We start from the raw sequence: 90,835 nt of genomic DNA, 5'->3' as shown, positions 1-90,835 counted from the left end.
CAGCAGTGAAACCGCTTAGCGCCGATGGTAGTGTGGGGTCTCCCCATGCGAGAGTAGGTCATCGTCAGGCACTTATTAAGAAAAACCCCGAGCATTCTGTGCGCGGGGTTTTTTGTTGCCTGGAAGAAAAACATATCACACCCCAGATCGCGTCGCTGCGCTCGCGATGACAGAGTCAACGGCAATGCCGAGGCGGGAAAAGCGTCATGTCATGGCGAGGCGCGCAGCGACGCGGCCATCTCTAGCCTGCGGCGGCCAATAGCCATCGCGAGCTGAAGCCGTAACCGTTGCATTTTGATTAGACGGTATTTCTACGATGTTGGCAGATTCCCCCGGCCCATGTCTCATAAATAGCGCGGTCATCCGCCAGCATCATTAGCGCAAACAGCCGCTCACCAAGTGTAGTGCAATGACTGATACGTCGAGACAATAGCGATGTTGCCTGCGTGTCAACCACCACGAAGTCCGCTTCAAGTGAAGGAGCAAGCTGGCCAATATGGCTATCCAGCGAGAGAGCCTTTGCATTACCCATGGTTAAGCCATAAAACCCCTGCCATGCGGTCAGGGGCTGCCCGCCTAATTGACCCACTTGATAGGCTGCTTTAAGCGTTCCAAATCCCGATAAATCAGTGCCTGCGCCGATATCGCTAGCAAACGTATATGCCATGCCCGTTTGCTTGGCCGCTTCCCGGTCGAATAACCCGCTACCCAGAAAAAGATTGGAGCTGGGGCAAAAGGCAATATTGGCGCCTCGGTTCGCCAAGCGTTTGCGCATGCCGTTATCCAGATGAATGCCATGGGCGAATGTACTACGGGGGCCGACTAAGCCTGCCTCCTCATACACAGCCAAATAGTCGCGACTGCCTGGAAACAGCTCAGCTACCCAATCTAACTCACCGCTGTTTTCAGCCAAGTGGGTCTGTAACCAAAGGCTAGGGTCATTACGTAAGAGGGCGCCTGCAGCATCCATTTGCGTTTTAGTTGAAGTCGGCGCAAAGCGCGGTGTGACGCTATAGCCCAGGCGTTCATTGCCGTGCCAATCCTCAATCAGTCGCTCGCTGTCAGCAATGCCTGATGCACCGTCCATCAACGCCTCTGGCGCATTACGGTCCATCAATACCTTGCCCACCAGCATGCGCAGCTGGCGTTTTTGGCAGGCGGTGAAAAAGGCATCGACGGAGCCGGGATGGCTAGAGCCGAATACCTGGGCAGTGGTAGTGCCCGCGCGTAGCATCTCATCCAAAAAAGCGTTAGACAGCGCTTCTGCATGGGCATGATTAGCAAAGCGACACTCTTCAGGAAAGGTGTAGTCGTTTAGCCAGTCAAGCAGTTGGCGGCCATAAGACGCCATAATATCCAGCTGAACGTAGTGCACATGGGTATCGATAAACCCAGGCATGATCAATTTGTCACGATAATTGAGAACGTCAGCCCCTTTGGGTAGCGACAGTGATAGCTCGGCGAAATGGCCGACTGCATGAATATGCTGGCCTTTCAACCAGAGCAGCCCATCGCCGTAATGCTCTACGCTGCCCGGTTCAGGTGTGTTTCCATCGCCAGGGTCACGGGCAAAACTAATCAATTCGGCACGAATGAACGTATCGGAGGAAGAAGTCATATTAACTCGGGGTCGTCGGGGAGTCGGTCATTAGCGTTCGCAGTGCCTGGGAGTCAAGGCCGCGGTTTTCTTGAAAAGAAGGCGTATCCGTTAGCCAAAGCAATTCGGCCACCACCGTTAAAGCAATCGCATAGGGCGTTTTATTGCTCGGCTTAGTGTCGTGAATGCGCCCGATGGGGCTTCGCACCCGCGCAATTTGATCGGCGGCGTAACCTTCGCGCTTAAGACGTCCTTCAAAGCTCGCCCATTTGCTGTCAGACCCAATCAGCCCAATCGACGCTACGTCATCGCGCTCAATCAGCGCTTTGATCAGCGCATAGTCTTCGTCGTGGTTGTGCGTCAATACCAGTGCGTGGGTACCTGCAGGCAAGGCGGCAACACTTTGCTGTGCGTCTTGGAGTGAATAACAACTAAGTTGTGGCTGCTGCTGATACTGTTTGGCAAACGCATCGCTACGGCTATCGTACCAGTGCAACTGCCAGGGAAGTGGTGCACTTAGCTTTATAAGTTGCTGCCCCACGTGCCCTGCACCAAAAATCGCGATGTGCGTTGTAGTGCCAGGAAAGGCTTCCAAGAGGATATTAACGAACCCACCACAGCACTGGCCGCTTCGTCCACCTAGTGAGAAGGCTTCCAAGCTGAGGCCATAGCGTTTTTCTGTCAAACAAGCGCGTGCAGCGGTAATGGTTTGCCACTCAAAGGTACCTCCACCTAGCGTATCGAAGATCGCATCGTCGGTGATCACCATGCGTGCACCAGGCTCCCGGGGAGTGGAGCCTGCGCTGGTCACCTGGGTGGCTAATACATGGGGTAGGCCGTCGCGCTGTAAGCGGTGTAGCGCCGCATGCCAGCTTTCTGGGTTTTGACTAGAACTCACAGCACTTTCTTCCTGATCGCGTTGGCTGCCAGCATGACCCGCTCCGGCGTGGCCGGTGTATCTAAATGGGGAGAGATGGCGTAATCAGTCAGGCTCGATAGCGCATCACGCAACGCCGACCAGACGCAAATGCCCAGCATAAAAGGGGGCTCGCCCACTGCTTTTGAGCGGTAGAGACTGGCCATCGAATTGGGATGGCCTTCCATTAGCGCGACATTGAAAATAGGCGGTAGATCACCAAAAGTTGGAATTTTATAGGTCGCCGGGCCATCGCTGACAAGCACGCCTTTGTCGTTCCACTTAAGCTCTTCGCTGGTCAACCAGCCCATTCCTTGAATAAAGCCGCCCTCCACCTGGCCAATATCAATGGCCGGGTTTAGAGAGTCTCCCACGTCGTGCAATATATCGACACGGTCTACCTGATACTCCCCGCTCAAGGTATCCACGCTTACCTCTGCCACTGCCGCGCCAAATGCGTAGTAGTAGAAGGGCCGGCCTTGACCCACTGAACGATCATAGTGAATAAGCGGCGTGGCGTAGAAACCTTTTTCAGATAGCGATATGCGATTGAGGTAAGCTGTTTGCACCAACTCGCCCCAGGGTATGCGGCGCTCGCTCTCGCCGAACCCGGCCACTAGCATGCCACCTTCCAGGCGCATTCCTTCGCGATCCAAGCCCTCTGAATAGTGCTCGGCGGCAAAATCAAACAGGCGTTCTCGCAGCTTGCTGGCGGCATCCCGTGCAGCCATACCGTTCAAGTCAGCACCGCTAGAGGCAGCGGTAGGGGATGTGTTGGGGACTTTATCGGTTCGCGTAGCGGTAATGCGTACCTTCTCCAGATCCAGGCCCAACTCGCGAGCCACTACCTGACAAATTTTAGTATGTAGCCCTTGGCCCATCTCGGTACCGCCGTGATTGATCATCACGCTGCCGTCGGTGTAAACATGCAGAAGGGCGCCCGCCTGATTAAGATGCTGGGCGGTAAACGAAATGCCAAATTTAACCGGGGTCAGTGCCAGTCCTTTTTTAATCACAGGGCTGGTGGCGTTGAAGTCACTGACCGCTTTGCGCCGTGCCCAGTAATCGCTGTCGCTTTCCAGGGTTTCAACGAGCGTATGGAGGAGTTGCCGCTGGTCGACCTGCTGGCCGTAGTGAGTCACCTCGCGGCCATCGCGGTAGAAGTTGCGCTTACGAACAGTCAGTGGGTCTTCGCCAATTTGGCGGGCAATATCATCCATGGCCGCTTCGATAATCATCATCCCTTGGGGGCCACCAAAGCCCCGGAATGCGGTATTAGATGCGGTATGGGTTTTTGCTCGATGACCGACTACTTGGGCATCCCCCAGTGAATAGGCGTTGTCGGCATGGAACATAGCGCGATCAACGATAGCATCGGAGAGATCCGGCGAGTAGCCGCAGTCACCGATCACCGTGATCTCACCCCCCTGAATAATGCCCTCAGCATCAATGGCGAGTCGATAGCGGTTATGGAAGGGGTGGCGTTTACCCGTGGCGCGCATATCTTCGCTGCGCGGTAAGCGCAAGCTAATCGATTTGCCCGTGCGGCGGGCAATGATTGCAGCAATACACGTCCAGGGCGACGCCTGGGTTTCCTTGCCACCAAACCCCCCGCCCATTCGGCGCACTTCTACGGTCACGGCGTGAAAAGGGATATCGAGCACCTCCGCCACCAGCTTCTGGGTTTCGCTGGGGTGCTGGTTGGAAGTGTGGACGACAACGCCCTCATCCTCGGTGGGGTGAACCACGCAGGCCTGGCCTTCAAGATAGAAGTGCTCTTGGCCACCGACGAACAGCTCGCCTTCGACAATCTGTTCCGCTTGATCAAGCGCCTGCTGCCAATCACCCCGTGTCTGCACATGAGTCGGGCGTACAAATTCCTCACGCTCTGTCGCAGCCACCGGGTCTAAGCTTGCAGGCTGTTCATCTATGCTGATAATAGCTAATTTTACTGCGCGGCGGGCTGCCAGGAGCGAGGTTGCAGCAACGGCAAAGAGGCATTGGCCTGCATAACTGATCTCTTGATCGACAAAGATAGGATCGCCAGGAAAGACCGGCCCAATATCGGTATGCCCTGGCACCTCATGAAAGGTAATCACATCGACTACGCCAGGCGCTGCTTTCACCTTGCTAAGATCAAGTTTGGTTAAGTTGCCGTGTGCCACGGGCGATAGACCTAGGGCAACATGCAGAGTACCCGCGGGTAGGGACAAATCATCAATATAAGCCGCCTTGCCGGTAACGTGCTTTTCGGCACTTTCGTGATAACTGGCGCTTCCCGCCTGTCGTTTGCCGTTGCTGTCGACCGTATGGCGTGCCAAGGGGCCAGAGCCTTGGATATGGTCGTGTAGTTCGCGGCGGGCACGGCTGCTATCGCTGTCCAGTTTAGTGAGCGTACGCATGGAGCATCACCTCATGGTCGGGCGCGGAGAGAGAAAGGTAGAGACGTTCAATTAGGTTTTTGGCGGCCTGCTGGCGATAGTGCTGGCTACCCCGCACGTCACTCATGGGCTGGAAGTCATGATCGAGGGCTTCCTGAGCGGCACGAAAGGCTTCCGCACTAGCCGCCGCACTAATAGTGCACCTTTCAAGTGCTGCCTCGGCAGCTCGGGCACGTTTGGGAGTCGCGGCCATACCACCAAAGGCGATCCGCACGTCGCGTAAGCTTCCTTGTACAATTCGATAGCTAAACGCCCCGAGTAGCGCGGAGATATCATCTTCGCGGCGCTTGGAGAGCTTCCATACGCGTAGCTGGCTGCCCTCAGTCGGCTGGGGAATAAAAATTCGTGAAACGACTTCATCAGCCGCCAAGGCGGTCTTTTTGTAGTCGAGGAAGAAATCTTCCAGCGCTAAGCAGCGATCGCCGTTTACGCTGGCAAGCACCACCTGGGCACCCAAGGCAAGTAGCACGGGGGGCGTATCACCAATGGGGGAGGCATTTGCGATATTGCCACCCAGCGTTCCCCGATTACGAATTTGCTGGGAGCCAAGCCGGTGCAGCAGATGAGCAAATGCAGGAAAGTGCTTTTCAAATAGTGGCTCGAGCTGGGTATAGGTAACCCCGGCGCCTATCCACCAGCCGGTTTGATCTGCATGGATGGCTTTTTCAACTGTTAGTAGTTCGGCAACCCGAGAAACATCAATCAACTGATCAAGCGGCGCCAAGCGCTGAGTAATCTCCAGCCAAAGATCAGTACCGCCTGCCACCAAGCGCGCCTGGGGAGCTTCTTGACGCAATTGCGTTAGCTCCTCCAAAGACACGGGCTGAGCAAAAAATGGCACTGTTCCTGCCGAATCGACGGTCTGAGTGTCGCTTTCTGACGCAGGCAATGCCGCGTCGAACCACTGAGGGCGCTCATAGGGCGTATCATTCATACGCAGCGCGGCATCTCGGATAGGACGATAGCCAGTGCAGCGGCACAAATTACCGCCCAGGGCGGCTTCTAGGCGTTCTGGTGATAGCGGAGAAGGACGCTGCGTAAGATCGCTATGCAAGGTGAAAAGCGACATAACGATACCCGGCGTACAAAAACCACACTGGCTACCATGGGATTCGATCATCGCTTTCTGGGCTGGGTGTAGGCTACCTTTTTCCGACAGCCCTTCAACGGTGACCAAGTGCCTGCCCTGCAGCTGATGGGCAGGCGTAATACAAGCGTTAGCGCTGGTAAACCTTTGCGTGCCAGCTGTTGACTCACCAATCGCCACGGTGCATGCGCCACAGTCACCGGAAGCGCAGCCTTCTTTTGTGCCTGTCTGGGCCAAATGCTCGCGTAATAAGGTTAAAATGCTAGTGTCGGGTGAAACGTCACACCGTTGAGAAGCACCATTGAGCAAGAACGCAATCGTGGCCATGCCAAACTCCGCTGTTGTTGTATAGACCGGCATTGTGTTGACCGATCGGTCAGTATGGCTTGAGCTTGAGACAAAACGCTTCACCTTGCAAGTATTTGCTCGCTGCACAGGAGTGGGGCAAGCTTGTGCGTAATGTTAACTTTTGGGGCGTTAACCCTGCCGCGAAATTCCTCCAGGTCGCTCAGCCATGCCACTCTTTTAAGGGACTCTTTTAATGACTGTCATATCTGCCATTCAAGAAAATCCGAGCCGTGAAAGGGTTGAGGCGACTATTCTGGCTGCCGCTGAGGAGGTGTTCTCTCAGCACGGCTATCGCGGGGCGAGCTTGCAAGTGATCGCTGATCGAGCCGGTCTCCCCAAAGCCAATATTTTGTACTACATGGGCAGTAAGCAAGCGCTTTATGTGCGACTGCTTAACCGCATGATGCGTCGTTGGAACGAAGTGCTCGAAGACATTACCCCCGATAGCGATCCAGCGACGGTGCTCAGTGACTTCATACGCACTAAGTTGGTGCTTGGGCAGCGCTACCCCGAAGGTTCAAAACTCTTTGCGGCGGAAATTTTAGCCGGTGCGCCGTTTTTGAATGATTACTTAGCGGGAGAATTACGTGAGTGGGTAGCCTCGCGCGCGATGATTATGCGCCAATGGTCGGCACAAGGAAAAATGGACGCCGTAGATCCCCGCTGGCTAATTTTCCTGATTTGGTCTTCTACCCAGCATTACACTGAATATAGCGCTCAGGTGAGCGGTATTCTAGGCCGGGATGCGTTAACCGCCGATGACCTTGAGTCGATTTCGTCCTTTCTTGAGCACGTTATCCTAAAAGGCTGCGGTGTGGCGTTACCTGCTCACCAGCCAAGTGTTGGCCGTCCATCGGGTGGAGAAGTGAGTTTCGAATGAACGTCTTACCCATTGACGAGCATCTTGAACAGCTGACAACCGTCTTACGCACCGGTAATCGGCTAATGTTAATTGCTCAGCCGGGGGCGGGGAAGACCACCCGCGTGCCGCTCTGTTTGCTAGAAGAAGCTTGGGTCAAAGGCCAAAAGCTGCTTTTGCTCGAGCCGCGCCGGGTTGCCGCGAGATTAGCGGCTGACTTTATGTCCCAGCAATTGGGTGAGAACGCGGGTCAAACGGTGGGGTATCGAATGCGCGGCGATAGCTGTGTGAGCGCGCAAACCCGCTTGGAGGTGGTCACTCAAGGCGTACTCGCCCGCATGCTGCAAGATGACCCGCTGTTAGAAGGCGTTGCCGGGATCATTTTTGATGAGTTCCATGAACGGAGCTTAGAAGCCGATGTGGGCTTAGCGTTAACACTGGATGTGCAGACCAGTATTCGCGATGATTTACGCTTACTGGTGATGTCGGCAACCTTGGATGTCGAAGCACTCAAGCGGGTGTTGGGCGAGCAGGTACCTGTTATTGAGTGCCAGGGGCGCCAGTATCCTGTTGCGACGGCTTATCGTCCTTCCCTGAGTGATGAGGAGAGCGTTAGCCACGCGCTTCGGGTGGTCGAGGAAGCGTTATCACTGCCTGATACCCAGGACATACTGGCCATCTTGCCGGGTGTCGCCGAAATTAATCGCTTAGTTCAGGTGCTGGAAAAAGCGTTGCCCCATCTGGCGATTAGGCCGCTACACGGCAGAATGGGTATTGCTGAACAGCAGGCAGCCTTAGCGGCGAACACATCAAAACAGCGAATTATCGTCTCCACCGCCATCACCGAATCGAGCATCACCGTGGATGGTGTGAATGTGGTGATTGACGGTGGCCTGGAGCGAGTGCCGCTTTTTCAGCCGCGTACCGGGCTAACCCGTTTAACGACCCGGCGGATTAATCGTGCTAGCGCCGATCAACGTCGGGGGCGAGCGGGGCGCCAAAGCCCAGGGCTGTGTTTTCGCCTCTGGGCTCAAGAGCAGACTCTGGCGCCCTATGGCGAGCCCGACATTCAGCAAGCGGACCTTTCTGGCGTTGTCCTTGAGTTAGCCTGCTGGGGAGTTGCATCGCCAAGCGAGCTGCAATGGGTAACGCCGCCACCTGAAGGTGCCTGGCAAAGTGCTCAGTCGCTGCTTGTGCAGCTTGGCGTGTTAGATGAGCAGCAACGGCTGACCCCGTTGGGTCGCCGTTGCGCTAAGTGGCCTGTTGAGCCGCGCATAGCCGTTATGCTCGAACGCGCTGCTGATGTACAAACAGTGCCGCTGGCCTGCGCGTTAGCGGCGCTGCTGGAGGAGCGCGACAGCGCTGAGCGGTCACTGCACGACGCGTTAGCACTGCGGCTGCGTCAGCCTAAGCGTTTTCCAAGCTGGCAGCGAGAAGCGCTCAAGCTGGCAAAACGAGCGGGGGTCGCGCTCAGGGACGCTGGTTCAGAACCGCTTGGCCCGCTTTTAGCGTTGGCGTACCCAGACCGGATCGGCCAACAAATAAGCCCGGGTACCTTTCGACTCGCCAATGGCAAAACTGTCACACTGTCGTTAAACGATGCGTTGGCCCATCAAGCTTATGTAGTCGCTGTGGCTTTGAATAGCGCGGCAGACGATCAGGCGCGAATTATTGCCGGTGAGCCGTTAAGCGTGGCGTCATTGTTGGCGCTCTATCCTAAGAGTGGCCAATGGCAGGCACGGGTGGCGTGGTCCCAACAGGGCGGCCGTTTAATCGGTGAAGAAGTGCAGGCCCACGCAGGCTTGGTACTGGCTAGGCGACCTTTGGCACATTTACCCGAGGACGCCGTTATCCAAGCGCTGTTAACGGCTGTGCGCCAACAGCCCAGGTGGTTATTTAGCGATAAGCTACAGCAACTGCGTGGGCGAATGGCATTGCTACGTTCAAGCCTAGGCGATGCTTGGCCTGACTGGTCAGAGCAGGCGCTGTTGGCATCGTTAGAGCGTTGGTTAGCGCCTTATCTGGGGGGGATCAAGCGGCTGAGTCAACTTGAGAAACTGCCTTTAGAACACTACTTATTGAATACGTTAAGCTGGTCGCAGCAGAGTGAATTTGAGCAGTTAACCCCGTTAGCGATTGCTGTGCCGAGTAGCAAGCGGGCCACGCTGGATTACCTACCTTGTCTTGAGCAGCGTCCGCCGGTGTTGGCTTTAAAGCTGCAAGAAGCGTTCGGCTGGCAGACAACGCCCACCGTCGCGAATGGCATGGTGGCGGTGATGATTCATCTGCTTTCGCCAGCCCGCCGCCCGCTACAAATCACCCAGGATTTAGCCAGCTTTTGGCAAAATAGCTATCCCCAGGTACGCAAGGAGATGCGTGGTCGTTACCCAAAGCACCCATGGCCTGAAAATCCGCTGACGGCCATCGCCACGGCCAAGACTAAACACCGAACGGCGAAGTAATCGGTTATTTAGCCTCTGCGGCGCAAGAGCACTTTTTCAATTTCAATTACCAGGTAAATCGCGATGCTAGCGAGTACGATCGCTAGCCAGTGGATAGTACGCAGTCCTTCACTGGCGAAGATGAGCTGCATAAAGGGTAAATACGTGAATGCCATCTGCAGCAGCATCACTAGGCCAATGGCACACCACACCGGGCGGCTGCCGAAAATGCCGTTAAGCGAGCAGGTGCTAGCGATCAAAAAGCGGCTATTAATTAAATAAGCAGCGCTTCCCGTTACCAACATATTGACCGCTCCCGAGCGGGCCAGGGCAATGCTTTCGCCTTGAGCGAGTAGCCAGGAAAAAATACCAAAAACGCCCGCTAGCAGTAATATCGATACGAAGATGACGCGCCAGAGTAGGAACATATCCAGCAAAGCGGCATCCGGATCGCGGGGCTGGCGTTCCATCAAATCAGCTTCGCCATGTTCAAAAGCGAGTGCCAATCCCAAGGTAATGGCCACCACCATGTTGACCCAAAGGGCTTGTAGCGGTGTCACCGGCAGCGTTGAACCCGCTAGCACGGCCAACATAATGGCCAAGCCCTGGGCGCCATTAGTGGGCAAAATAAACGTAATCGTTTTACGAATGTTGTCGTAAACCTTACGCCCTTCTTTAATCGCCTTAACGATGGTGGCGAAGTTGTCGTCTGCCAGCACCATTTCAGCGGCCTCCTTGGCAGCTTCCGTACCCTGAACGCCCATGGCGACCCCAACGTCTGCGCGTTTTAACGCCGGGCCATCATTAACGCCGTCACCTGTCATTGCGCAGACACCGCCGCGAGACTGCATGGCTTTTACCAACCTGAGCTTATGCTCAGGTGAAGCACGAGCAAAAACATCGACTGCTACGATAATGTCTTCAAGTTCGGCGTCCGACATTGATTCAATTTCTCGCCCGGTAACCGCACGCTGGGTTTGTGAAAAGCCAAGCTGCTTAGCGATGGCTTTGGCGGTGGTCGCATGGTCTCCGGTAATCATTACAGGGCGAATGCCCGCGGCTAAGCATTGCTTCACCGCTTGAATGGCTTCCTCGCGGGGCGGATCAAGCAGGCCAATGATGCCCACTAGCGTTAGCCCTTGTTGTAACGTCTCGTGCTCAAGGGGTTGTTCGCTTGTTGCCAGCCCCTCTGCTATTGCCAACACCCTCAAACCACGGGAGGAGAGAACGTCAATACGCTCTTCCCAAACGCTATTTTCAAGTGGTGAAGTGCCAGATTTATCTCGTACTTGGCTACACATCTCCAGCAGTCGGTCAGGCGCACCCTTAATCAGCACGCGGCGCTTTTCGTCCATGGTGTGCATGGTGGCCATGTACTTATGTTCAGACTCGAACGGAATCGCATCAAGGCGAGGGTGGTCTTCACGTAACGGCTTGATAGCAATTCCGGCTTTCTCCGCAGCGACGATCAGCGCGCCTTCGGTGGGGTCACCGTGGATGCTAAATAGACCTTCTTTAGGGACAAGTTCTGCATCGTTACAGAGGGCCGCCACACGCAGAAAGTGCCTGAGAGCTGAGTCTTCGTCAGCGCTGGTACGCTTTTTTTGACAGCCATCATCTGCATCGACTTGATAAAGATTGCCCTCAGGCGCGAAGCCAATACCGTCGATTGTATAGCGTGTATTGGCTAGCCAAATGGCCTGGGCGGTCATCTCATTGCGCGTTAGCGTACCGGTTTTGTCTGAGAAAATGGTTGAAATAGAGCCGAGAGTTTCCACTGCGGGGAGTCGGCGGATGATGGCGTTTTGTTTCGCCATGCTTTGAACGCCTAACGCAAGGCTGATGGTGACGATGGCGGGCAACCCTTCGGGAATGGCTGCGACAGCTAAGCCAACGGCGGCCATAAACATTTGGTCGATGGGTTGGCCATGGATAAGGGTTCCCAGCAATGCAGTAAGCCCTGCAGCGCCTAAAATAAAGAGGGCTAACAGCCGTCCTGCACGATCCAGCTGTCTCAGAAGCGGCGTTTTAAGCTGCTCAACACCACGCAGAAGCTCAGAAATTTTCCCAATTTCAGAGTGACTGCCAGTAGCAACCACTAAGCCTTTAGCAGTGCCTTGCACCACCATCGTACTGGCGTAAGCCATAGAACTGCGCTCAGCCAAATCGGCATCTGCTGCTACCGGCGAGGTTTTCTTTTCGACAGGCACAGATTCGCCGGTCAAGGCGGCCTCGTCTGTACAAAAACGTTTGGTTTCAATTAATCGCAAGTCAGCGGGGACACGATCACCACTTTCGATAAGCACGATATCGCCGGGCACTAATGATTCAGCAGGCACCGTGCTGCGCTGTCCATCACGCAAAACGTTAGCTTGAGGGGAGAGCATATTGCGTATGCTTTGCAGCGCCTGTTCCGCTTTGCCTTCTTGTAAAAAACCAATCAGGGCAATGATGACAACGACGCCAACAATGGCTGCTGCATCCAGCGCATGACCTAAAAAGAGGCTGGCAACGGCGGCGGCGACCAAGATTAGCATGAGGATATTATTGAACTGATCGGCAAGCCGCTTATACCAGGAGCGGCCTTGTGATTGTTGAATCAGGTTGGGGCCGACGCTGGCTAGTCGCTCAGCAGCGTCTTGGTTGGATAAGCCTTCTGGAACAGAGCTTTGTCGGGTTAACGCATCATCGATACTACAGCTATGCCAAGGCCGCTCTTTTTCTTCAATATTGGGCGTTGTCACTCGTCAATACCCCTTATAGCCAGGTTATGACATAAACATATAGCAACTATGCTGCAATGCAGTGATCGAGAGCAAGGAAGGTGCGGTTAAATTGAGAAGATACTCCCATTAATCGCGTCTTATCCGATATTATTCGGGGATTTCGCCAGGAATACGATAGCGTACACCGTCAACCCGTTCTTCTTCGTAGCGTTGATTTTCCTCTTCAGGCACAACGCCGATGACGGTTTCCTGAGAGCCGTCCGGCCATGTATAAGTCGTACAGCCTGTGGTCAGTAGGGGAACAATCACCAATATTGCAATGAAGGGTAGTGCGAGGTGGCGCTTGAACATAGGACACTCCATGGGTGGCGCTGATCCTGAGAATAAGTTGAGTATCGCATATTGAGAAATCATAGGTTGCTATTTTTCTGGTTGTAAATGAGGAGGTTTCGCCCCTATATCTTTTATGCCTGCCTATGATAAAGGTGGTGAGCCCTTAATACTGGAATGAATGCGAGCGTGTAAATTCCCTTGGAGGTTTTATGTGGTCGGTGGTGAAGTCGGTTTTAGCAGCTTTGCTAGGCGTTCAAAGCAATCAAAAGCGACAGGAAGACTTCAGCAGCGGGAAGCCTGCCGCTTACATAGTCACGGGGGTTGTGATTACGCTGCTGTTCGTTTTGGTGCTTATTTTCTTGGCAAGGTTTGCCGCCCGCTGAAAAGCGTTGATAGGGTTAAATAAGCAAAACGTGACGAATGTCATATATTTTCTATACTACTAATATCTGATTTAAACTTGCGCTAATTTAACTATAAGCAATAACAACAATAATCCTGGCTGGAGGTGTCTATGCATTCATGGTGGCGGTGGCTATCAGTCATATTCCTGGTGACAGGCATTTCACAGGCTCAGGCGAATGGCTGGAATATGCCCGTTGGGGTGACCGATACGAGCGGTGATATTTACGGCCTACACATGACCATCTTTTGGATATGCGTCGTCATTGGTGTGCTGGTATTTGGGGCGATGTTCTACTCTTTGTTTCGCTATCGCCACTCCAAAGGCGCAAAAGCTTCACACTTCCATGAGCACACCGGTGTTGAAGTATTATGGACCGCCATACCGCTGCTGATTCTTGTCGGTATGGCAGTCCCCGCCACTGCCACTTTGAAAGATATGTATGACCCTTCCGATGCCGAGTTAGACGTCATGGTTACCGGCCAACAGTGGCGCTGGCGCTATGAGTACCTTGGCGAGGATGTGGCGTTTACCTCCAATATGAGTACGCCAAGAGCACAAATTAGTGGCGAAGAGGTGCGCGGGGAACATTACTTATTAGAGGTTGATGAGCCGTTAGTGCTGCCAATTAACCGGAAAATACGCTTTCTGATGACGTCGGACGATGTCATTCACTCTTGGTGGGTGCCGGATTTAGCCGTTAAACAAGACAGTATTCCTGGTTTTATTAATGAGAACTGGGTAAAGATTAACGAGCCGGGTATTTACCGTGGCCAGTGTGCTGAGCTATGTGGTATCGACCATGGGTTTATGCCGGTGGTAGTTCACGCAATGGAAGAAGCGGCGTTTGACGACTGGCTGGTCGAGCGAAAGGAGGCGGCTGCTGAAGAGGCCATGGGAGTTGACCGAGAATGGGCAATGGAAGAGCTAGTGGAACGGGGCGAGTCAGTTTACCAATCGATCTGCTCGTCTTGTCACCAAGTCGATGGACAAGGGTCACCGCCAGTATTCCCTGCGTTAGCCAATAACGAACAGTTGATCCGCGATGTAGATTGGCATCTTGATAAGGTTCTGAATGGGGTGTCCGGTGCGGCAATGCCTGCTTTCCGAAACACGTTGAATCCCGTTGAAATTGCCGCCGTGGTTACCTATACAAGGAATGCGTGGGGTAACGAGACTGGCGATGTCGTGCAGCCCTCAACGGTGGCTGAACAAATTGCTGAGTAAAATAGGTTTGCCACAATCGACGACTACAATAATCTTTCTCGGAGAGACTTATGGCGCCCAAACTACCACCACAGCCCCCCTTGCAACACGGCACAACGGCTGTCGCCGATGGCCCGGCTCATGGCCATGCGGCACCGCCAAAAGGTATTTGGCGCTGGCTGATCACCACAAATCACAAAGAAATCGGCACCCTTTATCTAATTTTCTCGCTGACGATGTTTTTTATTGGCGGGATATTTGCCTTAGTAGTGCGTGCTGAACTCTTTCAGCCCGGCTTGCAGTTGATAGAGCCTGAGTTTTTCAACCAAATGACCACCATGCATGGCCTGATTATGGTGTTCGCTGCGGTGATGCCAGCTTTTACTGGGCTAGCGAACTGGATGATACCGCTTCAAATTGGCGCGCCGGATATGGCGTTGCCCCGCTTGAATAACTTTAGCTTTTGGCTGCTGCCGGTGGCCTTTACGCTGCTACTTTCAACATTGTTTATGCCAGGCGGCGGCCCTAATTTTGGCTGGACCTTCTATGCACCGCTGTCGACTAATTACGGACCACCCTCTACTACCTTCTTTATTTTGGCGCTGCATATTGCCGGTATTAGCTCGATTCTGGGCGCGATCAACATTATTGCCACTATTTTGAACATGCGTGCGCCAGGCATGCGCTTAATGGATATGCCGCTATTTGTTTGGACATGGCTGGTCACTGCTTTTCTGCTAATTGCGGTAATGCCGGTATTGGCGGGTGTTATCACCATGATGCTGATGGATATTAATTTTGGCACTAGTTTCTTTAATGCGGCAGGCGGTGGTGATCCGGTGCTGTTTCAACACCTATTCTGGTTCTTTGGCCACCCTGAAGTGTACATTATGATCTTGCCCGCCTTTGGGATTGTCTCGGCGATTATCCCTACCTTTGCGCGTAAGCCACTGTTTGGTTATGCATCAATGGTATATGCCACGGCTGCCATCGCGCTGCTGTCATTTTTGGTCTGGGCTCACCATATGTTTGTGGTAGGGCTACCCTTGGTGGCGGAGTTGTTCTTTATGTATTCCACCATGCTGATCGCCGTGCCTACTGGGGTAAAGGTGTTCAACTGGATCACCACCCTGTTTCGTGGCTCGATTAGTTTTGAATCACCGATGCTCTTTGCGCTTGCCTTTGTGGTGTTATTTACCATCGGTGGCTTTTCAGGATTAATGTTGGCGATTGCGCCAGCGGACTTTCAATATCACGACACCTACTTTGTTGTGGCTCACTTTCACTATGTGCTCGTGCCCGGCGCTATTTTTGCCATCATGGCGGGGGTTTATTACTGGTTGCCGAAATGGACAGGGCACTATCCCAATGAACGGTTGGCCCAGTGGCATTTTTGGTTCTCGGTGATTGGCGTCAATCTGACTTTCTTCCCCATGCATTTCGCTGGCTTGGCGGGTATGCCAAGGCGTATCCCCGACTATGCCCTGCAATTTGCCGACTTCAATTTACTATCCAGTATCGGCGCTTTCTTCTTCGGTGCATCACAGCTGCTATTTGTTCTGGGCGTCATACTCTGCGTCCGCGGCGGTAAGAAAGCACCGGCTAAAGCCTGGGAGGGGGCGGTGGATCTAGAGTGGACGGTACCCAGCCCCGCGCCACTGCACACCTTTGAGACGCCACCCGTGTTTCATCGTGCTTCCACCTAAATCACATCGACCACTAGGTCAATGAGGTGTTATGGACAGTCGAGACCAAGCACAAGTGGGGGTCCGCCGCACGGTGATAAGGACAATCGCCGCACTGATTGGCATGTTTGCGTTTGCCTTTGCACTTGTTCCTTTATATGACGTTTTTTGCCGCATCACGGGCATTAACGGCAAGGTTGACGCTACTGCGCAGAGCGTTGTCCATGAGGAAGTGGATGAAACCCGTGTGATCAATGTGCAATTTATCACCAGGGGTAGCCCCGGCTTGCCATGGCGAATGAGTGCTGAAACGCATCAGATGAGCGTGCATCCAGGGCAAATGGCGGAAGTGGACTTTACATTTACCAATAATAGCCACAGTGAAAATTGGGGTAGAGCAGTACCTAGTGTGTCTCCCTCAAATGCCACGCCTCACTTGCGTAAAATCAGCTGTTTCTGTTTCCAAGAGCAGCATTTGCAGGGGGATGAGCGCTTGACCATCCCGCTTGTTTTTCAATTGGCGAGAGACCTTCCCGCCGATATTAATACCGTTACGCTGGTGTATACACTGTATCCGGTAGAGCATGAGATTCAAAACGCATCGCTCGATAGCCTCCTTAATAACCGTTTTAAGAGCGACTCCAACAACAATTCCAATAAAAACGAAGTAGCAGGAGAAACGATATGAGCAGTGGTAGCTATTACGTTCCGGCGAGTAGTCGGTGGCCTGTTCTTTGTTCAGTGGCGATGGGTGCCATGATGGTTGGTACTGGCATTACGCTGGTTTATGACACGGGCTTGCCGCTGTTGTTGATTGGCTTGGTAGGAGTTGTGGCGATAATGGGACTCTGGTTCCGCGACGTCATTAACGAGTCTCGCAGAGGGCTTTATGATGCGCAGATGGATCGCTCATTTCGTTGGGGTATGGGCTGGTTTATCTTTTCGGAAGTAATGTTTTTCGCCGCCTTTTTTGGCACACTTTTTTACGTACGCATGTTTGCGATTCCTTGGTTAGGAGGAGAAGGGGCAAAAGGTGTTTCCGCCTTACTGTGGCCCGACTTTGTTGCTACATGGCCGTTGCTAAGTCCACCGGATTCATCCATTGCCGGCCCCGAACAAGTCTTTAGCCCCTGGCAACTGCCTCTTGTCAATACGCTGATTTTGATTACCTCCAGCATTACACTCACCGTTGCTCACGAAGCTTTAAAGGTGGGTGACCGGAAGACATGCCGCAACTGGCTAATGGGCACTGTGCTGTTCGGTTGCTGCTTTATCATGATCCAGGGTGTCGAGTATTACGAGGCCTACGTTCATTATGGTATTACCTTGGAAGCCGGGATTTTTGGTGCGACGTTCTTTATTTTGACCGGTTTTCATGGCGTACATGTGATTATCGGCACGCTGATTTTAGCCACGATGCTGGTGCGTATTCATAAAGGCCATTTTGCTGATGAAAACCACTTTGGTTTTGAGGCCTCCTGCTGGTACTGGCATTTCGTTGACGTGGTTTGGGTGGGGTTATTCGTTTTTGTCTATGTGGTTTAACTCTTAACCGAGCTGGCCGGACCAAAAGCCAAAAATAATCAGCGCCATAAGCAAGCAAGCCAATCCAATGCGCCACTTTAGAGCGATAAGCAGTCGGCGTGAGGAGGTTTGATCACGCAATAAAAAGCCTGCTCCCATGATCAGACTGATAACCATCGCTAGGAAGACGGCGGCAATGAGTAGTTGTAACCACATGATAAAAACCTCTTGGCAATGGCGTTTTTTTAGTTGGTATCTGTTTTGGAGCTTACTCGTGGCGTTAGGTGTCTGCTTAGGACTATGGCAGTGGGAGCGGGCAGATGACAAGCGCTTAGCGCTCGTTAAACGTGAGTCGGCGCCCTCGATGATAGCGCCTAAAACGCCGCCAGCGCAGGGCGCGGAGGTTACCTTGCAGGGAGAGTACTTGGCTGAGCACACGCTCTATTTAGACAATCGTATCGTAGATGGGCGCATTGGCGTGGCTGTGCTAACCCCTTTACGCGACAACCATGGACAACTTTGGTTGGTGCAGCGTGGGTTTTTAGCTACCGGTCCTCATCGCCGTGCACCACAGGCGGCGACTCCTAGCGGCAGCGTCAAGTTGACTGGCGAGTGGCAAGAGGTGCAGGCGGGTGGGCCGCTGTATGGCAATAACAGGGAAGGCTCAAGGCTGCAGCAACTAAGCCTTGAGCCCTGGAAGCCTGTGTTGGGGCCATTTAGCTATAAGGGCTGGCTGCATGCAGAAGAGGGGGATGGGGTGTTAACCCCCTGGTGGGAAGCCAGTGTTATGCCACCCAGTCGGCATGTTGGCTATGCATTTCAATGGTGGGGCCTAGCGCTAGCGGCCTTGGTTGTCATGTTCATCGGCGGGCTTCGGTTACGACGCGATACGAGTTAATGAAAGGCGCCATGCCATAAAGCCATAAAACTACTATCCCATAAAAATAAAGCAGGGGAAGTTTAACATGCAGGATGCCAAGCACATTCGCCGCCAGCGGCTCAAATTAATCCTGATTTTCGTGATATTCGCGGCGCCTATGCTGACTGCTTGGGCAATGGTCGAACTACGTATTGGTATTCCAGAGCAACATACGGCCCATGGGAATGTGGATTTGGCATTACCTATCCTCGATGAATGGCCTTTAACAACATCAGCGGTTGATGACCAAGAAACGTGGATTTTGGCATTTGACTGCGCCCAGCAATGCGAGCAGCGTAAAGATGAGTTTTGGCGACTACACCGCGCGTTAGGCCGTGAAGCGCCGCGGTTAACTCGCCTGAGAATCGGTGGAGACGCTGAACCGCTACCTGGTGAGATGACTAGCCAATGGCGTCATTTGCCGCCTTGGCGGAAAGACAACTCAGTATGGTTGTTCGATCCTAAGGGGAGGCCGGCACTGGCATTTGATTCCAGTGTGGCGACGGGGGATGTGCTTGACGATATTCAGTACTTACTTAAAGTCAATCCCCAGTAAAGTGCGCTAGCCTAAACCGTTGTTAAGGAGACGCCATGCACGATTTAAGTGAGCGCCGCTTACGGTGGCTGGCGCGACTAACGCTATTAGGCACCCTATTGACCGCGGCGGTGATGTTGGTGGGTGCTTGGACACGCTTGGTCGATGCTGGCTTAGGCTGCCCCGATTGGCCGGGATGCTATGGACAGCTACTGGTGCCTGACAGTGAGCTCGCTACCTTGCGTCATCCAGACGTGCCTCTGGAGCCCTTTAAAGCTTGGGTGGAAATGGCCCATCGCTACATTGCCAGCTTTTTAGGGATAGTCGTACTAAGCGTTGTGGTATTAGGCTGGCCGCTGCGTAAATGTCACCACTATCCTTGGCGAGTCAGCGTAACGCTGTTAGGCGTTATTTTGTTGCAAGGCGCCTTTGGTGCCTTCACGGTGACGCTCCAATTATGGCCCCAAGTCGTTACCCTTCACCTGTTAGGCGGGCTAAGTGTGTTGCTGCTGTTCTTTTGGTTGCACCTGCGCTTGCGGCGTGTGTTATTAGCAGGGCTCAAGGTAGAACAGCGCCAGCACGGTAATGCTTGGTGGGCCATGGCAGCTGTGTTGTTAGTCTTGCAGCTGGCGCTAGGCGGTTGGGTATCCAGCAACTATGCCGGTATCGCTTGCCAAGGATTTCCCACCTGTAATGGTCAGTGGCTACCCGCAATGGACCTTAGCGAAGGCTTTCATCTTACCCAAACAGTGGGGCCTAATTACCTTCATGGGCAGCTGCATGCGGACGCGCGGGTCGCCATTCAGTTTGTCCACCGACTGGGGGCCCTGCTATTAGGTATTGGGTTGTTGGCGTTGTGGTGGCGCTATCGTCAATGGCAGGGCGTCGCTAGGCCGCTGACGATCGTCGTCGGGTTGTATGCACTGCAGGTCGTTTTAGGCATGGCCAACGTATGGTTATGGCTCCCCCTGTGGTTGGCACTGCTGCACACAGCGGGCGCTATCGCCTTAGCCATAGGGCTTGTTTGGGCCTGGTGGCATTGGCGTCATCAAGCAATGAGCGCGAACACAACAATAAATTATCCACGTTATAGCGACGTTGTCGCTTAATAAAGGGGCATTGGCATGCGAAATACAACCATGACGCTACCAGCGAGATTGCCGACTGTTATGTGGGGCTGGAAGGAGTTACTTGGCCTCTGCAAACTCAACGTTGTGGCTGTGATGCTAGTGTGTACCGCAGTGGGAATGGCATTAGCCACGCCGGGCCTGCCACCGTTCAACAATGTGTTTTTCGGTTTAATTGGCATTGGGTTAGCTTCTTGCGGGGCTGCCGCTTTTAACCATATTTTAGATCGCCATCTAGATGCGTTGATGAGCCGTACGTCGCGGCGCCCTGTGGCGAGTAAGCGTTTGCCGGTAACGGTAGCATTAGGTTGGGCGAGCCTCTTGTCCAGCGCTGGCTTGGCGCTATTAGCGTGGCAAGTTAATTACTTAACGGCGGCACTAACCTTTGCCTGCCTGATTGGCTATGCGCTGATTTATACGGCTTATCTTAAACGCGCAACGCCGCAAAATATCGTTATCGGCGGTGTTGCTGGTGCGGCCCCCCCCTTATTAGGGTGGGTGGCAATAACCGGCCAAGTCACGCCAGAGGCACTGTTGCTCATGCTGATTATTTTTGCCTGGACGCCGCCACATTTCTGGTCGCTAGCAATTCATAAGCGTGATGATTATGCACGTGCCGACATCCCTATGCTGCCGGTTACTCATGGTATTCCTTTTACGCGGTTGCAAATCTGGTTGTACGGCTGGTTAACCGTATTAACCACGTTAATGCCCGTGATGATCGGTATGAGCGGCGCCCTCTATTTCTTCTCAGTGCTATGCCTTAATGCTCGGTTTATGTTTTGGAATTGGAAAGTCTGGCGAGGGCAGGATACTAGTGCGCCTATCAATGCGTTTTGGTTTTCCATTCGCTATCTGCTGGGCGTTTTTGGAGCGTTGTTGTTAGATCACTATGCAATGGTGCTGGTTTGGTGAGCCAGCCGTATGCATCGGCACAACTTTTCGCATATTTAAGGCTGTTGAGAATGTGTCGCATGTTGTCCATATAACCAATAGACGACCATATATAGATGCTATTAGCCGATCAGTGGTACAAGGGTGTACAATTGTTGTTAAGTAATTTGAACGCTTAACAAGGAGTCTTATGAACTCAACGATAGCGATAGCTCTATTGGTGGTGGCACTGGTGGTCATTGTGGGCTTGTGCATCTACGCTTGGCGTCTACGCAAAGAAGTTCGCCGCCGAGAAGCGTATCGACGCGACGAAGACATGCGCGCGCAGAGTAACAGCTTAGAAAACCTTGATTACGTAGCCAGCGCATTGGTTCAAGAGCAGGTCGATATTACCGAGGGTGCATGGCGTTGTAAGGTACTATTGGAAATTATCGATCCGAGTTTAACCGAAAAGTCCGAATTTGCGGCGTTTGCAGAGCACTACAACCGTACTAGCCACCTGAAAACTCACTCGGCCCGTCAACAGCTGACTCCCCGTGAGCGTATGCAAGAAGACAAAGAGCGGTTAATAGTGGAAGATGACACGCGAAAAGCCGTATTGAAGGCTGCCCAGGCCGTATTGACGTGGCGTGCTAAAGGTCCGAGCGCCCTGCATTAAAACACTGTGAGCGATCTTGCGCGCAGCTCAACGCATAGCAAACTATTTTTTAGTACCCGCTTTTTAGTGCTCGTTGCGGCAATTTTGCTATGCTAACTGATGTCGGTATCGGCAAAAAGTTGATACCTTGGCATGGTTGCCTTCTAGCGCTGACGCGTTGATGGCAAGCATATCGTTTTGCATTGCCTAAGCAACTTGTGTTTAGTGATGCTGAACAAGCGAAAAATGGATGCTCTCGCAATAAGAAGCATTGGATAGATTTGGCCAATCATGGTCACTTCAGCATTGGATCAAGAAGGAGTCTTGCATGAACAAATCAACCACTGGCTTGCTAATCGGTTCCGCATTGGTAGTCGGCCTTTCTGGCTGCGCCAGCTCGGCGTCACAGTCTTCCGGTCAATCAAGCGCGAGCAGCGACCGTAGCTGGTATCAGCACCCCGCAGTCTGCGGCCTAGCAGGTGGCGTTATCGGTGGCAGCATCGGCTATGCTACAAGCAGTGATTCTGATGAAGAAAACGGTGCCGCTACCGGTGCCGCTGCTGGTGCCGCTATCGGCGGTTTACTATGTGCTGATCGCACGCCTGAGCCGGTTGCGCCCCAGTGCCCAAGCTACGGCGAAGTACCTGCTGGTGTCGCTGTTGATGCTGAAGGCTGCCCGCTTGACTCTGATAATGACGGTGTGCCCGATTACCGTGATCAGTGCCCAGGCACACCGGCTGGCGTTGCAGTGAATGCCAACGGCTGCCCGCTTGATTCCGATAACGACGGTGTGCCGGATTATCGTGACCAGTGCCCCAACACGCCTGCTGGCGTTGAAGTGAATGCTCTTGGTTGCCCGGACAGTGTCGTCCTGCAAGAAGTTAACTTCGAGTTTGACTCTGCTCAGTTAACTCCGAATGCACAGCGTGTACTGAACGATGTCGCTCAGCGTCTGGTTAACAATCCAGATGTACGCGTAAGCATCGAAGGTCACACTGATTCACGCGGTTCTGACGAGTACAACAAAAACTTGTCACAAGAGCGTGCCCAGTCTGTGGCGTCTTACCTCGCTAGCCGTGGTGTAGCCTCTAACCGCATGCGTGCGGTAGGTTACGGTGAAGAGCGTCCGATCGCCTCTAACGAGACTGAAGAAGGCCGCTTCCAGAACCGTCGCGTCGAATTGGATGAGTGGAACTAAGTTCACTTATTCTTTGTGTTTTGTTGATTGCCTTATGAAAAGTTAGTTGCAATTCACGGTAAAGAAACGGGAGGCTTATGCCTCCCGTTTTTATTTTAAGCCGTCAGCAAGTCTGCTAGTCTTGCTGCTGTTTGTGTTTTGTACCCCCCCAAGACCATTGATAGCGAAATGTGATCCTTGGTATGGATCACCACTGCGCTCAAGGAACCTGAATGCCTATTGTGACACTGCCCGACGGCAGTCAAAGAACGTTTGAAGAACCGCTGACCATTATGCAGCTCGCAGAATCCATTGGCCCTGGTTTGGCTAAGGCCTGTGTTGCTGGGAAGATAGACGGTGTGCCGGTGGATGCCGCAGACCTTATTGAGCAAGATGCTCAAGTGGCTATTATTACCGCACGGGATGCAGAAGGGCTGGAGATTATTCGCCACTCCTGCGCGCATTTGTTGGGTCATGCGGTTAAACAGATGTATCCCGAAGCTAAAATGGCGATCGGGCCAGTGATTGATGATGGTTTCTACTACGATATCGAATTCGGTCAATCCGTGACGCCGGAAGATCTGGAAACGATTGAAGCGCGTATGCAGTCACTGATTGAGCGCGAATACGACGTGGTACGTGAATACGTTGACCGCGATCAGGCAATGCTGACCTTTTTGCACCGTGATGAACCGTATAAGCAAGAGATTATCCGTGATATTCACGATGACGCAACGATTCGGCTCTATCATCACGAAGAGTATGTCGACATGTGTCGCGGGCCGCACGTGCCGAATACCCGTCACTTAAAAGCTGTTAAGCTGACTAAGCTAGCCGGTGCCTATTGGCGCGGAGACGCTGCTAATACCATGCTGACGCGTATCTACGGCACCGCATGGGCCGACAAGAAACAGCTAAAGGCGTATCTTAAGCGTCTTGAAGAAGCAGAAAAGCGTGACCATCGTAAGCTGGCACGTAAGATGGACTTGTTTCATATCCAGGAAGAAGCGCCGGGCATGGTGTTTTGGCACCCCAATGGTTGGACGATTTACCAAGCCCTGGAAGACTACATGCGCAAGGTTCAGCGTGAGCATGGCTATCAAGAGATTAAAACACCGCAGGTGGTTGATCTCTCGTTATGGAAAAAGTCAGGCCACTGGGGGCATTACAGTGAATTGATGTTCACCACCGAGTCGGAAAAGCGCGAATACGCGGTGAAGCCGATGAACTGTCCTTGCCATGTCCAGGTATTTAACCAGGGGTTGAAAAGCTACCGGGACTTACCGCTGCGTTTGGCCGAATTTGGTAGCTGCCATCGTAATGAGCCTTCCGGTTCGCTGCATGGCCTGATGCGCGTGCGTGGCTTTACCCAGGATGATGCCCATATCTTCTGTGCCGAAGGTCAAATTCAGGCGGAAGCGGAAGATTTTATAGCGCTAACACTGCAAGTGTATAAAACACTTGGCTTTGAAGACGTGGAGCTTAAGCTGTCTACCCGGCCAGACGATTTCTTGGGCGAGGAAGGCATGTGGGATCAGGCTGAGCAGGGGCTTGAGGCGGCGTTGAATGCAACGGGTTTAGCCTGGGATCTGCAGCCAGGCGAGGGCGCCTTTTATGGCCCTAAAATTGAGTTTGCGTTGCGAGACTGCCTGAATCGTGTCTGGCAATGTGGTACACTACAACTCGATTTTAACTTGCCAGGGCGCTTAGGGGCTCAATACGTTGATGAAGACGGCGCACGTAAGACCCCGGTAATGCTTCACCGTGCTATTTTAGGCTCCTTCGAGCGTTTCTTGGGGATTCTAATTGAGCACTATGCGGGTGCTATGCCATTATGGCTTGCGCCACAGCAAGCAGTCGTCATGACCATCACCGATTCACAGCGCGAATATGCGCTTGATTTGGAGAAACGTCTGCAAAAAAGTGGCTTGCGGGTTAAAGCGGACTTGAGGAACGAGAAGATCGGCTTTAAAATCCGTGAGCATACGCTACAGAAAGTTCCCTATCTCCTGGTGGTAGGAGATAAGGAAGTCGAAGCTGACTCAGTGGCCGTGCGAACACGCAGCGGCGAAAACCTCGGTACAATGACGGTCGATGAATTTATTGAGCGCCATACTGTCGAGAGAGCAGCCCTGGCGACATCGTCAATTGCCTAAGGAGACGGAGCGATCAAGAGAAGCAACCAGCGCGGGCGTCCAGCCGACAAACGCCCACCAATGAACGAGCGAATTGTTGAAGAAGAAGTACGCTTAATCGGTAGTGACGGTGAGCAGTTGGGTGTTGTGCCCACCACCGAAGCGCTAGAGCGTGCTGCGTCTGAAAACTTAGATCTCGTGCAAATTTCGAATGCCGACCCCATTGTCTGTAAGATCATGGATTACGGCAAATTCGTTTTTGAGACCAAGAAGCAGAAAGCGGCTCAAAAGAAGAAGCAGAAGCAAATCCAGGTTAAGGAAGTTAAATTCCGTCCTGGCACCGACGAAGGCGATTATCAGGTCAAGCTTAAAAATCTGACGCGCTTTTTGGAAGGTGGTGACAAGGGCAAAGTCACACTGCGCTTCCGTGGTCGTGAAATGGCGCACCAGGACATCGGTCGTAAGCTGATGGAGCGGATCGCGGCAGACCTGGAAGAGATCGGAGTGGTTGAGTCCTTCCCGAAAATGGAAGGGCGCCAGATGATCATGATTATTGCCCCGAAAAAGAAGTGATCCAACGGCGTTGTCAACGGGCCATCGCAAAGGCGGTGGTCGGCCCTGGGTTTTCTAAAAAATATCGAGCGGAGTTTTCCTCATGCCGAAAATCAAAAGCAACAGTGGCGCTGCCAAGCGCTTCAAGAAGACGGCTAATGGCTTTAAGCACAAGCAGTCTTTCCGTAGCCACATCTTGACTAAGAAGTCGACCAAGCGTAAGCGTCAACTGCGTGGAATGAAGCAAATCCACGCATCTGATAAAGCGCTCATCCAGCGTATGCTGCCGAATTTATAAGTCGGGATTTCGTTTTTCTGAGTGTGCTTTTTTTGCCGCTCAGCCTTAAAGTCAGGAGTGTGTTATGACTCGAGTTAAACGTGGCGTAGTAGCGCGTCGTCGCCATAAAAAAGTATTGAAACTTGCTAAAGGTTACTACGGAGCGCGTTCGCGTGTTTTCCGCGTTGCCAAGCAAGCCGTTATTAAAGCTGGTCAGTACGCTTATCGTGACCGTCGTAATCGTAAGCGCCAGTTCCGCGCGCTATGGATCCAGCGTATTAATGCTGGCGCACGCGTCAACGGTATGTCTTACAGCCGCTTTGTCGGCGGTCTTAAGAAAGCCGGTATCGAAATCGACCGCAAAGTATTGGCCGATTTGGCAGTACACGAGAAGGCTGCATTTGCTGCCATCGTGGAAAAAGCCAAGGCTGCCCAATAAGGTAGCGTTCACTGGACACTTGCCCGTGTAACGTACCTGAGGTCATTTCAGAGTGACCCAAGCAGGGGAAGAGCAGCCGCTCTTCCCCTGTTTTTTTGTTACCTTTAACGTGCCACGCCATCTTGATGGATGGACACCGCTTAATTCGGAGTGAAACGGATGGATCACCTTCCTACTCTGGTATCTGAGGCGCGCGACGCCATTCAGGCCGCGCAGAGTGTCGCCGCACTAGACGAGTTACGAGTACGCTATTTAGGGAAGAAAGGTGAGGTAACCGCCTTGCTGAAAGGTTTGGGTAAGCTTTCTGCTGATGAGCGCCCGGCAGCGGGTGAGCGTATTAATCAGGCCAAACAGGCCCTGGCCGATGAAATCGACGCTAAGCGCCAGGAGCTTGAGAGTGCCGCGCTGAATACTCGTTTGGCCGCCGAGCGTATTGATGTCACCTTGCCTGGGCGAGGCCAGTCAAACGGCGGTTTACATCCCGTGACGCGAACGCTTGAGCGAATCGAAGGGTTGTTCACGCGCATTGGCTATGACGTTGCCCTTGGCCCCGAAATTGAAGATGACTATCATAATTTCGAAGCGCTCAATATTCCTGCGCATCATCCGGCCCGTGGCATGGCGGATACCTTTTACTTTGATGCCAAGCGTTTGCTCCGTACCCACACCTCGCCGGTGCAGGTGCGCACGATGAAAAGCAGTGAGCCGCCCATTCGCATTGTTTGCCCAGGGCGCGTTTATCGCAGTGATTCAGATCTGACCCATACGCCCATGTTCCACCAAGTGGAAGGTCTATTGGTCGATGAAGATGTTAGTTTTGCGGACCTGAAGGGCACGATCGAAGACTTTTTGCAGGCGTTTTTTGAGCGCGATGACCTCTCGGTACGCTTCCGTCCGTCTTATTTCCCCTTTACTGAACCGTCTGCTGAAGTGGATATTCAGTGTGTAATGTGCAGCGGTGCCGGTTGCCGCGTTTGTTCCCATAGCGGTTGGCTGGAAGTCATGGGTTGCGGCATGGTGCACCCTGAAGTCTTCCGTCACTCGGGTATCGACTCTGAGCGCTATACGGGCTTCGCCTTCGGGATGGGTGCAGAGCGTTTGGCGATGCTGCGCTATGGCGTTAATGACTTACGTTTATTCTTTGAAAACGATTTGCGTTTTCTACGTCAATTCGTTTAAGTCCGCTGCCGGAGACAGGAATACCATGAAATTTTCAGAACAATGGCTGCGAGAGTGGGTTTCACCGCAGTTAGATACCCAGGCAGTGGCCGACCAAATCACCATGGCGGGCTTGGAAGTTGATGCCGTTGAGCCAGTGGCCGCCTTCTTCAGTGGTGTAGTAGTCGCAGAGGTGCTGAGTAAAGAGAAGCACCCTGACGCAGATAAGCTCAATGTGTGCACCGTTAATGACGGTAGCGGCGAACCTGTCCAGGTTGTCTGCGGGGCGCCCAATGTCGACGTGGGTCAGAAAATTCCCTTTGCACAGGTGGGCGGTGTGCTGCCGGGTGACTTCAAAATCAAAAAAGCCAAGTTGCGAGGTGTGGAATCCCGCGGGATGATTTGTTCGGCATCCGAGTTGGGGCTTGAAGAAGAAACGTCACCAGGGATTCTTGTGTTATCGGCGTCAGCCCCGGTAGGCGTTGATTTCAGACAGTTCATGCAACTTGATGATATGACGATTGAAGTCGATCTGACGCCCAATCGCGGTGATTGCCTAAGCATTAAAGGTTTGGCACGTGAGGTGGGTGTGCTAAACCGTTTGCCGGTTAACGGGCCTAACATCAAGCCAGTGGCTGCTGAGATTGAGGATAGCTTTGCGGTCAGTGTTGAGGCGCCCGAGCAGTGTCCACGATACATCGGCCGCGTTATCAAAGGCGTCAATGTTAACGTCGATACCCCGCTGTGGATGGTCGAACGATTGCGCCGCAGCGGCGTGCGCTCTATTGACCCAGTGGTAGACGTCACTAACTACGTCATGCTTGAGCTGGGCCAGCCGCTGCACGCCTTTGACCGCGACAACCTGCAGGGCGGCGGTATGGTGGTTCGCATGGCCAAGCCGGATGAGCGTTTAACGCTGCTTGATGGTAGCGATATGGCGCTACGCCCAGAAACCCTGGTGATTGCTGATCATTCCGGCCCGCTTGCCATGGCGGGAGTGATGGGCGGTCAAAACTCTGGTGTTAATAAAAGCACCCAGACTATTTTCCTTGAATCAGCGTTCTTTACTCCGCTTGCCATTGCCGGCCAAGCGCGCTCCTACGGGCTGCACACCGATGCCTCGCATCGTTTTGAGCGCGGCGTCGACCCGCAGCTAACGCCCGTTGCCGTCGAGCGGGCCACCCAGCTTTTGGTTGATATTTGCGGCGGCCAGGCGGGGCCTGTTGTTGAAGCGCGAAGCGACGAGTATATGCCCGCCGAGCGCTCGATTATGTTGCGCAGTACACGGTTAGAGAAGGCGCTTTCCAAGACGTTCGATAGTGACGATGTAACCGATATTTTGCAGCGCTTGGGGCTTAATGTCAGCGTGCAGGAGGCCGGTTGGGCGGTCACCGTGCCTAGCTGGCGCTTTGATTTGGCTATCGAAGAAGATCTGATCGAAGAAGTCGCCCGCGTTCACGGTTATAATAATTTGCCCGTGCGGCGTCCTGCAGCACGGCTTGCGCTTCGTTCTGCCGACGAGGCGGCGCTTACCCAGTCAATGCTACGCCATCAGATGGTTGCCCGTGGTTTTCAGGAGGCGATCACTTACAGCTTTGTCGCCCCCGAGCTGCAAGCGGCTATGTTGCCAGAGGCCATCTCGCCGGTGCTGGCTAACCCTATTTCAGCCGATTTGTCGGTGATGCGTGCAAGCCTGTTTCCAGGCCTGGTGCGCACCATGGAGTACAACCTTAATCGTCAACAAACCCGTGTGCGGTTGTTTGAAACCGGGTTAGTCTTTAACGGTGAGTTGAACACGTTATCACAAGTGCCGATGCTAGGAGCGCTTGTGTGTGGTTCGCGCGAGGCCGAAGGCTGGAGCGGGGCTAAACAGCGTGTGGATTTCTATGATTTAAAAGGCGATCTGGAAAGCTTGCTGGCTTTGGGGGGCGATGCTGAGGCCTGGCGCTTTGAGCCAGCTGAGCATCCTGCGCTTCACCCGGGGCAAAGTGCTCAGTTACTGCATAACGGCGAGCCAGCAGGCTGGATAGGTACTTTGCATCCCCAGGTGCGCGCTACGCTGGGTTTAAAGATGGATGCCGTGCTATTTGAAGTTCGCCTGGATGCACTAAGCCAAGGCCAGATTCCGGCTTTCGAGCCGCTTTCGCGTTTTCCAGAGGTGCGGCGTGATTTGGCGTTCATCCTCCAGGAGGCAACGCCTGTGCAGGCGCTGCTGGATTGTGCTAAGCAGCAGGCAGGTGCGTATCTGCAAGATATTAAGCTATTTGACGTTTATACGGGAAAAGGCGTTGCAGAAGGGCACAAGAGTGTTGCATTGGGCTTGACCTGGCAGCATCCATCGCGCACGCTAAACGATGAAGAAATCAATCAGTTGGTCGATTCAATCGTGACACAAGTGCGTGTCAAGCTGGATGCTGGGCTGCGCGGCTAATAGTTACCTGGGCCACGCCACGATGCTTATCACGCTGTTAGCAATCTGTTGTCTACAAGGAGGGGTCCTATGGGTGCGTTGACCAAAGCAGAGCTAGCTGAGCATTTGCATGCGGAGCTAGCCCTGTCCAAGCGGGAGGCGAAAGCCATGGTCGAAGCTTTTTTCGAAGAGATTCGAGCCTGTCTGCGTGAGAATGAGCAGGTAAAGTTATCGGGCTTCGGTAACTTTGATTTACGTGATAAGCGCGAACGTCCAGGGCGCAACCCGAAAACGGGTGAGGAAATTCCTATTTCCGCTCGCCGCGTAGTGACTTTTCGGCCTGGGCAGAAGCTCAAGCAGCAAGTTGAAGACCACGCGGGCGGTTAGAAACGTGCCACTCGTTGCATTCATCCTCTGACGTAGGTAATGCCGAGTAACAGTTATCACGCGATATAAAGAAAAAGGAGTGCCACAATTGGGCGCTCCTTTTTCTTTTGGCTGACAGGTTGAATGGCTCCGGCTAGATGCCATTGCCTTCAATCAACCAAGTAATCACCACCTTGATGACATAGCCCAGCATGCCCGCACCTAGTACGACAAACAGCATAATGGTGCCAAATTTACCTGCATTGGACTTTTTGGCCAGGTCCCAGATAATAAAACACATAAATATAATTAAACCGCCAATCATTATCGGCGTGATCCAGGCCTCAAAAATCTGCTGCATAGGTGCTCCTAAGCGTTACGTTTTGGTCACCCGTTCGAGCGACGTGTTTCATCCTACCGAGTCATGTTAATATTTGAGCAAATTAATCGGGTATTTGTCGACTTGACGGTTGGCACTGTGACACTTTGACAGGGGAGTGACGATGCCAAAGCTGAATATTTTAGTGGGTACGATGTATGGCGGCGCGTTAGACGTTGCCGAACAGGTGAAACCTCTGTTTGAGGATGCGGGTTACACGGTCGCTATACTTGAGCAGCCATCGGTTGCGGATATTACAGGCGACGCTGATTTAGTGCTGTTTTGTGTTTCGACGACCGGCAGTGGAGACTTTCCAGGTGGTTTTGTGCCTTTCGTGCGCAGCTTGCGGGAACAAAGCCCAGCGCTCACTTCACTGCGCTATGGCCTGATTGCGTTAGGTGATAGCTCGTATGGCGATACTTTTTGTGGCGCAGGAAGAGCATTAGATGCCCTATTGGAAGATCACGGAGCGACGCGTTTAGGCGAGCGCCTGGAAGTGGATGCCATGGAAACGTTCATGGCCGACGATGCCGCCATCCCCTGGGTTGAAGAGTGGATCGTGGGTCAGCAGCTTAAGGTGGCGTAAACAATGCAACGTGTTCCCTATTCGCCGGAGCGCATCAGCGTAGCATTTGGTTTATGCGTGGTGATGCTCGCAGCGCTGCCCCGCTATATAGCCGGTGGTCATGAGACTCGCCAAACGTTGATCGTTGTTGCCTTGGTGCTGGTCGCCTCCGCAGCGGTCATACAGTGGCGTATGATACCGGCAGAAGCACGCCAAAGGCTGCCAAACTTATTCAAGCGGCTAATCCTCATGATGCTGTTAGGCACGCTGGTTATGGCGGGCTGGCACGCGCTGGTTACGGAGTGGATCAGCTGGCAAGTATTTATTTCCCATGCCGCAACTCTTGGTGTGTTGATGCATGCGTTAAGCCTATGGTGGACGGGTGCCCGTCAGGCCGACTAGTTTTTGGCGATGATAATTGAAGAGTCGCTGTACGCGTAGCAAAGCAGTAGAATAGTGTTGATTATGTAAAGTCGGGCTAATAATGGTTATAAATACGCCCCAGAGTGGTTAATTGCTAACGGATTGCCTTGTTTTTGCATTAGCTGCCCCCATGTTGCGAGCATGGCGCTTGCCACCATGCGCTGGGGTTCTTAAAATTGCCCCCTTGAACTTATTACACGCCATCAATACAACGCCCAGCCGTTAGAGGACAATTCATGCAAGTTTCTGTTGAGACGACCTCCCCGATCGAACGCCGTATTACTATTCAAGTGCCGGCGGCCGAAATTGACGAGGCCGTTAATGCTCGCTTGAAAGACACCGCGAAGAATGTTCGCTTGAACGGTTTTCGCCAGGGCCATGTGCCGATGGCAGTGGTTCGTCAGCGCTACGGCCAAGATGCACGTAACGAAGTCGTCAGCGAAGTAATGCGTGAGCGCTATGTACGTGCGATTACGGATGAGGCTTTGAACCCTGCCGGATTCCCGCAAATCGAGCCATCGGTTAACGAAGCGGGTAAAGATTTAGAGTTCGTCGCGGTAATGGAAATCTACCCGCAGATCGAGCTGGCTTCCATTGAAGGTACGGATATCGAACGTCCGGTCGTTGCCGTTAGCGACGCAGATGTTGAAGAAATGATCGAGACGCTACGTAAGCAAAACGCGGATTGGGAAGAAGTTGACGCTGCTGCTGCCGATGGTGATCAAGTCACTATTGATTTCCAGGGCTACATTGATGATGAGCCGTTTGAAGGCGGCAGCGCTGAAGGTCACTCGCTGGTTATCGGTTCCAATAGCTTTATTCCGGGCTTTGAAGAACAGTTGATTGGTGCTAAAGCCGGTGATGAAAAAAATCTTCAAGTGACTTTCCCGGATGATTACCAGGCGGAGCATTTGGCCGGTAAGGAAGCGACCTTCAAAGTGACGGTACACAAGGTCAGTCGCCAGACGCTACCCGAGGTAGACACAGCGTTTATCGAGCGTTTTGGCGTTGAAGACGGCGATCAGGAAAAATTCCGCGCCGAAATCAAGAAAAACATGACCCGTGAAGCATCGCAAGCGATTGATAATCGCGTTAAGCAGCAAGTGCTTGATGCGCTTAAAGAAGTCAATGAGATCCCTGTGCCGAGTGCGCTTGTGCAACAAGAAACCGATGGCATGAAGCGCCAAGCAGCGCAGCAATTCGGTTTAGGTGAAGATTTTGACGTTAGCCAACTGCCTAACGAGCTGTTCGAAGAACAGGCTAAAGGTCGCGTCCAAGTTGGCCTGCTGCTTGCCGAAGTGATCAAGGCCAATGAGCTTGATGCTGACGACGATGCTATTAGAGCGAAGGTAGCTGAGCTGGCTGAGCAGTACCAGGACCCTGAGGAAGTGGTTAGCTACTATATGGGTAATGACGAGTTAAAAACCCAGGTAAAATCTGCCATTCTTGAAGAGAAAGCAGTCGCGAAATTGCTTGAGCAGACGAACATTAAAGACGTTGAAATGTCATATCAGCAAGCCCTTGCCGCTGCGCAACAGCAAGCAGAGCAAGATGAGGGTGCTGAAGAAGGCGAGCAAGCGAGCGCCTAACACCCTGGAACGTGGCGCACCTCTATGTCGGTGCGCCTTTCCCTTCCCGGACGCAAGGAATCACCTGAATGAGTGAATTTGATATTCAAAACGCCGGCGGTTTAGTGCCCATGGTGGTTGAGCAAAGCGCCAAAGGGGAAAGAGCCTACGACATTTACTCACGCCTTTTAAAAGAGCGTGTGATCTTTTTGGTGGGGCCGGTAGAAGACTACTCGGCAAATCTGATTGTCGCGCAACTGCTATTCCTAGAGTCGGAAAATCCGGACAAAGATATTCACCTGTATATCAATTCACCAGGTGGTTCGGTGACTGCAGGGATGTCGATTTACGACACCATGCAGTTTATTAAACCCGATGTGTCTACCGTGTGTATTGGTCAAGCGGCCAGCATGGGCGCGTTGCTCTTGACCGCAGGCGCGGAGAACAAGCGTTACTGCTTGCCCAATTCCCGTGTCATGATTCACCAGCCGCTAGGCGGTTATCAGGGTCAGGCGTCGGATATTGAAATTCATACCCGTGAAATTCTGGGTATCCGTGAGAAGCTGAATCAGATTCTTGCCCATCACACGGGCCAAGAAATTGAAGCTGTCTCGCGTGATACCGACCGGGATAATTTCATGAGCGCCAATCAAGCCAAAGAATATGGGTTAATTGATGCAGTGCTGGATAAGCGGCCTACATCCTGATAGCGTATTAGGATTCTGCTTTTCTAACGAGCTTTTCCGGCGGCGTAAGCCGCCGCAGTGATAGAGGTATACGAATGGCCGACGGCAAAGGCAAGGACGAAGGTGGCAAACTGCTTTACTGCTCGTTTTGTGGTAAAAACCAAAACGAAGTACGTAAACTAATTGCAGGCCCGTCCGTCTATATTTGCGATGAGTGTGTCGACTTATGCAATGACATCATTCGCGAGGAAGTTCTCGAAGCCGATGCCGAGAGCGATGAGGAGCGTTTACCTACGCCTCGCGAAATACGTTATACATTAGACGACTACGTCATTGGACAAGATCGCGCCAAAATGGTGCTTTCTGTAGCGGTATACAACCACTACAAACGTCTGAAAACTGATGTACGCGAGGGCGATGTTGAACTGGGTAAATCCAATATTCTGCTTATCGGTCCTACTGGTAGTGGTAAAACACTACTGGCGGAAACCATGGCGCGGCTGTTGAATGTACCTTTTACCATTGCTGACGCAACCACGCTGACGGAAGCCGGCTATGTCGGTGAAGATGTTGAAAACATCATCCAAAAGCTGTTGCAAAAGTGCGATTACGACGTCGAAAAAGCTGAGCGCGGGATTGTCTATATTGACGAAATCGATAAGATTTCACGCAAGTCTGATAATCCGTCCATCACTCGTGACGTGTCGGGTGAAGGCGTTCAGCAAGCATTGCTGAAGCTCATAGAAGGTACTACTGCTTCGGTGCCACCACAAGGCGGTCGCAAACACCCCCAGCAGGAATTCGTTCAGGTTAATACGGCTAATATCCTGTTTATCGTTGGCGGTGCCTTTTCAGGTCTCGATAAAGTCATTCGAGATCGCGCTGAAAAAGGTGGTATTGGCTTCAATGCGGCAGTGAAGAGCAAAGAGTCTTCGCGTGGCGTCGGCGAACTGCTAGCCGATGTTGAGCCTGACGACTTGGTTAAATTTGGCTTAATTCCCGAATTTGTGGGTCGTTTGCCGATCATTGCGACGTTGATGGAGCTCACCGAAGATGCGTTGGTGCAGATACTCACAGAACCCAAAAACTCACTGATCAAGCAGTACGTTAAACTGTTTGAAATGGAAGATGTGACGCTTGAGTTCAGAGAGGAAGCGCTACGTGCGGTGGCTGAAAAAGCCATGGAACGTAAAACAGGGGCCCGTGGCCTGCGCTCTATTCTAGAGTCAGTGCTGCTGGATACCATGTACGAGATTCCATCGCTTGAAGGCGTTACTAAGGTTGTTATTGATGCCTCAGTCATTGCTGGCGAGAGCGAGCCTATACTGATCTACTCTCAGCAGGAAGAAACTCGTGTCGACGGCACTGACGGCTAGTGGCTAATCGAGACGCGCGGCCCAGCTTCAACCGCTTGCGCTAAATCAGGGGGTCGCCTAGGCGACCCCTTGTTATTGCAGAGTGTTGCTGTAAAGCGCATTGTTGTAAAGCGTGTTGCAGGACGCTGATGTGAAGCCAGTGGCGACGCACAGCTCGTGAAGTGTTACTCCGTAGACTATCCAATGCCAACGTTTATATATTGAGCGTATTGACGTCTGCGCAGTACTTTTCCAAGTACTCCATCAAGTACTCATCCGATTGTCGAGGAACGTCTGCGATGCAGCAGAACGCCGAACAGACACAATGTCTACCCCTTTTGCCTTTGCGTGATGTGGTTGTCTATCCGCAAATGGTTATCCCTTTGTTTGTAGGTCGTGAAAAGTCTATCCAGGCGCTCGAAGCGGCGATGGAGACTGATAAGCGTGTGTTACTGGTTGCTCAGCGAGAAGCATCTCTGGATGAGCCAGATAACGCAGATCTATATTCCATGGGTACCGTGGCTGACATTATGCAGCTGCTTAAGCTGCCTGATGGTACGGTCAAAGTCCTTATTGAAGGTAATTTTCGCGCGGATGTCCTGAAAGTTGAGGAAAATACCGCTGGCTATACTCAGGCGCATCTAACGCCGCGAGAGAGTGAACCGCTGACCACCCGCGAGCAGGAAGCGCTGGTCCGCGTACTGCTCAATCAATTTGAGCAGTACGTCAAACTGTCCAAAAAAGTGCCTAACGAAGTACTTAATTCGCTGTCGGGCATTGAAGATCCTAGTCGCTTGGTCGATACCATTTGCGCCCATTTATCGCTCAAAATCGGCGATAAACAGGATCTGCTGGAGATGGATCGGGTGCGTGATCGTATTGAGCACCTGATGGCGCTGATTGAGTCTGAAATCGATCTGCTTCAAGTCGAAAAGCGCATCCGCTCCCGGGTTAAAGAGCAGATGGAGAAAACCCAGCGCGAGTACTACCTCAACGAGCAGATGAAAGCTATCCAGAAAGAAATGGGTGAGCTGGATAATGTGCCTAATGAGGCCGACAAGTACGAGCAGGCGATCAACGAATCGGGCATGCCGAAAGAGGCCGCTGAAAAAGCCACTCAAGAGCTTAATAAGCTTAAAATGATGGCGTCTAATTCAGCCGAAGCCACCGTGGTGCGCTCTTACCTGGATTGGCTGGTCGCGGTGCCGTGGAAAAAACGCACTCGCGTTAAGCACGATCTCGTCAAAGCGCAGCAGGTGCTCGATGAAGATCACTACGGTCTGGAAGAAGTCAAAGCGCGTATCCTGGAATATCTTGCCGTGCAGAAGCGTGTGCGCAAGATGAAAGGCCCTGTGCTGTGTCTCGTTGGGCCGCCTGGGGTGGGCAAAACCTCGCTTGGACAGTCCATCGCCCGTGCCACCAACCGTAAATATGTGCGTTTGGCGTTGGGCGGCGTTCGCGATGAGTCGGAAATTCGCGGTCATCGGCGGACCTATATCGGCTCGTTGCCGGGCAAATTGATGCAGCGTATGAGCCGCGCCGGGGTTAAAAACCCGCTGTTCTTGTTAGATGAGGTCGATAAGTTAGGCATGGACCATCGCGGTGATCCCGCCTCTGCGCTGCTCGAAGTGCTTGACCCTGAGCAGAACAACAGCTTCAGCGATCATTACCTAGAGCTTGATTACGACCTTTCAGAGACGCTGTTCATCTGTACTGCTAACTCAATGAATATTCCCAGCGCGCTGCTCGATCGTATGGAGATTATTCGTTTACCGGGTTACACCGAAGATGAAAAGCTGGCGATCGCTAAGCGCTACTTACTGCCTAAACAATTAGCTGCGAACGGCTTGAAAGGCGATGAGTTAACGCTGGAAGATAGCGCACTTTTAGAGCTTATTCGCTACTACACTCGAGAAGCTGGTGTGCGTGAGTTAGAGCGGCAAATTGCCAAGGTCTCGCGTAAGGTGTTGCGTGAGCAGGTTGAGAAAGAGCGCGATTCAAACGCCAGCCAAGATGGTCAGAGCTTGACCGCCGAACAAATTGAACACTACGCAGGTGTACGCCGCTATAGCTACGGCTTAGCCGAGCAGGATGACCAGATTGGCCGTGTGACGGGGCTGGCCTGGACGTCGGTGGGTGGCGAATTGCTCAACATTGAATCGGTGGTGACGCCGGGTAAAGGGCGCATCAACAAGACCGGCTCGTTGGGCGATGTGATGAAAGAGTCAGTGAGCGCTGCGCAAACGGTAGTTCGTGCCAGAGCAGAATCTTATGGCATTGATCCTGAGCGGTTTGAAAAAGAGGATCTACATATTCACGTGCCTGAGGGGGCAACGCCGAAAGATGGTCCCAGCGCGGGTATTGCTATGGTGACGGCGATTGTATCTGCCTATACCCAGCGTGCAGTACGTTGCGATGTCGCTATGACCGGTGAAGTCAATCTGCGTGGCGAGGTATTGCCGATTGGTGGATTGAAGGAGAAATTGCTGGCAGCCCGCCGCGGTGGTATAAAGATAGTGCTAATTCCTGAAGAAAACCGCCGTGATCTCAAGGAAGTACCTGATAATATCAAAGATGCATTAGATATTCGTCCGGTACGTTGGATAGATGATGTTTTAGCCGTCGCACTCGCCGATAACATTGCAGAAAGTGCGCCGCTAAATAGCACCGAAGCAGCGTTTAGCAACAGCGTCGTTGCCAGTACCCATTAAGCTATTAAAGTCCGTATTGGCCTTTAATTTTACTTAATACTATGCCCGCTGCTTTGTGTGGCGGGTTTCTTGCGGCATGGTTGCTTGACAGATGTTTCAAGGCATTGCTATAAAACGCAGCTATGCTTTGTCCGTCGTACCTATCGGTGACCATGCCGTTCAGAGCCATTTTATGAAACAGTCAAGGGGTGAAGAGTGAATAAGTCCGAGCTGATTGAAGCCATTGCCGCGTCTGCAGATATTCCCAAAGCTGCGGCAACTCGCGCATTGGATGCCATGGTAGAGTCTGTCACCGACAGTCTGAAAAAGGGTGAGAGCGTATCACTGGTGGGCTTTGGTACCTTCGCGATTAAAGAGCGCGCTGCTCGTACCGGTCGTAACCCACAAACGGGCCAACCGATTGAGATCAGTGCAGCAAAAGTACCCAGTTTCAAAGCAGGCAAGGCACTGAAAGACGCCGTTAACTAATTTGTCCGCATTTGCTGTAATCAATGGGCGCATCGCATTGGCGATGCGCCCATGTTATTTTCTGGCCCACTATTTTATTAGTGGCCGATTTGTTTGGCTGTGACTATCTGAGGCTAGCATGCTGCAAAGTATTCGAGATGGCTCCAGGAGCTGGGGTGCCAAAATTATTATCGGTGTCATGGTCGCGGCCATGGCGCTTTTCGGGATTGAGTCCCTGTTTGGTCTTTTAGGTGACGATCCTAACGAAGTGGCAAGTGTGAACGGCGAGCCAATTATGCGTCAGCAGGTAGAGCTTGAAGTTCAGCGCGCGCTACGTTCAGGGCAGGTGCCGCCAGAGCAAGAGCGAGCCTTGCGCAGCGATGTGCTTGACCAGCTCATTACCCAACAATTGCTTTCGCAATACGCCGAAGAGGGCGGCTTTGCTGTCTCTGAGGAGCAGCTAGACCAGTTAATTGTCAGCCTGCCTGAGTTTCAGGATCAGGATGGTCGATTCTCAGCGGAGGTGTTTCGCAACCGTTTGGCGGGCGCTGGCTATACGCCACTCTCCTTTCGCGAAGAGTTGCGCGTCGATATCCAGCGTCAACATTTACAGCAAGGCCTAGCCGCCAGCGATTTTAGCCTTCCAAGTGAGCAAGCGCGTTTAGCCGAATTGCAGCGTCAGCAGCGTAGTTTCCGTTACGTCATACTAGATGGCGACGATCTTGATACTGACATTAATGTCAGCGAAGACGACCTGCAGGCCTACTACGAGGCGAATCATGCGCGTTTTGAGCGTCCTGAGCAGGTGCGCCTTGAGTATGTTGTGATCGATCGCCAAGCCATGGCGGAAGGGCGCAATGTCGATGAAGCAGCATTGCGGGACGCATGGCGCGAGCAAAATCGTAATGCTGATCGGCGCGTTTCTCACATCATGATCACCTTTGGTGATGAACGCTCACGTGAAGAGGCTGAGGCCTTAGCAGAAACTGCCCGTGAAGCCTTGAATGACGGTGACACTTTTGAAGAGACGGCTGCACGCTACTCCGATGATACCGCCAGCGCTGAAGAGGGCGGTGACCTTGGCGTAATCAGCCGCGGCTTTTTTGGCGACACCTTTGATGAAGCTGCCTTTGGCCTGGAAGAGGGTGATATTTCCCAACCGGTTGAAATGGATAATGCATTTCATATTATTCAGGTAACGGATATACAGGGTCCCTCTTTTGAGCAGCAGCGCGATGAGTTGGCGCGTGAAGTGGCGCTTCGCGAGGTTGACGACGAGTTTAATCAGCAGGTTCAGCAGCTCATTGATGAAAGCTTCGCTGCTGATGACTTGCAAAGCGTTGCCGACGAGATTGGCTTGACCCTCAACGAAAGTGATTGGCTTGCTCGCAATGACGAAGTCGAAGGCGTTTTATCAGAGCCCGGCGTGATGTCAGCAGCGTTCAGTGACGATGTGCTTGAAGAGGGTTACAACAGCGAAGTGATCGAGCTGGACCGAGATCGCCGACTAGTGCTGCGCATCGCTGAACAGCGCGACGCGACCCTATTACCGCTTGATGAAGTGCGCGAAGAAGTTGAAATGTCTGTGGCCGCTGAGCAGCAGCAACAGGCGCTTCAGCAAGAAGCACAAGCACTTATTGCTCAGCTTCAAGATAACAATGACGACGTTGATATCGATTGGCTCGAAGCCAATGCTGTCAGTCGGCAGTCAGATACCACTGTGCCTCAACTGATTGTTCAAGAAGCCTTCCGGATGACACGCCCTGAAGAGGGTGAAAGTACCTACCGCGTTGTTGAGCTGCCCCAGGGTGTTGCGTTGGTGGCTTTAGATAGCGTTACCGACGGCGAGGTCAATGAGCAGATGGAGACATTTGTCTCGCAAATGGCCGAGCAGTTACGTGCTCAATCGGTCATGCAGGGATTGATTGATGACCTGCGCAGCGATGCAGAGATACAGCGATAGAAACACCTAAGTAGAACCAAAAAAGCCGATCGTAAGATCGGCTTTTTTTATACCCGTCAGCTAATAGCGGTCAAACGTCAGGTAATTCTGTTAAAGAAAATTGACGCAGCCTTGGCGCCGTGTGGTCGGAGCGCTCAATGACGATATCCCAGCCGTGCTGGGCATCCCAATCGCCTAGGACGTAACGCTTGGCGGGTACTTCTTCAATCGTCAGGTCGTGCACCTTGGGGCGGTGGGTGTGGCCGTGGATCATGGTAGCAACGCCGTATCGTGCCATCACCTTGAGGACTTCCTGCTGGGTGACATCCATGATCGCTTCCGCTTTATTGGCATTGGCTTCACCCGACTGTGTGCGCAGGCTTTGTGCCAACGCCACACGCTGTTCCAGCGGTAAGGCAAGCATTTGGGCCTGCCACTCAGGGCTGCGAGACTGCTGGCGAAAGGCCATATAGGCTTCGTCCTGGGTGCACAATGTATCACCATGAAGGATAACCACGGGAACGCCCTGGATTTCTACTTCCTCGATATCCGCTAGCAGCATTGCTTGGCAGGCGGCCACGAAGCGTTCACCGAGCAGAAAGTCGCGGTTACCGTGCATCAGGTAAACGGCAGTACCATCGCTACTAAGCGCGCGTAAACGCTTAATGACCTCTTGGGCGATGCCACTAAGCGGGTGTGTGTTGACATCAAGTAGGTCGTCGCCAATCCAGGCATCGAAGAGATCGCCCAAAATGTACAGAGCATCGGCCCCAGCGGCGGTGTTCTCCAAGTAGCGGTAAAACCCCTGATTAAGCTCAGGGGTATCGCCACTTAGATGCAGGTCGGCAACAAGCAGTGTGCGCATAAAATTCCCAGGATTATTCCGTGTCCTTGACGTAAGCGCGCTCGATGACAACGTCTTCAGCGGGTACATCAGCGTGCATGCCACGGCGGGTGGTGGCTACGTTTTTAATTTCGTTGACGACATCCATGCCGTCAACGACTTCGCCAAACACCGCATAGCCCCAGCCTTGGAGACTTTTGCCGCTGTGGTTAAGAAAGCTGTTATCGCCGACATTGATAAAGAATTGCGCCGTGGCAGAATGGGGATCTTGGGTGCGTGCCATCGCTAGGGTGCCGACGGTGTTTTTCAAGCCATTGTCGGCTTCATTGTCGATGGGGTCGCGGGTTGGCTTTTGGTTAAAATCTTTATCGAAACCGCCGCCTTGTACCATGAAGCCGTCAATGACACGGTGAAACAAGGTGCCGTCATAAAATCCGTCGCGAACATACTGCTCAAAATTCGCCGCGCTAATCGGCGCTTTTTCGTGGTTAAGGGCGATGGTGATATCACCGTGGTTCGTCTGTAATACGATCATTGATAAATTCCTGTTCAATAAAGGCGTTCGCCTTGGCGCTGTGCATCGGCGTCACGTTATAATAGCTGTTTTGCCCTGCACCGCGAAGACCCATAGGCGTATCCTAGGTTCTTACGGCTCAGTACGCCATCCACCACGAGGTTATCAACACCGCCATGACCAACGAGACCACCCCAGCGCCGAACTTCATTCGTAACCAAGTACGCGACGAACTCGAGGGCGGCCAGGTCACTAAAATCGTGACGCGCTTCCCCCCCGAGCCAAACGGCTTTTTGCATATCGGCCATGCCAAGTCGATCTGTCTAAACTTCGGGTTAGCGGAGCAACTGGGTGGCGAGTGTCATCTGCGTTTTGACGACACCAACCCGGCCAAAGAAGAGCAAGCCTACATCGATGCGATCAAGGAAGATGTCAGCTGGTTAGGCTTTGAATGGGCCGGACCGGTGCGCTTTGCCTCCGACTACTTTGACCAGCTCTACGCTTGGGCGCAGCATTTGATGCGTGAAGGCAAAGCCTACGTCGATGACCTTTCACCGGATGAAATTCGTGAGTATCGCGGCACCTTGACAGCGCCGGGTACGGCTAGCCCCTACCGTGAGCGCAGCGTGGAAGAAAATCTCGATTTGCTCGAGCGTATGCGTGAGGGTGAGTTTGGCGAGAGCGAGAAAGTGGTACGCGCCAAAATTGATATGGCAGCACCCAATATTAATCTCCGCGATCCGATTATTTATCGTATTCGCCACGCCAGCCACCACCAGACGGGCGATAAGTGGAAAATTTACCCCTCTTACGACTTTACCCATGGGCAGTCGGATGCCATCGAGGGTGTTACCCACTCAATTTGCACGCTCGAATTTGAAGACCATCGCCCGCTGTACGAGTGGTTTTTAAATAATCTGCCGGTGCCTACAAAACCACGCCAGATTGAGTTCGCACGCCTCAACCTTGATTACACTCTGACGTCTAAGCGCAAGCTGAAGCTGCTGGTCGATGAAAATATTGTCGATGGCTGGGATGATCCACGTATGCCCACGATCTCCGGCATGCGCCGTCGTGGCTATACGCCAGCGTCTATTCGTAAATTCTGCGAGATGATTGGCGTTACCCGCGCCGACGGTGGCTTGGTGGATATCGCCATGCTGACCCACGCAATTCGTTCAGACCTTGAAGATAGCGCACCGCGGGCCATGTGTGTGTTGAAACCGCTAAAAGTCGTGCTGACGAACGTACCCGAAGATCACCAAGAAGTGTATGACGTGCCAGGTCACCCCGCCCGCGATGATATGACCATGCGCAAAGTGCCCTTCACGCGCGAGCTGTATATCGATCAAGATGACTTTATGGAAGATGCGCCCAAAAAATTCTTCCGCCTCGCGCCGGGTAAAGAAGTACGCCTGCGCAATAGCTACGTGATCCGCTGTGACGAGGTGATCAAGGATGCTGCTGGTGAGATCAGCGAACTTCACTGCTCGGTAGATTTCGATACCCTGGGTAAAAATCCCGAAGGGCGTAAGGTCAAAGGCGTCATTCATTGGGTCAGCGCGGACCATGGCCTGCCGGTGGAAGTACGTCTTTACGATAATTTGTTCACCGTTGAGCAGCCTGACCGCGATAAAGATGTCGATTTTCTAGAGCATCTGAACCCCGAGTCATTGGTCGTTCGCCAGGCAATCGGTGAGCCAAGTCTTGCCGACGCCACGCCCGAATCGCGTTTCCAGTTTGAACGTATTGGCTATTTCTGCGCTGACCGTCACGATTCCACGCCGCAGCATTTGGTGTTTAATCGAACGGTAGGATTGAAAGATAGCTGGGCTAAAATCAAGCAGAAGGGCTAACAAAAACATGGATGACCATATACAAATTTACAATACGCTGACGCGTCGCAAAGAACCTTTCACCCCGCTCGAAACGGGAAAAGTGAGCATGTATGTCTGCGGCATGACGGTGTATGACTATTGCCACCTGGGCCATGCCCGCGTGATGGTCGCTTTTGACGTCATCACCCGCTATCTGCGTGAACGCGGCTACGACGTTAACTATGTGCGCAACATTACCGATATTGACGACAAAATTCTCAAGCGCGCTGACGAAAATGGCGAAAGCATCACAACGCTGACCGAGCGAATGATTGCTGCCATGCACGAGGACGAGGCGCGCTTGTTTGTGTTGCCGCCGAACCATGAACCCCGCGCCACGGGGCATGTCGACGATATCGTGGCAATGATTGAAACACTGATCGAAAAAGGCTTTGCTTACGCCGCCGATAACGGTGATGTGTATTATCGGGTGCGCAAATTTGCCGATTACGGCAAACTTAATAACCGCCAACTAGACGATATGCGTGCAGGCAGCCGGGTTGATGTGGATGTTCATAAAGAAGATCCGCTCGACTTTGTGCTTTGGAAGGCCGCCAAACCGGGGGAGGCGCACTGGCCTTCGCCCTGGGGTAACGGCCGGCCAGGTTGGCACATTGAGTGCTCGGCGATGTCGACCTGCTGCTTGGGTGATACCTTCGATATTCACGGCGGCGGGCCGGATTTAACCTTTCCGCACCATGAAAATGAGATTGCGCAAAGTGAAGCCGCTACCGGTAAAACCTACGTCAATACCTGGATGCACGCGGGTGCCGTACGCGTAGATCAGGAGAAAATGTCCAAATCGCTAGGCAACTTCTTCACCATTCGCGATGTGTTGGACGAGCATGACCCAGAAGTGGTGCGTTTTCTGTTAGTGGCGAGCCACTATCGTAGCCCGATTAACTACTCGTTGGACTCGCTGACAGAGGCGCGGAAATCGTTAACACGTTTATACACCGCGCTGGAAGGGGTCGATCTTGGCGCTATCGCCAGCAGCGATGTTTCCGCTTATCGTGAGCGTTTTACTCAGGTGATGGACGATGATTTCAACACGCCTGAAGCGTTGGCGGTGCTGTTTGACCTGGCTCGCGACGTTAATCGTGCAAAACAAGACAACCCCCAACTGGCGCCAACGCTTGCCGCTGAATTAAAACAACTGGGATCTGTTTTGGGGCTACTCCAGCAAGCGCCAAAAACATTCCTAAAAGGCACGCAGCAGCAGGGGATGCCGCTCAGTGAGGCCGAAATAGAAGCAAAAATTGCCCAGCGCGCAGAAGCTAAAGCGAATAAAGACTTCGCTCAAGCGGATGCAATTCGCGATGAGCTCGCAGCGCTAGGGATTATTCTAAAAGACTCACGGGATGGAACGTCTTGGGTGCTAGAGGCCCCTTAATAGTCGGCTAGCATTACGAATGGATCGTTAGGCGCTGGCATAACGTTGATGGCTCTTACGCAAGGTGCTCTTATACTGAAAGTGAGGGCGCCTTCGCCGACAAAAGCCAATGCACAAGGAATTTTACTATGCGCTTTTCAGCTAATTCTTTAATTGCTAAGCAGTTAATCGCTGCCTGTGCCGTATCCATTGCGGCATTTTCTCACGTCAGTGCCAACGAGCCGGTGGTGGTTTCCTCCAAAATCGACACGGAAGGGTCGGTATTGGGAGAGCTGATTATCCAAACGTTAGAGCGCCACGGTATCCCTACCGAAAACCGCCTGCAGCTAGGCGGCACTAGTGTCGTTCGCGCCGCCTTAGAAGCGGGCGAAATTGATATTTACCCTGAGTACACAGGCAATGGGGCGTTCTTTTTTGATATGACCGATAGCCCGGTATGGAATAATGCCGATCAGGCTTATGAAACTGTTCGCGAGCGTGATGCTCAGAACGACTTGATATGGCTGCAGCCTGCCAGCGCTAATAACACCTGGGCCATGAGCATTCGCGAAGAAGTCGCCGCTGAAAACGATCTGGTGAGTTTGGAAGATCTCGCCGACTACCTGGCTGACGGCGGTGAATTTAAGTTTGCTGCAAGCGCTGAGTTTGTCGAGTCTGCACAGGCGTTGCCCGCTTTCCAGGAAGCCTATGGTTTTGAGCTAAGCGATGAACAATTGCTGGTGCTCTCCGGCGGTAATACCGCCGCCACTATGCGTGCCGCTGCCCAGCAGACCAGCGGTGTCAATGCGGCCATGACCTATGGCACCGACGGCGGGTTAAGCGCGCTGGGCCTGGTCGTATTAGAGGATTCAAAAGGCGTGCAGCCGGTTTATCAGCCTGCTCCTGTGGTGCGTGAAAGCGTATTGGAAATGTATCCAGATATTGAACCGCTGCTCAACGACGTTTTCTCTAGCCTCGATTTGGTGACTCTTCAAACGCTCAACGCAGATGTTGCCGTTAACGGGCTGTCTCCATCCCAAGTGGCCAGCGACTACCTCGACAGTATTAATGGCTCTTAATGCTGGCTACTTGGGGTAATTAATGTCGCTACTGGATGCACTGCCCACCCCACGTCTTGGCTGGGAAGGGCGGCGCCCTAATGGGGTGCTTCTTAGCCTCAGTGTTGTCATGCTGGCGGCGTTTTGGTTATTTGACGTGGTTAGCATGGCGCCCAATCGTATTGTGGCCGGTACTGGGTACGGCGCGTTGGAAGCCTTTGGTTGGCCCGGTGCGCTACTTGCCACGCTGCTGCTTTCGGCTATTGGTATTTTTGCGTGGCAACCGAGCGTGCGCCACTATCGTGCGCTGCTAGCGTCGCTAGTGATCTTGTTGGCTTTGATGCCGCTAGGGTTGATGGCCAGCAGTTATTTACTCATTGATCCGGCACTTCCCCAGGCACGTTTAGGCCTGGGTGCGGCGTATTGGGTCGTCCTGTTTTTGCTGCTTTTGTGTTTAATTGAAGCTCGTTTACGTCTGAAGCTTAGCCGACTATTGCCAACGTTGTTGTTAACTGGCGTTGCGCTTATCTGGTGGCTCTGTGCTGCGCTATGGCTGGACAATCTCGCGCTGGTTCAGGAGTTCAGGGCGCGTGATGAGCAGTTTGTACGCGCTATTGGCCAGCATATAACGCTGGTAAGCATCGCTGTCAGTATTAGTGTGATAGTGGGCACGCTGCTGGCGATGTTGATGCGTCGCTATAGTCGCCTGCAAAAAGTCGCTTTTGCGCTGCTTAATTTTTTGCAAACGATTCCCAGCATAGCGCTATTCGGATTGTTGTTAGGGCCGCTCGCCTGGCTTGCTGCCAACGTGCCATTTTTAGCTCAGTTGGGCGTTAGCGGTATCGGCACGGCCCCGGCGCTCATTGCGCTCATTACCTATAGCCTGCTGCCGATGGTGCGTAATACCTATATCGCCCTTGAAGAAGTTAGCCCGGCAACGTTAGAAGCCGCTAAAGGCATGGGCATGCGCAGCGGCCAGCGTTTTTGGCAGGTCCGACTGCCATTAGCGTTGCCTGTGCTGTTGGAAGGGGTGCGGATTACCACTGTGCAGGCTATTGGGCTTACCGCGGTTGCCGCCTTGATTGGCGCTGGCGGGTTAGGCACGTTTATTTTCCAAGGCTTAGGCCAAGCCGCCATGGACATGGTGTTACTTGGCGCGCTGCCTATTCTTATGCTGGCCCTGGTGGTCGATGCAGGCTTAGGTGCCCTTGCAGAAGCGCTGCGCCCTGGAGGGATGCAATGATTGAACTTGCCCACGTGTCGAAACGATTTGGCGATGAAGCTGCGGTGGACGACATATCTCTGCACGTGCCGAAGGGCAAATTCTGCGCCCTGGTCGGCACGTCTGGCTGTGGCAAATCTACCACCTTGCGCATGATCAATCGCTTAATTGAGCACAGCGAGGGCGACATCATCCTTGATGGTCAGGCGATTGAAGCGTATGACCCAGTGAAGCTACGCCGCCGGATTGGTTATGTGATTCAGCACACCGGGTTGTTTCCCCACTGGACCGTGGCACGCAATATCGGCCTAGTGCCGCGCTTATTGAAGTGGTCGGCGGCAGAGGTTCAAGCGCGAGTCGAGGAGTTGATGAACCTATTGGGTTTGTCGGAGGGGGAATTCGGGCATAAATACCCCCACCAGCTTTCCGGGGGCCAAGCGCAGCGCGTAGGCGTCGCTAGGGCGCTAGCGGCAGATCCTGATATTTTGCTGATGGATGAACCCTTCGGCGCGCTTGATCCCATTACCCGTGAAAAACTCCAAGATGAGCTGGCTCGAATCCAGGCGAAAATGCATAAAACCGTGGTGTTTGTGACTCACGATATGGATGAAGCCCTCAAGCTAGCGGACCACTTGGTGGTGATGCGTGCAGGCCGCATCGTCCAGCAAGGCTCGCCGCTTGCGCTGCTGCAGCACCCCATTGACCCTTTTGTTGAGTCACTCTTAGGCGGGCTTGAGCGGGGTCTTAAGCAGGCGTCTTTAACGCGCGTTAAAGATCATATGACGTCTATGGGGCAAGCGTTGCCTGCGCAATCGCGTATCCCCGCCGATTTCTCGCTGCGTCAGGCGCTCTCTATGATGCTGCGCGACCATTGCGACAGGCTTACCGTCGTCGACTCGCATGATGTGCCTGTCGGTGAGCTATCGCTGCGGCGAATCATCAAGGAAGCTCAGTTGGATAAAGGAAGCGTGCGTGAATAATTCGCTAAGCGCTGCGCCATCCCGCAAACAAGCCCCGTTATGGCTGTGGCCCCTGTTGTGGGGGGCGCTGTTACTGATTAGCGTGGTCGCAATGGCGGCTGCTGAGCCGCTTTTTCGCTGGATCGAACCCGATGCACGACAGGTTGTTTACGCCCGCGCTGATTTCTACGTGCTGCTGGGTCGCCATTTGCTAGTGGTAAGTGTGGCAGCGGTCGTGACCATTTTGCTGGGTGTGTTGGCGGGGGTTTTGGTCACTCGCCAACGAGGCGGTGATTTTCTGCCGTTGGTGGCCCAGCTGGCATCGCTGGGGCAAACTTTTCCACCGGTAGCTGTGCTGGCGCTGGCGGTGCCCGCGTTAGGGTTTGGCACCTTACCGATTATTGTTGCTTTAATTCTTTATGGGCTGCTTCCCATCGTGCGTAATACGCTGACCGGCCTGCAGGGAGTCGATAGCGATATCAAAACCGCGGCCCACGCTATGGGAATGACGCCGATGCAAACCCTGCGACAGGTTGAGCTGCCATTGGCAGCCCCGGTTATTTTAGCCGGTGTGCGTACCTCGGTGACAATTAATATTGCTACGGCTGCCTTAGGGGCCACTGTAGGGGCCAGTAATCTGGGCGACCCGATTATTGCGGGCATCGTGAACGGCAATATGGCCTATGTGGTGCAAGGCGCGCTGACGATTGCCTTGCTAGCCTTGTCAGTGGATAGCTTGTTTGAAGTCTTACAACGTCAACTACGGTCGCATCTGTCTTCTTAACCTTTTTATGCTTATTAGTCTCTCTGCGTCTTAAGTCGTATCCCTAACGGCCTTGTGCTGCGTTACTGTCCCAGTAGTTGTATTGATCCATGCCAGATAAACCCACTGGCATAAACGGTTAATACCAACAACACTGCCCTCAAAAGGGGTAAAACAAGGACAATAATGATGACTCAGTACGTGCACCAGCCGGCCTTTATGACTGGCGACGAAGTTACGATCCCCACCTTTAGTCTGCTGAACCCTGAAGGCGAGCTGCATAGCGGCGCTCACGAGCCATTGCTTGAGCGTGATCACGCCCGCCGCATTTACCAGGCGATGCTGGCCACGCGTATTCTCGATGAGCGTATGATGGCGGCTCAGCGTCAGGGACGGCTCAGCTTTTATATGCAGTGCACGGGTGAAGAGGCGGCCGTGGTGGGTGCCACCGCTGCACTTAATGACGCCGATATGATCATGGCACAGTATCGCGAGCAGGGTGCCTTGATGTATCGCGGCTTCTCGATCGACGAATTTATGAATCAGCTGTTCGGTAACGAGCTGGACTATGGCAAGGGCCGCCAAATGCCGATTCATTATGGGTCTCGTAAGCTACATTACATGACGATATCGTCGCCTTTGGCCACCCAAATCCCTCAGGCAACGGGCTATGCCTACGGACAAAAGCTCGCTGGCAATGGTCACTGCACGTTGACCTTCTTTGGCGAAGGTGCGGCTTCAGAAGGTGATTTTCACGCCGCGCTGAATATGGCCGCGGTGCATCAGGTGCCGGTGATTTTCTTTTGCCGTAACAACGGCTATGCCATTTCCACCCCCGCCGTCGAGCAGTACGCCGCTGACGGTATCGCCCCGCGTGCCTTTGGCTATCGCATGCATGTGATCCGTGTGGATGGCAACGACGTATTGGCGGTGTATGAGGCGACCCGCCAAGCCCGCGAGATTGCCGTTGAGCGCAATCAGCCGGTATTGATTGAGGCCATGAGCTACCGTCTTGCCGCGCACTCCTCCTCCGATGACCCTTCCGGCTATCGCTCAAAAGATGAGGAGGAGGTGTGGCGCGCCAAAGACCCACTGCGGCGGATGCAAAAATGGCTATTGAACAAGCATTGGTGGAGCGAAGAGGAGGAAACCTCTCAACAGGAAACCCTGCGCCGTGAAGTGCTCGATACAATGAAGCGCGCAGAGAAGCGCTCATCGCCACCCTTAGATAGCCTGATTAGCGATGTATATGCAGACGTTACTCCTGAGCTACAGCGTCAGTTTGATCAGTTAAAACGCCATATTCGACGCTACCCAGAGGCTTACCCCCGCGGCGCAACGTCGTTGGACTTAGGCGTGAGCGCCGAGACTGATTCCGAGGGGGAGGCGTAATATGGCTACCATGAACATGCTTCAGGCGATTAATAACGGCCTGGATATCGCCATGGCAGAGGATGAAAAAGTCATCTGCTTTGGTGAAGATGTGGGTATTTTCGGTGGTGTCTTTCGGGCCACTAGTCACCTGCAGGAGAAGTACGGCAAAGCGCGCTGCTTTAACACACCCTTGGTTGAACAGGGGATTATTGGCTTTGCCAACGGCTTGGCGGCTCAAGGCTCGGTGCCTGTTGCCGAGATACAGTTTGCCGATTATATCTTTCCCGCCTTTGATCAAATCGTTAACGAAACCGCCAAGTTCCGCTATCGCTCCGGCGATCTATTTAACGTAGGCGGGTTGACCATCCGCACCCCTTACGGTGGCGGTATCGCCGGTGGCCTCTATCACTCTCAATCACCCGAAGCTTATTTTACCCATACGCCTGGTTTGAAAGTGGTGGTGCCGCGCAACCCCTATCAGGCCAAAGGGCTACTGCTTGCCGCTATTCGCGACCCGGACCCGGTGCTTTTTCTGGAGCCTAAGCGTCTTTATCGCGCTTCGGTAGGCGACGTGCCCGAAGAGGATTACCAGCTTCCCATTGGCGAAGCCGAAATTACCAAAGAGGGCACGGATATTACCGTGGTGGGCTGGGGTGCGCAGATGGAGGTAATCGGCAAAGCGGTTGAGCTAGCCGAGGAGCAGGGCATTGCCTGTGAAGTCATTGACCTGAGAACACTGTTGCCTTGGGATGCTGACACTGTCGTTGAATCGGTGCTTAAGACCGGCCGTTTAGTGGTTAGCCACGAAGCGCCACTAACCGGCGGCTTTGCGGGCGAAATTGCCGCCACGATTCAAGAGCGTTGTTTTCTCTACCTGGAATCGCCGATTACAAGGGTGACGGGGCTTGATACGCCTTTCCCACTAGTGCTGGAAAAAGAGTATCTGCCCGATCACCTGAAGATTTTTGAAGCGATTCGCGAAAGCGTCAACTTTTAGCGCTGAGGAGAACAACAATGAGTGATTTTTTACTGCCGGATATTGGCGAAGGCATCGTCGAGTGCGAAGTCGTCGAATGGCGTGTCGCTGAAGGCGATAAAATTGAAGAAGACCAGCCCATCGTTGAAGTCATGACCGACAAAGCGTTGGTTGAAATCACTGCTCCCGAGGCGGGGGTAGTGACGAAGCTTTATGTCGCCCAGGGGCAGATTGCTAAGGTTCACGCGCCGCTATACGCCTACCAAGCGAGTGGGGGTAACGACACCGACGAACAAGTCGGCAGCCAAGCCAGCAACAAAAAAAGCGAGACCGAGCCAGAATCTGCACAGTCGAGCGCCAATAAAAGGCCAAGAGAGCAGCCGCAAGCACTCGACGTTGTTTCGGGTCACATAAATGACAAAGTCCCGGCAAGCCCCGCGGTTAGACGTTTAGTCCGCGAGCATTGTTTAAAGCTTTCAGACATTGCTGGCAGCGGCAAAGAGGGCCGGGTGCTAAAAGAGGATGTGCTGGCGCACCTTGACCAAACATCGCAATCTTCGGCCCTACCCAGCCAGGAACCTGGCCAAACCGTGCTCAAAGCCCCGGCCGAAAGCCAGGCGCCACGAGTTGAACCGCTACGCGGTGTTCGCGCTGTTATGGCCAAGCGCATGGTCGAAGCAGCCAGCACCATTCCGCACTTTCACTATGGCGAAGAGATTGATGTCACGGCGTTGTTGGCGCTACGAGTGCGCTTAAAGCCACTGGCGGAAGCCAAAGGTGAGCGGCTCACGTTGATGCCGTTTTTTATGAAAGCCCTTGCGCTGGCGGTGGGCGAAGAGCCCATTATGAATGCCCAGTTAAATGCGGCGGGCGATGCGCTGCATTACTATCCTCAGTGCAATATTGGTATGGCGGTGGATAGCGCCGCCGGTTTGATGGTGCCTAATATCAAAGGCGTTGAACGCTTAACGTTGTTAGAAATTGCTCGCGAGGTTGGGCGATTAACTAACGCCGCGAGAGATGGGCGCGTTGATCAGGCGGATCTCAAAGGCGGTACTATCAGTGTCTCCAATATTGGCGCCTTGGGCGGTACCTACGCAGCACCGATTATCAACGCCCCGGAAGGCGCGATTGTCGCTATTGGCAAGACCCAGTGGTTGCCGCGGTTTGATGAACAGGGCGAAGTGCAGCGCCGCGCGATTATGACGATTACCTGGGCGGGAGATCACCGTTTTATCGATGGTGGCACCATCGCGCGCTTCTGTAATGCCTGGAAGGGCTTTCTGGAAGCCCCAGAAACCATGCTGCTCCACTTGGGCTAGCAAGGCGACTTATGTCCCAGGCACCGCTTCAGCAGTTTTACATACCCGAAGAGCAGTCGGTCTATCTGCTCAGTCATCACGATGCCCGTAAACTTAAAGACTGGGTGGCGCTGTGCCAGGCGCAGCTTACCCAGTTGGGCTATCGAGATATTGAGCTTATCGGTAAAGGTGCCTATGGCTTTGTGTTTGCTGGCAGCACCGCATGCCAAGATTATGTCTTTAAATTCTCGCGTATTACGTTACCCCCGCATTTGCAGGAACGTCTCGAAGAGGAGGCGTTCATGCTCGACCAGGTCTCGCACCCGCGAATCCCAAGCCTGATCGCCTACCAGCGCTCCCGGGGGCAATCAATCCTGGTGATGGAGAGAGCCCCCGGCAGTAATCTAGAGCAGGTCTCGCTTGAACAGGGGCGTTTGGCGCCCCGGCTCGTCATGCGTGTCGCCGCACAGTTGGCGGATATTCTTGCCGCTTTGCGCCGTGAGTCAGGCCCCCAGAGCCGCCCGGTGGTGCATGGCGATATTAAGCCCTCCAATTTAGTCTTTGATCCTGAATCTGAATCTATCGCACTTATCGACTGGGGCTCATCGGTATTTGCTCAGCTAGACGCTCAGCTGCAGTTTGTGGGCGCCAATGTGATGGAGCTAATGTCGGATAATCTGCAGCAAACCAATGCCCGCCTGGGGGACGTTTATTTTATTGGCGAAGAGCAGTTAAACGGCGCGCTGTCTTCGCCACGATTTGACGAGCAAGGGGCCGCAGGGACCCTTTATGCGCTGGCGTCGGCGCAATCCTGCCGATTTGGCCACCGGGCCATTCCTGCTTGCTCACTTGGGCTGCCGATGGAGTTTGCGCGCACCCTGGATGGTATGCTCGACCCCGACCCTCAAGTGCGCCGCAAAGCTGGCGACTACTTTTTATCCAACATGCCACGCATGGGCAAAGTGGTGATGATTGATCTGCCTGCATCGCTCAATGTGCCGCTAGTCCCGGTATGGGCTCGCCCTACACATCAGGAGATTGATACCGTGGTGTATAGCTCGCGCAAAGCCTTTCTGCGCGAAGCCTTTTCACAGGAAAAACATGCCCAAGAAACCCTCAACGACGTCAACGACGTGCAGTTGGATCGCTACTACAAACAGTTTATGCAGGGGATGGGGGAAACCGAAAAGGCCTTTTTGGCATCGGTGAGTCGCCTGGGTAAGTACCGGGTGGTAGGGGGCTTGGCGGTGCGCTGGGAGCGTGAAGGGGTATATATTGATTCATCGTTAAATTTACACGACCCGGCGATGAAGCCTGCTTTTATCGAAGCGGTGAATAACATGGTGCATCTGGCGCGAGCGATTCATCGCCAAGGGGTATTTAAAAGCTGCCTGTTTAACGCGCGCCAAACCCTCCATATTGAGCGTGCATCAGCAGACGAACCGTTTGTCAGTGACGCGAAGATGGCGATTGGCTATGAACTAAGCGTGGTATCGGAGCTTGAGAATCGTACCCGTCAGCACAGCTACTTCGAAGACGGCCCCGACCCAGAAGAGTTGCTGGTACTGCCGGATGCCATTATGCAGGCGCTGCAACAGCTCAACGCTATTCATCATACCGGGATGATCATCTTTGAGGCGTTCCCTCGGCACCTCAAAATCCATAGCTACTACCGCCTGCTGGATCCCGCGAGCGAGAAAGCGTTTCGCACGCTGCTGGCGCGCATCCTCACTTCGGTAAGCCAAATAGAGGGCTTGGGCGTGTCGGGCTACATGAAAATGCCCTATAAGGACACGCGCTACTTCACTCATCTTGAAAGCCAGCCGGAACGCTACTACCCCCGCGACCCCCGGGCGTACATTAAAAAATTACCCAGCTAAAAAGAAAGATATTTATTGGCTCGCTGTGTCTATCAGCGTTGACTGGGTGGCTAACCAGTTGGCCAGCTGCTCAGTCAGCTCATCACTGGCGCGGCCAAAGGCTTCTACGACATCGGCTATCTCAACACTGCTGGCTTGCGAGCGGGCGCTGAGGCTGTGTGCCGCTAGTGGCTTACGGCTTTGAGCTTCGATCAACTGTACGTCTAATGCTATCTTAGCGCTTGGTAGCCCATTATCGTATTCGCTTTGAAAGTGGCGCAGCTCACTCAGTATCAGCAGTTCATGGGGCAAGCGGTCGCTACCCACGCTGGCAAATAGTTGGCTCTGCTGTAAACCGTTAATCAAGCGTGCCTGGAGTAGATCAGGGGCATTCTCGCTCCAGCGGGCACTCTCGTACACATTGACAATATTACGCTCTGGATAAACCACAATCCGGTTGCTACTGAGAAGGTGTCCCGCTTCCGGGGCGGCAACGCCGAGGCGTTGGCTGGCACTGTTTGATGAGGTAGCTACAGACGGTAAGTCACTTGCAGGCAAGCGGTAAAGCGTGGCTGGTTCGCTGTCGGGCAGTATTGAACAGCCACTGCTAAGTAATAGTGCAGCACTGAGGATGGCGATAGTAGTAAGACGAAAACTCATGGGCGAAACTCCTCTACCTGATCACGGCCCAGGAAAAAGTCGGTTGGGCTCTCTTCCAGCTGGCGGGTAATACGATCCAGTGTATCGAGCGTGGAGCGCAAGGAAGACAGCGCCGGGGCGATATCCTGCGCGCCCTGCAGGCTGCCCTCAATGGCGCCGGCGTTGGTCTCGACTAACTGTTCAATACGCTGGGCAGTACGCGCGACATCGCGACTGGCTTCGGCGGTGCTTTGCAGCACAAGTCGGCCATCTTGACGCAGTAACTGTGTTGCTTCCTGGCTGAGCTCATCGATGCTGGCGAGGGTAGTCGTTGCCTGGCGAGACACCTCACCAAAAAGCGCCATGTTTTGGCTTAAAGCTTCCTGCTGGGTGGCAACCATATCAGTGATCTGGGCAATATTAGTCAGAATATTGCCTGCCTGCTCGCGGTTATTGTCGTCAAACAGCTGGTTAACGCTAATTAGAATTGAATTGATGTTTTTGATCACTTCTTCGCTTTCATCGAACAGCGTCGCGATGGGCGAAGGGTCTGCCTGAATAAATGGCGCCTCCATATCGGTTTGGTCAATCAGCAGTGGGGCTTCAGGAGTGCCGCCGTAAAGTTGCACGGACATGCTCCCAGTGATGCTGGTAATGGCCAGCTTAGCGCGAGTGTCCGATTTTATTGGCGTATCGTCGTAGACTTGAATACTGGCAATGACTTGGCGTGGGTCTTCAGGGTTTAGGGTCAACTCGGTGACATCGCCGACTTCTATGCCGTTGTACTGTACCGTGCTGCCTTCTGATAAACCGCTAACGCTGCGTTCGAAAAGGATGCGATAGGGATGGTAACTGCGCTCGCCCGCCGCATAGCTCATCCATAGCGCAAACAGCAGTGCCGCGGCGGCGGTACCCAAGGTGAATAGACCAATTAACACATGATGCGCGCGGGTTTCCATCTGCTGTCACTCCTGGAGGTTAGTGATCGTTGGCAAGGCGTTATGCGCGCGTTGAGCGGCTCGCCCGCGAGGCCCATGAAAGTAGTCTTGAATCCATTCGTCCTGGGTTTCAGCCACCCTGTCGATAGTGTCTACTACTAAAACGCGTTTTTGCGACAGCACCGCTACCCGGTCACAGGCGGCATATAGGGTATCCAGGTCGTGAGTCACCAGAAAAACGCTAAAACCTAACGCATCACGGAGCGTTACCAGCAGTTGATCAAAGGCGGCTGCGCCAATAGGATCAAGGCCCGCCGTGGGTTCATCGAGAAAAAGAATATCAGGGTCAAGCGCTAAGGCTCGGGCCAGAGCGGCGCGCTTGACCATGCCGCCAGAGAGCGATTCAGGAAATTGCAAGGCTGCCTCTGGAGGCAGGCCTACCAGCGCCAGTTTCACCCTAGCGAGGTGTTCGGCGTCTTCCCTCGGTAAGTTAGCGAGCTCAATCAGCGGCAGCGCAACGTTCTCCTGCAGGTTCAGCGAGCTAAATAGCGCGCCGCGTTGAAACAGCACCCCAAAGCGACGCTCTATTTGGCTGCGCTCTGCCTCGCTAAGCGCATTCAGCGTGGTGCCCAACACCTCTACTGTGCCGCCGTCAGGGCGTTTCAAGCCAACGATACTGCGCAAAAGTACCGATTTTCCTGTGCCGGAGCCGCCCACGACGCCAAGGATTTCTCCCTGCTCAAGGCTCAAATCTAAGTCTTGGTGTACTACCACAGGTCCAAAGCGATTAACCAGTCCGCGTACGTTAATCACCGGCGGATTGTGTGGCGTGACAGGCTTATCTGAATGCGTCACCAGCCCATCTCCATAAAGAACAGCGCGGCTAACGCGTCGATAAGAATCACCATAAAAATTGACTGAACCACGCTGGAGGTAGTGTGTTCGCCGACGGACTGAGCGCTGCCGCTGACCTTAAAGCCTTCAAGACAGCCGATAACAGCAATCACAAAGGCAAACACCGGTGCCTTGCTTAGCCCCACCAAAAAGTGCATCACTGAGACGTCTTTTTGTAGCGTTGCAATAAACTGGCCCAGCGAAATATCCAGTGACAGTGACGACACCATGGCACCGCCCGCTAAGCCACTGAGCATGCCTACAAAAGCGAGCAGCGGCAGGCTAATCAGCATTGCCATCACGCGGGGCAGCACCAATAGTTCAATGGGGTCCAGCCCCTGTGCCTGCAGGGCATCTATTTCTTCGTTGGATTTCATGGCGCCAATCTGGGCGGTAAAGGCGCTGGCGGTTCGTCCCGCGAGCAGTATCGCAGCCAGCAGAACGCCAAACTCTCGTAAAAAAGAAAACGCAACAAGATCAATGGTATAAATTGTGGCGCCAAAATCCTGAAGCACGGTGGCGCCCAGGAAGGCCACAACGGCGCCGACCATAAAGGTTAATAAGGCGACGATCGGCACGGCGTTAAGGCCGCTCTGCTGAATATGGGCAACGCTGGCGGTTACCCGCCAGCGGCGTGGCTGCCATACCAGATAGAAGAGGGTGGCAATCACCAGGCCGATAAATGCCAGCAGCTGACGCTGTTGCGCCCATAGCCCCGCCATGTATTGGCCAATGTCGGCAAGCGCTTGGTTGATACGCGAATAGGCGGGCGGCTCAACGTTGAGGGGCACTTGCATTGCCTCGGCAATACGTATGAGCAGAGCCTGCTGCACTTTAGGCAGCTCCGTTGCCCATATAGATACCGAATGGGCTTTTTCGATGCCGATAAGCTCGACAATAAGAACAGCGCCCGCGGTGTCGAGCCGGGTGACTGCTGCCAACGAAATAGCACCTGTCGCTTGACTGATGTGTTGCTGGCGAAGCTCGGCTTTGATGCACTGATAATTGGCAAGTGTCCACTCCCCCTGCAACGTCAGTGACTCATCATGGCGTGCTATCCACTCACTTGGCATCCCAACTCCTTGGCGCTCTTGGTATCGATGCGCTTGTTTAGAAGTCTATGATGCATTCAAACGAGCGTTAGTTAAAGCTTCAAGTGCGCTCAGAAAATTCACGCCAAGCGGCATAAGTACTTAGAAATACCCGTCCGGTCAGCGCCTCTAGAAAGTCACTTTTCTTGAGCTGATCCATCACCGGCCCTTTGACCTCGGATAAATGCAATTTTACATCGGAGTCTTTTAAGCGTGCGTTGATCGCATCCAAGCTCTCTAGCGCCGAAGCATCAATTAGGTTGACCGCCGAACAGATCAACACAACGTGTTCCAGCTCAGGTTGACTTGCGACAAGGTTATAAACGGTGTCCTCTAAATAACGCGCGTTGGCAAAATAGAGGCTCTCGTCGATACGCAGAAGCGCCACATTGTTAACCGTTTCCACATCGTGACGTTCTGTGTTGCGAAAATGCTCGGTGTCAGGAACGCGGCCTACCAGCGCGCTGTGGGGGCGGCTGGTGCGGTATAAAAAAAGCGCGATAGACAGGGTAACGCCGCTGATAATGCCAGCTTCAACCCCTTCGCATAGCGTCAGTAGAATGGTCACGGCCATGGCGGCAAAGTCGCTGCGCGAATAGCGCCATGTTTGACGCAACATGGGGATATCCACCAGCGTCAAAATAGACACGGTAATGGTAGCGGCCAGCGTGGCAATGGGCAGGTAGTAAAGCCAGCCGGTAAATGACAGGGTGATGAGCGCGATACCCAGCGCGGCAAAAGCGCCCGCGGCGGGTGTTTGGGCGCCCGCATCGTAGTTGATCACCGTGCGCGAAAGCCCGCCCGTAACCGGCATACCACTAGACAAACCGGCGGCAAAGTTGCTGGCACCCAGACCGATCAATTCTTGATTGGGTGAAATGCGTTGACGTCGCTTCGCCGCCAGCATCTGCCCCATGGAGACCGACTCCACAAAGCCGACCAGGCTAATCAGCAGCGCAGGGATTAGCAGTGCCCGCCACAGCGAGTAGTCTCCCCAAGGAAAACTTAACGCGGGCAACCCACTGGGAACCTGTCCCACAACGCCGACGCCTTTATCGGCCAACTGCCAGTGCCAGGTCACTAGGGTGGTAATCATTACTGCAAAGACTGGCCCCGCTTTTGCGATCAGGTCCGCCAGGGTGCTTGGTAGGCCCATCTTGTGCAGGGTGGCTTTGCCGTGGCGTCGCATAGCAATCAAAAACACGAGTGTAGCGCTGCCGATCAAAAGCGTAGGCAAGTTGAAGGTGGTTAAGTTGGGTATCAGCGTCACGAGGCGCTCGACAAGGGTGAAGCCACTACTCTCAACCCCCAGCAAACTGCCCAACTGGCTAGCCGCTATTAAAATGCCTGACGCCGTTAAAAAGCCCGAAATGACTGGGTGGCTGAGAAAATTACTAAAAAAGCCCATTTTCATTAATCCCATCGCCACAAGCATGCCGCCAGAAAGCAGTGAGAGAATTAGCGCCGCCTGTAAATAGGTGTCTGTACCGGGCAGAGCGACAGAGGAGAGTGCCGCACCGGTCATCAGGGCAATAATAGCGACGGGGCCTACCGCTAACGTTCGGCTAGTACCAAACAGCGTGTAGATTAGCTGGGGAAGAATACTGGCATACAGCCCGACCACTGCAGGTAGGCCGGCGAGCAGCGCATAGGCAAGCGACTGGGGGATGACCATTACCGTGACGATCAACCCGGCTAATAGGTCAGCGCCCAATAGGCGTTTATGGTAGTGGGGCAACCACGTCAAAATGGGCAAGTAGCGCTTAAGCATGGGGTCCAGTGGTTTTATGGCTAAGCAGTGAGGGTAAGTGATAATTCATTTTGTGTCAGTGCTTATATTTACTGGTCCTTCAATACATATGTGATGGGCAAGAGCTTTTGCACAACATTCATCTTCCCCTCCCAAAGTGCTAGTTATTTAAAACGTATAACCCGTTAAGCTTATGAACAAAGGAAAGTTAATTATACTTTCTGCAGGGTAATCATTAATCAATAATGTCAATAAAAGAGATCACCTTATGCGCATAATGCTGATGCTGGTTCCATTATTGTTGTTGGTACTGTCGGTTGTACTCGTCACCCAAGGTGGCCTCTGGGGTTATGCCGCATTGGTGAGTGCTGCTTGCGGCGGTGGGGCTATGTTGTTGAGCGCCTTTGAGAGCGTGCACCGCGCCGGTCAGCGCCGCCTTGAACAGCACCAGCGTGGCGTCAAGTCACTGCGTGATTACCGTTCACTGCGTGCCATGGCCTACCGGTTAATGAAACGTGCTAGTAGCACCGCGATTGCCTCGGCTGAAGTGTCGCACTACGCCGATCTGATGGATCAACGCCTTTCCAAGCAAGAGGCCATGGCCCGTGAGGCTTCATCAAGTATGACGGCGATTAATGCAGCCATTATGCAGGTCAGCGCCAGCGCCAGCCAAGTGGCGGCGTTGGCAGAGAACGCCCGGGAAGCCAGCCATCATAACCATGCCGAACTTGACGAAATTATTCAGGACATGAGCGACGTTGCCGACCGCTCGAATCAAGCGCTTGAAATGCTCACCGCGCTGAATGAGAAAATTGAGCGGGTGCGTAATGTGACCTCAATGATTGAGGGGATTGCCGAACAGACCCATCTGCTGTCGCTCAACGCGTCGATTGAAGCGGCCCGAGCGGGTGAACACGGGCGAGGATTTGCAGTGGTCGCTGGTGAAGTGCGCAACCTGGCACTCAAGACCTCTACCGCGACGCAAAGCGTCGATGAGTTAGTGAAGGATATGCATCAGAGCGGTCAATCGGTGGTCGCCACGATGGGCCATTTAATGACCCGGATAAGCGAGCGTTCCAAAGGCTTGCAAGTGGTCGGCAACAGTCTGGGTACAATGACCCAAGAGTTCGACCAAGTGCAGAGCGAAATTACCCGCGTTGCTGATGCGATGGAGAACACTCGCCAGCATAGTCAAACCGTGGCGGACGGCTTGAGCCAGTTGGAGGACGATGTCGATGAAGGCAATCGCAACATGCACGATTTGGCGGAGCAGGCGCGATCACTCATGGAGGCCGCGGAAGGGGTCGACGGTGAACTGGCGCAGCAGCATTTAGAAGGGCGTCACCAGCAAGTGTTCCATGCTGCGCGGTCAACCGCTGATAAGCTGGGCAAGCTATTTGAAAAAGCCATCGCCAGTGGCGAGCTTTCAGGCACTGCACTTTTCCAGCCCCAGTATGAACAAATTCCCGGGACTCAGCCACCGCAGTATAAAACCGGCTTTGATAGTTTCACAGACAGGTATCTGCCGGATTTGCAGGAGCCTTTGCTCACGCAGCTTGGCTTAAGCTATGCCATCGCCTGCGACCGCAAGGGCTATGTGCCAACTCACAATAACGCGGTCAGCCTTGAGCCAACCGGTGACTATGCTTACGACTTGAAATTCTGCCGCAACAAACGCATTTTCGATGACCCGACCGGCAGCCGCTGCGGTGCTCATGAAAAGCCATTGCTACTGCAAACCTACAAGCGCGACACCGGCGAAATAATGCACGACCTTTCTGTACCGGTGTATGTCCAGGGCAAACACTGGGGTGGCTTTCGCGTTGGCTATCAGCCCGAGCGCGATCACTCCCTAGAGGTCATCGCTGATGCCCCGACACCGCTGGCGTTAGCTAGCCGTCGCGTAGCGCGGGCGTGACTGCCATGCCGACCACGAGTAGAGCGCGAGCCCGATCCAAATAAGCACAAAGGTCGCCAACTGGATAAGGCCTAACGGCTCGCCAAACACGCTAAGGGCGATAAGAAATTGGATGCTGGGGTTGATGTACATCAGAAATCCCAGGGTTGCCAAGCGCAGCCGTCGGGCAGCGCCGGCAAACGCCATCAGTGGTAACGCTGTGAGAGCACCACTGGCGATTAACAGACCCGTGGTCGATGTATTCTGCAAAAAGTGTGAACTGCCGTTCCAGCTTAGCCACCCTAAGGCGATAAGGCCGAGGGGGAATAGCAGCAGGGTTTCGACAAACAGTCCGGAAAGTCCGTCCAGCGGCACTTGCTTACGAAATAGCCCGTAACTGCCAAAGCTCAGCGCCAATACCAAACTAATCCATGGCAGCTCGCCGAGCATCACAAACTGGGTGGCAATGGCGATACTTGCCAAGCCCAGCGCGACCAGCTGCAGCTTTGCCATCACTTCCCGCAGTACCAGCATGCCCAGGGCAACGTTAACCAGCGGCGTTAAAAAGTACCCCAGGCTTGCCTGCAATACCTGCTTAGACTCCACTGCATAGATATAGATGCCCCAGTTGAAGGCGATCAGCAACGCGCAGGCCAATACTCGGCCCAGCCGTTTGGGCTCCCCCAGTGCGGCGACCACCGGCGGCCAGCGGCGCAATAAGGTGATTAAACCAACTAGAAATATGCATGCCCAAAGGATACGGTGAATCAAGATCTCGAACGCAGGAACGCCGTCAAACAAGGCAAAAAAAAGTGGAAAACAGCCCCACATGGTGTAGGCGGTTAACCCGAACATGACGCCTTTGACTGCTTCAGGGTCGCGTGTTGGAGTAGGAAGCATAGCAGCCTCATTATTTAAAGAGGCTAATCTATCATAAACGTGGTCGTAACACTGGTTGAATAGGAGGTGTTAAATGAGCGAACTTAGAACGAGCTTGGTCCAGTGCGATTTACGCTGGGAAGACCCGCAAGCTAACCACGCCCACCTTGAACAGCTACTGGGCGAGTTGGACAGCCGCAATACCGACCTGATTGTGTTGCCGGAAATGTTTGCCACTGGTTTCACCATGAACTCGCGTGAAATGGCCCAGCCAATGGCACAAAGCCAGAGCGTAGCCTGGTTGCAGACTCAGGCGCAGGCGCGTAACTGCGTGATGACCGGCAGTGTGGCGATCGAAGAGGGTGGCGAGTTTTATAACCGCCTGATCTGGGCGACGCCTGACGGTGAGCTCACCTATTACGACAAGCGTCACCTATTCCGGATGGCGGGCGAGCATGAACGCTACGGCATGGGCGAAGAGCGTAAAGTCGTCGAACTCAATGAGTTTAAGCTGCTACTCAGCGTTTGTTACGACTTACGCTTTCCGGTTTGGATGCGTCAGCAGCCTGCGAAAGGCGTTCATTTCGAGTATGATGTGCTGTTGTGTATCGCCAACTGGCCAGCACCACGTCGCCAACCCTGGCGCACGTTATTGCAAGCCCGGGCGGTGGAAAATTTAAGTTATGTCATTGGTGTGAATCGCGTTGGAGAAGACGCTAAGGGGCTTGCCTTCAGTGGTGATTCCTTATTAGTCGACTTTAAAGGTGAACCGCTCATTGACCACCCTGCTCATACCCCGTTTATCGAAACGGGCACGCTGGATAAAACTACCCTTGATGCTTTTCGTGAAAAATTCCCTGCCTGGCAAGATGCCGACCGTTTTGAGCTGCTGCCAGGAGTGGGTTAATGATGCGCCTTGATCGCTTTTTAAGTGAGACCTCGCCGTTAACCCGTAGCCTCGCCAAGCGAGCGCTTAAAAATGGCGAGGTGACCCTGAACGGTGAGCCGATTAAGCAGTCGGCCACTCAGATCGACACCGATAACGATGTTGTCGTGCTAAATGGCGAACGATTGGCGCTGGTCGGTTTACGCTACATTATGTTGCACAAGCCGGTCGACGTTGAATGCAACGCCCGCCGTGGGCTCTACTCACGGGCGATCGATTTAATCGATCTGCCCAAAGCCGAACGCTTACAGCCGGTAGGGCGGTTAGATGTGGATACTACCGGTCTGCTGTTGTTAACTGACGACGGCCAGTGGTCGCACCGCGTTACGTCGCCACGCCACCGCTGCGCTAAAGTCTATATCGCCGAGCTTGCCGAGCCTATGGAAGGCGCAGCAGCGGAGTGGGCGATTGGCCAAGTCGCCGACGGCTTGATGCTTGATGGCGAGGAGTCACCGACGCACCCAGCAACGCTACGGCTTTTATCGCCGACTCAAGCGGAACTCACCATTACCGAAGGGCGCTATCATCAGGTGAAGCGTATGTTTGCCGCCTTGGGTAATCACGTGAACTCACTGCACCGCAGCTCCATCGGTGATTTAGTGTTGGATGCCAACCTGGCGCCCGGCGAGTGGCGAGAATTAACGGCCGACGAAATCGCGCTTTTCTGAGTGCTTGTTTAAGGCCTTCTTTAGCCGCTCCCCAAAAATGGCGAGCGGCTTTATTTTATCTGAAAATTTATACCGTTATTTTGATTTATAAATTAATAATGCCAAGTATTGTGGCTCGATTTAGTTAACCAGGTGCGCGGCGGCAATCAGTGCTTGAGTATAAGTATGCTGTGGCGCTGAAAGAACGTCTAAGCAGGGGCCTTGTTCGACCACTTCACCATCTTTGAGCACCATAATGCGATGCGCCATGGCGCGCACAACGGCTAAATCGTGGCTAATAAACAGATAGCTAAGTTGACGTCTTGCCTGCAGGTCGCGCAGAAGCGTCACTAACTGCTTCTGTACGGTACGATCTAGCGCCGAAGTAGGTTCATCAAGCACCAAAAGTTCGGGCTCCAGAATAATCGCCCTGGCCACGGCAATACGTTGGCGCTGGCCTCCGGAAAATTCATGGGGGTAGCGGGCGGCGCAGCTCTCGGGCAGCCCAACCTCGTGTAACGTTTGTTTAACCCGCTGGGTGATCACTTCAGTGGTTAGATGAGGGTAGTGAAAACGCAGCCCTTCGCTAACGATATCAAACACCGGCATACGCGGGGAAAGGGCGCCATAAGGGTCTTGAAACACCATCTGTAAGCGGTGACGCTGACGCCGTAAGGCATCGCCGGTTAGGCTGCTGAGCGTGTCGGTTCCCAGGGTAATATCGCCTTGGCTAGTGACCAAGCGCATGATTGCCGAAGCGAGGGTAGTTTTCCCCGAGCCAGACTCACCCACAATACCGAGGGTTTCTCCGGGAGCGATATGCAGGTCGGTCGGTTGAACCGCTACAAATGCCGGCGGCTGGCGCTTGAATAAGCCGGTTTTGGGACGTTTAAAGCTCACGCTTAACTGACGCGCCGTGAGTAGCGGCGGCGCCTGCTTAATGGCCTGGGGTCTGCCCTCTGGCTCGGCGTCGAGCAGCGCTTTGGTATAATCACTTCGCGGGTGCTGAAAAACCTGTTCCACCGGGCCTATTTCCTGGATGCGGCCTTGATACATCACGCAAATGCGGTCCGCGTAACGGCGCACCAGGTTTAAGTCATGGCTGATAAACAGCATGCCCATGCCATGTTGGTCACGCAGCTCGCGCAGTAAGGCGAGAATGTCTTGCTGTACCGTGACATCCAGCGCGGTAGTGGGCTCGTCGGCAATCAGCAGCGATGGGTTATTGGCAATCGCCATGGCAATCATCACCCGCTGACGCTGCCCCCCTGAAAGCTGGTGGGGCCAAGCATTTAAAAGCTCCTCCGGGCGCGGCAGCTTAACTTGCTCCAGTAATGTTTTGCTGCGTTCCCGTGCCGCCTGACCACGTAGCCCTTGATGCAGCTGCAGCGCTTCAGCGATTTGCTTGCCGACCCGGTGCAGCGGATTAAGCGAGGTCATTGGCTCCTGGAAGATAAAGCCGACGCGATTACCGCGCACTGAGTTCCACTGGGCTTGCGTTAAGTTGGCTAGATTGGTGTCGCCCAACCAGCGCTCGCCTCGCACGGTGGCATTGCTGGGTAGCAGATTAGCCATACCCAGCGCCGATACCGGTTTACCCGAACCCGATTCACCCACGATTGCCAGGGTTTCACCCGCGTTGAGGGTGAGCGAGAGTGAGTGCACCACCGGATTGTCATCAAAAGCGATATCAAGATGCTCAATACGCAGCAGAGGATTAGGCATGTTGATTCTCCTGGGCAGGGCCTACTGGGCGCTGCTGCACGTGACGAGGGTCAAAGGCATCGCGCAAGCCCTCGCCGATAAATACCAACAGTGAGAGCATGATCGCCAGCGTCATGAACGCCGTGATGCCCAGCCAAGGGGCATGTAGATTGTTTTTCCCCTGGGCCGCCAGCTCACCTAGCGAAGGAGCACCGGGCGGTAGACCGAAGCCGAGAAAATCCAGTGCGGTCAGGGTGCCAATCGCGCCAGTAAACAAAAACGGAATAAACGTCAGCGTGGCGACCATGGCATTGGGTAGCACGTGGCGCCACATAATCAAGCGTGACGGCAAGCCCATGGCTTTGGCGGCGCGCACATACTCTAAGTTGCGCGCACGCAGAAACTCAGCGCGCACAATATCCACCAAGCCCAGCCAAGAGAACATCAGCATAATGCCCAGCAACCACCAAAAACCCGGCTGCACAAAGCTGGCTAAAATAATCAGTAAAAACAGTACCGGTAGGCCCGACCAGATTTCGGTAAACCGCTGGCCAATCAAATCAACTTTGCCGCCAAAGTAGCCTTGCACACCGCCAATGACGACGCCCATCACTAACGACCCGGCAGTCAGCACCAGGGCAAAAGCGACTGAGAGCCGGAAGCCATAAATGACTCGTGCCAGTACATCACGGCCTTGGTCATCGGTGCCCAGCCAGTGGCGGCTGTCGGGTGGCGCCGGGGAAGGGCGGGTCATGTTCATATCCAGGGTCTGGTACGAAAATGGAATGATCGGCCACAGGGCCCAGCCGTGATCGTCAATCTGTTGTTGAATAAACGGGTCTAAATAATCGGTGCGCGTGGGGAGAAATCCGTCGAACTCGGTTTCGGGGTAATCCACCAGCAATGGAACATACCACTGGCCGTCGTACTGCATCACGATGGGTTTGTCGTTGGCAATTAGCTCGGCAAACAGGCTGAGAATAAACAGCGTGGCAAACACCCATAGCGATACGCGGGCGCGGCGGTTGGCTTTAAACGCGACTAAACGGCGGCGGGTAATCGGCGATAAATGTGATGATAAAGAGGCCATTATCACGACTCCCGGGTCGAAAAGTCGATACGCGGGTCTACCCACACGTAGGTCAAATCGGAAATCAGCTTGAGGATTAAGCCGATCACGGTGTATAGGAACAGGGTGCCGAAAATCACCGGGTAATCCCGCTGCATAACCGCCTCAAAACCGAGCAGGCCCAGCCCATCCAGCGAAAAGATAACTTCGATAAGCAGCGCACCGGTGAAGAAGATGCCGATCATCGCAGCGGGTAGGCCCGCGATAATGATTAACATAGCGTTGCGAAATACGTGACCATAAAGCACCCGGCGCTCATCAGCCCCCTTGGCACGAGCGGTAATCACATACTGCTTATGAATTTCATCGAGAAAGCTGTTCTTGGTGAGCATGGTTAAGGTGGCAAAGCTGCCAATGGCCGCCGCGATCACCGGCAGGGTAATATGCCAGAAGTAGTCTTTGACTTTACCCCATGCTGAAAACTGGTCGAAGTTGGGCGAGGTCAAACCGCGTAATGGGAATAAGTCCCAGTAGGTGCCGCCGGCAAACAAAACGATCAATAGAATCGCAAACAAAAAGCCGGGGATGGCGTAGCCGACAATCACTAGTCCTGACGACCAGACGTCGAACCGGGAGCCATGACGCAGGGCTTTTTTGATGCCTAACGGGATGGAGATCAAATACACCAGCAGCGTGGTCCAAAGCCCCAGCGAAATAGACACCGGCAGTCGCTCAATCATTAGCTCGGTGACCGGTCGATCGCGGAAAAAGCTGGTGCCAAAATCAAAGGTTAGGTAATCCGCCATCATGCCGATAAAACGCTCGTGGGCGGGCTTGTCAAAACCAAACTGCTGTTCTAATTGCTCAATAAAGCGCGGGTCAATGCCTCGGGCTCCTCGGGAGTCATCGCTAACTTGGACATCGGCGCCGCCCATATCCAAGCGGGTGCTGGCCATGGCGTCAGCGCCTTCAAAACGTGCCAACATCTGATCAATCGGCCCGCCCGGCGCCGCCTGAACAATAATGAAATTGAGTAACATAATCCCGAAAAGCGTCGGAATCATTAACAACAGTCGGCGTAGGGTATAGCGTGCCACAAAGCACTCCATGGTGTATGTCGATCAAGCCGTTGACCGTGACGATGTAGCGGTCGTAATACAGATAGCGTTAACGGCCTCGGTGACGGCGCTGCAATTCTGCTTCACGCTGGGTGTCTACCCACCACGCATCCAGGTCCATGGCGTACTCCGGGAAGGGTTCGGGGTAGCCAAACTTATCCCAGATAGCGATGCGTGTCTCCCCAGAGTGGTAGTGGGGAATCACGTAAAATCCCCAGCGTAGCACTCGATCCAGCGCGCGCGTGGCAGTATCCAGTTCCTCGCGGCCATCGGCACGAATGATTTCTTCCACTAAAGCGTCCACTGCTGGATGCGCCAACGACATTCGATTGCGGCTCTGCGGTGCATCGGCGGCGTCGCTGGTCCAGAAATCGCGCTGTTCATTGCCTGGGTTATTCGACTGCGGAAAGTGGCTGATGACTATGTCATAGTCGTAGTTACGCTGCCGGTTTAAATATTGGTTGATATCAACGATACGCATGGATGTTTGCACCCCTAAACGAGCCATATTGCGCAGCATGGGCTGAACCACGCGTTCGAGCCCGGCGTCGTATAGCAACACTTCCAGACTTAATGGCTGTCCGCTGTCTTGATTGATTAGCACGCCGTCGATGACTTCGTAACCTGCGTCACGCAGTAGTGCCAATGCCTTGCGCAGCCGTTCTCGCAGGTCGGTAGGCTGCTCAATGGGCAGCGGCTCAGTGAATAGGCGATCAGAGCCATGAGAGGCAATCAACTCCTCCCGAAAGGGCTCCAACAGCGCCAATTCTTGCTCAGACGGTAAGCCTGTGGCTTGCATCTCTGAATTTTGAAAAAAACTCTTGGTGCGCTGATAGGTACCGTAAAAAATATTGGTGTTCAGCCAAGGAAAATCAAAGGTAAGGCTCAACGCTTCCCGTACCCTGGGATCCTGAAACTTTTCTTTACGTAGGTTGAAGACAAACGCCTGCATCATGGAGGGGTTGACGTCGGGGACCGTTAGCCGTTTCACCAGGCCCTCTTCATAGGCGGGGAAATCATAGCCAATCGCCCAGGTGGCGGCGCGAGCGTCGGTACGAAAATCCGTCAGACCGGCTTTAAACGCTTCCCAGGCAATATCACGGTCACGGTAGTAGTCGTAAATAATGCGATCAATATTGTACCGGCCAACGTTGACCGGTAGCTCTTTACCCCAGTAATCCTCATCGCGCTGATAAACGATCCGCCGACCGGGGTCAACTTCGCTAATACGATAAGGCCCGGATCCTGGATGGGCCGCTAGGGTGGGCGAGCTAAAATCGCGTGGCTCCCAGTAGTGGCGGGGTAGTATGGGTAATTGGGCAACGATTAACGGCAGCTCGCGAGACTCTGCGTCGTTCAAGGTAAAGCGTACTTGGTGTTCGTTGAGCGCAATGACTTCGTCGACGCCAGCATAGTAGCTGGCATAAAAGGGATTACCCTCTTCACGGAGTAGGTTAAACGAGAACACCACATCGTAGGCGGTTACCGGTTCGCCGTCTTGGAAGCGCGCTTCAGGGCGCAGGTCGAACTCAATCCACTGTCTGTCAGGGTCCAGGCGAACCCCCTCGGCCAGTAAGCCGTACAGGCTAAACGGCTCGTTAGGGTTGCTGGCCATCAGCGTATCGTAAATTTGTGATATGCCGGTGGCTGGGGTGCCACGGATAATAAAGGGGTTGGTGGAATCAAAGCTGCTGCCAACGGCGGTGCGGGTAATTGTCCCGCCTTTGGGTGCTTGTGGGTTGACATGCGGAAAGTGAGCGAAATCTTCTTCAAGCTCGGGACTATCGTAGAGCGATAGTCCATGTACGGTTTCGACCGTCGCGTCTGCCGTTGCACCCGATACGCTCAAAAGAAGGTAACTTATAAATAGAAGCGTTTTCGTAAAAAATACACCACGCGGCATAGGTGACTTCCCATGTGAACACAGCCTGTTTGTTTTAGGCACTTTTTCAAAAGCCCTCTTTTAAGAACTCTCTTTCAAGGGCTCTCTTTCAAAAGCACTTTTTCAAAAACAATTTTCGAAAACAATACGCGTTTAGCGACCTGAAACTGACAGCAGCTGGCCTGGTTGTAATTGGCCGGGGCGATCAAGCGCATTCCAGCGTATCAGGTCTTGCTGGTCAATATTGTAGCGGGCCGCAATGGCAGAAAGGCTATCGCCTCTTTCAACACGATAGGTATCGGTGCTATCGATTTGTGCGATTGCTTGGCTATTGCCGTGGGCCAGCTGAGCCAGTGCCTGGGAGTTGACTTCTTCAGGTACAAGAAGCGTTTGGGCGCTGCGTGGGTCAATACTACCGTTGAGCAGGCCAGGATTAAGCTCAGTCAGGGCCGATTGACTCACCTCCAGCATTTGCGATGCTTCAGAAAGGCTAACCGCATGGGCAAGCTGAACCTTGGCGAATGCCGGGTCGATATGGATCTCAGGCAACGTCACTTGGTAACGCTCAGGGTCATTGATGATGGTCGCAATGGCTTTCAATTTGGGCACATACTGCATTGTTTCGTTGGGCAGAGAGAGGTCCCAATAGTCACCGCGTAAGCCTTGGCTCTGTGCTTGGCGAAGGGCATGATTGACCGTTCCAGCGCCTGCGTTATATGCCGCTAATGAAAGCGTTAAATCGCCTTCATACCACTGGTCGGCCTGCATTTCCAAGTAATCCAGCGCCGCTTTGGTAGAGGTGACGACGTCTAGTCGGCCGTCATAATTACCATTGCGAACTAACCCTAACGCGTCCCCGGTGCCGGGCATAAACTGCCACAGCCCGGCAGCACCGCGGTGGCTTCTTGCCCCTGGGTCGAAGGAGCTTTCTACAAACGGAATTAACGCGACTTCACCAGGTAGGCCGCGTTCGCTCACTTGCTGGGTAATCCAGGCAAGCCATGTCCTCGCACGCTCGGTAATTGTGGCAATGTTTTCAGGGCTTGAGCGGTAGTGTTCTATCCATTCATCTACCCTTGCTTGGGCGTCGGCTGGCAGCGTCTTATCTTGCCATTGAAAACTTTTACGTAGCGTTGTCCAAGCGTCCTGGGGCTCTAATGTCAAGGCTTCCCAGAAGTTCGTTTGGAACGGCGTGGGATGCGGCTGGATAGTCTCTGTCGACGCACTTGCCGAGCCATTGGCTGTTTCATAAGCCGGTGCGGAAGCTTGAGTGCTTGTGGCAGCGGCTAACATTAGCCCCGTCATTAGCGTGCTCCCTGCGCTTAGCAGAAAGCGTTGGCGAATTGTTTGATAGGTCATAGTGTCATTTGGTTGGTTTCGATAGCGTTCTTAAAAACGGTTCTTCCACTCACGTAGCGTGGTGAACGTCGCGAGATCATTATCATTGGCTCCCTGAGTGCCTGCTGCTTGGCGCACACTGTCTGTGCTTACGCGCAGGTAGGGATTGATTCTCAGCTCGCGTCCTATCGTGCTGGGTAAGGTGGGGCGATCCAGTGCCCGCGCCTTTTCACACTCTTCTAAAGCGTGTTTAACATCTTCATTTTCAGGGTCTGCAGCACGGGCGAAGGTAAGGTTTGCCTGGGTATATTCGTGTGCTGCAAAGACCAGCGTATCTTCAGGGAGTTCCGCGAACTGTTTTAGCGCGGTGAACATTTGCTCGGGTGTGCCTTCAAATAAGCGGCCGCAACCAGCGCAAAACAGCGTATCGCCGCAAAACAGCAAGGCAGGGATGCCCGCGGTAAAATAGCTGATATGATCCAGCGTATGCCCTGGGGTGGCCATGACGTCAAAGAGACGGCCCATAATACGGACTTCATCGCCATCGCCAACGGATTCATCAATGCCTTCGATCGCCGAATTGGCCGGGCCGATGACGTGTGGCGAGTAGCGTTTTATCAATTCCGCTAACCCACCGGTATGGTCATGGTGGTGATGGGTAATTAAGATACTGTCTAGGCTTAGCGACTCGCGCTCTAGAAGCTCGATAACTGGGGCTGCTTCACCAGGATCAACCACGCAAACACTTTGGCTGGTATCTTGTCTGAGTAGCCAAATATAGTTGTCGCTAAGGGCGGGGATCGGTGTCACGCTCATCATCGACGAGATCCTTTAGTTTCAGGAAACGGAGCTCACAAAACAGGGCTTAAAAAAAGCGCACAATAGCCAACCTATCCATTTAGTTAACTGTTGCGCCTATTGTGTATAAGCGCTAATCGGTGCGTAAAAGCCGCTAAAAGTCGTTACTTTGGAGGGAAGCGCTGTTCATGTCAAATTCGACGACGGCAACAATACTCGCCAAGCGCTTAATCAGTAGCCAGCCTTACTGGCAAAGTGAAGCGGGTCGTTCGCTATGGGAAACCCAGCGTGCTTGCTTGGGGCCCGTCGCGGAAACTCGAGTGGGTGGTCACAGTTTGGAAATGAATATGGGGCCAGCCATGTTGACCATGTCGGCGGTCCCCCATGCCATAAGCTGGTCGCCAACGCGTCGGCTAGCCAACCACGACAGCACGCTAATATGCCCACCGGATCAGCTTGCGCTGCCGGACCACTGTTTGGATATAATGGTGGTTCATCACTGGTTAGAGCATGTCGAGGATGCTCATTTCATGCTTCAAGAGGCCGCGCGGGTGACGGCAGACAATGGGGTTTTGGTGCTGTTTGGTTTTAACCCTATCGGGGTCAGTGGGCTTGCGCGTCAATGGCGTAAGCGCCAACAGCAGTTTCCTTGGAACGGTACCTGGCGATCTGCTCGCCGTTTGCGTGACTGGCTGGCGTTTGTCGACTTTGAGGTGGAGCGCGTAGACTATTGCTGTTTTCGTGGTCGTACGAGCGCTAAGTGTGGTGAATATTGGGAGTCATTAGGTCGCCGGCACAACGTGCCTTTAGGCGAGAGCTATATGATCCAGGCGCGGCGACGACAGCGGCATGCGCCCGTTCAGCGTCTAAAGTTTGGCTTAAAGAAGGCTCCCGCCTCTCCGGCAGCGCTGGGCGTTACCCGGTCAGGCTCATTGGCCCATAATCAGCCTTATCCGCCGCCTCTGGCGAAGACGCAACAAGCCCCGTCTCAACAAGCGACATCTCACCAAACCCAGGCGCATAAAACGCAGGCGCGTAAAAGTAAGGATCAACAGAGTGACTAATGAGGTTGCCGAACAGTTACCTCGGGTAACGGTGTATACCGATGGCGCCTGCCGTGGCAATCCAGGGCCAGGCGGATGGGGCGTCGTGCTGGCAAGTGGCGAGCATGAAAAGACCTTAAAAGGCTACGAAGCAGAGACCACCAACAATCGCATGGAATTGATGGCCGCGATAACGGCGCTACGCACGCTGAATACCCCTTGCGAAGTGGCGTTATGGACCGACTCGCAGTATGTTCGCCAAGGGATCACCCAGTGGATCCATAACTGGATGAAGCGCGGCTGGAAAACCGCGGCCAAGCAGCCGGTCAAAAATGTCGAGCTATGGAAGACGTTGCACGAAGAAACTCAGCGTCACCAGATAGAGTGGCACTGGGTAAAGGGGCATAGCGGCCACCCAGGTAATGAACGCGCCGATGCCCTGGCCAATGAAGCTATTGATGAGCACCAAAAAAGGAGAGCATGATGCGCCAGGTGATCTTAGATACTGAAACCACCGGTATCGACCCCAAAGATGGGCATCGCTTGGTTGAGATTGGTGCCATTGAAATGGTCAACCGCCGTTTCACAGGGCGCACTTATCACCAGTACATTAACCCCGAGCGCCATATCGACGCCGAAGTCGTCGCTGTTCACGGTATCGATAATGCCAAAATTGCCAATGAGCCGGTGTTTGCGCAAATAGCCGATGAGTTTTGGGCATTTATCGACGGCGCTGAGCTGGTTATCCATAACGCTCCCTTCGACGTGGGATTTATTGACCACGAGCTGGACATGCTAAATAAGCGGCGTAAAACCCCTGCGCTAGGGCCGGTACGTGATCATTGCCGGATATTAGATACGTTGCCCATGGCCCGGAAAATGCACCCCGGCCAGCGCAATAGCCTTGATGCGTTGTGTAAACGCTACGATATAGATAATGGCCACCGGGTATTGCACGGCGCGCTGTTAGACTCAGAAATTCTCGCTGAAGTTTACTTGGCGATGACAGGCGGGCAAACGGCGCTGACACTAGACGCTGCCTCTGCTTCCGAACAAGCCCAGGCGGACGTGTCCAGTGAAGGGCTGTCAATTCAGCGGCTTGCCTTAAGCCCTGGTCAATTACGCGTGGTGCGTCCTTCTGCTGATGAGCAAGCCGCGCATAAGGCTAAGTGTGAGGCGCATCAACTTAACTGGTTTGAGGGTGCGGCAAGCGATGCTTAGGCGAGAAATCCCTCACCACCAACAATCGGGGCGCGTTATTCGGTTGTCACGTAGCTTAATAGCCCCGGCGCCATTAGAAGGGGGCGAGGCGTTAACCCCGCTGCAGCCTCATCAACCCTGGACTGAACACATGCAGCCGCTGTGCTACTGGGATGATGAGCCGGTGGCGCTGCTCGTTGAGCCGCAAGCGGAAAGCGGCTGGATTGATGGTCGTCAATGGATGAGCGAGCTGTCGACGGCGTGGTTCAGCCTGTTGTCTACGGCGCTACAAGTGGGCGCTTGGCTGGAGAACCACCGCTTTTGCGGTCGTTGTGGAGCGCCGGCAACTAATCTGACTTCGGAATTCGCTATGCACTGCCATGCCTGTGGGCACCGCAACTACCCGCGTATTTCGCCGTGCATTATTACCCTGGTGACGAGCGGTGAGGCGATGCTGCTAGCGCGCAGCCCGCGTTTTCCGCCAGGGCGCTACTCGACCCTGGCAGGTTTTATCGAACCAGGTGAGTCGGCGGAGGAGGCGGTGCATCGTGAAGTATTTGAGGAGGTGGGTGTGCATATTGATCAACTGCGCTACCACCATAGCCAAGCGTGGCCATTCCCCCATTCGCTGATGTTCGGTTATTTTGCCGAGGCTACTACACGGCGTATTCGCATCGATGGAGTGGAGATTAGCGATGCCGCCTGGTTTTCGCCCCGCCAATTGCCGTCGCTGCCACCACCGTACTCGATATCAAGAGAGCTCATTGAAACCCATTTGGCACGCTGGCGCGAATAACCGGCGCCATCTGCTGGTATGACAATTGCTCATTAGGGAATACGTTAATCAGTCGCTCGGGAATAAGTTAGTCAGCTTAGTGGCCAGCATGACATTGCCGGTCGCTTTCAGCTTTCCGGTCATGAAGGCGGTCATGCCGTTAACATCACCGTTCATAATGCCCTTCAGCGTCTCGGTAGTTAGGCTTAAACTAACGGAAGGATCATCGTGCTCTCCCTCCTGTACGTCCAGCGTGCCATCCTTGATATGAAGGTAATGACTGCCGGCATCGGTAAAGTGAAACTGGAAAATTTCATCCATGCCCTCGGCTGCTTCAGGGTTGAAGCGCGCTTTCAACTTCTCAAGGGTATTCGTTGACATCACATTTCTCTCAGTTAAGTAAAGTAGACCAAGGCTAGCGACACTAGCCAGTAGACACAACCGTATAAGAAAACGAGGTTATTTCATACGAGCGTTTCAATCAAGCGCTATGATAGTGCATTTCCGGCGTGCAGACCTACGCCGCTAGCGGTTCAGCATTTAATAAACGAACGGAGAACGTCAATGAATGAATGGGTAGCAGAGATAGGCACATTTATTGTGCAAACGACCATTGTGATGGCGTTATTAGGCGTTGGCTTGATCCTTATTACGCGGACAAAGCAAGACAAAGAAAGTGACTTAAAGCTCACTATTGAGCCACTAAACGACCAACGCCGCTATAGAGCCCGCCGTTTACGCTTGGCGGCCACGCAGGCCTCCAAGCGTAAAAAGCTGCTGAAAGCATTTCGGCATGACGATAAAAAGCGTCACAAAACCGCAAAGGGCAGTCAGCAAGCGACAGAAGAACCACGTGTTTGGGTATTAGATTTTCACGGTGATATTAAAGCATCGCAAACCGAGCAACTGGCCCAAGAGGTCTCCGCGATTATCGACGTAGCCAACCAGGACGATGAAGTGGTCATTCGTCTGGAATCGGCGGGCGGGCTGGTGCATGCCTATGGCTTGGCGGCGGCGCAGTTAGACCGGCTACGGGCGGCAGAGCTAACCACCACCGTGTGTATCGACAAGGTAGCCGCGAGCGGTGGCTATCTAATGGCCTGTACGGCACATCACGTTAAGGCGGCGCCTTTCGCCGTGATTGGCTCAATTGGCGTGGTGGCGCAAGTGCCCAACATCCATCGGCTGCTTAAACGTCACGACGTTGATGTCGAGCTGCTGACAGCGGGTAAATACAAACGCACCTTGACGGTATTAGGCGAAAATACTGAAGAGGGTAAAGCGAAGTTCTTGGAAGACTTAGAGAACACTCATCGACTGTTTAAGGGCTACGTGGCTGAACGCCGCCCCGCGATGGACATTGAGGCAATCGCCACGGGAGAGATTTGGTACGGCAGTGAGGCGCTGGCCGAATCGCTCGTCGATAGCGTCGGTACCAGCGAAGCCTACTTGGTTGAGCGCATGGCGCAGGCTCGCGTGTATAGCGTCAAACTCGAACCGCCCAAAACCATGACCCGTAAGCTAGGGTTGGCCGTATCGGCAGGTGTTGAAAAAGCCGCCCTAAAAGCGCTGGGGCTTATTGATGCAGCTGGTTGGCAGCGGCGCTGATGCCCAAGCGCTCTCGTTAGGCAGAATAGTGATGCGCCAGGGTATTAATAACCGCTTTGGCGCTTTCACTGCTCAATGAATAATAAATAGTTTGCGATTCCCTTCGTGTATTGACCAGCTCATCTCGTCTCAAAATGGCCAAATGCTGGGAAAGCGCCGATTGGCTTAGCGCTAGCTGTTGGTTGATCTGCGTTACTGACAGTTCTTTTTCGGCAAGCAGGCATAAGATTTGCAGACGCTTTTCGTTTGCCAGTGCTTTTAGCAGGTTGGTGCCGGCCTCAATAGCACGGCAATTGTGTTCAAGCAGGCGTGAAGCGGCGCTTGTAGCAGACATAATAATCTCCTTGCCTACACTGTTTACTTCAGCGTGTTAATCAGCGTTGTTATAAGTTGTTGAGGCATCATCGCGTCGCGAAGATTCAGTTGTTTAATGATCAGTAATTTAGCGAGTTTTGTCCAAAGTGCTGTTTAACGCTTAATCAATGGTAAGAGGCCGACGCTCTGTCGACAATTATTTGACAATGTCTGCTGCTTTGGTCGCTATTTAGCCCATAGTATGAGGGCGGTGCGGTGATTTACTTTATAAAGTGTCAACAATTCGCCTAAAACAACCAATACAACACTCGATACAATAAAGGTGGGCACACCATGAGCCGCTACCAAGCAATCTTCCAGCAGTCGGTTGAACATCCCGAAACATTCTGGGCTGAACAGGCCCAGCGCATTCCTTGGTTCACGCCGCCAAGCACGACTCTCAGCTACGACGATCAACACCACGCGCGCTGGTTCAGCGATGGTGAAATGAATTTGTGCTACGCGGCGTTGGATTATCATGTTGAACAGGGCCGCGGCGACCAGGCGGCGATTTTCTGGGATTCTCCTGTCACGCAGTCCAAGCAAACGATTAGCTACCTGCAAATGCGCGATCGAGTGGCCCATTTTGCGGGCGCCTTAGCGCAGCTAGGCGTGGAAAAGGGTGATCGGGTGATTATCTACATGCCGATGATCCCCGAAGCGTTGATCGCCATGTACGCCTGTGCCCGGCTAGGCGCCGTTCATTCGGTGGTGTTTGGCGGCTTTGCACCCCATGAACTCGCGGCGCGAATTGAGGATGCTCAACCAAAAGTGGTGGTGGCGGCCTCTTGTGGTGTCGAGTTGGACAAGGTGCTGCCGTACAAGCCCATCGTCGATCAAGCGGTGGCATTGAGCGCCCACAAGCCCGATGCCTGTGTGATTTACCAGCGCAATGCGCATCGGGCTGAGCTAGGGACAAACGACTATGACTGGGCGGACTTAGTGGCGAAAGCGCCTTTTGCCGATTGCGTGCCGGTCAAAGGGACTGACCCGCTCTACGTGCTGTACACCTCAGGTACCACGGGAAAGCCTAAAGGTGTCGTGCGTGACACCGGTGGTTATGCGGTGGCGCTGGCCTATTCGATGGACGTCATCTATGCCATGGCGCCAGGCGAGGTATTCTTTACCGCTTCGGATGTGGGTTGGGTGGTCGGTCACTCTTATATTGTCTATGCGCCCTTGCTGGTTGGTTGCACCACGGTGGTTTTTGAGGGTAAACCGGTAAAAACCCCCGATGCGGGCAGTTTCTGGCGCCTGATTGAAGAATACCGGGTCAAGAGTTTCTTTACCGCGCCCACGGCGTTCCGGGCGATTAAAAAAGAGGACCCCGACGCGGCGCTGCTAAATAAATACGATATCAGCAGCCTTAAGCATCTCTATGTCGCCGGTGAGCGACTCGATCCGCCCACGTTCCACTGGCTGGATGATTTGCTGGACGTGCCGGTGATTGACCACTGGTGGCAAACCGAAACCGGCTGGCCGATTGCGGCGAACCTGCCCGGCATCGAACCCATGCCCACCAAGGCCGGTTCGGCGACGTACCCAGTGCCAGGCTTTAACGTCCAGGTGCTGAACCGTGACGGCGAGCAGTCCCAACCGATGGAGCAGGGTAGCGTCGTGATCAAGCAGCCAATGCCACCTGGCTGTTTAACCGGTGTTTGGCGCGACCCGCAGCGTTTCCATGCCGCCTATATGGCCGCGTTCCCTGGCTACTATTTAACCGGCGACGGTGGCTATTTTGATGAACAGGGCTATCTGTTCATCATGGGCCGCACCGATGACGTTATAAATGTCGCCGGCCACCGGCTATCGACCGGTGAAATGGAGGAGGTAGTGGGTGCGCATCCGGCGGTTGCCGAGTGTGCGGTGATTGGTATTCACGATAACCTCAAAGGTCAGTTGCCCATTGGGCTGGTGATTCCCAAAGACGGCTTCGATGGCGATGAGGCTGCGCTTGAAGCCGAGCTGATTGCCCGCGTCCGTGAATATATCGGAGCGATTGCGTGTTTCAAGCAGGTGTTAGTGGTCGACCGCCTGCCTAAAACCCGTTCGGGGAAGATATTGCGGAAGTTACTGCGCAACATTGCCGACGGTAAGGAGTTTGCTATTCCCTCGACCATTGACGATCCCACCAGCCTGGCGGATGTACATGCAGCGATGCGCGAGCGCAGCGTCGGGGCGGCTGAGGACGCCACGCCGCTTGATTGATAAGCCATGTCGCCCTTGGCACTGGGCGGCATGGCTTTCGCGGCTTTCATTAGCAAGCAGAAACCGTATAATGCTGCCCCCGAGCGGCATCCTACTCTAAACGCAGCATGCCGACGTTCATGAGGGTTCCCTAACCCCTCTTATCGATAAAAAAAGGTCTATCTGCATGTTTGCACTAAGTGACGTTCAACGCCGCCGTTGCCTGCTGGTGATGGTGGCGTTTCATATCGGCATTATCGCCGCTAGTAACTACCTCGTTCAGTTGCCTTTCACCCTGTTTGGTTTTCATACCACCTGGGGGGCGTTCAGTTTTCCGTTTATTTTCTTGGCCACCGACCTGACGGTTCGTCTGTTTGGAAAGGGACCTGCCCGAGCGATCATTCTGCGCGTCATGTTCCCCGCGCTGGTGGTGTCCTATGTGGTCTCGGTGGTATTTCCCCGTGGCAGCTTTGCCGGGATTGGCGCACTGGGTGAGTGGGACCTGTTTGTGGCACGCATCGCTCTTGCCAGCTTTTTAGCCTATGTGATTGGTCAACTGCTGGATGTTCAAGTATTTGACCGCTTACGCCAGTGGGCCTGGTGGGTAGCGCCGGTATGCTCAACGGTGTTGGGTAATCTGGCCGACACCTTTGCATTTTTCTCTGCGGCGTTCTATAACAGCCCCGACCCGTTTATGGCCACCCATTGGGTGGAAATTGCCGCCGTCGACTATGCGATTAAATTAGCCATCAGCCTGCTGTTTTTCTTGCCTTTGTATGGTTTGCTGCTTGCTTGGCTAACGCGCCGTTTAGTGGTGTGGACGGGGCAGCGAGACAGCGCACCCCGAACCGCTTAAACGCGTCCCTTATCAACTGCCAAGGCCAAGGAGTTAGCATGACCGACGTTGCCACCGTTGCGCTTCATTGTATTGATATGCCCGCCGACGATGCAGCCGCGGACGAAATTCCGCTGGTCGTTATTCATGGCTTACTGGGAAGTGCCGATAACTGGCGTTCGCATCTCAAAGTGTGGCAGCGTTCCCGTCGCGTGATAGCGCTGGACCTGCGTAATCACGGCCGCTCACCCCACGCCGAAGGCATGCGCTATGCAACGCTGGTAGACGATGTGCTGGCGCTGATGGATAAGCTCGCGATTAAACGTGCGCACGTGCTGGGGCACTCAATGGGCGGTAAGGTCGCTATTAGCCTAGCGCGCCTGGCACCTGAACGGGTGGCATCCTTGGTGGTGGCCGATATTGCTCCCGTGGCTTACCAACACGGCCACGATGATGTATTTGCCGCGCTAGAACGCGTGCGAGAAGGGCAGCCGAAAAACCGAAGTGAAGCCGATGCACTACTGGCCGAACACGTAGATTTCCGACCCACGCGACTGTTTCTGGCCACTAACCTCGCCCGTAACGACGATAACGTCATGGTGTTGCGGGTGGGCTTGGATCAAATTAAACGCGGTTACGAGTCAATTATTGATAAGCCGGACGGCGAACAACCTTTTGATGGCCCAACGCTGGTATTGCGCGGCGGCGATTCGCCCTATGTGGCTGACGATATGCTGCCTGCTCTGCGCGAGATACTCCCACGTGCTCGGGTGGTAACGCTCAAGAACGCCGGTCATTGGTTACACGCCGAGCAGCCAGAGGCCTTCCAGCAGGCCGTGGACGCGTTTATAAACGCCCAATAAGCTAGCCATCACGCTGGTCAGCGAGCTGCTATCCAGCCAAATGGCTTAGTTAAGCGGCGTAACCGTTAACCCGTGTTGCTCGGGATAACGCAAAAAACGGTTCAAAATTCGGTAGTTATCCATATCAAAGGTGGCGGGCGCCTGTGCCAGGGTTTGCGCCTCTGCTGCGCTGGAGGCGCTGCCTAAATAACACCATTGGCATACGACATGCCATGCTGGTGCCGTATTGCCTACTGGCTGTTCTTTGATGGCAATACTGCTCGGCCAAGGCCAGACATTGACCTGTAACTGCGAGAGCGCCGCCCGTGCCCGTTGAGTATGGGTGGTGATTGACTCCTGGCCATTGCATGCGCCACGGCACTTACCTACCTGATTGGCAAAACAACGGCCTTTACCTTTCTCAAGCCCCAGTACCCGCGGGCAGAGCTGCTGCTCTTCGGCAATAGTGCGTAACGTGTTCTTGGCCTCTCTGGCATTACGGAACAACCCATACAACCTGCCGGTTAGCGGTTGATTAAGGGCGCTACCACTGAGCAGCTCAGGCTGGCTGTCGGCTTCCGGCCAATGCCATGTGGTAAGGGTTCGCTGCTTGCGTAGCTGACGGTTCATAATAGGCATTAATGTTTTGATCAGCTGCGCCTCGCGCAATTGCGCGCCAAGATCACCTGCGGTGGCTTCCCATTCAATATGCTGCACCTGCTGGGCGAGGCGCATTTCTCTATCGTCTTGATGGTCGCGCTGAAAGTGGCCCAGTACGCGGCTGCGTATATTGATGCTTTTGCCTACATACAGGGGCAGCCGGTTATGGCCATAAAACAGGTAAACACCTGGAGAGGCGGGCAGATTTTCCAGCTGAACGCTGTCCAGATGAGCAGGCAGCGCGCGGTGGCGGTGCTCTTCGTTCAGTAGGGTCTGCCACGCTTGCTCACTGTGTGCCGCCTGCCACGCTTGCCAGAGCGACCATAATGCATCGACATCATCCCCGGCGCGGTGGTGGCGGATAGGCGTGATGCCGTAGCGGCTGAGAAGTGCTTTCAGGTTATGTTGACGTTCTTGAGGTGCTATCCGCCGTGACAGGCGCAGGGTACATATTAATGAGGCCCGAAAATCTTGCCCGACACGTTTAAACTCGTTGCGTAAGAAACTGTAATCAAAGCGCGCGTTGTGGGCGACCAGCTGCCCGTCGCCAAGCCACTCACGCAATGATTCAGCAATGTGCGCAAAGCGTGGTGCATTGCACAGCATGTCGTCATTTATACCGGTAAGCTGGCTGATTTGTGCAGGCACTTTGCATTCCGGGTAAATCAAGCTCGACCAGCGATCAACCAACTGGCCGTTAACGACTTTCAGGGCGGCAATTTCGGTAATCCGGTCGCGGGTGGCCCGTGTGCCGGTGGTTTCTACGTCGACAAAAAATAACGCTGTTTCGCTCATGGGGCGCCGGGGTGATAATCGAAAATTATAGCGAGTGGGGATCTACCGCTAAACGCGCTACTGGGAGCGGGTCTTCAATCAGGCCCATTTGTAGCAAATAGGCTTCAAACGAAGCGTAGCGCCGTGTATCTAAGGCAGCAGGGCTAAGCGTCATCCGGCGCAATATATCCTCCCAAGCGCTGGCGTTAATGGCATTATCCATCACGGGATGAGCGCCTATTAACAGCGCCCAGGCGGCCTCAGGGTTGTCAATGATCCAATGGCTTGCTTCTTCCAGTGCCAGCGTGAAACGTGACCATGTATCTGCCCGTTTAGCCAGCGTATCGCTATTGGCCAACACCACCAAGCCATCGTGACGGGGGATATCTAACTCATCATAACGAATAAGGTGTGTGTTAATGCCTTCATTCGCCAGTTGGGGCGGCAGATAATGATAAAAGCCGTCGGCGATCGCGTCAGCTTGCCCCTCCCTTAATGCTCTGGCGGGGTCGAAGTGTAAATTTTCGGGCGGGGTGAAATCATTGGTCTGCCGAACTGAGTTTGGCAATAAGCGGGGAATGGCCAAGTCGCGTCCCTCAAGGGTCGTGTAGCCATAGTGCAATCCCGCTAGGTTATTGTCCGATTCAGCCTGTTCTTCACCGGTAATAATTACCGCCGAAAGCGACGTTTCAATAAGCGTCGCAATGCGAGTGATGGGTGCACCCTGATGGGCGTGTAGATGTAACAGAGGCTGACGTGTCAGCGCCAAATCGACATCCCCAGCGGATAATAATTTAATCGCAATGGACGGGTCGGCCGGCGACTGAATTTCTACTTTAAGCCCCTGAACGGCATACAAGCCGCGTTCTTGAGCGATTACCAGGGCGACGTGTTGGGGGCTCAAGTACCAATCCAACATCAGAGTGACGTGCTTTAGTGGCGGTGGCTCCAGCGGCAGTGCCGGTGTAAGCGCCTTGGTGGGCACTACATTGTCGTCTTCGCTTTCAACCGCTGGCCATAAGGCTTGAGGCACTTCAACGTCTGTTTGCAACCCAAGCGGGGCCGAATCTTGAGCACTTTGCTCTTCTTCTTCGCTTGCATAACTAACTGAATTTGAAGCTAATAACGTAACGATAAGACTAAGTGTTACAGGATGCCAATAGCGTGATAAACCGCGCAACATAGTTAGTAGCTCCAAATATTGTAGCGGAGAAGTGTAGCCGCCATGGAAAGCTTATGACCAGCCCTTTAGGTATCGGCATGTATGGAGAAGACTCAGTAAATTCAACGCTTACATGCAATAATAACGCTGTATCGATGTAGAGACGGAGAATCATGGACGCTATTTATACGTTCTTTTTGGTCGGCGGCTCCCTAATGGCGCTGAGTATTCTGGCCAGCCGACTATCTTCAATGATGGGTGTGCCGCTGCTGCTGATCTTCCTAGGGCTAGGCATGCTGGCAGGTGAAGAGGGCGTGCTGGGCGTTGTGTTTGATGACTATTCTATGGCGTTTGCGATCGGTCATCTCGCCCTTGCCATGATCTTGTTAGACGGTGGCTTGCGTACCCGTCTCAAAACCTTCCGGGTAGGTTTTAAGCCCGCGCTTTCGCTGTCGACCTTCGGGGTCTTTATCACCAGTGGGATTGTGGGCTTAATCGCCATGTGGACCTTTGATCTCACCATCGTGCAGGGGTTGCTGGTCGGTGCCATTGTGGGGTCTACCGATGCCGCGGCGGTTTTTTCCATGCTCAGTGGCCGGGGTGTCAATCTCAACGAGCGGGTGGGGGCGACCTTGGAGATTGAGTCCGGCACCAACGACCCGATGGCGATTTTCCTAACGCTGATGCTGGTCGAATTATTAGTCGGTGATATAGGCGGCCCCGTTGAAACGCTGATGTTTTTCATCACGCAATTTGGTATCGGCTTGATCATTGGCATTGGGGGTGGCTGGTTAAGTGCCAAACTGTTGCGCTGGCTGGACTTAGCGCCGGGCCTTTATGCCATGCTGGCCCTAGCACTGGGCTTTAGCGTGTTTGGTCTAACCAGCGTGCTGGGCGGTAGTGGTTTCTTGGCGATCTACCTGGCCGGTTTGATGATTGGCAACCAGCCTGGGCGCCACCTCAATTTTATTCTTCCGGTTCACGACGGCTTGGCCTGGCTGAGTCAGATCGGCCTGTTTTTGGTACTAGGGTTACTGGTTACCCCGAGCGAGCTATGGGACGTGGCGCTGCCTGCCAGTTTGGTGGCCCTGGCGCTGATCTTTATCGCCCGCCCGCTGGCCGTGTTAATTACCATTAAGCCGTTCTTTAAATTTCGCTGGCGGGAAACCCTCTTTATCGCTTGGGTGGGCTTGAGAGGGGCGGTGCCTATCGTGCTGGCGATTTTTCCGGTAATCGGCGGGGTCGAAAATGCCTCGCTGTACTTTAATATCGCCTTTGCCGTGGTGTTGATGTCGCTACTGATTCAAGGCGGCTCGCTCGCCCTGATGGCCAAGTGGTTGAGAGTGGAAGTGCCGGTCGGCACGGTGCCTAACCGACGCGGTCCGTTGGGTATACTCCCCGAAAACGATTTTGAACTGTTTGTGTACGGCGTGGAGAATCAAGACTTAGAAGACGTGCCTATTCGCTTGTTACGCTTTCCTTCAGGCGCATTAATCTCTGCCCTGTTCCGCAATCACACCATGCTTCACCCCAAGGGCAGCACACGCCTGAAACTGGGCGACGTGATTTGTGTTATCGGCCGCTCGGAAGACTTGTATTCGCTTAACCGACTATTCAACGGCGACGCCAAGCTCAAGCAGGAGCGCGCCTTCTTCGGTACCTTTACCCTGGACGGCAGCGCGCAGATGCAAGATGTCGCCCAAGCGTATGGCTTAACCTTGAGCCCAGGCGAGCAGAACATGACGCTGGCCGAGTTTATTGCTCTACGCGTAGGCGGCCACCCAGTGGTAGGCGACGACGTCGACTGGCACGGCATTCATTGGGTCGTCAGTGATATGAAAGGGGGAAAGATTACCCGCGTTGGCCTGCGATTGTACTAAAGGCGTTGACTTCCAAGGAAAAGCTGATATTATACGCACCCATAAGCCGGAGGGATGGCAGAGCGGTTGAATGCACCGGTCTTGAAAACCGGCGTAGGTGAATAACCTACCCAGGGTTCGAATCCCTGTCCCTCCGCCACCTCGATACAAAAAAACCCCTGATTCGTCAGGGGTTTTTTTGTGTCTGTAATTTAATCAGACCATACTTTGGGCCTGGCTTTCACTGATGCTCTTAGTCTAGGACTGATCGTTGTCCAGCCGCTTCATACAGAAATAGCTGCACCGTTTGAGCCGCAAAGCTGTGAACGGTAGGTGCCCTGTTCTGCGGCATAGGTGTGTATGATAGTGCCCATTAATTTTCACTGAATTTGGGGAAGCATCCGTGAACACGGAAAGTCACTCTCAGCTTGCTGCTTTTATCTGGTCGGTCGCTGACCTATTACGCGGTGATTTCAAGCAATCCCAGTATGGCCGTATCATTCTGCCGTTTACGCTGCTGCGTCGCCTAGAATGCGTATTGGAGCCTACCAAGGCCGAGGTGCTTAAAGCCGCTGAAGGCCACCAGAACAAGCCCGAGGCAGTGCGTGAGAAGCTTCTGCTGCGAGCAGCCAATCAGCCGTTTTTTAATGCGTCACCCTTTAGCTTGATCAGCCTGTCTGATACCCAGACCAGCGACGACCTGATGAGCTACGTACAGTCGTTCAGCGAGAGTGCCCGTGAAATCTTCGAGCATTTCGAGTTCGAGACCTTTGTCCAGCAGCTCAGCGCCAATGACCTGCTTTACAAAGTAGTGCAGCAGTTCGCGGCCATTGACCTAAGCCCGGCGCGGGTAAGCAATCACGGCATGGGCGGCATCTTTGAAGAGTTGATTCGCAAGTTCGCCGAAAGCTCTAACGAAACGGCCGGGGAGCACTTTACACCCCGCGATATCGTCCACCTGACCACCTCGCTGGTGTTGACCGGTCAGGAAGCCAAGCTCACGCCCAATAGCATCGTTACCGTGTATGACCCGACTGCGGGCACCGGCGGGTTTCTTTCCGAAAGCGACGACTACATTCAGCAGGTCAGCGAGAATGTCACCGTCTCGCTGCACGGGCAGGAGCTCAACCCCGAGTCTTACGCCATCTGTAAGGGTGATATGCTGGTAAAAGGGCAGGAGGTTGAACGGATCAAACTGGGCAACACGCTCTCTGAAGACCAGCTGGCGGGGGAGCGGTTTGACTACATGCTCTCCAATCCGCCGTTTGGCGTCGAGTGGAAGAAGGTCCAGAAACAGGTCACCGATGAGCACAAACATCGCGGCTACGATGGCCGTTTTGGCCCCGGCCTGCCGCGCGTCTCTGATGGCTCGCTGCTGTTTCTGATGCACCTGGTCGCCAAGATGCGCGCTCGCCAAGACGGTGGCTCGCGGATTGGCATCATTCTTAACGGCTCACCGCTGTTTACCGGCGGTGCTGGCAGTGGAGAATCCGAAATTCGCCGCTATCTGTTGCAGCTCGACATGGTAGAAGCCATCGTCGGCTTGCCCACGGATATGTTCTATAACACCGGCATTGCTACCTATGTGTGGGTGCTCTCCAACAATAAGCCCGCCGAGCGCAAGGGCAAGGTGCAGCTGATTAACGCCACCGGCCGCGCCAGCAAGATGCGCAAATCACTGGGTAGCAAACGCCAGTACATCACCGACCGCGATATTGACGATGTTGTACGGCTGTATGGCGTTTTTGAAGAGAACGATGAAAGCAAAATCTTCCCCGTGGAAACCTTTGGCTACCGGCGTATTACCGTCGAACGACCGTTGCGGCTCAACTTTGCAGCCAATGCCGAGCGCGTAGCCAAACTTAATGACGAAAAAGCCCTACAAAAGCTGGATGAAGCCGAGCAAGCTGCGCTTAAAGCCGCCTGCGAACAGCTGGGTGAGCAGCACTACATCAACCGCAAAGCGTTTACCAAAGCGTTGAATGCTGTGCTAAAAGCCGAAGGTCTGAAAATCAGCGCGGCGGTGCAGAAGGCGATTCTCAACGCGCTTTCCGAGCGTGACCCGGAAGCGGATATTTGCCTGGATAAACACGGCAACCCCGAGCCAGACACCGGTCTGCGCGATAATGAAAACGTGCCCTATAACGAATCGGTGTTCGACTACTTTGAGCGTGAGGTAAAACCTCACGTACCCGATGCCTGGATCGACGAAGACAAGCGCGACGAGCTAGATGGCCGCATTGGCATTGTCGGTTTCGAGATACCGTTTAACCGCCACTTCTACCAGTTCACGCCGCCGCGCCCACTGGAAGAGATCGACGCCGACCTAAAAGCTTGCACTGACCGGATCAAGCAGATGATCGAGGGGCTGTCGGCATGAGCTACCCAGCCTATCCTGAGTACAAGGACTCCGGCGCTGAGTGGTTGGGGGAGGTGCCTGTGCATTGGGAGGTTAAACCACTAAAGCGTGCTATTGCATCCGTGGAATCAGGTACAAGTGTCAACGCAGCTGACGTGCCGGCAGTTCAAGGGGGGAAAGGGGTTCTTAAGACCAGTTGTGTTTATCGAGGGTGGTTCGACTGGCGTGAAAACAAGACTGTCAACCAGGAGGATCTAGGACGAGTCTCTTGCCCTGTGCGTAAAAATACCCTGATTGTCAGCAGAATGAATACGCCTGAATTGGTCGGTTCAGCAGGGCTGGTTGTTGAGGCTCCGGACGGAATATTCCTGCCAGATCGATTATGGCAAGTTTCGATGCAGGAAAGATGCAGCCCGAAATATTACTATTACTTCACTCGATCGCCCGCTTACAGAGATCAGGTTAAGATTGCTTGTGCTGGAACTAGCTCCAGCATGCAGAATCTGGGGCAAGATGAGTTTAGAGCTATTTGGCACCCTTCACCTCCTTTGCATGAGCAGCAGATAATCGCCACCTTCCTCGACCACGAAACCGCCCGCATCGATGCCTTGGTGGAAGAGCAGCAGCGTCTGATCGCACTGCTCAAAGAGAAGCGCCAAGCGGTGATTTCCCATGCCGTCACCAAAGGGCTTGACCCTGATATGCCGATGAGAGACTCCGGGGTGGAGTGGCTAGGGGAAGTGCCTGAGCATTGGCCACAGGTTCGGCTCAAACATGTAGTTAGTCAGATAATCGACACTGAGCATAAGACTGTGCATTTCCGTGAGGATGGAGAGTATTTGGTTGTCCGTACTTCCAATGTTCGTAATGGAGAGCTTATTCTTGAAGGGGCTAAATATACAGACGCTTGTGGTTATAATGAGTGGACAAATAGGGGGCGGCCCCAGCCAGGCGATGTATTATTCACACGAGAAGCTCCTGCAGGAGAGGCGTGTCTTGTTCCCCATGGAGTCGATCTATGCTTGGGGCAGAGGATGGTATTGTTCATTGTTAAAAAAGCCAGAATGGATTCACAATTCCTGATTTATTCAATATACGCTGGGCTTTCATCCGAGTTTATTGAGTCCCTATCGCAGGGTAGCACTGTCGTTCACTTTAATATGAGCGACATATGCAATATTCCATTATTTGAACCATCACTAGAAGAGCAAGAATCGATTTGCTGTCACCTGCGCATGCATTTGGACTGTTTTGATAGACTTATTGAAGAGGCAAGTGGATCGGTTGAACTCATGAAAGAACGCCGCTCCGCTCTTGTCTCCGCCGCCGTCACCGGAAAAATCGACGTGCGTGGCTGGCAGCCGCCAGCAGGTTCTGCGTTGGCTACTGGTGAAGCCACTCAGATGGAGGCGGTATGACTCAGCTTTCACCCGATACCCAGGAAATGCTCGATAGTCTTCGCACCGCTGTAGCAGAAACTCTAGAGCGCAAGCGCCGCTTGGGCCAGTACGCGGTGTTTTGGGAGAACGGCAAACCTGTTTTCATTGGTGAGGATGCGCCTCAGAATGCTGACGATACGTCCCCTAATGAAAATCAGCAGGACAAGACGCATCATTGACCAATCGTTATAGTTAAACAGTGCGGTAACAGTCATGTGATGGTATCGCCCTGTGTTTTATTTGACGGGTATTTGATAAGCAGTGCCTTTTTATAAGCAAGAATGGTTTATGGCCCATTTAAATCAACTGCTTATGAATGTATTTCTTTTTGACAGGTATGTGATTAATGACACAGGGGCGCAGCATCCGGCTATTTCTAGTGGATGGCACGCCCAATGGCTTGCTTACCGCCGAAATCATGAACTGGACCGGCCACGTACTCACTGGCCCGCGTACCAAGCTGACCGAGCTGGTGCAGCGCCCCGAGTGTGGTCGCACCGGTATCTATTTTCTGGTGGGGCCTGACCTGGAAGGCAGCCCACGCCCACAGGTGTATATCGGCGAGAGCGATGATGTGGGCACCCGCCTGAAACAGCACAACCGGCCAGAAGATAAAGGCGGCAAGGATTTCTGGGAAAAGGTTTGCTTGGTCACCAGTAAGGATCAGAACCTCACCAAAGCCCATGTGAAATACCTGGAAAGCTTACTGATCCAGTCAGCGAGTGAGCTTGGTCGCTGCAAGCTGGTTAATGGCACCGCCCATGAATACATTAACCTGCCGGAATCCGACCGCGCTGATATGGCGTTCTATCTGGAGCAGATACGCACCGTGCTGCCGGTGCTGGGCTTGGACTTCCTTCGTCAACGTCAAAGCCCGCTGACGCAAAGCAAGGAACAGCCTGCGCAACAAGCGCCCACCACCACTTTTGAGTTGAACATATCCAAGTACAAAATCGCTGCCTGGGCACAAGAAGTGGATGGTGAATTTATCGTGCTAGCAGGCAGCAAAGCCCGCGAGCGCTGGGCTAGCAGCACTGACTACGCCAGTTATAAGCCCCTTTACCAACAGCTGACAGAAGAGGGCGTGCTGGTAGCAGATGAAGCGGGAGGCGTGAGCTTCACTCGTGATCATGCTTTTTCAAGCCCCAGTGCCGCTGCTGCGGTGGTGTCTGGTCGTCCAGCGAATGGTCGCACCGCTTGGGTAGAGAAAATCACCCGAAAGACTTACGGTGAATGGCAAGACCAGCAAGTTAATGCCGCCCTAAGTTAAGGGTCACGAGCAAAAAGGACAGCAAATGCTCTATCGCATTCAAAACGATGACGAGACCGGATATCTCGAACGTCATAATGCTACGACGCTTCAATCGTTATCTTCCCATTACAAAGAAGCTGACTTGCAGCGGTGGATTTTCCACCATTTAGATTCGGTTTTGCGCACGGATGAGTTACTCCCTATTCAGCAAGCCACTAGAGGTGAAGAAGCTGATATTACTGCCGTAGATGCTAGCGGACGGCTTTTTATTTTTGAGTTAAAGCGCTGGGAGGCACACTCTGAAAACCTTTTACAGGTCATGCGCTATGCTCAAATTTCCAGCCAGTGGGGGTACGAGCATCTCAACAAGCTATATCAAAAGCTGAATAAGTCAGAAGGGCAGCTAAGCGAAGTTCATCAAGAGGTCTTCGGGTTTTCAAATCCGCTAGAAAGGGCTGCCTGGAACCATGATCAAGTGTTAGTCGTCATCACCAATGGACTAGACTACA

81 protein-coding genes and 1 tRNA gene (1 of these 82 running past the window's edge) are annotated in these 90,835 nt (G+C 53.6%); 56 read left to right on the top strand and 26 right to left on the bottom strand.

Annotation, left to right across the window (positions count from 1 at the left end):
• Positions 1 to 298: 298 nt before the first annotated feature.
• The 4 genes from guaD to xdhA are packed head-to-tail and all read right to left on the bottom strand — an operon-like array spanning position 299 to position 6,368.
• Entirely contained in the window at positions 299 to 1,618 is a 1,320-nt protein-coding gene (gene guaD, locus RZA33_RS04185; RefSeq protein ID WP_317506588.1) for a guanine deaminase, read from the bottom strand.
• A 1-nt stretch (position 1,619) separates the two neighbouring features.
• Positions 1,620 to 2,495: a xanthine dehydrogenase accessory protein XdhC gene (xdhC, locus tag RZA33_RS04180; RefSeq protein ID WP_317506587.1), complete on the bottom strand. Its 876-nt coding sequence runs from the start codon at positions 2,493 to 2,495 to the stop codon at positions 1,620 to 1,622.
• Positions 2,492 to 4,915 carry a xanthine dehydrogenase molybdopterin binding subunit gene (gene xdhB, locus RZA33_RS04175; protein ID WP_317506586.1) on the bottom strand — a complete coding sequence of 808 codons (2,424 nt, stop codon included), beginning with the start codon at positions 4,913 to 4,915 and terminating at the stop codon, positions 2,492 to 2,494. The genes xdhC and xdhB overlap by 4 nt, the downstream gene beginning before the upstream one ends.
• On the bottom strand, positions 4,899 to 6,368 hold the full coding sequence (xdhA, locus tag RZA33_RS04170) for a xanthine dehydrogenase small subunit (RefSeq protein WP_317506585.1): 1,470 nt from the start codon (positions 6,366 to 6,368) through the stop codon (positions 4,899 to 4,901). The genes xdhB and xdhA overlap by 17 nt, the downstream gene beginning before the upstream one ends.
• Before the next feature lie 214 nt (positions 6,369 to 6,582).
• On the opposite strand from xdhA, the gene RZA33_RS04165 reads away from it, so the two are divergent.
• On the top strand, positions 6,583 to 7,269 hold the full coding sequence (locus RZA33_RS04165; protein ID WP_317506584.1) for a TetR family transcriptional regulator C-terminal domain-containing protein: 687 nt from the start codon (positions 6,583 to 6,585) through the stop codon (positions 7,267 to 7,269).
• On the top strand, positions 7,266 to 9,710 hold the full coding sequence (gene hrpB, locus RZA33_RS04160) for an ATP-dependent helicase HrpB (RefSeq protein ID WP_317506583.1): 2,445 nt from the start codon (positions 7,266 to 7,268) through the stop codon (positions 9,708 to 9,710). The genes RZA33_RS04165 and hrpB overlap by 4 nt, the downstream gene beginning before the upstream one ends.
• 8 nt (positions 9,711 to 9,718) lie before the next feature.
• Here the strand turns inward: hrpB and RZA33_RS04155 are convergent, their stop codons facing one another.
• Positions 9,719 to 12,433, bottom strand: a complete 2,715-nt coding sequence (locus RZA33_RS04155) for an HAD-IC family P-type ATPase (protein ID WP_317506582.1) — start codon at positions 12,431 to 12,433, stop codon at positions 9,719 to 9,721.
• Positions 12,434 to 12,562: 129 nt separating this feature from the next.
• Positions 12,563 to 12,766 (bottom strand): hypothetical protein, encoded by a 204-nt coding sequence (locus RZA33_RS04150; protein ID WP_317506581.1) that lies wholly within the window; start codon positions 12,764 to 12,766, stop codon positions 12,563 to 12,565.
• A gap of 191 nt (positions 12,767 to 12,957) precedes the next feature.
• On the opposite strand from RZA33_RS04150, the gene RZA33_RS04145 reads away from it, so the two are divergent.
• From RZA33_RS04145 to RZA33_RS04125, 5 genes are all read left to right on the top strand, one after another.
• On the top strand, positions 12,958 to 13,131 hold the full coding sequence (locus RZA33_RS04145; protein WP_317506580.1) for a DUF2970 domain-containing protein: 174 nt from the start codon (positions 12,958 to 12,960) through the stop codon (positions 13,129 to 13,131).
• 131 nt (positions 13,132 to 13,262) lie between these two features.
• Positions 13,263 to 14,378, top strand: a complete 1,116-nt coding sequence (gene coxB, locus RZA33_RS04140) for a cytochrome c oxidase subunit II (RefSeq protein WP_317506579.1) — start codon at positions 13,263 to 13,265, stop codon at positions 14,376 to 14,378.
• Between the two features lie 50 nt (positions 14,379 to 14,428).
• Complete coding sequence (ctaD, locus tag RZA33_RS04135; RefSeq protein WP_317506578.1) at positions 14,429 to 16,063, top strand: cytochrome c oxidase subunit I; 1,635 nt, start codon at positions 14,429 to 14,431, stop codon at positions 16,061 to 16,063.
• 31 nt (positions 16,064 to 16,094) lie between these two features.
• Positions 16,095 to 16,730 carry a cytochrome c oxidase assembly protein gene (locus RZA33_RS04130; RefSeq protein ID WP_317506577.1) on the top strand — a complete coding sequence of 212 codons (636 nt, stop codon included), beginning with the start codon at positions 16,095 to 16,097 and terminating at the stop codon, positions 16,728 to 16,730.
• On the top strand, positions 16,727 to 17,587 hold the full coding sequence (locus RZA33_RS04125) for a cytochrome c oxidase subunit 3 (RefSeq protein ID WP_317506576.1): 861 nt from the start codon (positions 16,727 to 16,729) through the stop codon (positions 17,585 to 17,587). Before RZA33_RS04130 ends, RZA33_RS04125 begins: the two co-directional genes overlap by 4 nt.
• 3 nt (positions 17,588 to 17,590) lie before the next feature.
• Here RZA33_RS04125 and RZA33_RS04120 read toward each other — a convergent pair whose 3' ends face one another.
• Positions 17,591 to 17,782: a DUF2909 domain-containing protein gene (locus RZA33_RS04120; protein ID WP_317506575.1), complete on the bottom strand. Its 192-nt coding sequence runs from the start codon at positions 17,780 to 17,782 to the stop codon at positions 17,591 to 17,593.
• On the opposite strand from RZA33_RS04120, the gene RZA33_RS04115 reads away from it, so the two are divergent.
• The 13 genes from RZA33_RS04115 (at position 17,781) to RZA33_RS04055 (ending at position 30,213) form a co-directional block, all read left to right on the top strand.
• Positions 17,781 to 18,464, top strand: a complete 684-nt coding sequence (locus RZA33_RS04115) for an SURF1 family protein (protein ID WP_416337839.1) — start codon at positions 17,781 to 17,783, stop codon at positions 18,462 to 18,464. The two genes, RZA33_RS04120 and RZA33_RS04115, sit on opposite strands and share 2 nt — an antisense overlap.
• 67 nt (positions 18,465 to 18,531) lie before the next feature.
• A complete protein-coding gene (locus RZA33_RS04110) occupies positions 18,532 to 19,041 on the top strand; it encodes a hypothetical protein (RefSeq protein ID WP_317506573.1) in 510 nt (169 codons plus the stop codon).
• A 35-nt stretch (positions 19,042 to 19,076) separates the two neighbouring features.
• Positions 19,077 to 20,129, top strand: a complete 1,053-nt coding sequence (locus tag RZA33_RS04105; RefSeq protein WP_317506572.1) for a COX15/CtaA family protein — start codon at positions 19,077 to 19,079, stop codon at positions 20,127 to 20,129.
• A gap of 15 nt (positions 20,130 to 20,144) precedes the next feature.
• Complete coding sequence (gene cyoE, locus RZA33_RS04100; RefSeq protein WP_317506571.1) at positions 20,145 to 21,062, top strand: heme o synthase; 918 nt, start codon at positions 20,145 to 20,147, stop codon at positions 21,060 to 21,062.
• Positions 21,063 to 21,231: 169 nt separating this feature from the next.
• Positions 21,232 to 21,699 carry a DUF2489 domain-containing protein gene (locus RZA33_RS04095; protein WP_317506570.1) on the top strand — a complete coding sequence of 156 codons (468 nt, stop codon included), beginning with the start codon at positions 21,232 to 21,234 and terminating at the stop codon, positions 21,697 to 21,699.
• Positions 21,700 to 22,006: 307 nt separating this feature from the next.
• Positions 22,007 to 22,876: an OmpA family protein gene (locus RZA33_RS04090; protein ID WP_317506569.1), complete on the top strand. Its 870-nt coding sequence runs from the start codon at positions 22,007 to 22,009 to the stop codon at positions 22,874 to 22,876.
• A 212-nt stretch (positions 22,877 to 23,088) separates the two neighbouring features.
• A complete protein-coding gene (thrS, locus tag RZA33_RS04085; protein WP_317506568.1) occupies positions 23,089 to 25,011 on the top strand; it encodes a threonine--tRNA ligase in 1,923 nt (640 codons plus the stop codon).
• Positions 25,012 to 25,071: 60 nt separating this feature from the next.
• Positions 25,072 to 25,563, top strand: a complete 492-nt coding sequence (gene infC / locus RZA33_RS04080; protein ID WP_317506567.1) for a translation initiation factor IF-3 — start codon at positions 25,072 to 25,074, stop codon at positions 25,561 to 25,563.
• Between the two features lie 82 nt (positions 25,564 to 25,645).
• Positions 25,646 to 25,840, top strand: coding sequence for a 50S ribosomal protein L35 (gene rpmI / locus RZA33_RS04075; RefSeq protein WP_009724291.1), 195 nt, complete (start codon positions 25,646 to 25,648; stop codon positions 25,838 to 25,840).
• A 64-nt stretch (positions 25,841 to 25,904) separates the two neighbouring features.
• Positions 25,905 to 26,258, top strand: a complete 354-nt coding sequence (gene rplT, locus RZA33_RS04070; protein WP_007114344.1) for a 50S ribosomal protein L20 — start codon at positions 25,905 to 25,907, stop codon at positions 26,256 to 26,258.
• A 159-nt stretch (positions 26,259 to 26,417) separates the two neighbouring features.
• Positions 26,418 to 27,437: a phenylalanine--tRNA ligase subunit alpha gene (gene pheS / locus RZA33_RS04065; protein ID WP_317506566.1), complete on the top strand. Its 1,020-nt coding sequence runs from the start codon at positions 26,418 to 26,420 to the stop codon at positions 27,435 to 27,437.
• A gap of 25 nt (positions 27,438 to 27,462) precedes the next feature.
• Positions 27,463 to 29,847, top strand: a complete 2,385-nt coding sequence (gene pheT / locus RZA33_RS04060; protein WP_317506565.1) for a phenylalanine--tRNA ligase subunit beta — start codon at positions 27,463 to 27,465, stop codon at positions 29,845 to 29,847.
• 69 nt (positions 29,848 to 29,916) lie between these two features.
• The gene (locus tag RZA33_RS04055; protein ID WP_317506564.1) at positions 29,917 to 30,213 is read left to right on the top strand and encodes an integration host factor subunit alpha; all 297 of its coding nucleotides are present in this window, start codon (positions 29,917 to 29,919) and stop codon (positions 30,211 to 30,213) included.
• 133 nt (positions 30,214 to 30,346) lie between these two features.
• On the opposite strand, the gene RZA33_RS04050 is transcribed toward RZA33_RS04055, so the two are convergent.
• Positions 30,347 to 30,553, bottom strand: coding sequence for a DUF2788 domain-containing protein (locus tag RZA33_RS04050; protein ID WP_317506563.1), 207 nt, complete (start codon positions 30,551 to 30,553; stop codon positions 30,347 to 30,349).
• Between the two features lie 142 nt (positions 30,554 to 30,695).
• Between RZA33_RS04050 and RZA33_RS04045 the strand changes: the two genes are divergently transcribed.
• The 8 genes from RZA33_RS04045 (at position 30,696) to RZA33_RS04010 (ending at position 40,289) form a co-directional block, all read left to right on the top strand.
• Complete coding sequence (locus RZA33_RS04045) at positions 30,696 to 31,157, top strand: flavodoxin domain-containing protein (protein ID WP_317506562.1); 462 nt, start codon at positions 30,696 to 30,698, stop codon at positions 31,155 to 31,157.
• A gap of 3 nt (positions 31,158 to 31,160) precedes the next feature.
• Positions 31,161 to 31,538 (top strand): hypothetical protein, encoded by a 378-nt coding sequence (locus RZA33_RS04040; RefSeq protein WP_317506561.1) that lies wholly within the window; start codon positions 31,161 to 31,163, stop codon positions 31,536 to 31,538.
• Positions 31,539 to 31,795: 257 nt separating this feature from the next.
• Positions 31,796 to 33,148, top strand: coding sequence for a trigger factor (tig, locus tag RZA33_RS04035; protein ID WP_317506560.1), 1,353 nt, complete (start codon positions 31,796 to 31,798; stop codon positions 33,146 to 33,148).
• Between the two features lie 68 nt (positions 33,149 to 33,216).
• Positions 33,217 to 33,834 (top strand): ATP-dependent Clp endopeptidase proteolytic subunit ClpP, encoded by a 618-nt coding sequence (clpP, locus tag RZA33_RS04030; protein ID WP_317506559.1) that lies wholly within the window; start codon positions 33,217 to 33,219, stop codon positions 33,832 to 33,834.
• Positions 33,835 to 33,908: 74 nt separating this feature from the next.
• The gene (gene clpX / locus RZA33_RS04025; RefSeq protein ID WP_317506558.1) at positions 33,909 to 35,189 is read left to right on the top strand and encodes an ATP-dependent Clp protease ATP-binding subunit ClpX; all 1,281 of its coding nucleotides are present in this window, start codon (positions 33,909 to 33,911) and stop codon (positions 35,187 to 35,189) included.
• Positions 35,190 to 35,467: 278 nt separating this feature from the next.
• On the top strand, positions 35,468 to 37,879 hold the full coding sequence (gene lon / locus RZA33_RS04020; RefSeq protein WP_317506557.1) for an endopeptidase La: 2,412 nt from the start codon (positions 35,468 to 35,470) through the stop codon (positions 37,877 to 37,879).
• 195 nt (positions 37,880 to 38,074) lie between these two features.
• The gene (locus RZA33_RS04015; protein ID WP_009724302.1) at positions 38,075 to 38,347 is read left to right on the top strand and encodes an HU family DNA-binding protein; all 273 of its coding nucleotides are present in this window, start codon (positions 38,075 to 38,077) and stop codon (positions 38,345 to 38,347) included.
• Between the two features lie 118 nt (positions 38,348 to 38,465).
• Positions 38,466 to 40,289: a SurA N-terminal domain-containing protein gene (locus tag RZA33_RS04010; protein ID WP_317506556.1), complete on the top strand. Its 1,824-nt coding sequence runs from the start codon at positions 38,466 to 38,468 to the stop codon at positions 40,287 to 40,289.
• 70 nt (positions 40,290 to 40,359) lie between these two features.
• On the opposite strand, the gene RZA33_RS04005 is transcribed toward RZA33_RS04010, so the two are convergent.
• Together RZA33_RS04005 and RZA33_RS04000 are read right to left on the bottom strand one after the other, a co-directional pair.
• Complete coding sequence (locus RZA33_RS04005; protein ID WP_317506555.1) at positions 40,360 to 41,133, bottom strand: UDP-2,3-diacylglucosamine diphosphatase; 774 nt, start codon at positions 41,131 to 41,133, stop codon at positions 40,360 to 40,362.
• A gap of 13 nt (positions 41,134 to 41,146) precedes the next feature.
• Entirely contained in the window at positions 41,147 to 41,647 is a 501-nt protein-coding gene (locus RZA33_RS04000; RefSeq protein ID WP_317506554.1) for a peptidylprolyl isomerase, read from the bottom strand.
• Positions 41,648 to 41,802: 155 nt separating this feature from the next.
• Between RZA33_RS04000 and RZA33_RS03995 the strand changes: the two genes are divergently transcribed.
• The 10 genes from RZA33_RS03995 (at position 41,803) to RZA33_RS03950 (ending at position 54,408) form a co-directional block, all read left to right on the top strand.
• Complete coding sequence (locus tag RZA33_RS03995; RefSeq protein ID WP_317506552.1) at positions 41,803 to 43,482, top strand: glutamine--tRNA ligase/YqeY domain fusion protein; 1,680 nt, start codon at positions 41,803 to 41,805, stop codon at positions 43,480 to 43,482.
• Positions 43,483 to 43,489: 7 nt separating this feature from the next.
• On the top strand, positions 43,490 to 44,896 hold the full coding sequence (cysS, locus tag RZA33_RS03990; RefSeq protein WP_317506551.1) for a cysteine--tRNA ligase: 1,407 nt from the start codon (positions 43,490 to 43,492) through the stop codon (positions 44,894 to 44,896).
• Between the two features lie 128 nt (positions 44,897 to 45,024).
• Complete coding sequence (locus RZA33_RS03985) at positions 45,025 to 45,954, top strand: ABC transporter substrate-binding protein (protein WP_317506550.1); 930 nt, start codon at positions 45,025 to 45,027, stop codon at positions 45,952 to 45,954.
• Between the two features lie 22 nt (positions 45,955 to 45,976).
• A complete protein-coding gene (locus tag RZA33_RS03980; RefSeq protein ID WP_317506549.1) occupies positions 45,977 to 47,176 on the top strand; it encodes an ABC transporter permease in 1,200 nt (399 codons plus the stop codon).
• On the top strand, positions 47,173 to 48,135 hold the full coding sequence (locus RZA33_RS03975) for an ABC transporter ATP-binding protein (protein ID WP_317506548.1): 963 nt from the start codon (positions 47,173 to 47,175) through the stop codon (positions 48,133 to 48,135). Before RZA33_RS03980 ends, RZA33_RS03975 begins: the two co-directional genes overlap by 4 nt.
• A complete protein-coding gene (locus RZA33_RS03970; protein WP_317506547.1) occupies positions 48,128 to 48,898 on the top strand; it encodes an ABC transporter permease in 771 nt (256 codons plus the stop codon). Before RZA33_RS03975 ends, RZA33_RS03970 begins: the two co-directional genes overlap by 8 nt.
• A 168-nt stretch (positions 48,899 to 49,066) precedes the next feature.
• Positions 49,067 to 50,269: a thiamine pyrophosphate-dependent dehydrogenase E1 component subunit alpha gene (locus RZA33_RS03965; RefSeq protein WP_317506597.1), complete on the top strand. Its 1,203-nt coding sequence runs from the start codon at positions 49,067 to 49,069 to the stop codon at positions 50,267 to 50,269.
• Between the two features lies 1 nt (position 50,270).
• Positions 50,271 to 51,248: an alpha-ketoacid dehydrogenase subunit beta gene (locus RZA33_RS03960; RefSeq protein WP_317506546.1), complete on the top strand. Its 978-nt coding sequence runs from the start codon at positions 50,271 to 50,273 to the stop codon at positions 51,246 to 51,248.
• A gap of 17 nt (positions 51,249 to 51,265) precedes the next feature.
• On the top strand, positions 51,266 to 52,549 hold the full coding sequence (locus tag RZA33_RS03955; RefSeq protein WP_317506545.1) for a 2-oxo acid dehydrogenase subunit E2: 1,284 nt from the start codon (positions 51,266 to 51,268) through the stop codon (positions 52,547 to 52,549).
• Between the two features lie 11 nt (positions 52,550 to 52,560).
• Positions 52,561 to 54,408, top strand: coding sequence for a protein kinase domain-containing protein (locus RZA33_RS03950; protein ID WP_317506544.1), 1,848 nt, complete (start codon positions 52,561 to 52,563; stop codon positions 54,406 to 54,408).
• 12 nt (positions 54,409 to 54,420) lie between these two features.
• Here RZA33_RS03950 and RZA33_RS03945 read toward each other — a convergent pair whose 3' ends face one another.
• From RZA33_RS03945 to RZA33_RS03925, 5 genes are all read right to left on the bottom strand, one after another.
• The gene (locus RZA33_RS03945) at positions 54,421 to 55,047 is read right to left on the bottom strand and encodes an ABC-type transport auxiliary lipoprotein family protein (protein WP_317506543.1); all 627 of its coding nucleotides are present in this window, start codon (positions 55,045 to 55,047) and stop codon (positions 54,421 to 54,423) included.
• Positions 55,044 to 55,985 carry an MlaD family protein gene (locus RZA33_RS03940; protein WP_317506542.1) on the bottom strand — a complete coding sequence of 314 codons (942 nt, stop codon included), beginning with the start codon at positions 55,983 to 55,985 and terminating at the stop codon, positions 55,044 to 55,046. Before RZA33_RS03940 ends, RZA33_RS03945 begins: the two co-directional genes overlap by 4 nt.
• A gap of 6 nt (positions 55,986 to 55,991) precedes the next feature.
• A complete protein-coding gene (locus RZA33_RS03935) occupies positions 55,992 to 56,819 on the bottom strand; it encodes an ABC transporter ATP-binding protein (RefSeq protein ID WP_317506541.1) in 828 nt (275 codons plus the stop codon).
• Positions 56,816 to 57,931, bottom strand: a complete 1,116-nt coding sequence (locus RZA33_RS03930; protein WP_317506540.1) for an ABC transporter permease — start codon at positions 57,929 to 57,931, stop codon at positions 56,816 to 56,818. The genes RZA33_RS03935 and RZA33_RS03930 overlap by 4 nt, the downstream gene beginning before the upstream one ends.
• 79 nt (positions 57,932 to 58,010) lie before the next feature.
• Positions 58,011 to 59,720, bottom strand: a complete 1,710-nt coding sequence (locus tag RZA33_RS03925) for a SulP family inorganic anion transporter (RefSeq protein WP_317506539.1) — start codon at positions 59,718 to 59,720, stop codon at positions 58,011 to 58,013.
• A 247-nt stretch (positions 59,721 to 59,967) separates the two neighbouring features.
• Here RZA33_RS03925 and RZA33_RS03920 point away from each other — a divergent pair, with 247 nt between their 5' ends.
• Positions 59,968 to 61,617, top strand: coding sequence for a methyl-accepting chemotaxis protein (locus RZA33_RS03920; RefSeq protein ID WP_317506538.1), 1,650 nt, complete (start codon positions 59,968 to 59,970; stop codon positions 61,615 to 61,617).
• Here the strand turns inward: RZA33_RS03920 and rarD are convergent.
• Positions 61,588 to 62,496: an EamA family transporter RarD gene (gene rarD, locus RZA33_RS03915; RefSeq protein ID WP_317506537.1), complete on the bottom strand. Its 909-nt coding sequence runs from the start codon at positions 62,494 to 62,496 to the stop codon at positions 61,588 to 61,590. The genes RZA33_RS03920 and rarD overlap by 30 nt on opposite strands.
• Positions 62,497 to 62,569: 73 nt before the next feature.
• Here rarD and RZA33_RS03910 point away from each other — a divergent pair, with 73 nt between their 5' ends.
• Positions 62,570 to 63,382, top strand: coding sequence for an amidohydrolase (locus tag RZA33_RS03910; protein WP_317506536.1), 813 nt, complete (start codon positions 62,570 to 62,572; stop codon positions 63,380 to 63,382).
• Between the two features lie 2 nt (positions 63,383 to 63,384).
• The gene (locus RZA33_RS03905; protein WP_317506596.1) at positions 63,385 to 64,089 is read left to right on the top strand and encodes a pseudouridine synthase; all 705 of its coding nucleotides are present in this window, start codon (positions 63,385 to 63,387) and stop codon (positions 64,087 to 64,089) included.
• 120 nt (positions 64,090 to 64,209) lie between these two features.
• Here the strand turns inward: RZA33_RS03905 and RZA33_RS03900 are convergent, their stop codons facing one another.
• From RZA33_RS03900 to gloB, 6 genes are all read right to left on the bottom strand, one after another.
• Positions 64,210 to 65,793, bottom strand: a complete 1,584-nt coding sequence (locus RZA33_RS03900) for a dipeptide ABC transporter ATP-binding protein (RefSeq protein ID WP_317506535.1) — start codon at positions 65,791 to 65,793, stop codon at positions 64,210 to 64,212.
• Positions 65,786 to 66,862, bottom strand: coding sequence for an ABC transporter permease (locus RZA33_RS03895; protein WP_317506534.1), 1,077 nt, complete (start codon positions 66,860 to 66,862; stop codon positions 65,786 to 65,788). The genes RZA33_RS03900 and RZA33_RS03895 overlap by 8 nt, the downstream gene beginning before the upstream one ends.
• A gap of 2 nt (positions 66,863 to 66,864) precedes the next feature.
• Positions 66,865 to 67,938: a microcin C ABC transporter permease YejB gene (locus tag RZA33_RS03890; protein WP_317506533.1), complete on the bottom strand. Its 1,074-nt coding sequence runs from the start codon at positions 67,936 to 67,938 to the stop codon at positions 66,865 to 66,867.
• 70 nt (positions 67,939 to 68,008) lie between these two features.
• A complete protein-coding gene (locus RZA33_RS03885; protein ID WP_317506532.1) occupies positions 68,009 to 69,862 on the bottom strand; it encodes an extracellular solute-binding protein in 1,854 nt (617 codons plus the stop codon).
• 132 nt (positions 69,863 to 69,994) lie between these two features.
• Positions 69,995 to 71,200: a transglycosylase SLT domain-containing protein gene (locus RZA33_RS03880; protein ID WP_317506531.1), complete on the bottom strand. Its 1,206-nt coding sequence runs from the start codon at positions 71,198 to 71,200 to the stop codon at positions 69,995 to 69,997.
• Between the two features lie 30 nt (positions 71,201 to 71,230).
• On the bottom strand, positions 71,231 to 71,998 hold the full coding sequence (gene gloB, locus RZA33_RS03875) for a hydroxyacylglutathione hydrolase (protein WP_317506530.1): 768 nt from the start codon (positions 71,996 to 71,998) through the stop codon (positions 71,231 to 71,233).
• A gap of 167 nt (positions 71,999 to 72,165) precedes the next feature.
• On the opposite strand from gloB, the gene RZA33_RS03870 reads away from it, so the two are divergent.
• From RZA33_RS03870 to nudC, 4 genes are read left to right on the top strand one after another with little or no spacing between them, the layout of a single operon-like run.
• Positions 72,166 to 73,041, top strand: a complete 876-nt coding sequence (locus RZA33_RS03870; protein ID WP_317506529.1) for a class I SAM-dependent methyltransferase — start codon at positions 72,166 to 72,168, stop codon at positions 73,039 to 73,041.
• On the top strand, positions 73,034 to 73,504 hold the full coding sequence (rnhA, locus tag RZA33_RS03865; protein WP_317506528.1) for a ribonuclease HI: 471 nt from the start codon (positions 73,034 to 73,036) through the stop codon (positions 73,502 to 73,504). The genes RZA33_RS03870 and rnhA overlap by 8 nt, the downstream gene beginning before the upstream one ends.
• Positions 73,504 to 74,241 carry a DNA polymerase III subunit epsilon gene (gene dnaQ / locus RZA33_RS03860; RefSeq protein ID WP_317506527.1) on the top strand — a complete coding sequence of 246 codons (738 nt, stop codon included), beginning with the start codon at positions 73,504 to 73,506 and terminating at the stop codon, positions 74,239 to 74,241. The genes rnhA and dnaQ overlap by 1 nt, the downstream gene beginning before the upstream one ends.
• Positions 74,234 to 75,016 (top strand): NAD(+) diphosphatase, encoded by a 783-nt coding sequence (gene nudC / locus RZA33_RS03855; RefSeq protein ID WP_317506526.1) that lies wholly within the window; start codon positions 74,234 to 74,236, stop codon positions 75,014 to 75,016. The genes dnaQ and nudC overlap by 8 nt, the downstream gene beginning before the upstream one ends.
• Before the next feature lie 48 nt (positions 75,017 to 75,064).
• Here the strand turns inward: nudC and RZA33_RS03850 are convergent, their stop codons facing one another.
• Complete coding sequence (locus tag RZA33_RS03850; RefSeq protein WP_317506525.1) at positions 75,065 to 75,376, bottom strand: SCP2 sterol-binding domain-containing protein; 312 nt, start codon at positions 75,374 to 75,376, stop codon at positions 75,065 to 75,067.
• 183 nt (positions 75,377 to 75,559) lie between these two features.
• On the opposite strand from RZA33_RS03850, the gene sohB reads away from it, so the two are divergent.
• On the top strand, positions 75,560 to 76,603 hold the full coding sequence (gene sohB, locus RZA33_RS03845; RefSeq protein ID WP_317506524.1) for a protease SohB: 1,044 nt from the start codon (positions 75,560 to 75,562) through the stop codon (positions 76,601 to 76,603).
• A 16-nt stretch (positions 76,604 to 76,619) separates the two neighbouring features.
• On the opposite strand, the gene RZA33_RS03840 is transcribed toward sohB, so the two are convergent.
• A complete protein-coding gene (locus RZA33_RS03840; RefSeq protein ID WP_317506595.1) occupies positions 76,620 to 76,940 on the bottom strand; it encodes a metalloregulator ArsR/SmtB family transcription factor in 321 nt (106 codons plus the stop codon).
• A 311-nt stretch (positions 76,941 to 77,251) separates the two neighbouring features.
• On the opposite strand from RZA33_RS03840, the gene RZA33_RS03835 reads away from it, so the two are divergent.
• The 3 genes from RZA33_RS03835 (at position 77,252) to RZA33_RS03825 (ending at position 80,842) form a co-directional block, all read left to right on the top strand.
• A complete protein-coding gene (locus RZA33_RS03835; RefSeq protein ID WP_317506523.1) occupies positions 77,252 to 79,165 on the top strand; it encodes a propionyl-CoA synthetase in 1,914 nt (637 codons plus the stop codon).
• Between the two features lie 166 nt (positions 79,166 to 79,331).
• On the top strand, positions 79,332 to 80,000 hold the full coding sequence (locus tag RZA33_RS03830; protein ID WP_317506522.1) for a 7-cyano-7-deazaguanine/7-aminomethyl-7-deazaguanine transporter: 669 nt from the start codon (positions 79,332 to 79,334) through the stop codon (positions 79,998 to 80,000).
• A 38-nt stretch (positions 80,001 to 80,038) separates the two neighbouring features.
• Positions 80,039 to 80,842: an alpha/beta fold hydrolase gene (locus RZA33_RS03825; protein ID WP_317506521.1), complete on the top strand. Its 804-nt coding sequence runs from the start codon at positions 80,039 to 80,041 to the stop codon at positions 80,840 to 80,842.
• Between the two features lie 45 nt (positions 80,843 to 80,887).
• Here the strand turns inward: RZA33_RS03825 and RZA33_RS03820 are convergent, their stop codons facing one another.
• Complete coding sequence (locus RZA33_RS03820; RefSeq protein WP_317506520.1) at positions 80,888 to 82,276, bottom strand: 3'-5' exonuclease family protein; 1,389 nt, start codon at positions 82,274 to 82,276, stop codon at positions 80,888 to 80,890.
• Positions 82,277 to 82,301: 25 nt separating this feature from the next.
• On the bottom strand, positions 82,302 to 83,438 hold the full coding sequence (locus tag RZA33_RS03815) for an ABC transporter substrate-binding protein (RefSeq protein WP_317506519.1): 1,137 nt from the start codon (positions 83,436 to 83,438) through the stop codon (positions 82,302 to 82,304).
• Positions 83,439 to 83,590: 152 nt separating this feature from the next.
• On the opposite strand from RZA33_RS03815, the gene RZA33_RS03810 reads away from it, so the two are divergent.
• The 7 genes from RZA33_RS03810 to RZA33_RS03780 all read left to right on the top strand — a co-directional run.
• Positions 83,591 to 85,297, top strand: coding sequence for a potassium/proton antiporter (locus tag RZA33_RS03810; RefSeq protein WP_317506518.1), 1,707 nt, complete (start codon positions 83,591 to 83,593; stop codon positions 85,295 to 85,297).
• Between the two features lie 48 nt (positions 85,298 to 85,345).
• Positions 85,346 to 85,436 (top strand) — tRNA-Ser (locus RZA33_RS03805).
• A 243-nt stretch (positions 85,437 to 85,679) separates the two neighbouring features.
• Positions 85,680 to 87,656, top strand: coding sequence for a class I SAM-dependent DNA methyltransferase (locus RZA33_RS03800; protein WP_317506517.1), 1,977 nt, complete (start codon positions 85,680 to 85,682; stop codon positions 87,654 to 87,656).
• Positions 87,653 to 89,053: a restriction endonuclease subunit S gene (locus RZA33_RS03795; RefSeq protein ID WP_317506516.1), complete on the top strand. Its 1,401-nt coding sequence runs from the start codon at positions 87,653 to 87,655 to the stop codon at positions 89,051 to 89,053. The genes RZA33_RS03800 and RZA33_RS03795 overlap by 4 nt, the downstream gene beginning before the upstream one ends.
• On the top strand, positions 89,050 to 89,253 hold the full coding sequence (locus RZA33_RS03790; protein WP_317506515.1) for a hypothetical protein: 204 nt from the start codon (positions 89,050 to 89,052) through the stop codon (positions 89,251 to 89,253). The genes RZA33_RS03795 and RZA33_RS03790 overlap by 4 nt, the downstream gene beginning before the upstream one ends.
• A gap of 167 nt (positions 89,254 to 89,420) precedes the next feature.
• The gene (locus tag RZA33_RS03785) at positions 89,421 to 90,344 is read left to right on the top strand and encodes a GIY-YIG nuclease family protein (RefSeq protein ID WP_317506514.1); all 924 of its coding nucleotides are present in this window, start codon (positions 89,421 to 89,423) and stop codon (positions 90,342 to 90,344) included.
• 25 nt (positions 90,345 to 90,369) lie between these two features.
• Positions 90,370 to 90,835, top strand: the 5' portion of a protein-coding gene (locus RZA33_RS03780) for a hypothetical protein (RefSeq protein ID WP_317506513.1). Its footprint extends 569 nt past the window's final position; 466 of the gene's 1,035 nt are visible here — the first part of the coding sequence; its start codon is at positions 90,370 to 90,372; its stop codon lies beyond the right edge, outside the window.

The sequence above is a fragment of the Halovibrio sp. HP20-59 genome, assembly GCF_033052795.2.
In the GTDB taxonomy this organism is placed as follows: Bacteria; Pseudomonadota; Gammaproteobacteria; order Pseudomonadales; family Halomonadaceae; genus Vreelandella.
This window is presented reverse-complemented; position numbering and strand designations above follow the sequence as displayed.

What these genes read in the sequence shown, in the direction of transcription:
- guaD (WP_317506588.1), bottom strand. Translation starts at nt 1,618, where the DNA reads ATGACTTCTTCCTCCGATACGTTCATTCGTGCCGAATTGATTAGTTTT.
- xdhB (WP_317506586.1), bottom strand. Translation starts at nt 4,915, where the DNA reads ATGCGTACGCTCACTAAACTGGACAGCGATAGCAGCCGTGCCCGCCGC.
- xdhA (WP_317506585.1), bottom strand. Translation starts at nt 6,368, where the DNA reads ATGGCCACGATTGCGTTCTTGCTCAATGGTGCTTCTCAACGGTGTGAC.
- RZA33_RS04165 (WP_317506584.1), top strand. Translation starts at nt 6,583, where the DNA reads ATGACTGTCATATCTGCCATTCAAGAAAATCCGAGCCGTGAAAGGGTT.
- hrpB (WP_317506583.1), top strand. Translation starts at nt 7,266, where the DNA reads ATGAACGTCTTACCCATTGACGAGCATCTTGAACAGCTGACAACCGTC.
- RZA33_RS04150 (WP_317506581.1), bottom strand. Translation starts at nt 12,766, where the DNA reads ATGTTCAAGCGCCACCTCGCACTACCCTTCATTGCAATATTGGTGATT.
- RZA33_RS04145 (WP_317506580.1), top strand. Translation starts at nt 12,958, where the DNA reads ATGTGGTCGGTGGTGAAGTCGGTTTTAGCAGCTTTGCTAGGCGTTCAA.
- coxB (WP_317506579.1), top strand. Translation starts at nt 13,263, where the DNA reads ATGCATTCATGGTGGCGGTGGCTATCAGTCATATTCCTGGTGACAGGC.
- ctaD (WP_317506578.1), top strand. Translation starts at nt 14,429, where the DNA reads ATGGCGCCCAAACTACCACCACAGCCCCCCTTGCAACACGGCACAACG.
- RZA33_RS04130 (WP_317506577.1), top strand. Translation starts at nt 16,095, where the DNA reads ATGGACAGTCGAGACCAAGCACAAGTGGGGGTCCGCCGCACGGTGATA.
- RZA33_RS04125 (WP_317506576.1), top strand. Translation starts at nt 16,727, where the DNA reads ATGAGCAGTGGTAGCTATTACGTTCCGGCGAGTAGTCGGTGGCCTGTT.
- RZA33_RS04115 (WP_416337839.1), top strand. Translation starts at nt 17,781, where the DNA reads ATGATAAAAACCTCTTGGCAATGGCGTTTTTTTAGTTGGTATCTGTTT.
- RZA33_RS04120 (WP_317506575.1), bottom strand. Translation starts at nt 17,782, where the DNA reads ATGTGGTTACAACTACTCATTGCCGCCGTCTTCCTAGCGATGGTTATC.
- RZA33_RS04110 (WP_317506573.1), top strand. Translation starts at nt 18,532, where the DNA reads ATGCAGGATGCCAAGCACATTCGCCGCCAGCGGCTCAAATTAATCCTG.
- RZA33_RS04105 (WP_317506572.1), top strand. Translation starts at nt 19,077, where the DNA reads ATGCACGATTTAAGTGAGCGCCGCTTACGGTGGCTGGCGCGACTAACG.
- cyoE (WP_317506571.1), top strand. Translation starts at nt 20,145, where the DNA reads ATGCGAAATACAACCATGACGCTACCAGCGAGATTGCCGACTGTTATG.
- RZA33_RS04095 (WP_317506570.1), top strand. Translation starts at nt 21,232, where the DNA reads ATGAACTCAACGATAGCGATAGCTCTATTGGTGGTGGCACTGGTGGTC.
- RZA33_RS04090 (WP_317506569.1), top strand. Translation starts at nt 22,007, where the DNA reads ATGAACAAATCAACCACTGGCTTGCTAATCGGTTCCGCATTGGTAGTC.
- thrS (WP_317506568.1), top strand. Translation starts at nt 23,089, where the DNA reads ATGCCTATTGTGACACTGCCCGACGGCAGTCAAAGAACGTTTGAAGAA.
- infC (WP_317506567.1), top strand. Translation starts at nt 25,072, where the DNA reads ATGAACGAGCGAATTGTTGAAGAAGAAGTACGCTTAATCGGTAGTGAC.
- rpmI (WP_009724291.1), top strand. Translation starts at nt 25,646, where the DNA reads ATGCCGAAAATCAAAAGCAACAGTGGCGCTGCCAAGCGCTTCAAGAAG.
- rplT (WP_007114344.1), top strand. Translation starts at nt 25,905, where the DNA reads ATGACTCGAGTTAAACGTGGCGTAGTAGCGCGTCGTCGCCATAAAAAA.
- pheS (WP_317506566.1), top strand. Translation starts at nt 26,418, where the DNA reads ATGGATCACCTTCCTACTCTGGTATCTGAGGCGCGCGACGCCATTCAG.
- pheT (WP_317506565.1), top strand. Translation starts at nt 27,463, where the DNA reads ATGAAATTTTCAGAACAATGGCTGCGAGAGTGGGTTTCACCGCAGTTA.
- RZA33_RS04055 (WP_317506564.1), top strand. Translation starts at nt 29,917, where the DNA reads ATGGGTGCGTTGACCAAAGCAGAGCTAGCTGAGCATTTGCATGCGGAG.
- RZA33_RS04050 (WP_317506563.1), bottom strand. Translation starts at nt 30,553, where the DNA reads ATGCAGCAGATTTTTGAGGCCTGGATCACGCCGATAATGATTGGCGGT.
- RZA33_RS04045 (WP_317506562.1), top strand. Translation starts at nt 30,696, where the DNA reads ATGCCAAAGCTGAATATTTTAGTGGGTACGATGTATGGCGGCGCGTTA.
- RZA33_RS04040 (WP_317506561.1), top strand. Translation starts at nt 31,161, where the DNA reads ATGCAACGTGTTCCCTATTCGCCGGAGCGCATCAGCGTAGCATTTGGT.
- tig (WP_317506560.1), top strand. Translation starts at nt 31,796, where the DNA reads ATGCAAGTTTCTGTTGAGACGACCTCCCCGATCGAACGCCGTATTACT.
- clpP (WP_317506559.1), top strand. Translation starts at nt 33,217, where the DNA reads ATGAGTGAATTTGATATTCAAAACGCCGGCGGTTTAGTGCCCATGGTG.
- clpX (WP_317506558.1), top strand. Translation starts at nt 33,909, where the DNA reads ATGGCCGACGGCAAAGGCAAGGACGAAGGTGGCAAACTGCTTTACTGC.
- lon (WP_317506557.1), top strand. Translation starts at nt 35,468, where the DNA reads ATGCAGCAGAACGCCGAACAGACACAATGTCTACCCCTTTTGCCTTTG.
- RZA33_RS04010 (WP_317506556.1), top strand. Translation starts at nt 38,466, where the DNA reads ATGCTGCAAAGTATTCGAGATGGCTCCAGGAGCTGGGGTGCCAAAATT.
- RZA33_RS04005 (WP_317506555.1), bottom strand. Translation starts at nt 41,133, where the DNA reads ATGCGCACACTGCTTGTTGCCGACCTGCATCTAAGTGGCGATACCCCT.
- RZA33_RS04000 (WP_317506554.1), bottom strand. Translation starts at nt 41,647, where the DNA reads ATGATCGTATTACAGACGAACCACGGTGATATCACCATCGCCCTTAAC.
- RZA33_RS03995 (WP_317506552.1), top strand. Translation starts at nt 41,803, where the DNA reads ATGACCAACGAGACCACCCCAGCGCCGAACTTCATTCGTAACCAAGTA.
- cysS (WP_317506551.1), top strand. Translation starts at nt 43,490, where the DNA reads ATGGATGACCATATACAAATTTACAATACGCTGACGCGTCGCAAAGAA.
- RZA33_RS03985 (WP_317506550.1), top strand. Translation starts at nt 45,025, where the DNA reads ATGCGCTTTTCAGCTAATTCTTTAATTGCTAAGCAGTTAATCGCTGCC.
- RZA33_RS03980 (WP_317506549.1), top strand. Translation starts at nt 45,977, where the DNA reads ATGTCGCTACTGGATGCACTGCCCACCCCACGTCTTGGCTGGGAAGGG.
- RZA33_RS03975 (WP_317506548.1), top strand. Translation starts at nt 47,173, where the DNA reads ATGATTGAACTTGCCCACGTGTCGAAACGATTTGGCGATGAAGCTGCG.
- RZA33_RS03965 (WP_317506597.1), top strand. Translation starts at nt 49,067, where the DNA reads ATGACTCAGTACGTGCACCAGCCGGCCTTTATGACTGGCGACGAAGTT.
- RZA33_RS03960 (WP_317506546.1), top strand. Translation starts at nt 50,271, where the DNA reads ATGGCTACCATGAACATGCTTCAGGCGATTAATAACGGCCTGGATATC.
- RZA33_RS03955 (WP_317506545.1), top strand. Translation starts at nt 51,266, where the DNA reads ATGAGTGATTTTTTACTGCCGGATATTGGCGAAGGCATCGTCGAGTGC.
- RZA33_RS03950 (WP_317506544.1), top strand. Translation starts at nt 52,561, where the DNA reads ATGTCCCAGGCACCGCTTCAGCAGTTTTACATACCCGAAGAGCAGTCG.
- RZA33_RS03945 (WP_317506543.1), bottom strand. Translation starts at nt 55,047, where the DNA reads ATGAGTTTTCGTCTTACTACTATCGCCATCCTCAGTGCTGCACTATTA.
- RZA33_RS03940 (WP_317506542.1), bottom strand. Translation starts at nt 55,985, where the DNA reads ATGGAAACCCGCGCGCATCATGTGTTAATTGGTCTATTCACCTTGGGT.
- RZA33_RS03930 (WP_317506540.1), bottom strand. Translation starts at nt 57,931, where the DNA reads ATGCCAAGTGAGTGGATAGCACGCCATGATGAGTCACTGACGTTGCAG.
- RZA33_RS03925 (WP_317506539.1), bottom strand. Translation starts at nt 59,720, where the DNA reads ATGCTTAAGCGCTACTTGCCCATTTTGACGTGGTTGCCCCACTACCAT.
- RZA33_RS03920 (WP_317506538.1), top strand. Translation starts at nt 59,968, where the DNA reads ATGCGCATAATGCTGATGCTGGTTCCATTATTGTTGTTGGTACTGTCG.
- rarD (WP_317506537.1), bottom strand. Translation starts at nt 62,496, where the DNA reads ATGCTTCCTACTCCAACACGCGACCCTGAAGCAGTCAAAGGCGTCATG.
- RZA33_RS03910 (WP_317506536.1), top strand. Translation starts at nt 62,570, where the DNA reads ATGAGCGAACTTAGAACGAGCTTGGTCCAGTGCGATTTACGCTGGGAA.
- RZA33_RS03905 (WP_317506596.1), top strand. Translation starts at nt 63,385, where the DNA reads ATGCGCCTTGATCGCTTTTTAAGTGAGACCTCGCCGTTAACCCGTAGC.
- RZA33_RS03900 (WP_317506535.1), bottom strand. Translation starts at nt 65,793, where the DNA reads ATGCCTAATCCTCTGCTGCGTATTGAGCATCTTGATATCGCTTTTGAT.
- RZA33_RS03895 (WP_317506534.1), bottom strand. Translation starts at nt 66,862, where the DNA reads ATGGCCTCTTTATCATCACATTTATCGCCGATTACCCGCCGCCGTTTA.
- RZA33_RS03885 (WP_317506532.1), bottom strand. Translation starts at nt 69,862, where the DNA reads ATGCCGCGTGGTGTATTTTTTACGAAAACGCTTCTATTTATAAGTTAC.
- RZA33_RS03880 (WP_317506531.1), bottom strand. Translation starts at nt 71,200, where the DNA reads ATGACCTATCAAACAATTCGCCAACGCTTTCTGCTAAGCGCAGGGAGC.
- gloB (WP_317506530.1), bottom strand. Translation starts at nt 71,998, where the DNA reads ATGATGAGCGTGACACCGATCCCCGCCCTTAGCGACAACTATATTTGG.
- RZA33_RS03870 (WP_317506529.1), top strand. Translation starts at nt 72,166, where the DNA reads ATGTCAAATTCGACGACGGCAACAATACTCGCCAAGCGCTTAATCAGT.
- dnaQ (WP_317506527.1), top strand. Translation starts at nt 73,504, where the DNA reads ATGCGCCAGGTGATCTTAGATACTGAAACCACCGGTATCGACCCCAAA.
- nudC (WP_317506526.1), top strand. Translation starts at nt 74,234, where the DNA reads ATGCTTAGGCGAGAAATCCCTCACCACCAACAATCGGGGCGCGTTATT.
- RZA33_RS03850 (WP_317506525.1), bottom strand. Translation starts at nt 75,376, where the DNA reads ATGTCAACGAATACCCTTGAGAAGTTGAAAGCGCGCTTCAACCCTGAA.
- sohB (WP_317506524.1), top strand. Translation starts at nt 75,560, where the DNA reads ATGAATGAATGGGTAGCAGAGATAGGCACATTTATTGTGCAAACGACC.
- RZA33_RS03835 (WP_317506523.1), top strand. Translation starts at nt 77,252, where the DNA reads ATGAGCCGCTACCAAGCAATCTTCCAGCAGTCGGTTGAACATCCCGAA.
- RZA33_RS03830 (WP_317506522.1), top strand. Translation starts at nt 79,332, where the DNA reads ATGTTTGCACTAAGTGACGTTCAACGCCGCCGTTGCCTGCTGGTGATG.
- RZA33_RS03825 (WP_317506521.1), top strand. Translation starts at nt 80,039, where the DNA reads ATGACCGACGTTGCCACCGTTGCGCTTCATTGTATTGATATGCCCGCC.
- RZA33_RS03820 (WP_317506520.1), bottom strand. Translation starts at nt 82,276, where the DNA reads ATGAGCGAAACAGCGTTATTTTTTGTCGACGTAGAAACCACCGGCACA.
- RZA33_RS03815 (WP_317506519.1), bottom strand. Translation starts at nt 83,438, where the DNA reads ATGTTGCGCGGTTTATCACGCTATTGGCATCCTGTAACACTTAGTCTT.
- RZA33_RS03810 (WP_317506518.1), top strand. Translation starts at nt 83,591, where the DNA reads ATGGACGCTATTTATACGTTCTTTTTGGTCGGCGGCTCCCTAATGGCG.
- RZA33_RS03795 (WP_317506516.1), top strand. Translation starts at nt 87,653, where the DNA reads ATGAGCTACCCAGCCTATCCTGAGTACAAGGACTCCGGCGCTGAGTGG.
- RZA33_RS03790 (WP_317506515.1), top strand. Translation starts at nt 89,050, where the DNA reads ATGACTCAGCTTTCACCCGATACCCAGGAAATGCTCGATAGTCTTCGC.
- RZA33_RS03785 (WP_317506514.1), top strand. Translation starts at nt 89,421, where the DNA reads ATGACACAGGGGCGCAGCATCCGGCTATTTCTAGTGGATGGCACGCCC.